Source organism: Zoogloea sp., assembly GCF_023150065.1.
Classification (GTDB): domain Bacteria; phylum Pseudomonadota; class Gammaproteobacteria; order Burkholderiales; family Rhodocyclaceae; genus Zoogloea.
Genome location: NZ_JAKLLN010000013.1, coordinates 57,672 through 145,035, shown reverse-complemented (window position 1 = coordinate 145,035; position 87,364 = coordinate 57,672). Strand labels below are relative to the sequence as shown.

The 87,364-nt window shown below is 65.7% G+C and carries 91 protein-coding genes, 4 tRNA genes and 1 pseudogene (1 of these 96 running past the window's edge); 36 read left to right on the top strand and 60 right to left on the bottom strand.

Features of this window, described 5'->3' with window-relative positions; translation table 11 throughout:
• From rpsJ to L6Q67_RS15345, 5 genes are all read right to left on the bottom strand, one after another.
• The coding region (rpsJ, locus tag L6Q67_RS15365; RefSeq protein ID WP_296571094.1) for a 30S ribosomal protein S10 at positions 1–239 on the bottom strand (239 nt) is incomplete at its 3' end.
• 55 nt (positions 240–294) lie between these two features.
• Positions 295–1,485, bottom strand: coding sequence for an elongation factor Tu (gene tuf / locus L6Q67_RS15360; RefSeq protein ID WP_296571092.1), 1,191 nt, complete (start codon positions 1,483–1,485; stop codon positions 295–297).
• Positions 1,486–1,549: 64 nt separating this feature from the next.
• Positions 1,550–1,624: transfer RNA gene (locus L6Q67_RS15355), tRNA-Thr, on the bottom strand.
• 16 nt (positions 1,625–1,640) lie between these two features.
• Positions 1,641–1,714, bottom strand: a tRNA-Gly gene (locus tag L6Q67_RS15350).
• A gap of 70 nt (positions 1,715–1,784) precedes the next feature.
• A tRNA-Tyr gene (locus L6Q67_RS15345) sits at positions 1,785–1,869 on the bottom strand.
• 123 nt (positions 1,870–1,992) lie between these two features.
• Between L6Q67_RS15345 and L6Q67_RS15340 the strand changes: the two genes are divergently transcribed.
• On the top strand, positions 1,993–2,805 hold the full coding sequence (locus L6Q67_RS15340; RefSeq protein WP_296571089.1) for an HDOD domain-containing protein: 813 nt from the start codon (positions 1,993–1,995) through the stop codon (positions 2,803–2,805).
• Here the strand turns inward: L6Q67_RS15340 and L6Q67_RS15335 are convergent, their stop codons facing one another.
• The 4 genes from L6Q67_RS15335 to nikR form a co-directional block, all read right to left on the bottom strand.
• Positions 2,806–3,426 carry a LysE family transporter gene (locus L6Q67_RS15335; protein WP_296571085.1) on the bottom strand — a complete coding sequence of 207 codons (621 nt, stop codon included), beginning with the start codon at positions 3,424–3,426 and terminating at the stop codon, positions 2,806–2,808.
• A gap of 36 nt (positions 3,427–3,462) precedes the next feature.
• Positions 3,463–4,173, bottom strand: a complete 711-nt coding sequence (locus tag L6Q67_RS15330) for an energy transducer TonB (RefSeq protein ID WP_296571084.1) — start codon at positions 4,171–4,173, stop codon at positions 3,463–3,465.
• Positions 4,174–4,462: 289 nt separating this feature from the next.
• The gene (locus L6Q67_RS15325) at positions 4,463–5,287 is read right to left on the bottom strand and encodes a nickel transporter (RefSeq protein WP_296571080.1); all 825 of its coding nucleotides are present in this window, start codon (positions 5,285–5,287) and stop codon (positions 4,463–4,465) included.
• Positions 5,288–5,377: 90 nt separating this feature from the next.
• Positions 5,378–5,872, bottom strand: a complete 495-nt coding sequence (gene nikR, locus L6Q67_RS15320; protein WP_296571078.1) for a nickel-responsive transcriptional regulator NikR — start codon at positions 5,870–5,872, stop codon at positions 5,378–5,380.
• A 129-nt stretch (positions 5,873–6,001) separates the two neighbouring features.
• On the opposite strand from nikR, the gene L6Q67_RS15315 reads away from it, so the two are divergent.
• Positions 6,002–6,433 (top strand): thioesterase family protein, encoded by a 432-nt coding sequence (locus L6Q67_RS15315; protein ID WP_296571076.1) that lies wholly within the window; start codon positions 6,002–6,004, stop codon positions 6,431–6,433.
• A gap of 22 nt (positions 6,434–6,455) precedes the next feature.
• Here the strand turns inward: L6Q67_RS15315 and L6Q67_RS15310 are convergent, their stop codons facing one another.
• A complete protein-coding gene (locus L6Q67_RS15310) occupies positions 6,456–7,487 on the bottom strand; it encodes a hypothetical protein (protein WP_296571073.1) in 1,032 nt (343 codons plus the stop codon).
• 202 nt (positions 7,488–7,689) lie between these two features.
• On the opposite strand from L6Q67_RS15310, the gene L6Q67_RS15305 reads away from it, so the two are divergent.
• Positions 7,690–8,526, top strand: coding sequence for an SH3 domain-containing protein (locus L6Q67_RS15305; protein ID WP_296571071.1), 837 nt, complete (start codon positions 7,690–7,692; stop codon positions 8,524–8,526).
• Between the two features lie 32 nt (positions 8,527–8,558).
• Here the strand turns inward: L6Q67_RS15305 and hypE are convergent, their stop codons facing one another.
• The 7 genes from hypE to hypA all read right to left on the bottom strand — a co-directional run bounded on the left by hypE (position 8,559) and on the right by hypA (position 16,834).
• On the bottom strand, positions 8,559–9,605 hold the full coding sequence (hypE, locus tag L6Q67_RS15300) for a hydrogenase expression/formation protein HypE (RefSeq protein WP_296571069.1): 1,047 nt from the start codon (positions 9,603–9,605) through the stop codon (positions 8,559–8,561).
• Between the two features lie 28 nt (positions 9,606–9,633).
• Positions 9,634–11,664, bottom strand: coding sequence for a methyl-accepting chemotaxis protein (locus L6Q67_RS15295; RefSeq protein ID WP_296571066.1), 2,031 nt, complete (start codon positions 11,662–11,664; stop codon positions 9,634–9,636).
• 160 nt (positions 11,665–11,824) lie between these two features.
• Positions 11,825–12,964, bottom strand: a complete 1,140-nt coding sequence (hypD, locus tag L6Q67_RS15290) for a hydrogenase formation protein HypD (RefSeq protein WP_296571063.1) — start codon at positions 12,962–12,964, stop codon at positions 11,825–11,827.
• Complete coding sequence (locus tag L6Q67_RS15285; RefSeq protein WP_296571059.1) at positions 12,961–13,203, bottom strand: HypC/HybG/HupF family hydrogenase formation chaperone; 243 nt, start codon at positions 13,201–13,203, stop codon at positions 12,961–12,963. Before L6Q67_RS15285 ends, hypD begins: the two co-directional genes overlap by 4 nt.
• An 18-nt stretch (positions 13,204–13,221) precedes the next feature.
• Entirely contained in the window at positions 13,222–15,600 is a 2,379-nt protein-coding gene (hypF, locus tag L6Q67_RS15280) for a carbamoyltransferase HypF (protein WP_296571058.1), read from the bottom strand.
• 4 nt (positions 15,601–15,604) lie between these two features.
• On the bottom strand, positions 15,605–16,480 hold the full coding sequence (gene hypB, locus L6Q67_RS15275; RefSeq protein ID WP_296571056.1) for a hydrogenase nickel incorporation protein HypB: 876 nt from the start codon (positions 16,478–16,480) through the stop codon (positions 15,605–15,607).
• A 12-nt stretch (positions 16,481–16,492) separates the two neighbouring features.
• Positions 16,493–16,834: a hydrogenase maturation nickel metallochaperone HypA gene (hypA, locus tag L6Q67_RS15270; protein ID WP_296571054.1), complete on the bottom strand. Its 342-nt coding sequence runs from the start codon at positions 16,832–16,834 to the stop codon at positions 16,493–16,495.
• A 285-nt stretch (positions 16,835–17,119) separates the two neighbouring features.
• Here hypA and L6Q67_RS15265 point away from each other — a divergent pair, with 285 nt between their 5' ends.
• Both L6Q67_RS15265 and L6Q67_RS15260 read left to right on the top strand, forming a co-directional pair.
• Positions 17,120–18,202, top strand: coding sequence for a hypothetical protein (locus L6Q67_RS15265; RefSeq protein ID WP_296571051.1), 1,083 nt, complete (start codon positions 17,120–17,122; stop codon positions 18,200–18,202).
• Between the two features lie 13 nt (positions 18,203–18,215).
• Complete coding sequence (locus tag L6Q67_RS15260; protein WP_296571041.1) at positions 18,216–18,701, top strand: GNAT family N-acetyltransferase; 486 nt, start codon at positions 18,216–18,218, stop codon at positions 18,699–18,701.
• An 82-nt stretch (positions 18,702–18,783) separates the two neighbouring features.
• Here L6Q67_RS15260 and ilvD read toward each other — a convergent pair whose 3' ends face one another.
• Positions 18,784–20,625 (bottom strand): dihydroxy-acid dehydratase, encoded by a 1,842-nt coding sequence (gene ilvD / locus L6Q67_RS15255; protein ID WP_296571039.1) that lies wholly within the window; start codon positions 20,623–20,625, stop codon positions 18,784–18,786.
• Between the two features lie 301 nt (positions 20,626–20,926).
• Here ilvD and L6Q67_RS15250 point away from each other — a divergent pair, with 301 nt between their 5' ends.
• The 6 genes from L6Q67_RS15250 to L6Q67_RS15225 are packed head-to-tail and all read left to right on the top strand — an operon-like array spanning position 20,927 to position 25,745.
• Positions 20,927–21,064: a hypothetical protein gene (locus L6Q67_RS15250; RefSeq protein WP_296571037.1), complete on the top strand. Its 138-nt coding sequence runs from the start codon at positions 20,927–20,929 to the stop codon at positions 21,062–21,064.
• A 23-nt stretch (positions 21,065–21,087) separates the two neighbouring features.
• Complete coding sequence (locus L6Q67_RS15245) at positions 21,088–21,855, top strand: ABC transporter ATP-binding protein (RefSeq protein ID WP_296571032.1); 768 nt, start codon at positions 21,088–21,090, stop codon at positions 21,853–21,855.
• A gap of 13 nt (positions 21,856–21,868) precedes the next feature.
• Positions 21,869–22,591, top strand: coding sequence for an ABC transporter ATP-binding protein (locus L6Q67_RS15240; RefSeq protein WP_296571028.1), 723 nt, complete (start codon positions 21,869–21,871; stop codon positions 22,589–22,591).
• Between the two features lie 31 nt (positions 22,592–22,622).
• Positions 22,623–23,837, top strand: a complete 1,215-nt coding sequence (locus L6Q67_RS15235) for an ABC transporter substrate-binding protein (protein ID WP_296571025.1) — start codon at positions 22,623–22,625, stop codon at positions 23,835–23,837.
• A gap of 58 nt (positions 23,838–23,895) precedes the next feature.
• A complete protein-coding gene (locus tag L6Q67_RS15230; protein ID WP_296571022.1) occupies positions 23,896–24,777 on the top strand; it encodes a branched-chain amino acid ABC transporter permease in 882 nt (293 codons plus the stop codon).
• A gap of 56 nt (positions 24,778–24,833) precedes the next feature.
• Entirely contained in the window at positions 24,834–25,745 is a 912-nt protein-coding gene (locus L6Q67_RS15225; RefSeq protein WP_296571109.1) for a branched-chain amino acid ABC transporter permease, read from the top strand.
• Between the two features lie 96 nt (positions 25,746–25,841).
• Here the strand turns inward: L6Q67_RS15225 and L6Q67_RS15220 are convergent, their stop codons facing one another.
• The 8 genes from L6Q67_RS15220 to L6Q67_RS15185 form a co-directional block, all read right to left on the bottom strand.
• A complete protein-coding gene (locus L6Q67_RS15220; RefSeq protein ID WP_296571020.1) occupies positions 25,842–27,464 on the bottom strand; it encodes a methyl-accepting chemotaxis protein in 1,623 nt (540 codons plus the stop codon).
• A gap of 108 nt (positions 27,465–27,572) precedes the next feature.
• On the bottom strand, positions 27,573–28,172 hold the full coding sequence (gene pth / locus L6Q67_RS15215; RefSeq protein WP_296571017.1) for an aminoacyl-tRNA hydrolase: 600 nt from the start codon (positions 28,170–28,172) through the stop codon (positions 27,573–27,575).
• 31 nt (positions 28,173–28,203) lie between these two features.
• Positions 28,204–28,797, bottom strand: a complete 594-nt coding sequence (locus L6Q67_RS15210; protein ID WP_296571014.1) for a 50S ribosomal protein L25/general stress protein Ctc — start codon at positions 28,795–28,797, stop codon at positions 28,204–28,206.
• A gap of 90 nt (positions 28,798–28,887) precedes the next feature.
• Positions 28,888–29,838: a ribose-phosphate pyrophosphokinase gene (locus tag L6Q67_RS15205; protein ID WP_296408708.1), complete on the bottom strand. Its 951-nt coding sequence runs from the start codon at positions 29,836–29,838 to the stop codon at positions 28,888–28,890.
• A gap of 73 nt (positions 29,839–29,911) precedes the next feature.
• Positions 29,912–29,988, bottom strand: a tRNA-Gln gene (locus L6Q67_RS15200).
• A gap of 19 nt (positions 29,989–30,007) precedes the next feature.
• A complete protein-coding gene (gene ispE, locus L6Q67_RS15195) occupies positions 30,008–30,871 on the bottom strand; it encodes a 4-(cytidine 5'-diphospho)-2-C-methyl-D-erythritol kinase (RefSeq protein ID WP_296571012.1) in 864 nt (287 codons plus the stop codon).
• A 1-nt stretch (position 30,872) separates the two neighbouring features.
• On the bottom strand, positions 30,873–31,409 hold the full coding sequence (gene lolB / locus L6Q67_RS15190; protein ID WP_296571106.1) for a lipoprotein insertase outer membrane protein LolB: 537 nt from the start codon (positions 31,407–31,409) through the stop codon (positions 30,873–30,875).
• A 20-nt stretch (positions 31,410–31,429) separates the two neighbouring features.
• On the bottom strand, positions 31,430–33,157 hold the full coding sequence (locus tag L6Q67_RS15185; protein ID WP_296571008.1) for a tetratricopeptide repeat protein: 1,728 nt from the start codon (positions 33,155–33,157) through the stop codon (positions 31,430–31,432).
• A gap of 159 nt (positions 33,158–33,316) precedes the next feature.
• Between L6Q67_RS15185 and mutM the strand changes: the two genes are divergently transcribed.
• Both mutM and L6Q67_RS15175 read left to right on the top strand, forming a co-directional pair.
• A complete protein-coding gene (gene mutM, locus L6Q67_RS15180; protein WP_296571005.1) occupies positions 33,317–34,126 on the top strand; it encodes a bifunctional DNA-formamidopyrimidine glycosylase/DNA-(apurinic or apyrimidinic site) lyase in 810 nt (269 codons plus the stop codon).
• 103 nt (positions 34,127–34,229) lie between these two features.
• On the top strand, positions 34,230–36,182 hold the full coding sequence (locus L6Q67_RS15175; protein ID WP_296571104.1) for a dynamin family protein: 1,953 nt from the start codon (positions 34,230–34,232) through the stop codon (positions 36,180–36,182).
• A gap of 101 nt (positions 36,183–36,283) precedes the next feature.
• Here L6Q67_RS15175 and L6Q67_RS15170 read toward each other — a convergent pair whose 3' ends face one another.
• From L6Q67_RS15170 to L6Q67_RS15150, 5 genes are read right to left on the bottom strand one after another with little or no spacing between them, the layout of a single operon-like run.
• A complete protein-coding gene (locus L6Q67_RS15170; RefSeq protein WP_296571002.1) occupies positions 36,284–36,535 on the bottom strand; it encodes a YfhL family 4Fe-4S dicluster ferredoxin in 252 nt (83 codons plus the stop codon).
• A gap of 16 nt (positions 36,536–36,551) precedes the next feature.
• A complete protein-coding gene (gene coaD, locus L6Q67_RS15165; RefSeq protein WP_296570997.1) occupies positions 36,552–37,046 on the bottom strand; it encodes a pantetheine-phosphate adenylyltransferase in 495 nt (164 codons plus the stop codon).
• A gap of 37 nt (positions 37,047–37,083) precedes the next feature.
• Positions 37,084–37,620 carry a 16S rRNA (guanine(966)-N(2))-methyltransferase RsmD gene (gene rsmD, locus L6Q67_RS15160; RefSeq protein WP_296570995.1) on the bottom strand — a complete coding sequence of 179 codons (537 nt, stop codon included), beginning with the start codon at positions 37,618–37,620 and terminating at the stop codon, positions 37,084–37,086.
• On the bottom strand, positions 37,617–38,954 hold the full coding sequence (locus L6Q67_RS15155; RefSeq protein WP_296570992.1) for a pitrilysin family protein: 1,338 nt from the start codon (positions 38,952–38,954) through the stop codon (positions 37,617–37,619). Before L6Q67_RS15155 ends, rsmD begins: the two co-directional genes overlap by 4 nt.
• Positions 38,955–38,979: 25 nt before the next feature.
• Positions 38,980–40,350: a pitrilysin family protein gene (locus tag L6Q67_RS15150; RefSeq protein ID WP_296570989.1), complete on the bottom strand. Its 1,371-nt coding sequence runs from the start codon at positions 40,348–40,350 to the stop codon at positions 38,980–38,982.
• A 162-nt stretch (positions 40,351–40,512) separates the two neighbouring features.
• On the opposite strand from L6Q67_RS15150, the gene ftsY reads away from it, so the two are divergent.
• Positions 40,513–41,628 (top strand): signal recognition particle-docking protein FtsY, encoded by a 1,116-nt coding sequence (gene ftsY, locus L6Q67_RS15145; RefSeq protein WP_296570986.1) that lies wholly within the window; start codon positions 40,513–40,515, stop codon positions 41,626–41,628.
• Between the two features lie 78 nt (positions 41,629–41,706).
• On the opposite strand, the gene wecB is transcribed toward ftsY, so the two are convergent.
• The 5 genes from wecB to rfbB all read right to left on the bottom strand — a co-directional run bounded on the left by wecB (position 41,707) and on the right by rfbB (position 46,316).
• Positions 41,707–42,813, bottom strand: a complete 1,107-nt coding sequence (gene wecB, locus L6Q67_RS15140; protein WP_296570984.1) for a non-hydrolyzing UDP-N-acetylglucosamine 2-epimerase — start codon at positions 42,811–42,813, stop codon at positions 41,707–41,709.
• Between the two features lie 98 nt (positions 42,814–42,911).
• On the bottom strand, positions 42,912–43,457 hold the full coding sequence (gene rfbC / locus L6Q67_RS15135) for a dTDP-4-dehydrorhamnose 3,5-epimerase (protein ID WP_296570981.1): 546 nt from the start codon (positions 43,455–43,457) through the stop codon (positions 42,912–42,914).
• A complete protein-coding gene (rfbA, locus tag L6Q67_RS15130) occupies positions 43,457–44,341 on the bottom strand; it encodes a glucose-1-phosphate thymidylyltransferase RfbA (RefSeq protein WP_296570979.1) in 885 nt (294 codons plus the stop codon). Before rfbA ends, rfbC begins: the two co-directional genes overlap by 1 nt.
• 12 nt (positions 44,342–44,353) lie before the next feature.
• Entirely contained in the window at positions 44,354–45,247 is an 894-nt protein-coding gene (gene rfbD / locus L6Q67_RS15125; RefSeq protein WP_296570976.1) for a dTDP-4-dehydrorhamnose reductase, read from the bottom strand.
• Positions 45,248–45,257: 10 nt separating this feature from the next.
• Positions 45,258–46,316 carry a dTDP-glucose 4,6-dehydratase gene (gene rfbB, locus L6Q67_RS15120; protein WP_296570973.1) on the bottom strand — a complete coding sequence of 353 codons (1,059 nt, stop codon included), beginning with the start codon at positions 46,314–46,316 and terminating at the stop codon, positions 45,258–45,260.
• A gap of 251 nt (positions 46,317–46,567) precedes the next feature.
• Between rfbB and L6Q67_RS15115 the strand changes: the two genes are divergently transcribed.
• From L6Q67_RS15115 to L6Q67_RS15090, 6 genes are all read left to right on the top strand, one after another.
• On the top strand, positions 46,568–48,517 hold the full coding sequence (locus L6Q67_RS15115) for a CHASE domain-containing protein (protein WP_296570970.1): 1,950 nt from the start codon (positions 46,568–46,570) through the stop codon (positions 48,515–48,517).
• A gap of 116 nt (positions 48,518–48,633) precedes the next feature.
• Positions 48,634–50,079, top strand: coding sequence for a pyruvate kinase (gene pyk, locus L6Q67_RS15110; protein ID WP_296570968.1), 1,446 nt, complete (start codon positions 48,634–48,636; stop codon positions 50,077–50,079).
• Between the two features lie 118 nt (positions 50,080–50,197).
• Complete coding sequence (fba, locus tag L6Q67_RS15105) at positions 50,198–51,262, top strand: class II fructose-bisphosphate aldolase (protein WP_296570966.1); 1,065 nt, start codon at positions 50,198–50,200, stop codon at positions 51,260–51,262.
• Positions 51,263–51,336: 74 nt separating this feature from the next.
• Positions 51,337–51,717, top strand: coding sequence for a hypothetical protein (locus tag L6Q67_RS15100; RefSeq protein ID WP_296570965.1), 381 nt, complete (start codon positions 51,337–51,339; stop codon positions 51,715–51,717).
• Positions 51,718–51,837: 120 nt separating this feature from the next.
• Positions 51,838–53,139: a DUF3422 family protein gene (locus tag L6Q67_RS15095; protein ID WP_296570963.1), complete on the top strand. Its 1,302-nt coding sequence runs from the start codon at positions 51,838–51,840 to the stop codon at positions 53,137–53,139.
• A 52-nt stretch (positions 53,140–53,191) separates the two neighbouring features.
• Complete coding sequence (locus tag L6Q67_RS15090; RefSeq protein WP_296570960.1) at positions 53,192–54,124, top strand: phosphoribosylaminoimidazolesuccinocarboxamide synthase; 933 nt, start codon at positions 53,192–53,194, stop codon at positions 54,122–54,124.
• Positions 54,125–54,216: 92 nt separating this feature from the next.
• Here the strand turns inward: L6Q67_RS15090 and L6Q67_RS15085 are convergent, their stop codons facing one another.
• Positions 54,217–55,083, bottom strand: coding sequence for an HDOD domain-containing protein (locus L6Q67_RS15085; RefSeq protein WP_296570957.1), 867 nt, complete (start codon positions 55,081–55,083; stop codon positions 54,217–54,219).
• Between the two features lie 110 nt (positions 55,084–55,193).
• Between L6Q67_RS15085 and L6Q67_RS15080 the strand changes: the two genes are divergently transcribed.
• The 3 genes from L6Q67_RS15080 to L6Q67_RS15070 all read left to right on the top strand — a co-directional run bounded on the left by L6Q67_RS15080 (position 55,194) and on the right by L6Q67_RS15070 (position 59,297).
• The gene (locus L6Q67_RS15080) at positions 55,194–57,263 is read left to right on the top strand and encodes a M3 family metallopeptidase (RefSeq protein WP_296570955.1); all 2,070 of its coding nucleotides are present in this window, start codon (positions 55,194–55,196) and stop codon (positions 57,261–57,263) included.
• Positions 57,260–57,745, top strand: coding sequence for a glutaredoxin family protein (locus tag L6Q67_RS15075; protein WP_296570952.1), 486 nt, complete (start codon positions 57,260–57,262; stop codon positions 57,743–57,745). The genes L6Q67_RS15080 and L6Q67_RS15075 overlap by 4 nt, the downstream gene beginning before the upstream one ends.
• A gap of 295 nt (positions 57,746–58,040) precedes the next feature.
• Positions 58,041–59,297 carry a site-specific integrase gene (locus tag L6Q67_RS15070; protein ID WP_240939350.1) on the top strand — a complete coding sequence of 419 codons (1,257 nt, stop codon included), beginning with the start codon at positions 58,041–58,043 and terminating at the stop codon, positions 59,295–59,297.
• Positions 59,298–59,324: 27 nt separating this feature from the next.
• Here L6Q67_RS15070 and L6Q67_RS15065 read toward each other — a convergent pair whose 3' ends face one another.
• From L6Q67_RS15065 to L6Q67_RS15040, 6 genes are all read right to left on the bottom strand, one after another.
• The gene (locus L6Q67_RS15065; protein ID WP_166300573.1) at positions 59,325–59,564 is read right to left on the bottom strand and encodes a hypothetical protein; all 240 of its coding nucleotides are present in this window, start codon (positions 59,562–59,564) and stop codon (positions 59,325–59,327) included.
• A gap of 101 nt (positions 59,565–59,665) precedes the next feature.
• Entirely contained in the window at positions 59,666–60,181 is a 516-nt protein-coding gene (locus tag L6Q67_RS15060) for a hypothetical protein (RefSeq protein ID WP_166300571.1), read from the bottom strand.
• The gene (locus L6Q67_RS15055) at positions 60,174–60,491 is read right to left on the bottom strand and encodes a CFI-box-CTERM domain-containing protein (RefSeq protein WP_166300569.1); all 318 of its coding nucleotides are present in this window, start codon (positions 60,489–60,491) and stop codon (positions 60,174–60,176) included. Before L6Q67_RS15055 ends, L6Q67_RS15060 begins: the two co-directional genes overlap by 8 nt.
• Positions 60,492–60,631: 140 nt before the next feature.
• Positions 60,632–61,126, bottom strand: coding sequence for a hypothetical protein (locus L6Q67_RS15050; RefSeq protein ID WP_166300567.1), 495 nt, complete (start codon positions 61,124–61,126; stop codon positions 60,632–60,634).
• 19 nt (positions 61,127–61,145) lie between these two features.
• Positions 61,146–61,448: a hypothetical protein gene (locus L6Q67_RS15045; RefSeq protein ID WP_166300564.1), complete on the bottom strand. Its 303-nt coding sequence runs from the start codon at positions 61,446–61,448 to the stop codon at positions 61,146–61,148.
• Positions 61,448–62,476 carry a PRTRC system protein D gene (locus tag L6Q67_RS15040; protein WP_166311838.1) on the bottom strand — a complete coding sequence of 343 codons (1,029 nt, stop codon included), beginning with the start codon at positions 62,474–62,476 and terminating at the stop codon, positions 61,448–61,450. The genes L6Q67_RS15045 and L6Q67_RS15040 overlap by 1 nt, the downstream gene beginning before the upstream one ends.
• A 255-nt stretch (positions 62,477–62,731) precedes the next feature.
• Here L6Q67_RS15040 and L6Q67_RS15035 point away from each other — a divergent pair, with 255 nt between their 5' ends.
• Together L6Q67_RS15035 and L6Q67_RS15030 are read left to right on the top strand one after the other, a co-directional pair.
• Positions 62,732–62,935, top strand: a complete 204-nt coding sequence (locus L6Q67_RS15035) for a hypothetical protein (RefSeq protein ID WP_166300562.1) — start codon at positions 62,732–62,734, stop codon at positions 62,933–62,935.
• Between the two features lie 746 nt (positions 62,936–63,681).
• Positions 63,682–64,884 carry an integrase domain-containing protein gene (locus L6Q67_RS15030; RefSeq protein ID WP_166300559.1) on the top strand — a complete coding sequence of 401 codons (1,203 nt, stop codon included), beginning with the start codon at positions 63,682–63,684 and terminating at the stop codon, positions 64,882–64,884.
• A 69-nt stretch (positions 64,885–64,953) separates the two neighbouring features.
• On the opposite strand, the gene L6Q67_RS15025 is transcribed toward L6Q67_RS15030, so the two are convergent.
• The 13 genes from L6Q67_RS15025 to L6Q67_RS14965 all read right to left on the bottom strand — a co-directional run bounded on the left by L6Q67_RS15025 (position 64,954) and on the right by L6Q67_RS14965 (position 74,155).
• Positions 64,954–65,169 (bottom strand): hypothetical protein, encoded by a 216-nt coding sequence (locus L6Q67_RS15025; RefSeq protein ID WP_166300557.1) that lies wholly within the window; start codon positions 65,167–65,169, stop codon positions 64,954–64,956.
• A 200-nt stretch (positions 65,170–65,369) separates the two neighbouring features.
• On the bottom strand, positions 65,370–65,720 hold the full coding sequence (locus L6Q67_RS15020; RefSeq protein WP_166300555.1) for an H-NS histone family protein: 351 nt from the start codon (positions 65,718–65,720) through the stop codon (positions 65,370–65,372).
• Between the two features lie 107 nt (positions 65,721–65,827).
• Positions 65,828–66,028, bottom strand: coding sequence for a hypothetical protein (locus L6Q67_RS15015; protein ID WP_166300553.1), 201 nt, complete (start codon positions 66,026–66,028; stop codon positions 65,828–65,830).
• The gene (locus tag L6Q67_RS15010) at positions 66,025–66,864 is read right to left on the bottom strand and encodes a PRTRC system ThiF family protein (protein WP_166300550.1); all 840 of its coding nucleotides are present in this window, start codon (positions 66,862–66,864) and stop codon (positions 66,025–66,027) included. The genes L6Q67_RS15015 and L6Q67_RS15010 overlap by 4 nt, the downstream gene beginning before the upstream one ends.
• Before the next feature lie 51 nt (positions 66,865–66,915).
• Positions 66,916–67,617 (bottom strand): PRTRC system protein A, encoded by a 702-nt coding sequence (locus tag L6Q67_RS15005; RefSeq protein ID WP_296570932.1) that lies wholly within the window; start codon positions 67,615–67,617, stop codon positions 66,916–66,918.
• Positions 67,614–68,363 carry a PRTRC system protein B gene (locus L6Q67_RS15000; RefSeq protein WP_166300548.1) on the bottom strand — a complete coding sequence of 250 codons (750 nt, stop codon included), beginning with the start codon at positions 68,361–68,363 and terminating at the stop codon, positions 67,614–67,616. The genes L6Q67_RS15005 and L6Q67_RS15000 overlap by 4 nt, the downstream gene beginning before the upstream one ends.
• A 26-nt stretch (positions 68,364–68,389) precedes the next feature.
• Positions 68,390–69,472, bottom strand: a complete 1,083-nt coding sequence (locus L6Q67_RS14995) for a PRTRC system protein F (RefSeq protein ID WP_296570928.1) — start codon at positions 69,470–69,472, stop codon at positions 68,390–68,392.
• The gene (locus L6Q67_RS14990; protein WP_166300546.1) at positions 69,469–69,936 is read right to left on the bottom strand and encodes a PRTRC system protein C; all 468 of its coding nucleotides are present in this window, start codon (positions 69,934–69,936) and stop codon (positions 69,469–69,471) included. The genes L6Q67_RS14995 and L6Q67_RS14990 overlap by 4 nt, the downstream gene beginning before the upstream one ends.
• A 112-nt stretch (positions 69,937–70,048) precedes the next feature.
• Positions 70,049–70,549 (bottom strand): PRTRC system protein E, encoded by a 501-nt coding sequence (locus L6Q67_RS14985; protein WP_166300543.1) that lies wholly within the window; start codon positions 70,547–70,549, stop codon positions 70,049–70,051.
• Positions 70,550–70,627: 78 nt separating this feature from the next.
• Positions 70,628–72,397, bottom strand: coding sequence for a PRTRC system ParB family protein (locus tag L6Q67_RS14980; RefSeq protein WP_296570924.1), 1,770 nt, complete (start codon positions 72,395–72,397; stop codon positions 70,628–70,630).
• A gap of 65 nt (positions 72,398–72,462) precedes the next feature.
• Entirely contained in the window at positions 72,463–72,708 is a 246-nt protein-coding gene (locus tag L6Q67_RS14975) for a hypothetical protein (RefSeq protein ID WP_296570922.1), read from the bottom strand.
• A 2-nt stretch (positions 72,709–72,710) separates the two neighbouring features.
• Positions 72,711–73,001, bottom strand: coding sequence for a hypothetical protein (locus L6Q67_RS14970; protein ID WP_296570917.1), 291 nt, complete (start codon positions 72,999–73,001; stop codon positions 72,711–72,713).
• A complete protein-coding gene (locus L6Q67_RS14965; protein ID WP_296570914.1) occupies positions 72,998–74,155 on the bottom strand; it encodes a phosphoadenosine phosphosulfate reductase family protein in 1,158 nt (385 codons plus the stop codon). Before L6Q67_RS14965 ends, L6Q67_RS14970 begins: the two co-directional genes overlap by 4 nt.
• A gap of 207 nt (positions 74,156–74,362) precedes the next feature.
• On the opposite strand from L6Q67_RS14965, the gene L6Q67_RS14960 reads away from it, so the two are divergent.
• From L6Q67_RS14960 to L6Q67_RS14950, 3 genes are all read left to right on the top strand, one after another.
• Positions 74,363–75,355, top strand: a complete 993-nt coding sequence (locus tag L6Q67_RS14960) for a hypothetical protein (protein WP_296570909.1) — start codon at positions 74,363–74,365, stop codon at positions 75,353–75,355.
• Positions 75,356–75,381: 26 nt separating this feature from the next.
• On the top strand, positions 75,382–76,422 hold the full coding sequence (locus tag L6Q67_RS14955) for an SMEK domain-containing protein (protein WP_296570901.1): 1,041 nt from the start codon (positions 75,382–75,384) through the stop codon (positions 76,420–76,422).
• Between the two features lie 166 nt (positions 76,423–76,588).
• Complete coding sequence (locus L6Q67_RS14950) at positions 76,589–76,897, top strand: hypothetical protein (protein ID WP_296570898.1); 309 nt, start codon at positions 76,589–76,591, stop codon at positions 76,895–76,897.
• A gap of 144 nt (positions 76,898–77,041) precedes the next feature.
• On the opposite strand, the pseudogene L6Q67_RS14945 reads toward L6Q67_RS14950, so the two are convergent.
• A pseudogene (locus L6Q67_RS14945) lies at positions 77,042–78,795 on the bottom strand (helicase C-terminal domain-containing protein).
• Positions 78,796–79,409: 614 nt separating this feature from the next.
• Here L6Q67_RS14945 and L6Q67_RS14940 point away from each other — a divergent pair.
• Positions 79,410–80,156, top strand: a complete 747-nt coding sequence (locus L6Q67_RS14940) for a hypothetical protein (protein ID WP_296570895.1) — start codon at positions 79,410–79,412, stop codon at positions 80,154–80,156.
• Here L6Q67_RS14940 and L6Q67_RS14935 read toward each other — a convergent pair.
• Both L6Q67_RS14935 and L6Q67_RS14930 read right to left on the bottom strand, forming a co-directional pair.
• Positions 80,109–80,639 (bottom strand): nitroreductase, encoded by a 531-nt coding sequence (locus tag L6Q67_RS14935; protein WP_296570892.1) that lies wholly within the window; start codon positions 80,637–80,639, stop codon positions 80,109–80,111. The genes L6Q67_RS14940 and L6Q67_RS14935 overlap by 48 nt on opposite strands.
• 143 nt (positions 80,640–80,782) lie before the next feature.
• Positions 80,783–81,457 carry a DUF2325 domain-containing protein gene (locus tag L6Q67_RS14930; protein WP_296570889.1) on the bottom strand — a complete coding sequence of 225 codons (675 nt, stop codon included), beginning with the start codon at positions 81,455–81,457 and terminating at the stop codon, positions 80,783–80,785.
• 1,095 nt (positions 81,458–82,552) lie between these two features.
• Between L6Q67_RS14930 and L6Q67_RS14925 the strand changes: the two genes are divergently transcribed.
• Complete coding sequence (locus tag L6Q67_RS14925) at positions 82,553–82,744, top strand: hypothetical protein (RefSeq protein WP_296570887.1); 192 nt, start codon at positions 82,553–82,555, stop codon at positions 82,742–82,744.
• On the opposite strand, the gene L6Q67_RS14920 is transcribed toward L6Q67_RS14925, so the two are convergent.
• Positions 82,710–82,967, bottom strand: coding sequence for a hypothetical protein (locus L6Q67_RS14920; protein WP_296570883.1), 258 nt, complete (start codon positions 82,965–82,967; stop codon positions 82,710–82,712). The genes L6Q67_RS14925 and L6Q67_RS14920 overlap by 35 nt on opposite strands.
• Before the next feature lie 129 nt (positions 82,968–83,096).
• On the opposite strand from L6Q67_RS14920, the gene L6Q67_RS14915 reads away from it, so the two are divergent.
• The 6 genes from L6Q67_RS14915 to L6Q67_RS14890 form a co-directional block, all read left to right on the top strand.
• A complete protein-coding gene (locus tag L6Q67_RS14915) occupies positions 83,097–83,579 on the top strand; it encodes a hypothetical protein (RefSeq protein ID WP_296570881.1) in 483 nt (160 codons plus the stop codon).
• 186 nt (positions 83,580–83,765) lie between these two features.
• Positions 83,766–84,356 carry a hypothetical protein gene (locus L6Q67_RS14910; RefSeq protein ID WP_205904708.1) on the top strand — a complete coding sequence of 197 codons (591 nt, stop codon included), beginning with the start codon at positions 83,766–83,768 and terminating at the stop codon, positions 84,354–84,356.
• Positions 84,357–84,593: 237 nt separating this feature from the next.
• Positions 84,594–85,721, top strand: a complete 1,128-nt coding sequence (locus L6Q67_RS14905) for a methyltransferase domain-containing protein (RefSeq protein WP_296570874.1) — start codon at positions 84,594–84,596, stop codon at positions 85,719–85,721.
• An 8-nt stretch (positions 85,722–85,729) separates the two neighbouring features.
• Positions 85,730–86,401, top strand: coding sequence for a hypothetical protein (locus L6Q67_RS14900; protein ID WP_166300513.1), 672 nt, complete (start codon positions 85,730–85,732; stop codon positions 86,399–86,401).
• Between the two features lie 72 nt (positions 86,402–86,473).
• The gene (locus tag L6Q67_RS14895; protein ID WP_166300511.1) at positions 86,474–86,626 is read left to right on the top strand and encodes a hypothetical protein; all 153 of its coding nucleotides are present in this window, start codon (positions 86,474–86,476) and stop codon (positions 86,624–86,626) included.
• Between the two features lie 365 nt (positions 86,627–86,991).
• Positions 86,992–87,364: the 5' portion of a RadC family protein gene (locus L6Q67_RS14890; RefSeq protein ID WP_166300509.1), read on the top strand. Its footprint extends 344 nt past the window's final position; 373 of the gene's 717 nt are visible here — the first part of the coding sequence; it begins with the start codon at positions 86,992–86,994; the stop codon falls past the right edge of the window.

The window sequence follows — 87,364 nt, the reverse complement described above, 5'->3', positions numbered from 1 at the left end:
GTCGGATCAACGATGTCCATCAGACGCAGATGCGTGCGAATCTCGAACTGGTCGCGGGAAGTCTTGTTGACGTGCGGGGACCGCAGCAGATCGAAACGCTCGATACGGGTCGGCAGCGGCACAGGACCGCGGACAACTGCACCAGTGCGCTTCGCGGTATCCACGATCTCAAGAGCAGACTGATCGATCAGCTTGTAATCAAAGGCCTTGAGACGGATACGGATTTTCTGGTTTTGCATTTTTTCTTCCAAAGAGCAGACAGTGCGGCACACCATGCGCCGCACCCACTAAAATTTACTCGATAACCTTGGCAACGACGCCGGCGCCGACGGTACGACCGCCTTCACGGATGGCGAAGCGCAGACCTTCTTCCATGGCGATCGGAGCAATCAGCTTCACGGTCATGGAGATGTTGTCACCCGGCATCACCATCTCGGTGCCTTCCGGCAGGGAGATGGAGCCCGTCACGTCCGTGGTACGGAAGTAGAACTGGGGACGGTAGTTGTTGAAGAACGGGGTGTGACGGCCGCCTTCTTCCTTCGACAGCACGTACACTTCACCAGTGAAGTGGGTGTGCGGCTTGATGGAGCCCGGCTTGCACAGCACTTGGCCGCGCTCGACGTCTTCACGCTTGGTGCCACGCAGCAGCACGCCAACGTTGTCACCAGCCTGACCCTGGTCCAGCAGCTTGCGGAACATTTCGACGCCGGTACAGGTGGTCTTGACGGTGGCCTTGATGCCGACGATCTCGATTTCTTCGCCAACCTTCACGATGCCGCGTTCGACACGGCCGGTCACCACGGTGCCACGGCCGGAGATCGAGAACACGTCTTCGATCGGCAGCAGGAAGGGCAGGTCAATGGCGCGCTCAGGGGTCGGGATGTAGGAATCCAGCGCATCAGCCAGGCGGAAGATGGAGGGCTCGCCGATATCGGACTGATCGCCTTCCAGCGCCTTCAGGGCGGAACCCTTGATGATGGGCACGTCGTCGCCCGGGAAGTCGTACTTGGAGAGGAGCTCGCGCACTTCCATTTCGACCAGCTCGAGCAGCTCTTCGTCGTCAACCATGTCGCACTTGTTCAGATAGACGATGATGAACGGAACGCCAACCTGACGGGCCAGCAGGATGTGCTCGCGGGTCTGGGGCATCGGGCCGTCAGCGGCCGAGCACACCAGGATCGCGCCGTCCATCTGCGCAGCACCGGTAATCATGTTCTTCACGTAGTCGGCGTGACCCGGGCAGTCCACGTGGGCGTAGTGACGACCTTCGGTTTCGTACTCGACGTGAGCGGTGTTGATGGTGATGCCGCGAGCCTTCTCTTCCGGCGCCGCATCGATCTGGTCGTAGGCCTTGGCCTCGCCGCCGAACTTGCGCGACAGAACGGTCGTGATCGCAGCCGTCAGCGTGGTCTTGCCATGGTCAACGTGACCAATCGTGCCAACGTTTACGTGCGGCTTTTTCCGCTCGAATTTTTCCTTAGCCATATCATCAACCCCGCAAAAAAATCAGGAAATCGGAAACCAATTAAGACCGAAGCACCCGGAAGGATGGTGCTCATGGGCAGGATTGAACTGCCGACCTCTCCCTTACCAAGGGAGTGCTCTGCCACTGAGCTACATGAGCTTCCACACACTCAACCTGGAGCGGGTGAAGGGAATCGAACCCTCGTCATAAGCTTGGAAGGCTTCTGCTCTACCATTGAGCTACACCCGCTTTACAACGCACGACTCACAATCACCACTTCATGCCTAAACACAAACATGGAGCAACAGCATAAAACCGTTGGTGGAGGGGGAAGGATTCGAACCTTCGAAGGCAGTGCCGTCAGATTTACAGTCTGATCCCTTTGACCGCTCGGGAACCCCTCCAAGCGAGAAGCGCGCATTATAGGCACCCACCCAACCACTGTCAAACGCTATTTCCAAATTTTTTCCTGGCTTGTGCTGTAATGGCGCTGAAGCCGAGGCGCCGGCGCACAAAGGCAAGGAAACATGAGCAAGGACGTACTCATCGAAGCGGTACTGGCCAGTGGTGTCGTACTGCCGGCCCCGGGGCCGGGCTTCCTGCGCCTTCAGTCGGCGGCGGCTGACGAGAACGCCGGCCCCCGGGAACTGGCTGCGGCCGTCAGTCAGAATCCCGCCATCACCGGCGCCCTGCTGCGGGTTGCGAACTCTCCGGTTTTCCGCCCTCGCAGCACTCCCCGCTCGGCGCTGGAGGCCATCACGATGCTTGGCCGGACCCGCACCATGGCAACGGCGGCGAGCACGGCGCTGCGCAGCCAGTGCGCAGGACTGGACCCCGCGGTGGTCGAGTCCTTGTGGTCAGCCAGCGCCAGGGCTGCCGAACTGACTTATGCAGCCAGCCGCCAGACATCGTTCAAGGGCGTTGCGGATGTGGCCTATCTCGCTGCGCTGATGCAGGATGCCGGGCTTGCGGTGATTCTCAAGCGCAGCCCGGAGCACGGCCACGTGCTTCGTGCCCAGGGCCCAGCACTGGAGGCTGGCGCCCGCGCCCTGGACGCGCTCAGCGGGACGGATCACGCGGCGGCGAGCTATCTGGTCGCCCGCAACTGGAAGCTGCCCGTCGATGTCTGCGAGGCCATCCGCGCCCACCACGACCCTCGCGGCGCCGGTCGCCTCGACGACATCCCCAGACGGATTGCCATGCTGCTCGCCGTCGGCCGCCGGCTGCGGGATGGTGTATCTCCCGACTGGATCGACTGGGCTGAAATGGTCGAGGAGGAGATGGCGCTGGATGAAGCCACCCTGAGTGCGCTCGCCGCGGATTCCGGCAGCGCCAGCTGATCAGTGCCGCGAACTTCCCGCCAGGAGGAGGCCGGCACTGACGAACAGCCCGCCGAAAATGCGGTTCTGGAGCAACGCCGCTCTGGGGCTGCTGCTCAGACCGCGAAAGCGGCTGGCCAGAAGGGCATAGCAGGACATCACCAGCGTATCGACACTGCACATGGTTGCGGCAATGACCAGGAACTGAGGCAGTTGCGGCCTTGACGGGTCGATGAACTGGGGCACGAGCGCCGCAATGAAGACGATGGCCTTCGGATTTCCAAGATTGACCAGGATGCCCTGACGATAGAAGCCCTCCGGCACATCGGACCCGAGGGCGGCGGCGGCGCCCTCTTCCACCCGGGCCCGCCATTTCCGGATGCCGAGCCACACCAGATAGCCCGCACCGGCGAGCTTCACCACCAGGAAGGCGGTTTCCGAGGCAGCCAGCAAGGCCCCCAGGCCAGTTGCCACCAAGGCCAGTTGCAGCAGCAACGCTGTCTGCAACCCGGCAATGCCCGCCAGCGCATGCCAGTAGCCATGGCGCAGCCCCACGCTCATGCTCAGCACCGCGCCAGGGCCGGGAGAAATGGCAACCACCAGGGCTGCGGCCAGGAAACCCAGCCAGAGATGCAGGGACATGAATGCTCCGCGTAAAGTCAGATTGGGCGTCGCCGGTTAGCCGGCAGGGTCGCCTTCGAGATTGAAACGGACGGGCACCACGACTGCGCCCTCGACCGACTCGCCACCACGCCGGGCCGGGGAGAATCGCCAGTGCCAGACGGCCGTCAGGGCAGCATCATCAAGGGATTCGTGCCCTGAGCTTTCACGGATCTTCACCGCAATGGGAATACCTTCCGCGGAAACCCGGACATCGAGGCGCACCACCCCTTCCAGCCCCCGCCGTCGCGCCATTATCGGATAGGCCGGTTTGGGGTTGTGCAGATAGCTGGCGCCGAAACCGGGGGGCGAATAGGCCGCCGCCCCTGCATTGGCCGACGGCGCCGCTGACGCTCCTGCACTCGCAGAAACCGCGGCCGGCGCCGCCACCGCCGTAGTCGCAACCACAGGCACCGGCGCGGCAGAAGTCGGGGCAGACACGGCTGGAGCCGTTGCATCCGGGCGCGAGCTAGTCAGCAACTGCGGCACCGGGGCGGCATGGGGCTGCGCCTGGGGAGGCCGGGCGCTGGCCTGCCGCGGTGGCGCCGCCGGCGCCGGGGACTTGACCGGCTGTGGGCGAGGCGGTTCGGGTGCTTGCGCGGGGGGCGGATCCGGCGCCAAACGGGCCTCCAGGACACGCGGCGCCTCGACGTGCTGCCCGTGAAACCCGCCACCGAAGCCCAGCACCAGCCCGTGGGCCACGATGGACACCACCACTGCGTAGATCAAGCCCCTGTCCGTCATCAGGCGCCCAGACCCGAGACTCGCCCCTGCGTGCGGGTCTCTGACAATTGGAAATGGGCCTCGACAGCCGACGGACTCTGGGATTTCAATGCGGACTCTTGGGGGATGGGGACGCTTCCGGGTGAGTCGGACAGATCTGGATTACGGACCGACAGCGCGAATTTTCCGCCCCGGAGGGCAAACAGCCTTAAGCGTGGTCAAGGATGCGAATCGTACAGAATTGTCCGCACTCGGTGGACACGAACCGCCCATCCGCGGCATCCGGTGCCATGCTTCAGCCCGACACATCCACGGCCGGCTGAGGGGCACGGGCGAGCCGCTGACCGAGCAGGAAGCTGAAAAAGATCACCGCCATCACGCCCCCGCCAAAGAGCAGCGCCTTGCCCTCCCCCCAGGCATCCAGGGCCGGAGCCAGCATCCGCGCCAGGCTCCAAGCCGCCACCAGCAGGCTGATGCCCGCCACCGCCAGGGCCATTACCCGGGAGGCGATCCGCGCCGTGGCATCGGCCCGCGCAATCAACCGGGCAATCCATAGCCCGTTGGCTCCGTCCGCCAGCAACATGCCGGCCATGAAGACCAGCCCCAGCCCCGCCGCCGGCAGCCAGCCGCCCGCCTGAACGCCCGCCATCGCAAACAATGCCGCCTGGCTGACGGTATCAAAGGAAAACGCAAACAAGGCCCCCACCAGCGCCACCCCACCAGGGTGATTGACCCGCCCACAGCGGGCCACCCAGCGCCCCTTGAGCCCCACCGGATGCACCATTTCGAGCGGCCCGGCGGCATACACCGCACGCAGATTGAGCATGCCGAGAAGAATCAGAAAGGTGATGGAGATCCACGCCCCGGAGCTCTCCAGCCATTCGGGTGCCGCCCACCCCCGGGACAGCAGGCTCGCTCCAACGGCGATGGCCACCACCACCGCACCATGCCCGAGAGAGAACAGACTGCCGCAGAAGCGCGCCAGACGCGGCCGGACCAGCGCGTTGTAACGCGTCAAACCATCAATCGTGGCGAGGTGGTCCGCATCGAAACCATGCTTCAGCCCCAGCACAAACACCAGCAGGACAAGGGCGAGACCATCGGAAGGGAGATCGTGCATGACCGGCACCCGCACAAAGTTATGAACTTAATAGTTTAGTTCATACGACAATCGTGCCACACCGGCAGCCTCCTGTCAGAGGGGCCTGTTTCAGCTCCGGGGACGGTAATGCCCGTGGGGGTGAGTGTGCCCCTCCCCGGCGCCAACCACTCCGCCGGGGGCGTGAACATGGGGCAGGCTGCGGTAATCCGCCGTCACCAGGTTGAGCGCACCATGCCGTACCCCAGGCTTGGCGATCAGCGCCTCGGCAAATGCACGGATGGCTGCGGTCGGCCCCCTGAGGATCACACTCTCCATGCAGTTGTCGTGATCCAGATGAGCGTGCAGGGTGGCCACACACAGGTCATGGTGCTCGTGCTGGGCGTGCGTCACACGCTCGGCCAGTTCCCGCTCATGGTGGTTGTAGACGTAGGACAGATTGGCGATGCAGTGCGGCGCATCCTCCCGCGCCAGGCGGCTGGCTTCGATCTGGGCACGCAGGATGTCGCGTACAGCCTCGGAGCGGTTCGAGTAACCCCGGGTGGCGATCAGGGCATCAAACTCCCGGGCCAGTTCTTCATCAAGGGAAATGGTGAATCGCTCCACGGCGGCTCCACGGTCAGGACGTTCGGGCCATTCTGCCCGCCGGGCGCGCCAGGTGCAATTGACCGCCGCCGGATGGCGGCGGGCTGCGATAATCCCTCCACTCCCCAAACCACCCCTTCCAGAAACACCATGGCCCGCGTATTGATCGACCTGCCCCAACACTTCGTCTTTGCCACCGAGATCCCGATCTACATCAGCCACATCAACTACGGCCACCACCTGGACAACGCAGCTCTGGTCGGCCTGGTGTCGGAAGCCCGGGTACGCTTCCTCAAGCACCTGGGCTACACCGAACTGAATGTGGAGGGTGTCGGCATCGTCGTTGCCGACGCGGCACTGCAGTACAAGTCCGAAGCCTTCCACGGCGAAACCCTGGTGTTCGAGATGGCACCGGCGGAGTTCAACAAATACGGTTGCGACCTGGTGTGGCGCGCCAGCGACAAGGCCAGTGGCCGTGAAGTGGCGCGGGGCAAGACTGGCATCATCTTCTTCAATTACGAGGCCCGGCGCCCGGCAAGTGTGCCGGCCGGCTTCCGGGACAAGACCCTGCCCCCGGCCTGAACGCCACCCGCCCGGAGGCGGCTCAGACCTTCAGATCGACCTGCTGCAAGGTCCCCACACTACCGTCCTCACGGGCGTAGACGCCGGAGCTGCGCACCGCGCCGAGATCCTCGCCCCCCTCCTTGAGCGTGAAGGGCGTGGCCACCCGTCCGAGGTAGAGCGCGCCGATCCGGGCTTCACCCAGACTCATCACCTCACCGCCGCCCTGGGCGTCCGGGGTCCACACCCCGAGGCGTGAGAACACCGGATCCGCCTCGTCGATCCAGCCGTTGGCATCGCTGTCATGCCGGGCCAGATCGGCAAAGCCGTCACCGCTGGCCGGCCCGAACAATTGCCGGCCCGACGTCACCCCTGCCCCTTCCCGTGCATCAAGCACCAGAAAGCCACTGCCCCGCTGCAGCAAGGGCATCGCCACCTCATTGCCGTCGCCCATCAGATCGAAACTGAAACGCTGGCTGCTCAGGCTGGCTGCGCTCCCCGAGAAGTTGACCACCAGCGGATCCTTGCTCACCGCATTACCGGCCCGCAGACTCAGCTGACGGGTTTCCGTCTCGCTGCGCGACATGGACAGCGAGACACTGAAGCCGATCTCGCGACCATCGGTGGTACGGATCGTCCCTTCGGCGGCAAACCGGGTTTCCTCGCTGTGGGTACGGGTCTCGGTGCGATCGTACTCGACGCCGAATTCCGGCTCCTGCGCGGTGGCGGCCTCGGCCGACCGGGCGGCTTCCGCCGCCAACTGATCGGGATTCATCTCGGATGCGGACATCAACTGGATACGCCGCCCGGTAAGCATCTCGACGATGGAACGCAAAAGCTCAAGCTGCGGATCCACCTCCACTTCATCCGTCGAAGCCGGAGCAACCGGGGCTGCCTTGTCCAGATCAAGGGCCTGCCGGGCCGCATCGGACACCACGACAGCCCGGCTGGGTGGAAGCGCCTCCGATGATCCGGGGCGCGGCCCGATCCACGCCCTCAGGCGCTCCTCCACGTCGACCGTGCTGCTGGCCCTATGGGTGGCGGCAAGGTCCATGCTGGCGGCTGCGATTTTCATGGTGGACTCCTAGTGGATCAGGGACTTGCCCCCTTCAACGGCGAACAGGAAGGCAACTTGACCGGCACAGGGGGCGCTGACAGGCTTGCCCGCAGGACGAAATCTGCGCTTACAGTCCTATGTCGGTCCTGCATCCAGTCCGGCGCGTTGATCCCCCATACGCCACCCTAGTCAGGACCACGTCCCTCCCGGACAACCCACCATGCCACTCCCCACCCTGCTCCGCATCCTGGCCATAGCCGCGGCTCTGCTGCCTGCAGTGGCCGACGCCCGCCCGGCCTACATCACCGAGCCCATCCGCCTGCACGCCGGGCCAGGGCCGGACTACCCGCAGATCGCGGTACTGCCGCCCGGCATGGAGATCGACGTGGTGGGCTGCCTGCAGGGCTACCAGTGGTGCGATCTGGTGACCCCGGACGGCTTTCGGGGCTGGGCCTGGAGCGGCGCGCTCAGCTTCTCCTGGGCTGGCGAGCCCCTGCCGATCATCCAGTACGGTCCGTCCTTCGGCATCCCCTTGATCAGCTTCATCATTGGAGACTACTGGGGCCATCACTACCGGGATCGCCCCTGGTACGGCGAGCGCCACAACTGGCGCCACGCCCCTCCTCCGCCGGCCCTGTACCGCCCGCCGCCGCCTCGCTTCGCCCCCCATCCGGTGCCTGCACCCGGCTGGCAACCCGGCTGGAACCCGGGCCGGGACCACGAACGCGAACATCACTGGCAGGACGACAGGCGTCGCGACGGCCCGCGGGACGACTACCGCCATGCTCCACCTCGCCAGGAGCGGGAGCGCGCCCCCAGGCAGGAGCCGCCACCCAATTCGTCCCCCATTGCTCCGCCCCGGGCAGCCCCCCAACCGACCCCGGGAGGCTGGGGTCAGCAGAATGCGCCACGACAGGAAGCTCCGCGCATGGAAGCCCCCCGCCCTCCCGGCGAACCCAACTCGCGCTTCCGCCCCCCGCCGGGCATGGATAACCAGCGGGGCCATGGTGGCGACGGCGGACGGGGCCAGGAAAACCGTTTCGGCGGACGGCAGTAAGTGCCACCGATCCGTGCCGGAACCGGTGGGGGTCAGCAGATCCGCGGGAGTTGCTCGCCAGCCAGCCAGTCCACCATCCGGCGCCCGCCCAGCACGGTCTTCATCTGCACGAAACGATGCGCATCGGCGATCACCTCGCCGATACAGGCCGCCTGCAGGCCCAGGGGATGGGTGCGCAGGGCGGCCACCAGGCCCGCGGCCTCCGTGGCCGGGCACACCGCCACCAGTTTGCCCTCATTGGCGAGATGAAGCGGATCAAGCCCAAGGAATTCGCAGGCAGCCGCCACCTGGGGCGCAACGGGAATCGCTGCCTCGTCCAGGACCATGCCCACACCGGACTGCTGGGCAATCTCGTTGAGGGTCGCCGCCAGCCCGCCCCGGGTGGGGTCACGCAACAACCGCAGGCCCGGGGCCGCCTCCAGGGCCAGCGCCGCCAGGCCGTGCAGGGCTGCGCTGTCGGAAACGATGTCGGACTCGAGGGCCAGGCTCTCCCGCAGGGCCATGATCGCCATGCCGTGATCCCCCAGCGTACCCGACACGATGACGGCATCCCCCGGGCAGGCATTCGCACCGGAGAGATCCCGCCCCGCGGCAACCGCCCCCAGCCCCGTGGTGGTGATGAAGACCCCATCGCCCTTGCCTCGCTCCACCACCTTGGTGTCTCCCGTCACTACCGGCACGCCGGCTCCACGGGCTGCGGCGGCCATGCTGGCGACGATGCGCTGCAGATCGGCAAGGGGAAAGCCCTCTTCGAGGATGAAGCTCGCCGCCAGGTAAAGGGGGCGGGCCCCCATCACGGCCAGATCGTTGAGCGTGCCGTGTACCGACAGGCTGCCGATGTCTCCTCCCGGAAAAAACAGTGGAGACACCACGTGGGCATCGGTCGCCAGGACCAGGCGCTCGCCGGGAGCTGGCGCGGGCAGCACGGCCCCATCGTCGCCCCGGCGCAACCAGGGGTTGTCGAAGGCGCAGCCAAAGAGCTCGGCGATGAGCTGGGCCATCGCCCGACCACCGCCCCCGTGGGAGAGATCCACGCAGCCGTGGCGCAGGTCGAGGGGGCGGAGATAGGGCTTCTTCATCGCCGGAGCATACTGCGCCCCACGCCCATCAGGCGAGAACCCGTTGGTTGCCGGTGAGGTTCTTGAGGGTGTCTGCCACCGACTTGGTGTGGTCGGCCGTGCCCGCGGTCTTGCCGCTGAAGGCCTCGATGTCGGACAACAGCCCGGACAGGTTGGACACATCCCCGGCCTGACGCTCGATCTCTCCTGCCACCCGCCCGATCTCGCTGGCCAGGGTCGAGATGTCGGCACCGATCTCGCCCGCACTCATGCGCGACTTCTCGGCCAGCTTGCGAACCTCGTCGGCCACCACGGCAAAGCCGCGGCCTGCCTCGCCGGCCCGGGCAGCCTCGATGGCGGCGTTGAGGGCCAGCAGGTTGGTCTGGTCGGCGATCTGCTGGATCACCTCCACCACCCCCTGGATGCGTCCGCTCGCATCGGCCAGCTTGCGGGCGCTGTCAGCCGCATCGGCAGCCTGCCGGGTCAGCTCGGCAACGGTATCGCTGGCCGCATGCACCACGTTTCCCTGCTCCTGGATATGTCCGGTGAGGTTGCCCACGGAGGCATACAGATCGCCGGCGCAGGATTCCAGCTGCCGGGCGGTGTCGTCACGGATGTCGTGGGACTCCCGAAGGGTCTGGCCCAGGCTGTTCAGGCCATGCACCACCAGGGCGATGTTGTCGTCGAAGCTGGAGGGATCAAGCTGACTGTCGAAGGCCTGGGACTGGTAGTCGGTGATCTGCTTGACGATGACCCGTGACAGGCCGGCCAGTTTGGCGCTCTGGCGGCGCAGGAAGAAGGCCTTGAACTCACCGTAGTGGGCAACGAAATTGTCCACGTAGTCGTCGCGGAAGGGCGTGCCCTCCGGCACCCGGAAGAAGAACACCGCCGTCAGGGTCTGGTTGAGATTGAGGCCGAGGATTTCGCCAAAGGTCGAGAAGCCCGCCAGCTGCTTGCAGGGCAGGGCCGAGCCGACCTTCGACAGTTCCTTGTCATTGTAAAGGCGACGCAGGATGCAGTCATTCAGGATGCCGGCCACCGGCACCCCGGGTTTGCCCGCCATGAAGGCACGGAAGTCCTGCTCCGTGCTCTGCACCAGGCCGGTACGGCGCACCAGCAACAGCTCCTCGCCAGGCGAAATGTCGCAGTAGAAGTTAACCCGCCCTGCCGACAGATCGACGTTCACAACAGAGCGGACGAAGATCTCCTTGCCCACCTGGATCGCGAACGAATAGTCAGCCAGCTTGCCCTCAAGATCTCTCGGGGCACAGCGAAAATGCGCGCACAAGGCCTCGACGAAGGGCACGATGCGCCCTTCCGCATCGATCACCTGGCTGACGTGACGCTGCTCCAACGATGCGCCGATGACCGGAAAGTGCGGGCCGTCGGGCACGAAGTTCTGGCTCTTCAGGACGCCGAAGCGCACCCCCTTGGGCATCTTCAGGAAAGCGATCAACGCGTGGTTCTCAAGGCGGCGGCTGCCGTCGTGAATCCACGTGTTCTTGAAATCGAACTTGCCGCCGGCCGACCCACCCACGAACAGGCAGGGGAAGCGCCCCGAGTCATAAAGGGCCTCCATGAAGAAGGACTCGGAGGCGGACAGGCCATCGAAGAGCACATAGGCCAGCGTGTCCCGGTAGTCGATGTCCATGTCCACCCGGGCGGCCTGGATGCTGCGGGCAATCCGGGCAACCCGCTCCCGGACCGGAAGCTCGCTGTGCCGGCGGCGCAGATCCTCGCTGCCCAAGGGCACCGCAATGACCTGGGCGCGGGCCACCAGGCTTGCGTCGAAGCACTGGATCACCACCCGGTCCCAGCTGTCGCCGGTGCGGCAATACAGACTCTCGTTGTCGCCACACAGCTCACCGGCCGTGGAGCAGAGCATCACCGGCACGCCCGGAAAGCGCGCCGTGACAGCTCGGGCGATCGGGTCGATGTCCACATGGGGCGAAACGTAGCCGCTGATGAAAGTGGGCGACAGAGAGGTGGCGGCGAGGGTTGCCGCCACGTCGGACGCCCGACACTGCAGCACGACGACACCCGGTGCAGGGGTGCCGCGCAGGCTTTTGAAGAGGTTCACTCCGTTGTCTCCTTGCGGGCCTCGAAGCGGGCCCATGGGCGCTTATCGGCAGCAGAAAGCAGAGGTTGCCCCCCTCTACGGGATTTCCATAACCCCACCCAAAACCTCACCCGAACGGGACTGTCCCCTTTTGATACAAGCACTTGCGCGGAGCGCTCCATCACTCAGCAACAATCGGGCGGTCGCGGAAGCGCCCGTAGGTGTAGTGCGCCGCACAGGCCCCCTCGGACGACACCATGCACGAGCCCATCGGGCTCTCCGGCGTGCAGGCGGTGCCGAACAGCTTGCACTCCCGGGGCGTCCTGAAACCCCGCAGGATGGCGCCGCATTCGCAGGCCGGGTTGTCTGGCACCGCCCGGTAAGGCAAGCCAAAGCGCTGCTCCGCATCCAGTGAGGCATAAGCATCGGCCAGCCGGAGGGCGGAGGCCGGCAGCACTCCCAGGCCCCGCCATTCAAAGGACTCCCGCACCGCCAGCACCTCGGCCACCAGGGCCTGAGCCTTGAGATTGCCGCTTGCGGTGACTGCGCGGGTGAACTGGTTCTCCACCTCGGCCCGCCCCTCATTTACCTGACGCACCAGCATGAGGATGGCCTGCATCACATCCAGAGGCTCGAAGCCGGCAATCACCACCGGCTTGCGAAAGGCCGCAGCGAAGCCGGCGTAGGGGCGGCTGCCGATGACAGTGCTGACGTGGGCCGGGCCGACGAATCCGTCCAGCGGCACGGCCTCCGGCGCGCTCACCGAAGGTGAAGCCAGGATCGCGCTGATCGCCGCCGGAGTGAGCACGTGGCAGCACAGCACACTGAAGTTCTGCAGGCCCAGACGGGCCGCCTCGCGGATCACCACCGCCGTGGGGGGCGTGGTCGTTTCAAAGCCAATGGCAAAGAACACCACCTGGCGGGCCGGCTCCCGGCATGCCAGGGCCAACGCATCGGTGGCGGAATACACCATCCGGATGTCCGCCCCTTCAGCCCGGGCCCGCAGCATGGAGCGTCCACCCGAGGCCGGGACACGCAGGGTGTCGGCGTAGGTGCACACCGTCGCCCCATGATCCAGGGCGAGGCTGATGGCCTGATCGATACGGCCGATGGGTAGCACGCATACGGGGCAGCCGGGGCCATGCACCATGCGGACGCCGGCCGGCAGCAGATCGGCCACCCCGTAGCGCGAGATGGCGTGGGTGTGGCCGCCGCAGAACTCCATGAACGCATAGCGCCGACCGGGCTGCAGTTCGCGGGCGATGGCCGCCCCCAGCCCCCGCGCCAGTCTGCCGTCGCGGAACTCATCCACGTACTTCACGGCGGGCCTTGCTCGTCACCACCGGCAACGCCGGCTTCATGCATCAACGCCAGCGTCTGGGCCGCCTCCTCCGGGTCGAGCCTGGCCAGGGCAAAGCCCACATGCACGATCACGTAATCACCACAGCAGACAGCGTCCACGAGGGCGAGGGAAACCGCCTTGCGCACACCACCCAGATCCACCAGAGCCTGGCCATCGGACAGGAGTTCGACCACGCGCGCAGGGATGGCAAGACACATGGTTTCCGCCTCCGTTGTTCAGATCACACCCTGACGCAGGCTGGCCCGGGCCACCCAGGCCTGACCCAGGGCGAGCCCCCCGTCACCGGGTGGAACATGCTGGGCTTCGAAGACCGCCAGCCCCCGGACCTGCAGGCGATGACGCAGCCCCGCCGACAGCAGGCGGTTGTGCAGGCAGCCCCCCGCCAGCACCACGCTGCGGATACCGGTGGCGTGGGCCGCGTCGCTCACCCACTGGGTCAGCGCTTCGATCAGGGTGGCATGGAAATGGGCGGCACCCCGCGCCCCGTCATCCTCATCGACGAGTTTCATGAGCAGGGGGTAGAGATTGAGCACGGACAGGCCCGTGTCGGCCCGAGTGTCGATGTGATAACCACCCGGCAGGGCCAGGCTGGCGCCGAAGCGGCAGGCCAGGGTCTCCAGCAGCATCCCCGCCTGCCCCTCGTAAGTCATGTCCTCGCACACCCCCAGCAGGCCGGCGGCAGCATCGAACCAGCGCCCGAGGCTGGTGGTGGGCGGGCAGCGGGTGCCCCGCAGCAGCATGCCGAGCACCTGCTCCACATTCGGCCGGGCGGCAAACCGCGTGATGGCCTCGTCGCCACGGCCCAGGGCGTGGAGCACGCCACAGGCCATGCGCCAGGGCTCGCGGGCGGCCCGGTCACCACCCGGCAAGGGCAAGGGGCTCAGGTGCCCCAGGCGCCGGAAGGCCGCCCCCTCCACGTACAACAGCTCGCCGCCCCAGGGCATGCCGTCGGTGCCGAGCCCTACCCCATCGGCGGCCAGGCCGAGGACGGGCTCGTCGAGGCCATGCTCGGCACACACGGCCGCTATGTGCGCATGATGGTGCTGAACCGGAATGGCCGGAATCGCCAGCCGGTCCGCCAGGGCAAGGGCGGCGCGGGTGGAGTAGTAGTCCGGGTGGGCGTCGTGGGCCAGCGCGGCCGGACGCACGGAGAGGATGGTCTGGAGATGCTCGGCAGCCTCGTCAAGGGCGAAGCACGCGGCGGGATTGTCGAGCCCGCCGATATGCTGGGACAGGAAAGCCTCCCGCCCGCGGGTCAGGCACAGGGTAGCCTTGAAATGGGCGCCGAAGGCCAGCACCGCCGGCCCGTCATCAGGCAAAGGCAGGGAGAGGGGGGTGAAGCCCCGCGCCCGACGCTGAAACTGGACGCCCCCGCCCGCCCCTTCCACCGCACCAGCGGGCAGGTCGGGGCGCAGGCGCAGCACCGAATCGTCACAGCGCACCACGATGTCCCGGTCGTGCATGAGCAGCACATCGGCAATCTCGCCCAGCCTTTCGAAGGCTTCGTCGTTGCCCTGTACCAGGGGCTCGCCGTAGGGGTTGGCACTGGTCATCACCAGCACCAAGGGCTGCGCCTCGTCCAGCCAGGCGGTGCCGGCGGGGCGGCCCGCGGCCTCGTGGAAGAGCAGGTAATGGAGCGGCGTATAGGGCAGCATCACACCGACCTCGTCGAGGCCGGGGGCCACGCCGGGCAACGTCGCATCCAGGGAGGGCTGCTTGCCGAGCAGGACGATCGGCCGCTCGGGGCTTGTCAGGCTGGCCGCCTCGGCGGCAGACACCCTCGCCCACTGCGCCGCACTCGCCACATTCGCGCACATCAGGGCCAGGGGCTTGTGGGGACGCTGCTTGCGCACGCGCAGGCGAACCACGCTCTGCGCCTGCGATGCGTCACAGGCCAGGTGAAAGCCCCCCAGGCCCTTGATCGCCACGATCTCGCCGAGCTTCAGCCGACGCACGGTCTCGGCGATGGGGTCACGCGCCAGGGCACGCACACCGTGGGGTTCAAACAGGCTCAGCTGCGGCCCGCAGGCCGGGCAGGCATTGGGCTCGGCATGGAAGCGCCGGTCCCCCGGGTGACGATACTCGGCCTCGCAGCCAGGGCATTGCTGAAACCCGGCCATGCTGGTGCGGGCACGGTCGTAGGGCAGCGTGCGGGTGATGGTGTAGCGCGGACCGCAATGGGTGCAGTTGATGAAGGGATAGCGCCAGCGCCGATCATCCGGGTCGAACAGCTCGCCCAGGCAGGATGGGCACACCGCCACGTCGGGGCCGATGGAGGTGGCCACCGCGCCTTCGACGCTGGGCAGGATCACAAAATCCTTGCGCGACAGATCGGGAGGGATGACCTCTGGCTCGATCGAGTCGACCCGGGCCAGGGGCGGCGCCTCGGTGGCCAGACACTGGGTAAAGGCATCGAGCACGGGCTCACTGCCCTGAATCTCGATCTCCACGCCACCACCATCATTGCGCACCCAGCCCACCAGGCCGAGGGTGGTGGCAAAGCGATACACGAAGGGCCGGAAGCCCACCCCCTGCACCACACCCCGGACACGCAGGCGACGGGCGACACGGCTTGGATCGACGAACATCAGCATGCGCTTACGACTCCCCGTCCAGAGTGAGGCCCACCGGCCGACGGGCAGCGGCCCGGGCCTCATCGAGCTGCGCATCCACCCAGCCGAGCCAGGCATCGAAGCCCGCACCCGTGGTGGCAGAAACAGAAATCACGGCCAGGGCGGGATTGACCCGCAAGGCAAAATCAATGGCTTTATCCACGTTGAAATCCACGTAGGGAAGGAGGTCGGTCTTGTTGATCAGCATCAGACTGGCAGCGGCAAACATGTCCGGATACTTGAGCGGTTTGTCGTCACCCTCGGTCACCGACAGCACCACGACCTTGGCCCGCTCGCCCAAATCAAAGGCTGCCGGGCACACCAGATTGCCCACATTCTCGATCAGCAACACACTGTCGGCAGGCGGCGCCAGCCGGCTCAGGGCCTGGCCGACCATCAGGGCATCCAGATGGCAGCCCTTGCCCGTATTGATCTGCACGGCCGGTGCGCCGGTGGCCCGGATGCGTTCGGCGTCAAAGCTGGTCTGCTGATCCCCCTCGACCACGCTCACCGGCACGCGGGTCTGGAGGGCCTCGATGGTACGGACCAGCAGCGTGGTCTTGCCCGCTCCGGGGCTGGAAACCAGGTTCAGGGCCAGGATGCCTCGCCCGGCGAGCCAGCGCCGGTTCTCGTCCGCCAGGGCATCGTTTCGGGCGAGGATGCGCTGTTCGATGCTGAGCATCCGCGTCTGACTCATCCCCGGCGCCTCAGCCCCCGCCGGGCCGCGGCCATAGTGAAGCGCGTCATGCCCGCGGGTCTCACGCCAGCCCCCGGGCCGCTCCTCGCCCACCGGGTCTCCACCGGGCGGGTCCTGCCCATCGATACGGGTTTCTCCGGCCCCGCAGCCGCACACATTGCACATGACACAACACCTTCACTCGATTTCCAGTTCCTTCACCCGCATCTCCGTGCCACCGGTCACCTGCACCCGATAGCCACCACAGCGGGGGCAGGGATCGTACAACTCGGCGATGTCCACGTGGGCATCGCACTGCGCACACCAGCCCCGCCCCGGAACCCGGTCGATCTGCAGCACCGCGCCTTCGGCCGGCCCCCCTTTCATCACCAGGTCGAAACAGAAACGCAGGCTGTCGGGTTCGACAGCAGCCAGCTGGCCAATCTCCAGCACCACCGTCCGGACCCGTCCGAAACCCTGGCGCCGGGCCGCGTCTTCAATGATCTGGCGGACACCCTCCGCCAGCGACATCTCGTGCATTCATCCTCCCCCCGCTTGCCGAACAGCGCTACCGATCGGCGGCCCCACGATACGCTTTTCCCCGGACGATTTGCGACGGACTGTCAGCCGCAGTCTCAGGGCCCGCAGCCGCCACGATGGCAGGGGCTGGATCGCCCCATGCCCGCGCCATGCGGAAAACATATGAAATGTGTCATCTCTCTGTCTTGAACCCTCTGAAAAGGCAGCGACAATATGACTTTTGTCGCATCATCGAAAACTTTCCGCTACACCTTTGAAAGCACACTCCTTTATGGTGCCGAGACCATGAAAGTACTCTTGACCGCCGTTTCGGCCTTCGCCCTGTTTGCGACACCGGCCATCGCACAAACGCCCCCCGGTGCCCCCGCGCAGGCGTCCTCCCAGGCCGACACCCCTGCGGGAGAGTCTGCCCTGCCAACCCCTCCCAAGATCACCCGCTGGGAGAACACCGGCATGACCCCGCTGGAAGCGCGGGACTGGCAGGCCTACAACCTCACACCCAACGAAGCCGTCAACTGGAAGCGCGCCGGCTTCACTCCCCTTGTCGCCCGGACGTGGTCGGACAAGGGCTTCGACCCCGACGAGGCGCGGGAGTGGCTCGACTCCGCCAAGACCAGCCGCAGCCTGATGTCCGAGCTGGACCAGTCCGACCCGAGCCAGTGGAAACGCGAGGGCTTCTCCCCCAGCGACCGGCTGGCCTGGTGGGAAGCCGGCTTCGTGTTCGACGACGCGGTCCTGCTCGCCCGGGCCGGCATGTCACCGGCCGATGCGGCCTGGAACGGCCACGAGAAGCTCAAGGAGCTCAAGGGTGCCGCCGGCGCCGAGCCTGCCAAGGCTGCCACCACCACCCCGCAGAACACCGCCCAGGCCTCCGCGGCCCCCAGCCTTGCGTCGGTCTGGAGCGTGGTCGGGCCCTATGTCACCTTCGGGCTGGCCATCTTCGTAGCCTTCATCTCGGGCGGCTTCGCCTTCTTCCTGCTCCGCCGCGGGCAGATCAACCGCCAGCTGACGAAGTCCGACGCAGATGCCACCGGCCCCGACAGCGAGATGCCCGCCCCTGTGGAATCGAAGCCCACCCGGCGCTTCGGGAGCGACCAGACCAAGCGTCGGCCGGCACGGCGCTTTGCCTTTGCCCGGACCTCCAATCCGTACTGCATCCACTGCAAGAGCGTGGATGTCCGCCCCTCGCGCATGCATCCCCACCGCTTTGCCGGCATCAACTTCACCGAGTACTTCCGCTGCCGCAAATGCGGCAGGCACTTTGCCATCGTGAGCTACACCCCGATCCTGGCTGCAGGTGGAACCGTCGTCCTGGTGCTGACCTTCATCACCGCCGGTTTCATCTACACCTTGTCCCAGATCCACTGAGGCGTAGCGCCCCATGCACGCTCCCCGCATCCAGCCGGTGGATTTCGACGACCCGGCCTGCACGGACGACTTTCTCGATCTGCTCGACCACTACATGCGCAGCCCCAGCGGCACCGGCAAGCCCATGCCCCCGGAGCTGCGCATGCGCCTGCCGGCCGAGCTGCGCCAGCGCCCCACGGTGTTGAGCTTTCTGGCCTACCAAAACGGCCGGGCCGCGGGGCTGATCAACTGCGTGGAAGGCTTCTCGACCTTCGCCGGCAAACCTCTGCTCAACATTCACGACATCATCGTGCATGAGGACTTCCGTCGCCGGGGCATCGCCCGGGCCCTGCTGGCCCACGCCGAGCAGGCCGCCCTGGCGCGTGGCTGCTGCAAGCTGACCCTGGAAGTCCTGGAGGGCAACAGCGGTGCCCGCAAGGCATACGCGGGCTTCGGCTTCGAGGCCTATCAGCTCGATCCGGCCATGGGGCAGGCCTTGTTCATGGAGAAGAAGCTCTAGGCGCAAGCCTGGCCCGCGGCACGACGTCAACGCAAAAGCCCGGCCTGAGCCGGGCTTTTGCTTTACCTGCCGGGGCTGCAGCTCAGCGCTGAACCTGGGTCACATCACGCACGGCACCGGTGTCGGCGCTGGTGGTGAGTGCGGCATAGGCCTGCAGGGCCGCCGACACATGACGCACCCGGTTGGCCGGCTTCCAGCCACGGGCATCCTGGGCCACACGACGACGGGCCAGCTCGGTGTCAGCGACAGCCAGATGGATGCGCCGATTCGGGATGTCGATCTCGATCACATCGCCCTCTTCCACCAGGCCGATGGCGCCACCACAGCCGGCCTCGGGCGAGGCATGACCGATGGACAGGCCAGAGGTGCCGCCGGAGAAGCGCCCGTCGGTAAGCAGGGCGCAGCTCTTGCCCAGACCCTTGGACTTCAGATAGCTGGTCGGGTAGAGCATTTCCTGCATGCCCGGGCCGCCCTTCGGGCCTTCGTAGCGGATCACCACCACGTCGCCCGCCACGATCTGGTCGGCCAGGATACCGGCCACGGCATCCTCCTGGCTCTCGAAGACACGGGCCCGGCCGGTGAACGTCCAGATCGACTCATCGACACCGGCGGTCTTCACGATGCAGCCCTTTTCGGCGATGTTGCCGTAAAGCACGGCAAGACCACCGTCCTGGCTGAAGGCATTGGCCTTGTCGCGGATCACGCCCTTGCTGCGGTCCAGATCGAGCTCGTTCCAGCGACGATCCTGGCTGAAGGCCACCTGGGTGGGCACACCGCCCGGCGCCGCCTTGTAGAAGTTGAACACGCCGCTGTCGTGGGCCTGCATCACGTCCCAGCTGGCCAGGGCCTCGGCCATGGTCTTGGTGTGAACGGTGGGCAGGTCGGTGTGCAGCAGGCCGGCGCGGTTGAGCTCACCGAGGATGGCCATGATGCCGCCGGCACGATGCACGTCTTCGATGTGCACGTCGGCCACCGCCGGTGCCACCTTGCACAGGCACGGCACCTGGCGCGAAATGCGATCGATGTCCTTCATGGTGAAATCGACGCTGGCTTCCTTGGCCGCGGCCAGCAGGTGGAGCACGGTGTTGGTGGAGCCGCCCATGGCCACATCCAGGCTGATGGCGTTCTCGAAGGCCTTGAAGCTGGCGATGGCGCGCGGCAGCACGGACTCATCGTCCTTCTCGTAATAGCGGCGGGCCATGTCCACGATGGTGCGGCCGGCGCGCAGGAAGAGCTGCTCGCGGTCGGCATGGGTAGCCAACACCGTACCGTTGCCCGGCAGGGACAGGCCCAGGGCCTCGGTCAGGCAGTTCATGGAGTTGGCGGTGAACATGCCGGAACAGGAACCGCAGGTCGGACAGGCGGAACGCTCGATGGCATCCACCTCTTCATCCGAACAGCTGCTGTCGGCGGCCTTGACCATGGCGTCCACCAGGTCGAGGGAGATCACCTTGGCCTCCCACTTGACCTTGCCGGCCTCCATCGGGCCGCCGGACACGAAGATCGCCGGAATGTTGAGGCGCAGGGCGGCCATCAACATGCCCGGGGTGATCTTGTCGCAGTTGGAGATGCAGACCATGGCGTCGGCCGTGTGGGCGTTGCACATGTACTCCACGCTGTCGGCGATCAGGTCGCGGCTGGGCAGGCTGTAGAGCATGCCGCCATGGCCCATGGCGATGCCGTCATCGACGGCGATGGTGTTGAACTCCTTGGCCACGCCACCGGCCTTTTCGATCTCCCGCGCGACCAGCTGCCCCAGATCCTTGAGGTGCACATGACCCGGCACGAACTGGGTAAAGCTGTTCACCACGGCAATGATCGGCTTTTCGAAATCGCCATCCTTCATGCCGGTGGCGCGCCACAGGGCGCGGGCGCCGGCCATGTTGCGACCGGCGGTGGAAGTGCGGGAACGATACTGGGGCATCTCGGGGGACTCCGTCTGCAAACATATGGATTTACTGCCAGCCTTCCATTCTAGCTCCTCAGACTGCTACTGCTGCGACTCGATGCACACCCGCTCGCCACAAGCGCTTTACGCCCGCGTCAGTTCGGGTATTCCCCCATTGGCCGCGGGGAGGGGAAAGCCCCTTAATGAAGGCACAAACACAGCAGGCATAAGGCTTTCAGCCCGGGACGCAGGCGCACCATTCGTTACATTTGAGCAACGGTGTAGACACGCTCCGGCCCTAGTCTTGATGCCATAAGAAAACAACGGAGACCTTGCCATGACTGCACTGACCATCCTGGCCGCAATCCTCACGTCAGGCCTCGCCATCGCCATGGCGCGCCACCTTGCAGCCCGCCAGCGGCAAGCTGCCCTGCAACGTCGGCCCGTCCGCAACTCCACTCCGGCGAAATACTGATTTCGCCCCACCCGGGAAGTCCCATGAGCGATTTCATTCTCGAAACCGCCGGTCTGACCAAGGAATTCAAGGGCTTTGCGGCTGTCTCCAACGTGGATCTCAAAGTCCGCCGCGGCCACATCCATGCCCTGATCGGCCCCAACGGCGCCGGCAAGACCACGGTCTTCAACCTGCTCACCAAGTTTCTGCCCCCCACCCGCGGGAGCATCACCTTTGACGGCCGCGACATCACCCGCGAAGCCCCGGCCGTCACCGCCCGCCGCGGCCTGGTGCGCTCATTCCAGATCTCGGCCACCTTCCCCCACCTCACGGTGATGGAAAACGTTCGCATCGGCCTGCAGAAGAAGCTCGGCACCGAGTTCCATTTCTGGCGCTCCGAAAAAAGCCTCGACGTGCTCAACGACCGGGCCATGGAGCTGCTCGAATCGGTAGACCTGGGCAGCTTTGCCGACACCGTCACCGCCGAGATGCCTTATGGCCGCAAGCGCGCTCTCGAGATCGCCACCACCCTGGCCCTCGAGCCCACCATGATGCTGCTGGACGAGCCCACCCAGGGCATGGGCCACGAGGACATCGGGCGGGTTGTGGCCTTGATCCGCAAGGTCTCGGCCAACCGGACCATCCTGATGGTCGAGCACAACCTGTCGGTGGTGGCCAACCTGTGCGACCGCATCACGGTGTTGCAGCGCGGCAGCGTGCTGGCCGAAGGCCCCTACGAGGAAGTGTCGAAGAACCCGCAGGTGCTGGAGGCCTATGTGGGCTCCAGCGACATGAACGACGCCCACCACTGACCGGAAGCGATCCATGACCAGCGCCTTCGACCCCAAGCCCGAGATGCTGCGGATCCACGATCTGCATGCCTTCTACGGCGAATCCCACATCCTGCACGGCATCGATCTCAACGTTGGACGCGGCGAGTGCGTGACCCTGCTCGGGCGCAACGGCTCCGGCCGCTCCACCACCCTCAAGTCCATCCTCGGCCTGGTGGGCCGGCGTACCGGCTCGATCATGGTGAATGGCAAGGACGTGATCGCCGAGCCCACCCACCGCATGGCCCGCTACGGCATCGGTTACGTGCCCGAGGAGCGCGCCATCTTCGCCTCCCTGTCCACCGAGGAGAACCTGATGCTGCCGCCCCAGGTGGCCAGCGGCGGCATGAGCGTGGACGAGATCTACGCCATGTTCCCCAACCTCCTGGAGCGCCGCAACAGTCCGGGCACCAAGCTCTCCGGCGGCGAGCAGCAGATGCTCGCCATGGCCCGGGTGCTGCGCACCGGCGCCAAGCTGCTGCTCCTGGACGAGATCACCGAGGGTCTCGCCCCGGTCATCGTCAAGAAGCTCGGCGAGGTCATCATCGAGCTCAAGAAGCGCGGCTTCACCATCGTGCTGGTGGAGCAGAACTTCCGCTTCGCCGCGCCCCTGGCCGACCGCCACTACGTACTTGAACACGGCGAGATCATCGCCACGATCACCCGGGAGGAGCTCCCCGGCAAGATGGATTGGCTGCACCAAACCCTCGGCGTCTGAGCCGGATCAATACAACAAGGAGGAGAGAGACATGACCATGAAAAAAGCGATTTCCATCGCCTGTACCGCCGCCCTGGCCACCCTGTCTGCGGGAGCCCAGGCGCAGGTCTCCGGGGGCGTGGTCAAGATCGGCGTGCTGACCGACCTGTCGGGCACCTATTCCGACCTGGCCGGCTCCGGCGCCGTACTGGCCACCAAGATGGCCGTCGAGGACTTCATCGCCAAGGAGAAGCCCGACTTCAAGATCGAAGTGGTCAGCGCCGACCACCAGAACAAGGCCGACATCGCCTCCAACAAGGCCCGCGAATGGTTCGAGCGCGAGGGCGTGGACACCGCCACCGAACTGGTCACCACCTCCGTGGCCCTGGCCGTAATGAAGATCGCCAAGGAAAAAGACCGCATCGCCCTGATGAGCGGCCCCGCCTCCACCCCCATCACCAACGAGCAATGCAACGACGTCACCGTCCACTACACCTACGACACCTACGCCCTGGCCAACGGCACAGCCAAGGCCGTGACCAAGCAGGGCGGCAAGAACTGGTTCTTCCTGACCGCCGACTACGCCTTCGGCCAGGCCCTCGAGAAGGACGCATCGGCCGTGGTCACCGCCAACGGCGGGAAGGTACTGGGCTCCGTGCGCCACCCCTTCCCGGGCTCCGACTTCTCGTCCTTCCTGCTCAAGGCCCAGGCCTCCGGTGCCCAGGTCATCGGCCTCGCCAACGCCGGCGCCGACACCACCAACGCCATCAAGCAGGCCGCCGAGTTCGGCATCACCCCCACCCAGTCCCTGGCCGGCCTGCTGATGTTCATCACCGACATCCACTCCCTCGGCCTCAAGACCACCCAGGGCATGTACCTGACCGAAGGCTTCTACTGGGATCTCAATGACGAGACCCGCGCCTGGTCGAAGCGCTTCTTCGGCGTACAGAAGAAGATGCCCACCATGGTCCAGGCCGGGCAGTACTCGTCGGTGTATCACTACCTCAAGGCCGTCAAGGCCGCCGGCAGCGACGACACCAAGAAGGTGATGGCCCAGATGAAGAAGATGCCCATCAACGACTTCTTCGCCAAGAACGGCCAGATCCGCGAAGACGGCCGGATGGTCCACGACATGTACCTCATGCAGGTGAAGAAGCCCGCCGAGTCCAAGTACCCGTGGGACTACTACAACGTCCGCCAGGTCATCCCGGCGGCCGAAGCCTTCCAGCCCCTGTCCCAGTCCCGCTGCCCGCTGGTCAAGAAGTAAGCCGCCGCAACCACGACCCCCGGGGCGGCCCCGCGCCGCTCCGGCCCTGGAGTGACCCATGGAAATCTTCGGCGTCCCAACCGCCCTGCTGGGCAGCCAGCTGCTGATCGGCCTGATCAACGGCTCGTTCTACGCGATCCTGAGCCTCGGCCTGGCGATCATCTTCGGCCTGCTCAACATCATCAACTTCGCCCACGGGGCCCAGTACATGATGGGCGCCTTCATTGCCTGGCTGGCCCTGACCAAGTTCAACGTCAACTACTGGGTGGCCCTGATCGCCGCTCCGTTGCTGGTGGGCCTGTTCGGGGTGATCCTCGAGCGCACCATGCTGCGCAAGCTCTACAAGCTCGACCACCTCTACGGCCTGCTGCTGACCTTCGGCCTCGCCCTGATCATCGAGGGTGTCTTCCGCGACCAGTTCGGCATCTCCGGCGAGTCCTACGAAGTGCCCGAAGCCCTCTCCGGCGGCATCCACCTGGGCTTCATGTTCCTGCCGATCTACCGCGCCTGGGTCATCGTCGCGTCCCTCACGGTGTGCTTCGGCACCTGGTACATGATCGAGAAGACCCGCCTCGGGGCCTACCTGCGCGCCGGCACCGAGAACTCCCAGATGGTCCAGGCCCTGGGCATCAACGTGCCCCTGCTGATCACCTTCACCTACGGCTATGGTGTCGCCCTGGCGGCCTTTGCCGGCGTACTGGCAGCACCCGTGTTCCAGGTCAATCCGCTGATGGGCTCCAACCTGATCATCGTCGTCTTTGCCGTGGTGGTGATCGGCGGCATGGGCTCCATCCTGGGCTCCATCGTCACCGGCATCGGGCTGGGCCTGATCGAGGGGCTGACCAAGGTCTTCTACCCCGAGGCCTCCGCCGTCGTCGTCTTCGTCATCATGGTCATCGTTCTGCTGGTGCGGCCCGCCGGGCTGTTCGGCAAGGCCTGAAAGGACACCCCGTGAGCACCGCCAAACAACCCTCCGCCCTGATCAAGACCGAGGTCTTGTACACCGGACTGTTCATCGTCGGCCTGATCGCGCCCTTCGCGGTCTATCCGACCTTTCTGATGAAGCTGTTCTGCTTCGCGCTGTTTGCCTGCGCCTTCAACCTGCTGCTCGGCTTTGCCGGCCTGCTGTCCTTCGGGCATGCGGCCTTTCTGGGCACGGCCGGCTATGTCTGCGGGCTGATGGTGCGGGACCTGGGCGTCACGCCCGAGATCGGCATCCTTGCCGGCACGGTGGCGGCAGGGGCGCTGGGCTGGATCTTCGGCCTGCTGGCCATCCGACGCACCGGCATCTACTTCGCCATGATCACTCTGGCCCTGGCCCAGATGGTCTACTTCATCGTGCTGCAGGTGAAGGCCACCGGCGGGGAGGACGGGCTGCAGGGCGTGCCCCGCGGTCACCTGTTCGGCCTGATCGACATGTCCGACAACATCGCCATGTACTACCTGGTGTATGCGGTGTTCAGCATCGGCTTCTTCATCATCTACCGCACCATCCACTCGCCCTTCGGCCAGATCCTCAAGGCCATCCGCGAGAACGAACCCCGGGCCATCTCCCTGGGCTACGACGTCAGCAAGTTCAAGCTGATCGCCTTCGTCATCTCGGCCTCCCTCGCCGGGCTGGCCGGCGCCACCAAGACCCTGGTGTTCCAGCTCACCTCCTTGTCGGACGTACATTGGCACATGTCGGGGGAAGTGGTGTTGATGACCCTGCTCGGTGGCCTGGGCACCATCCTCGGCCCGGCTGTCGGTTCCGCCACCATCGTGACCCTGCAGAACGAGCTGGCAGACAAGGTGGGCTCCTGGGTCACGGTCATCATGGGCCTGATCTTCGTGGTCTGCGTACTGGCCTTCCGGCGTGGCATCGTCGGCGAGATCCAGGCCCTCATCCAGCGCGCAGGCATCCGCTAGAAAAATCCCCAGGACCGCTACGCCGCCCTGGAAGAACGCTGAACAATGAAAAACGGACGGTTGAAACCGTCCGTTTTCTCTTGCCCGGGTGCCGCGTCAGACTCGGAAACGGGAAACTGTCTGCTGCAGCTGACTGGCCAGGTTCTCCATGTCCTGGGCTGCCCGGGCGGTGGAATCAACCGCCTCGGTATTGTCCCGGGCCATCTCGGCAATGGTTTCGATACTTCCCGCCACCGCAGCGCTGGCATTGCGTTGCTGCTCGGTGGCTTCAGCGATCTCGTCGAGACCACGTCCGACCTCGACCACGGATTCGTTGGCCGAGGCAATCGCGCTGGATACCGACGCGACGGCCTCGCGGCTCGACGTCAGGTGATCAAGCCCCCGGTGGATCGCCTGGCGGACCGCCACCGACTGCTTGGACAGGCGGGAGGTCACGGTGTCGATCTCGCCAGCGGAACGGGCAGACTTTTCAGCCAGCTTCCGGACTTCGTCAGCCACCACCGCAAAGCCCCGCCCCTGCTCCCCGGCGCGGGCAGCTTCAATCGCGGCGTTGAGGGCCAGCAGGTTGGTCTGCTCGGCAATGTCCCTGACCTCCTGGGTCATGGACGTGATGGACGAAGTGGACTGAACGAACTCCTCCACGGACTCTGCCATCTGGCGCACGGCATCCTCCGCGTGGCACACCTCGGCGACGAGGGATTCAAGGGTGCGCCCCCCCTCCTCGGCCCGACGCAGGCTCTCCTGGGAGCGCTGGTGGACACGCTCGGCACTGGTCGCGACATTGGCGATATTGGTCGCCATATGCTCGACGGACGCCGCTGCGCTCATGGACTGATCGTTCTGCCGTCGCGATCCGTCGGCCACCCGTCCGGCACTGGAAGCCAGTTGATGGGCCGATCCGGTCACTCTCGAGGCGGACTCGGACACGTGACGCACCAGCTGCCCGATGGTGCCCAGCATCTCGTTGAAGGTCGCAGCCGTCTGACCGATCTCATCCTGGCCGGCGACCTTCAGACGACGGGTCAGATCCCCTTCTCCCTTCGCGATCTCCGAAAGGCTGCGGTTCATCTCGGTCAGGGGACTGACGACGAACTTGCGGATGAAGAACACCACGAACACGATCAGGGGAAGCGACAGGGCCAGGGCACTGAAAATGCTCTTCCACATGAAGGTATCGACGGCAGCATTCACCTTGTCGAGGGAGACCTTCATGCTGACCAGCCCCAGCGGCGTCCCCACTGGAACCTGATGGCAGCCGACACAATTCTTGCCCAGGTAATTCTCGGAGGCCAGAGCCGGTTTGACGACCCTCAGGTACTCCCCGTTTCTGGCATCACTCTCCACCCGGACCAGTTCCTTGCCGCTGGCGATCACGGCCTGCTCGTCTGCATCCAGCGCTGCCGAGGGGCGATTCCCGGGGCCAAACTGCTTGCTGACGGCCTCGGCACGGATCACCACCAGATCCTTGATGACGGACAGCTGCTTGATCTGGTCGAGAAAGACCTCCCGCTGCCCCACCGTCCCGGTAATCATCATGCCGGTCAGGCCAGCCATGGTCATTTCGTGGACGGAATGGGCAAAATCCTCGGCCTGGGCGATGGCGGTCTGGCGATTCACGCGGGTTTCCCACGCGATCATGCTGCCCCAGGCAATCACCAGCATCAGCCAGATGGCACCCGTCAGACGCAACCAGATGGGTGTGTCGGCAAGCTTGCGCATGTATGTCTTCCTCAAAACAGCCGGAAATCATCGTGACCCGGTCTGAAATACCTGAATCAGGTCTACGGCAGGGACACGGTGCGCCTTAAGGCAGCTGCAAGGAGAAAATCAGGAGCCGGGCTTGGCCGGCGCAGGACGCGCGTTGAGGCGTTGGGTGGCCCCGTTCCAGTCGGCCCGGGCCAGCAGGGGCCAGGCCAGAAGGGCACGGTCGAGGGATGCGTCGATGAGTTCGGACTCCTCACGCCGGGGCGGCTTGAGGACGAAGTTGACCACTTCATTGCGGTCGCCGGGGTGACCAATGCCCACCCGCAGACGCCAGAAGTCCTGGGTGCCCAGATGGGCAGTGATGTCTTTCAGGCCGTTATGCCCCCCCAGGCCGCCACCAAACTTGAGGCGCAATTGACCAGGAGGAATATCGAGTTCGTCATGGACGACGAGGATCTCGGCCGGCTCGATGCGATAGAAGCGCGCCAGCGCGGCCACCGACTGGCCGGAGCGGTTCATGAAGGTCTGGGGCATCAGCAGCCATACGCCATCATTGCGGGCGTTGGCCGCCAGACCGTGAAAGCGGGCTTCCTTGCTGAAGGAAGTGCCCAGCTCACGGGCAAGGCGCTCACAAAACCAAAACCCGGCGTTATGCCGGGTTTCAGCGTATTCACTGCCGGGATTGCCGAGGCCGACGACAAGCTTCGGTGCTGGCTGGCTCATCGTTCAGGTGGCCCCGCAATCCTCAGGTGAATCAGGCAGCCGGGGTGTCCTCGGCAGCATCGCCACCGCGAACAGCCAGGACGGTAGCCACGACCGGGTCTTCACCGTGGGTCAGGGCCTTCACGCCCTTCGGCAGGGTCAGGGCGGAAACGTGGATGGAGGAGCCGGTCTTCAGGTCCTTCAGGTCCACTTCGATGAACTCGGGCAGGTCGCCCGGCAGGCACTCGAGGTCGAGTTCGGTCAGCGGGTGGGAAACCATGCCGCCTTCGAGCTTGACGCCCGGAGCGATGTCGGCGTTGATGAAGTGCAGGGGCACCTTCACGTGGATCTTGTGGGTGGCGTCAACGCGCTGGAAATCCAGGTGCAGGACTTGCTGCTTGTACGGGTGCCACTGGGTGTCCTTGAGGATCACGGACTGGTTGGCGCCATCCAGCACCATGGTCAGCACGGAGGCGTGGAAGGCCTCGTTGCGCAGGGCGTGGAAGATCTCGTTGTGGTCGACTTCGATCTGGGCGGGGGCGCCGGAACCGTAGACGATGCCGGGAACACTGCCAGCGCGACGCAGGCGGCGGCTCGCACTCGTGCCCTGCAGAACGCGCGTCGTGGCGTTGAATTGAATGGTCATGTTCACTACTCCAGTTGATGGGCCCGTCCGCGACCAGGCGGGCTGAAAAAAGCCGGCGGGTTTGCACCCACCGGCTTGAAAACAGGTCTATTACTCGTTGAAGAGAGAGCTGACGGACTCTTCGTTGCTGATCCGCAGGATGGTGTCGGCGAGGAGCTCGGCGATCGACACGAAGCGGATCCGCTTGCAGGCCTTGGCTTCATCGGACAGCGGAATCGTGTCCGTCACCACCAGTTCGTCCAGATCGGACTCATTGATGCGGCTGATCGCCGGGCCGGACAGCACGGCATGGGTACAGTAGGCCATCACGCGCTTGGCGCCGTTTTCCTTGAGCGCCTGGGCGGCCTTGCACAGGGTGCCGGCGGTGTCGACGATGTCGTCCATGATCACGCAGGTACGGCCTTCGACCTCACCGATGATGTTCATCACTTCGGACACATTGGCCTTGGGACGACGCTTGTCGATGATGGCCAGATCGCACTCGAGGCGCTTGGCGAAGGCACGGGCCCGGACCACGCCGCCGACGTCCGGCGACACGACCATCAGGTCTTCGTACTTCTGCTTTTCCAGGTCATCGAGCAGCACGGGGGCCGCGTAGATGTTGTCCACCGGAATATCGAAGAAGCCCTGGATCTGGTCGGCGTGGAGATCGACGGTGAGGACACGCTGCACGCCGGCGGCCTGGAGCATGTTGGCCACCACCTTGGCGGTGATGGGCACACGGGCCGAACGGGGACGACGATCCTGACGAGCGTAGCCGAAATAGGGAATCGCTGCAGTGATGCGGCCAGCGGAGGCCCGCTTCAGCGCATCCACCATGATCAGCAATTCCATGATGTTGTCGTTGGTGGGAACGCAGGTCGGCTGCAGGACGAAGACATCCTTGCCACGCACGTTCTCGAGAAGTTCGACATTGACTTCGCCGTCCGAGAAACGACCAACGGTGGCCGAACCCAGAGACTTCCCAAGACGACGCACCACATCTGCGGCCAGTTTGGGATTGGCGTTGCCGGTGAAAACCATCAGGCTGCCCGAAGCCATGATCACCTCTCGTTACAACGAATTAGAACAGCTTAAAACAAAACGGGCAGGTTTTTGGCCTGCCCGCTGAATTTGGCTGGGGAAGAAGGATTCGAACCTTCGAATGCCGGAATCAAAATCCGGTGCCTTGACCAACTTGGCGACTCCCCAAAAAATCGTTTTCACCACCTCACACAAGCCAGCCTTGCAGTGGATGCCTGTCGAGCCCTGCGGCTACCCAGACCTTCCAGCCCTGCGGGGCTGCTGCGGCAACCTGACTTGCTTCCTCCTCCGAATCGAAGGGGGCGAAGATACAGGCCCCTGAACCGCTCATTCTTGCTGCCCCATGCTGCGACAACCAGACCAGCGCTTCAGCCACTTCGGGAAACCGTTTGCAGACTGTTGCCTGCATGTCGTTCCGCGTTGTGTGTGTTGCGAAGGCGCGCATTATTATGGGTTCGGTGTTCCGCGTCAACTCTTCTGCAGAAAAAATTTCGGCAGTGGGCACGGCAACCTTCGGCGCCACCATCACATACCAGGCCGGAGCCACCCTCAAGGCCTGGAGCGCTTCTCCGACGCCTTCGGCAAAAGCGGTCTGACCAAACACGAAGAAAGGCACATCGGCCCCCAGGCGCAAACCGATCTCCTGGAGGCGTTTTCCGGGCAGATTGCAGCCCCACATGCGGTTGAGGGCAATCAGTACGGTGGCCGCATCCGAACTCCCGCCTCCCAGCCCACCGCCCATGGGAATGCGCTTGTATACGCCGATATCCACCCCCTGCGTTGCGCCCGTTGCCTCCTGCAGGGCCCGCGCTGCGCGCACCACCAGGTCGGCCTCGGGCGGAACCCCCGGCACATCGGTGGTGCGCAGGATGCGGCCATCGCTGCGCAGCGAGAGGTGGATCTCGTCCCCCCAATCGAGGAGGCGAAAGGCTGTTTGCAGCAGATGGTAACCATCCGGGCGGCGGCCGACGATGTGCAGAAAGAGGTTGATCTTGGCGGGCGCCGGCAGGCGCACGTCCGTGGCCACAGGGTCGAAGGGAATGGCGTGCATGTCAGGGGTTCCAGCTGTCGACGATCAGGCGCAGGCGGGTATCGCCCCGATGAACGTCGAGCTTGCGGGGGAGGTCGTCGGGCGCCTCTCCGGTGTATTCGGTGTAATCGATGGTCCAACCGCGATCAATGACCTGGCGCGGACGCCCGAGGGCGTCGAGCTGGCGCACCTCTGCGCCCTCGCGCACCCGCGCGGTGACCCAGCGGGGCAGTTCGGCGAAGGGGGCGCTGATGCCGAGCACACGCTCCGCAAGCTCGGCCGCCGTATCCGCTTCGACCCGACTACCGTCGGACAGGGTCATGCGTGCCCTGCCGGCCTGGCTTTCTATGCTCGCCAGCCCCTGGCCCAGGGGCCCCGTGAAAAACCAGACATCCTGCTCGATTGCGTGCTGCCAATCGACACCCACCACGGCGCTGCGCTCGCCGTCGCGCACCTGCAGACGTCCTTCGAGCTGAAACCGGGGCATTTCGGCCAGGCTCCGCAAGGCGGCACGGGGCGGAGCGTCCTGGGTCGTGGCACAAGCGGCCAGACCCAGCACGCAAATCAGGGCAAGCGCTCTCAAGGCTTGAACTTCTTGATGACGTCGGCCAGCACCGTGTTGTCGGGATTTGCCTTGGCGGCATCCTTCCAGGTACGGGCGGCCTCGTCACGCCGCCCCATCATCCACAACACTTCCCCCAGGTGTGCGGCGATCTCCGGATCGGCCCGCAACTCAAAGGCCCGCTGGAGCTGGGCAAGGGCGCCGTTCAGGTCTCCACGCCGATACAGGGCCCACCCCAGGCTATCCAGGATGAAAGCATCGTTCGGAGCGATCTCGAGGCCTTTGCGGATCAGGCCCTCGGCTTCATCGAGCCGCAGGTTGCGATCCACCAGGGAATAACCCAGCGCGTTGTAGGCGTGGGCATGATCGGGCTTGAGGGCAATCAGCTTGCGCAGCCGCCCTTCCATCACCTCGGGACGGCCAATGCGCTCGGCCATCAAGGCAGACTCGTAGAGAAGCTCGGCACTTTCCGGATCACCCCGCAAGGCCTCGTCCAGAACATTGAAGGCGTCTTCGTTACGCCCTGCATCGCGGGCAATCTGCGCCTCGGCCAGAACGAACTGTTGACGCTCGGCCGGCGCCGCGTCACGGGCCAGGGTTTGCAGATACTGCCGGGCCTCGGCGGTCTGCCCACGGTTCACCATGATCTGGGCCACCCGCGCCTGGGCCGCAACATAACGACTACCGGGGGTTACGGATTTGTACCAGCCGATCGCTTCGTCGTAACGCTTTGCCTCCTCCGCAATCTGTCCGAGATAACTGCGGATGCTGTCTTCTTCGGCAAAACCCAGATCGAGCAGGCGGCGGAAATGCGCCTCCGCTCCGGCGCCATCCCCCAGCTGCATGGCGAGCAGGCCCGCTGCATGAATGGCGTCCTTGTCGTCGGGCTGACGCGTGAGGATCTGCTCGAACTGCGCCCTGGCCGGCGCAAACTGCTTGCCCGCCACCAGGAACCGGGCCAGGGTGATGCGGGACTCGCGCGCATCCGGATGCTTTTCCAGGTAGGCCTGCAAGGTCCGCATGCCAGAGCCTGGGGAAGCCTCATGCTCGAACTGGGCCTTGAGGACCACCGCCTGCTCCCAGTCGGGGCGCAGGCGTAGGGCTCCATCCAGATCCTCCGACGCGGCGGCCCCGTCGCCCGCCACGAAAGCCGCATTGGCGCGGGCGAACCAGGCCTCCGGGTAATTGAGGTAAGGCTCGGTCAGCTCGGTAACGAGGCGCCGGATGAGAGGCTTGTCGGGAATGCGTGCCAGCCCCCGGTTGAGCCCCAGCAGCGCCGGACCGATGGCATCACCCTGACGCGTCAGCGCCTCGGCAAGATGGGCGCGCAAGTCGTCGATGCGGGCCGTGCTGGCCAGGGTTCCGGAGGTGAGCTGCTGTGCCTGGACCGAGCCGGGCTCGATCTCGAGCCACAGCCGCGCGGCCTCGCTGGACAGATCCGACTCGCGGGAGAACAGCGCCATCTCGGCGGCGCGCCGGGCAATCCGCCCATCCCGCGTACGACGTGCCAGATCCAGGTAGGAGCGAGCGGCCATCGCAGTCTGCCCACGGGCCGCAGCCACCTCGGCAAGCATCATCTGGTGCAGGATCTGCGGTGTCAGCTCCTGGGCGGGATAGGCCTCCTTCGCCGCGTCGTTTCCGGGCGCATCCTGCTGGGCATGGGCTGCCCCGGCGAACAGGCCGGCCGAGACGAGCAGGGTGACCAGCAATCCGGCCGCTTGAACAAGGCGAAAGGTAGGCTTCATGGATGTCTCTGAAAGGCGTTCGGGGTTCGGTCGGCCGCCGTCCCGAAAAGCGCGCAGCGGCGCGACATGGTCTTTGATCGCACAGCTACAATAGGGTTCGCCGGATGTTAGGCGGTTTCCCCAAGCCCAGCAAGCGAGCCCCTCCGCCCCGTTTTCCCCATGCCCGAACTGCCTGAAGTCGAAACCACCCGCCGGGGAATCGCGCCCGAACTGACCCACCTCGGCAGCACCGGCGCCATCGTCCGCAACGCCCGGCTGCGCCACCCGATACCTGAAAACCTGGATTCCCTCCTCCGCGGACAGACCCTGCTCGCTGTGGAACGCCGCGCCAAGTACCTGCTCCTGCGCTTTCCCGATGGCAGCCTGCTGGTGCACCTGGGCATGTCGGGGAGCCTGCGCATCGTGCCCACAGCGACACCACCGGCAAAGCACGACCACCTCGACATCCTTTTCGGCGAGCGTGCGCTGCGCCTGCGCGACCCCCGCCGCTTCGGACTGGTGCTGTGGCAGAGCGGTGACACGCCCCATCCGCTGCTCGAGAGGCTCGGCATCGAGCCCCTCGACGATGGCTTCGACGGCCCCTGGCTGCACACGGCCGCGCAGGGCCGCAAGACACCGGCCAAGCTCTTTCTGATGGATGGCCACCAGATCGTGGGCGTCGGCAACATCTACGCCTCCGAGAGCCTGTTCAGGGCCGGCATCGACCCCACCACGCCCATCGGCGAACTCGGCCCCCGGCGCTGCGCCCGCCTGGCCCGGTGCATTCGCGAAACCCTGCACGATGCATTGGCCGCCGGCGGCAGCACGCTGCGGGATTTTGTCGGCAGCAATGGCTCGCCGGGTTACTTCCAGCAGCAGTATTTCGTTTACGGCCGCGAGGGCGAGGCGTGCCGAAAATGCGCCACTCCGATCCGCAAACGCATCATGGGGCAGCGGGCCAGCTTCTACTGCCCGCGCTGCCAGCGCTGAAACGGTTTCGGTCGGCCCCGATCCCGTTTATGCTAACAATATTGACGATTACTGCCGGCGTAGCGGCGCCCAGCCAGGAATGAAGCCCGTGAAAGACGCACACATGCTCGCTGAACACTTCTCTGCCTACACCCAGTGGCGGGGAGATGTGGCCTCCGGAATCGGGGAGCTGCGCAAGTGGTTGCAGCTCAACGAGATCGGCGATGCCCAGTCCGATCTGCGCCTCCAGTACCTGCTCGACCGCCTGCGTGAGGACAAGCTGATCGTCGCCTTCGTGGCCGAGTTCTCCCGAGGCAAGTCCGAGCTCATCAACGCCGTCTTCTTTGCCGGCTACGGCAACCGCATCCTGCCCTCGAGCGCCGGGCGCACCACCATGTGCCCGACCGAGCTGCAATGGAAGGAAGGGGACAAGCCGGAAATCCGCCTGCTGCCCATCGAGAGCCGCAAGACCAACGCCAGCATCACCGAACTCAAGCGCTACCCCGAGGAATGGCAGACCCGCCCCCTCGACACCAGCTCGGCCGAGAGCCTGCAGCAGGCCCTCGCCCAGGTCGGCGAAACCCGCCTGGCCAGCCAGGCCGAAGCCGAAGAGCTGGGTTTCCCCATCGACGCAAGCGGCGACCACGGCATCCGCCCCGATGCCGAGGGCAAGCTGGAAATCCCGCGCTGGCGCCATGCCATCATCCAGTTCCCTCACCCGCTGCTCGAACAGGGCCTGGTGATTCTCGACACCCCGGGCCTCAACGCCATCGGCGCGGAGCCCGAGCTCACCCTCAACCTGCTGCCCAACGCCCACGCGGTACTGTTCATCCTGGCCGCCGACACCGGCGTCACCCAGAGCGACCTGGCCGTGTGGCGGGAGCACGTCAATGCGGGGCGCCGGCAGCGCGGGCGCATCATCGCCCTCAACAAGATCGACGGTCTGTGGGACGGCCTGCGCAGCGAGGAAGACATCGAGCGGGAGATTGCCGGCCAGGTGGCCAGCGTCGCCAGCACCCTCGAAGTCTCACCCGCCCAGGTCTATCCGGTATCGGCCCAGAAGGGGCTGGTCGCCAAGGTCAACGACGACCCCGAGCTGCTCGATCGCAGCCGCATCCTGAGCCTCGAACGGGCCCTGTCCACCGAGCTGCTCCCCACCAAGCGCGACATCGTCCGCGACAACACCCACGGCGACGTGACCGACATCGTCAGCCGCAGCCGCGAGCTCCTCAACGCCCGCCTTTCCGGCCTGCGTGAGCAGCTCCAGGAACTCACCGACCTGCGCGGCAAGAACCAGAACGTCATCGAATACATGATGCGCAAGGTGCGCTCCGAGAAAGACGAGTTCGAACAGGGCCTGCAGAAGTACTACGCCGTGCGCAGCGTGTTTTCCAGCCTGTCCAACAACCTCTTCGGCCACCTGGGCCTCGACGCCCTGCGCGACGAGACCCGTCGCACCCGCGAGGCCATGCTCGACGCCGCCTTCTCCCGCGGCCTGCGGGACGCCATGAAGGGCTTTTTCCAGCACCTGCGCGGCAACCTCAAGAAGTCCACCGACGAGATCGGCGAGATCTCGAAAATGCTCGACGCCATGTACAAGCGCTTCACCGTCGAGCACGGCCTCAAGCTGGCGGCCCCCACGGCCTTCTCGACCCTGCGCTACGAGAAGGAGATCGAGCGCCTCGAAGAAGCCTTCAACAACCAGTTCAATACCGTGCTGACCATCGTCACCACCGAGAAGCACACCCTCACCCAGAAGTTCTTCGAAACCGTGGCCGTCCAGGCCCGGCGCACCTTCGAGATCGCCAACCGGGATGCGGAGCAGTGGCTGCGGGCCGTGATGGCGCCGCTGGAGACCCAGGTGCGCGAATATCAGCTCCAGCTCAAGCGCCGCCTGGAGAGTGTGAAACGCATCCACCAGGCCACCGACACCCTTGAAGACCGGGTGCGGGAACTGCAGCAGGCAGAAGATCTGCTGGTCCACCAGGTGGCCCAGCTCAATGCCCTGGCCGAGCGCATCGAACTGGCCCTGGAAATGCCGGCGGGCAGCAATGCCCCGTCGGCACTGGCCGCCTGAGGCCACCGCCGGCCGGGCACGCACCAACCGATGTACGGCAACAGGGCCGGACTCCCCTCGGGGGAGCCCGGCCCTGTCTGTTTCCTGCGCAGCCGGCGTGCTTACTTGTCGGCGGTCAGCTTGAGGAACTTCTCCATCAGGTCATCCTTGCTCTCCGGGTGTTCCGGATTGAAGGGAATGCAGTCCACCGGGCAGACCTGCTGACACTGGGGCTCGTCGAAGTGGCCGACACACTCGGTACACTTGTCGGGATCGATGATGTAGATCTCGTCACCCTGGGAGATGGCACCATTCGGGCATTCCGGCTCGCAGACGTCGCAGTTGATGCACTCGTCGGTAATCATCAAGGCCATTTTGCTTAATTCCTCGTTACTTACTACTGTTGTTGATCTTCAGGCACAGGCGCTCGTAGACGCCTGGCTGCACAAACTTGCTCACGTTACCGCCGAGTCGGGCGATCTCCCTGACCATCGTGGCAGAGATGAACATGTACTCGTCGGCCGGCGTCAGGAACACCGTTTCCACATCCGGGTAGAGCTTGCGGTTCATGCCTGCCATCTGAAACTCGTACTCGAAATCGGATACGGCCCGCAGGCCCCGGAGGATGACCCGCGCGTTGTTCTGGTGGAGAAAGTCCATCAGCAGGCAGGAAAAACCCTTCACCTCCACATTCGGGTAAGGCGCCAGCACTTCCCTGGCGATCTCGACCCGCTCCTCGGTGGTGAAGATCGGCCCCTTGCCGGCACTCGCCGCAACACCGACGATCACACCTTCGAAAAGGCGGGATGCCCGCCTCACCAAGTCTTCGTGCCCCTTGGTGAAGGGGTCGAACGTCCCTGGATAAACCGCGATGCCATCCCTCATGCTGCAGGCCTCCCCTGTCGGCGCAATCTTGCGTCTGTCAGCGTGCAGCGGCAAAGAGGTGGTAATACACCTGCCCGGCCGTTCCCTGCTTGACTCGCGTCAATCGGTCGATGTTTTCGATCTTGTATTCCGCTTCCACATAGACCACGCCCCCCTCTCCGAGAAGGTCGGGCAGAAACAGTGCCATCCGCTCGATCCAGCCGGCCCGATAGGGCGGGTCAAGAAAGACCACGTCAAAGCGTCGATCAGCGGAACGGGCGAATTTTAGCGCATCGCCCCGCACAATCCGTACACACGCTGCCTGTAGGGTTTTTGCATTGGTCTGGAGGGCCGCCCAGGCCACCGGGTCCTGCTCGATCATCGTCACCTGCTCTGCCCCACGGGAGGCCGCCTCGAAGCCCAGGGCACCACTTCCCGCAAACAGGTCGAGACAGGTCTTGCCGTCAAGATCCTGCCCCAGCCAGTTGAACAGGGTTTCCCGCACCCGGTCCGGCGTCGGGCGCAGTCCCTTGACGGTGCTGACATCAATCAGACGGGAGCGCCACTCCCCGCCAATGATGCGGATGCGGCTCAACGGGCAGCCCCGTTGCGGTTGGCGGGCTTGTCGCCCTCCCCGCCCACCACCACGGTCACCAGGCGCTCGGGCGACACATGACGCCGGAACGCATCGCGGATCTGCGAGGCGGTCACGGCCGACACCTTGTCGCGATACGTGTCCAGGTAATCAAGGGGCAGACCGTAGCTGCCGATCACCGCCACCTGCTCCAGCATCTTGCGGTTGGAGTCGAGACGCAGGGCGAAGCCGTTGATCAGGTTTTCCTTGGCGGCTTTCAGCTCACTGTCGGTCGGCCCGTCCTTGAGGAAGGCACCCAGGGTTTCCGACACCACCTTGAGGGCATCGTCCGCTTGGCTGCCCTTGGTCTGCAGGCCGATCTGGAAGGGGCCGACGCTGCGTTGCGGGGAAAAGTAGCTATAGACGCTGTAGGCATAGCCTCGCTTCTCGCGGACCTCGCGGGTCAGTCGGGAAACAAAGCCACCGCCACCAAGGATGTAGTTGCCGACCACGAGGGGAAAGAAATCCGGATCGCCGCGACGGATGCCCGGCTGGCCCACGGCGATGTGGGCCTGCGCCGACGGATGGGGCACACGGATCGTCTGGCCCGCGGCAGGCACCGCATCGGCCGGCGTCACCGGCACCTCCCCCGCCGGCAGGGCCCCGGTGAGCCGGGTGGCGATGGCCTCGGCTTCCCCGCGTGAAACATCACCGACAATGCTGACCACAGCGCCGGCCGCGGTGTAATGGCGCCGATGGAAGTCCACCAGATCCTCACGGGTGAGGGAAGCCATGGTTTCGACCGCAGGTAGACGCCCGTAAGGATGATCCGGGAAGACGGCCGCGGCAAAGCGGCGCGACAGGATGGCGTCCGGCTGGGTGTCGGACTCCTTCAGCCCGGCAATGCTGCGCGCCTTCTCCCGCTCCACCGCGGCGGCCGGGAAGGTCGGCTGCTGGATCAGGGTGGCCAGCAGATCCACCGCCCCGTCCCGCTCCGCGGGGGTGCTGAGGGTGCGCAGGGACACGGAGGCGCGGTCCATGTCCGCTCCCCCCCCGATCTGCGCCCCCAGGTCAGCGACCCGGTTGGCAATGGCATCCTCGTCCAGGCTGCCTGCGCCGGTATCGAGCAGACCCCGGGTCAGGCCGGCAAGACCGGCCTTGCCGGGCGCCACCTCGGCGCCTCCTGCACGGAAGTCCACCTGCACATCGACGATCGGCAAGGCCCGGCTCTCGACGAAGAACACCCGGGTACCGTTGGCTGCGGTCCAGTTCTGGATGGTCATACCGGCCTGGGCCGAGAGGGTCGCGAAGGTCAGCGCAAGGGCCGCCCCCACACGTTTGCATTGGAAAATCATCAATCAACCTCGAATTCGGGAGCCGTCAGTGGCGGTGGGGGGCGGCGGCCTTGGCGCGAGCCTGGGGATCCACCGGCAGGGGATCGAGCTGGGCGACGGTCAGGGTCTCATCCCGGAAATACTTGCGGGCCACGGCCTGCACCTCGGCAGCCGTCACGGCGCGGATGCGCTCCAGCATCTGGGCGTCGTCCTTCCAGGAGTGGCCGACCATCTCGTCCATGCCGATCTCCATGGCCTGGCCCATCAGCGAGTCACGCTTGTAAACCTGACCGGCTACCGCCTGGGCCTTGACCCGGCGCAGCTCGTCCTCGGACACCCCGTCGTTCTGGATGCGCACGATCTCGGCCTTGAGGGCCGCCTCCACGTCGGCGGGCGTCTGCCCGGCGGCCGGAGCGCCATCCAGGTAGAACAGGGACTCACCCCGGGCAGTGCCGTCATAGCCGGCCCCGGCGGTCACCGCCACCCGGCTGCCGCGCACGATGTTCTTTGCCAACCGCGCGCCTTCATAGCCGTCCAGCACGGCCGCCAGCACCTGCAGGGAGTAGAAATCACCATCCGCCTTCACATCCCGCAGCGTGGGCACCCGCCACGCCAAGGCCACGTAGGGCAGCTCGGCCGGAGCCTTGACTACCGTGCGGCGAGGCCCGGTCTGCTCGGGCTCGATCAGCGGCTTGCGTACCGGGAGCGGCCGGGCCTTGACCTTGCCGTAAGTGGCCGCAGCCTCCTTGAAGACCGCCTTGTGATCCACGTCACCCACCACCACCAGGGTGGCATTGTTGGGCACGTACCAGCGCTGGTACCAGTCCCGGGCGTCCTGGGCCGTCATGTTGTCCAGGTCGCTCATCCAGCCGATGATCGGCCGGCGATAGGGGTGCGCCTGGAAGGCGGTGGCCATCAGCTGCTCCACCACCAGGGAGCGCGGCTTGTCGTCGGTGCGCAGACGGCGCTCCTCCTTGACCACCTCGATCTCCTTCTTGAAGGATTCATCGGTGACCTGCAGGTGGGCCATGCGGTCGGCCTCCAGGGCCATCATCCGGCCCAGGGCTTCTTTGGGCACCTGCTGGAAGTAGGCGGTGTAATCGTGGCTGGTGAAGGCATTGTCGCGCCCGCCCGCCGCCGCCACCTGCTTGTTGAACTCCCCCGGGCCCAGCTTCTTTGTGCCCTTGAACATCATGTGTTCGAGGAGATGGGCGACCCCTGAGGTGCCATCCACCTCATCCATCGCGCCCACCCGGTACCACACCATATGTACGACGGACGGCGCCCTGCGATCCTCCTTGACGATCAGCTTCATTCCGTTGGGAAGTGCCGTCTCGAAAGGGTTGGCCCACACCGGCCCGGCAAGGGCTGCGGTGAGGGCAAGGGCAGTACTGGCGACCCGCAATCTGCGATTCATCATAGGCTCTTGAAGCATCTGGTAAAATTCGGAAACGGTGGCCACCGGCCGGCGTATGGCGCGGCATCATAGCGGCATTCCGGCAGCTCGGCCAACCGGGCAAAGCAGGGGCATTTTCCCCCGGCCTCGTCCCGATCGACCCACTTTCTGACTCACCACTCCATGTTTGGTTTCCTCAAGAAAGCCCTGAAGCCGGGCGACGCACCGGCTCCGGAGCCCGAAGCCCCTGAAGCCGCTCCAGCCACCCCTGCCCCCCCGGCAGCGGTCGCCGCACCGGCCGCGACGGCCCCCGCCCCTGCGGCCGACACGCCCGAACCCGAAAAGAAACGCTCCTGGATGGACCGCCTGCGGGCCGGCCTGTCCCGCACCCGGGAACAGATCGGTGGTGGCCTTGGCGGCCTGACCAGTCTGTTCAGCCGCCGCAAGATCGACGAAGACCTCCTCGAAGAACTGGAAACGACCCTGCTGATGGCAGACTGCGGCGTCGAAGCCACCCAGCACCTCCTCAAGGAGCTGCGCCTGCGCTGGAAGCGCGACAAGCTGGAGACGGCCGACCAGCTCCAGGGGGCGCTCTCCGAAGGCCTGCTGAACATCCTCGCCCCCCTCGAGAAACCCCTCGAGATCAGCGGCCACACGCCCTACATCATCATGATTGCGGGCATCAACGGCTCGGGCAAGACCACCTCCATCGGCAAGCTGGCCAAGCATTTCCAGAGCCAGGGCAAAAGCGTGCTGCTGGCCGCCGGCGACACCTTCCGGGCCGCGGCCCGGGAGCAACTGATGACCTGGGGCGAGCGCAATGGCGTGGCGGTCATCGCCCAGGAGTCCGGCGATCCGGCCGCGGTGGTATTCGACGCCATCAACGCGGCGCGGGCCCGCAACATTGACATCGTGCTGGCCGACACTGCCGGTCGTCTGCCCACCCAGCTGCATCTGATGGAAGAGATCGCCAAGGTCCGTCGGGTGATCCAGAAGGCCGAACCCAGCGGCCCCCACGAGGTGCTGCTGGTGCTGGACGCCAACATCGGCCAGAACGCCATCCAGCAGGTCAAGGCCTTCGACGCCGCCATCGGCGTCACCGGCCTGGTGCTCACCAAGCTCGACGGCACCGCCAAGGGCGGCGTGGTGGCGGCCATCGCCCGCCAGTGCCCCAAGCCCCTGCGCTTCATCGGCGTGGGCGAGCAGATCGACGACCTGCAGGTATTCCGGACGAAGGAGTTCGTGGACGCCCTGTTCACCCCGGTGGGTCAGGAACCGGGCACCCCGCCCGCCGCCTGAGGCCGGAAGGCTCACGCAAAAAAGCCGCTGCGGGTTGCCCCCAGCGGCTTTTTCATTGGCAGTGCCTTGAAGCAGTGCTCAGGGCAGCAGGCGGTCCAGATCGGCCACGATGCGCTCGGCGGCCTTGCCGTCCCACAGGGCCGGGCGCCGGCCCTGCTTGCCCTGGCCGGCCAGCACCTTGGCAGCTTCTTCGAGGATGCGCGCCGGGTCGGTACCCACCAGCACGTTGCTGCCTTCATCGATGGTCACCGGGCGCTCGGTGTTCTCGCGCAGGGTCAGGCAGGGAATGCCGAGGGCGGTGGTTTCTTCCTGCAGGCCGCCGCTGTCGGTCATGATCAGGGCCGCGTCCTTCCACAGGTTGAGGAACTCCATGTAGGACTGGGGCTTGGTCAGCACCACGTTGGGGCCCAGGTCGAGGCCGAATTTTTCGAGGTTGCCGCGGGTGCGCGGGTGCACCGGAAAGATCAGCGGCAGGTCGGCGGCGATCTGCTTGAGCGCGCCGGCGATGCCGCGCAGGTTGGCCTCGTCGTCCACATTCGACGGCCGGTGCAGGGTGACCACGCCGTACTTCGGATACTTGGCCTTGATGGCCTGGGTGTCCATGCCAGCCTTGTCCGACGCATCGAGCTTGTCGCGCTGGAACAGCAGGTTGTCCACCATCACATGGCCTACATGGAAGACCACGTCCTGGGCCTTGCCTTCACGCAGCAGGTTGTCCACACCCGCTGGCTCGGTGCAGAAGAACCAGTCGGAGATGCTGTCGGTCACCAGGCGGTTGATCTCCTCGGGCATGCGCATGTCGCCGCTGCGCAGGCCGGCCTCCACGTGGGCCACCGGAATATCGAGCTTCTTGGCATCGATGGAGCAGGCCAGGGTGGAGTTCACGTCGCCCACCACCAGTACGCAGTCGGGGCGGGCCTTCTGGCAGATCTCCTCGAAAGCCACCATGATCTTGGCGGTCTGGGTGGCGTGGCTGCCGCCGCCGGCTTCCAGGTGGTAGTCGGGCTTGGGGATGCCCAGTTCGTCGAAGAAGACGTCGCTCATCTCCCGGTCGTAGTGCTGGCCGGTGTGGATGATGCGGAAATCGAAGCGATCGGCCCGCGCCTGCAGGGCTCGCACGATCGGCGCGATCTTCATGAAGTTGGGACGCGCGCCGGCGACGAGGTAGATGAGGGAACGGGACATGCAGGACTCCACGGGCGGAATGACAGGCGCGCATTATCGCGCGGGGCTTGCGGGGCCAACAAAGAAATAATTGTCAGAGGCCGGTCGAAGGCCGCCCCTCAGGGAAAGGTTTCACACTCTCCCAGGGGCTTGCCGGCGACATCCTTGGCCGACAGCAGGGGCGCAGCGTCGAGGGGCCAGGCGACGCCCACATCGGGATCGTTCCAGGCCAGGCTGCGCTCGTGCTCGGGCGCGTAGTAGTCGGTGGTCTTGTACAGGAAGTCGGCACTGTCGGAGGTCACCAGGAAACCATGGGCAAAGCCCGGCGGAATCCAGAACTGCCGGTTGTTCTCTTCCGACAGCTCGACCCCGACCCACTGCCCGAAGGTGGGCGAGGCACGACGCAGATCCACCACCACGTCGAACACCGAGCCGCGCACGACACGCACCAGTTTTCCCTGGGACTGCTGGATCTGGTAGTGCAGGCCCCGCAGCACGCCCTTGCCGGAGCGGGAGTGGTTGTCTTGCACGAAGTTCACGTCCAGCCCGGTGGCCTCGTGGAACACCCGGGCGTTGTAGCTTTCCATGAAGAAGCCCCGGGCGTCGCCGAAGACCTTCGGTTCGAGGATCAGGGGGCCGGCAATCGCCGTCGGGATGGCTTTCATCAGAACACTTTGTCGTCGAGGATGCGCAGAAGGTACTGGCCGTAGCCGTTTTTGGCCAGCGGTGCCGCAAGCTTCTGCAGATGTTCGGCGCTGATCCAGCCTGCGCGCCAGGCGATTTCCTCGGGGCAGGCGATCTTCAGGCCCTGGCGCTTCTCGATGGTCTGGATGAACAGACCAGCCTCGAGCAGACTCTCGTGGGTGCCGGTGTCGAGCCAGGCGTGGCCTCGGCCCATCACCTGCACATCCAGCGCGCCCCATTCGAGGTACTGGCGGTTGACGTCGGTGATCTCCAGCTCGCCGCGCACGCCCGGCTTGAGCTCCCGGGCCACATCCACCACCCGGTTGTCGTAGAAATACAGGCCGGTGACGGCGTAGCGGCTCTTGGGCACCTTGGGCTTCTCTTCCAGGCTGATGGCCCGGCCAGCGGCGTCAAACTCAACCACCCCGTAGCGCTCCGGGTCGTGCACCGGGTAGGCGAACACGGTGGCGCCGGTTTCGCCCCGGCTCGCCGCCTGCAGCTGACGCCCGAACTCGTGGCCGTAAAAAAGGTTGTCGCCCAGCACCAGGGCACTGGGCCCGTTGCCGACGAAGTCGGCGCCGATCACGAAAGCCTGGGCCAGGCCGTCCGGGCTGGGCTGCACCGCGTATTGCAGGTTCAGGCCCCACTGGCTGCCGTCACCCAGCAGTTGCTGGAAGCGCGGGGTGTCCTGGGGGGTGGAGATGATCAGGACGTCACGGATGCCCGCCAGCATCAGGGTGCTGAGCGGGTAGTAGATCATGGGCTTGTCGTAAACCGGGATGAGCTGCTTGGAGACGGCCAGGGTGGCCGGATGCAGCCGGGTGCCGGAGCCGCCGGCGAGGATGATGCCTTTGCGTTGGGTCATGGGGAGGTCCGCTTACAGGATTTCGGTGAGCATGCGGTCGACGCCCTGCTGCCAGGCCGGCAGCTTGAGGCCGAAGGTCTGCTGGAGCTTGCGGGTGTCGAGCCGGGAGTTGGCCGGGCGCCGGGCGGGCGTGGGGAAAGCGCTGGTGGGCACCGGGAGGATGGCCTCGGAGGCGACCTTGATGGGCACACCCCGGGCCCGGGCAAATTCGATGACATGGCGGGCATAGGCATGCCAGGTGGTCTCGCCACCGGCCACCAGGTGATAGGTACCTGCCAGCGCCGGGTTGGCCAGGGTCATCCGCGCAGCGTGGGCGCTGACATCGGCCAGCAGGTCGGCACCGGTGGGGGCGCCATGCTGGTCGTCGATGATGGTCAGGGTGTCGCGCTCGGCGGCGAGCCTGAGCATGGTTTTGGCGAAGTTGCCGCCCCGGGCGGCGTACACCCAGCTGGTGCGGAAGATGAGGTGGCGGGCGCCGCTGGCCCGGATCAGCTGTTCCCCTTCGAGCTTGGTGCGGCCATACACCGACAGGGGTTCGGTGGGGGCGTCCTCGGCGCGGGGGGCATCGCCGCTGCCATCAAAAACGTAGTCGGTGGAGTAATGCACCAGCAGCGCACCGCTGGCGGCGGCTTCACGGGCGAGCACGCCGGGGGCAAGGGCGTTGAGGGCGCGGGCCAGCTCGGGTTCGCTCTCGGCCTTGTCCACGGCGGTGTGGGCGGCAGCATTGACGATGAGATCGGGGGCGACCGCACGCACGGTGGCAGCGAGGCTGTCGGGATCGGCAAAGTTGCCCGAAAGGCCCGGTGCACCATCGTGATCGAGGGCCACCACCTCGCCCAGGGGGGCGAGGCTGCGCTGCAGCTCCCAGCCCACCTGGCCGTTCTTGCCGAAGAGAAGGATTTTCATCGGAAGAGGCTTAGCGCGCCGCGTAGTTGGTTTCGACCCAGTCCCGGTAGGCGCCGCTCTGCACGTGGGCGACCCATTCCTGGTTGGCCAGATACCACTCGACGGTCTTGCGGATGCCCGTGTCGAAGGTCTCGGCCGGACGCCAGCCCAGCTCGCGCTCGATCTTGCGGGCATCGATGGCGTAGCGCCGGTCGTGGCCCGGACGGTCGGTGACGTAGGTGATGAGGCGGCGGTAGCTGCCGGCCGGATCGGGCTTGAGCTCATCGAGCAACGCACACAGGGTGTTCACGATCTCGATGTTCGGCTTCTCGTTCCAGCCGCCCACGTTGTACACCTCGCCGGGGGTGCCCTTGGCCAGGATGGCGCGGATGGCGGAGCAGTGGTCGGTGACGAAGAGCCAGTCGCGGATCTGCATGCCGTCGCCGTACACCGGCAGGGGCTTGCCGGCCAGCGCGTTGGCGATCATCAGCGGGATGAGCTTTTCGGGGAAGTGGTAGGGGCCGTAGTTGTTGGAACAGTTGCTGGTGGTCACCGGCAGCCCGTAGGTGTGGTGCCAGGCCCGCACCAGGTGGTCGGAAGCCGCCTTGCTGGCCGAGTAGGGGCTGTTGGGCTCGTAGGTCTTGGTCTCGGTGAAGGCCGGATCGGTAGGGCCCAGGGAGCCGTACACCTCGTCGGTGCTCACGTGGTGGAAGCGGAAGCCCGCCTTGGCCTCACCCTCCAGGCTCATCCAGTGGCCACGGGCGGCCTCGAGCAGGGTGAAGGTGCCATTGACGTTGGTGCGCACGAAATCACCAGGACCATGGATGCTGCGATCCACGTGGCTCTCGGCGGCAAAATGGACGATGGCCCGGGGATGGTGTGCAGCAAACAGGCGATCCACCAGCTCACGGTCACAGATGTCGCCCTGCACGAAGATGTGGCGCGGGTCACCCTTGAGGGAAGCCAGGTTTTCCAGGTTGCCTGCGTAGGTCAGGGCATCCAGGTTCACCACCGGCTCGTCGCTTGTGCGCAGCCAGTCGAGAACGAAATTTGCACCGATAAAGCCGGCACCGCCGGTTACGAGAATCATGGGGGGTCCTCAGGGTTTCACGGATGGGCGCCGCCTGCGGGCCGCGCTGGAGGCCGTCCGGCAAGTACCGAAACGCCTCCGTAAAGCCTTCTGATTATGACACCCCTGGAATTTGAAGTCTGCGCACTCCACCACTATCCACAACCAGGATCAAACTCCCGACAACGCTGCCGTTAAGCCGGAAACAGGCTCCGCCCACACCGGGGGAGACCCCGCACGGGGCCCGGGAGCCAGAGGGAGGCGCTTCTATCATGCCGGGATTTGCCAGATGGCTCGCTCGCACGCTGACGCCAGCCGTCGCCGTGCCGACCCTGATCGCGCTGCTGTTCTCGAGCGTGATCGGACTGATCGTGGTGGATCGGCTGGAGCAGGCCCGCCAGCGGGCCGCGCAGGACGCGTTTGCCCGGGAAACCGGGGAGGTGACGCTGCGCATCGAGGAGCGGCTGAAAGCCTACCGGCAGGTCCTGATCAGCGCCCGCGCCCTGTTTCTGGCCTCAAGGGAGGTGACCCGGAGCGAATGGCGGAGCTACGTGGAAGCCCTGCAGCTGCCGGTGGATTACCCGGGAATCCAGGGGGTCGGCTTTGCCATGCACGTCGACGCCGACCAGCTGATCCGCCACGAAGAGAGGATCCGCGCCGAGGGCTTCCCTGACTATCGGGTCAGCCCCCCGGGGCCACGCAGCGAGTATGGTGCGATCGTTTACATCGAGCCTTTCGACTGGCGCAACCAGCGGGCCTTCGGCTACGACATGCTGTCCGAGCCGGTACGCCGGGAGGCCATGACCCGGGCCCTGCAGCTGGGCGTGCCGGCCCTGTCGGGCAAGGTCCGGCTGGTTCAGGAGACCACCATCGACCCACAGCCCGGCGTACTGCTCTACGTGCCCGTATTCCGCCGGGGCGTAGACCTGGGGACCCCGGCCCAGCGCGAGCGCGCGTTTCTCGGCTGGGTCTACAGCCCCTTCCGCATGAACGATCTGATCGCCGGCACCCTGGGCAATGCCGGGCCGCGCATCCGGCTGCGCATCTACGATGGCCACGACACGAAACCCGAGGCCCTGCTCTTCGACAGCCACCCGGACGCAGACGACACCGCGGAGCTCAGCGACCGGACCCTGCTGGAGCTGGACAGCAGGGTCTGGACCCTGGCGTTCGACAGCACGCCGCGCCTGGCCCCCAGCCATGCCGCCGGCAATCGGCTGGAGACTGGGTCCATCGTGCTGATCTGCGGCCTGCTCGTCCTGCTCACCCTTTCCCTGGCCAGCGCCCGCTCACGGGCCCGGGAGCTTGATCGCATCGGCAACTCCCTGCGCAGCAGCGAGGCCCGTTACAGCACCCTGGTCAATCAGTCGCGGGACGGCATTGCCGCCCTCGATGCCGACCTCCATTTTTCCTTCCTCAACCCACGCCTGCAGCGCCTCCTCGGCCATCCGGAAGGCAACCTGATCGGAACGCCGTTCACCGCCCTGTGGCCCCCTGGTGATCCGGCGAGCCGCAGCCGCTTCCTCGCCCGGCTGCTGCGCGGCGAGCCTGCCACCTACGAGCAGACCCTGCTCACCGCCGACGGCAGCTATCTGACCGCCATCGTCACGGATGCCCCCTACCTGGACAAGGACGGCCGACTGCAAAGCGTGATCCTGAGCGTCACCGACATCTCCGAACGCAAGGCCTCGGAGGAGCGCATCCACTACCTGGCCACCCACGACTCCCTTACCGGTCTGGCCAACCGGGCCAGCTTCCTGGACCAGATGAACACCAGCCTGCTCATGGCACGCCGGCAGCACAGCCGTTTCGCCCTGCTCTACCTGGACCTGGACCACTTCAAGGAAGTGAATGACAGCCTCGGCCATGCCGCCGGCGACGCCCTGCTCATCGAGACGGCAAGACGCATGCGCCAGTGCCTGCGGGCAAGTGATCTGCTCGCCCGCCAGGGGGGTGACGAGTTCACCGCCCTGCTCCATGATATGGGCGGCATGAACGAAGCCCTCGCCGTCGCCGAGAAGATCCGCCGCACCATCAACGCGCCCTTCATCCTGGATGGCCGGGAGGCCCTGGTCTCGGTCAGCATCGGCATTGCCCTCTACCCGGACCACGGCACCGATCTCGACAGCCTCACGCGTCGCGCCGACGCCGCCATGTATCGCACCAAATCCATTGGCCGCAACGGCGCCAGCGGCGCCGTCACGCGGCGCAACCCACCGTGACGGCAAACCGCAGGCAAGCCCGCCGCTTGACCTGATGCAATCACGCTGCCATGTCCCATGCCCTAGAATCGCCTCCGACACCACGCCGAACAGACCAATTACAACCAGGAGACCTCATGTCCCGCCACACCAAGATCGTCGCCACCCTCGGCCCCGCCTCCTCCGACCTGCAGACCCTTGAGCGCCTTGTCCACGCCGGCGTGGACGTGGTGCGCCTGAATTTCTCCCACGGCAAAGCCGAGGACCACATCGCCCGCGCCAACCAGATCCGTGAAGCCGCCCAGCTGGTCGGCCGCCCGGTGGGCATCCTGGCCGACATGCAGGGCCCCAAGATCCGAGTCGGCAAATTCGAAGAGGGCAAGATCAATCTGGCCAAGGACGCCGCCTTCATCCTCGACGCGGCCCTCACGGGCCCCGGCAATGCCCACCGGGTCGGCCTCGACTACAAGGACCTGCCCCGGGACGTGAAGCCCGGTGACGTGCTGCTGCTGGACGACGGCCGCCTCAAGCTCAGCGTCGATCGCGTCCTCGGCCAGGAGATCCACACCCGGGTCAAGGTGGGCGGCGAGCTGTCCAACAACAAGGGCATCAACCGCCAGGGCGGCGGCCTCACCGCACCGGCCCTCACCGCCAAGGACATGGACGACATCAAGACCGCCGCGCTGATCGGCGTGGACTTCGTCGCCATCTCCTTCCCCAAGGGCGCCGCCGACATGTACATGGCCCGCCAGCTGCTGCGCGCCGCCGGCAGCAGCGCCATGCTCATCGCCAAGATCGAACGCACCGAGGCCGTCGCCAACCTCGAGGAGATCCTCGACGCCTCCGACGGCATCATGGTGGCCCGGGGCGACCTGGCCGTGGAGGTGGGCGACGCCGCCGTGCCGGCCCTGCAGAAACGCATGATCCGCGCCGCCCGGGAGCGCAACAAGCTGGCCATCACCGCCACCCAGATGATGGAGTCCATGATCCACAGCCCGGTGCCCACCCGCGCCGAGGTCTCCGACGTGGCCAACGCCGTGCTCGACGGCACCGACGCGGTGATGCTCTCCGCCGAAACCGCCTCGGGCAAGTTCCCGGTCGAGGTGGTCGAATCCATGTCGCGGATCTGCCTGGAAGCCGAGAAATCCGCCGAGGTCACCATGGACCGGGACTTCCTCGACCGCATCTTCACGCGCATCGACCAGTCCATCGCCATGGCCGCCATGTGGACCGCCTACCACCTCAAGGTCAAGGCCATCGCCTCCCTCACCCAGACCGGCTCCACCGCCCTGTGGATGAGCCGCCTCAACAGTGGCGTGCCCATCTACGCCCTCACCCCCGAGGTGTCGGCACGCAACCAGATGACCCTCTACCGGGAGGTCTATCCGCTGCTGATGTCGCAGCTGCACGCCGACCGCGACGTGATGCTGTGGGAAGCCGAGCAGATCCTGCTCGAGCAGGGCGTCGTCGATTACGGCGACCTCATCGTGCTGACCATCGGCGAGCCCATTGGCGCCGCGGGTGGCACCAACACCATGAAGATCGTCCGCGTGGGCGACACCCCCAAGCCCGGGGTGGTGTGACCGGCAACACAATTTGGGACATATGCTCACCTGCCGGTCGCGCAGGGGGCATGCCGGCTTGGTAGAATTGCGGTTTTACGTCTTTACCAGGCCGGCCCCGGCCCCCGGAGAAAAAACCATGTCCCTTGTTTCCATGCGCCAGCTTCTCGACCACGCCGCCGAAAACGGCTACGGCCTGCCCGCGTTCAACGTCAATAACCTCGAACAGGTCCAGGCCATCATGGAAGCCGCGTCGGAAACCGACAGCCCGGTGATCATGCAGGCCTCCGCCGGTGCCCGCAAATACGCCGGCGAAGCCTTCCTGCGCCACCTCATCGACGCCGCCGTCGAAGCCTACCCGCACATCCCCGTGGTCATGCACCAGGACCACGGCCAGTCCCCCGCCATCTGCCAGGGCGCCATCCGCTCCGGCTTCTCCTCGGTGATGATGGACGGCTCCCTGATGGAAGACGGCAAGACCCCGTCCTCCTACGAATACAACGTGGACGTGACCCGCCGCGTGGTCGAGCTGTCCCACGCCATCGGCGTCAGCGTCGAAGGCGAGCTGGGTTGCCTGGGCTCCCTCGAGACCGGCCAGGCCGGCGAGGAAGACGGCATCGGCGCCGAAGGCACCCTGGACCACTCCCAGATGCTCACCGACCCCGACCAGGCCGCCGACTTCGTGCGCCAGACCAACGTGGACGCCCTGGCCATCGCCATCGGCACCAGCCACGGCGCCTACAAGTTCACCCGCAAGCCCACCGGCGACATCCTCGCCATCGAGCGCATCAAGGCCATCAACGCCCGCATCCCCAACACCCACCTGGTGATGCACGGCTCCTCCTCGGTGCCCCAGGAGCTCCTCGAGATCATCCGCGAGTACGGCGGCGACATGAAGGAAACCTACGGCGTGCCCGTCGAGGAGATCGTCCGCGGCATCAAGTACGGCGTGCGCAAGATCAACATCGACACCGACATCCGCCTGGCCATGACCGGCGCGATCCGCAAGTTCTTCGTCGAGAACCCCTCCAAGTTCGACCCGCGCGAATTCCTCAAGCCCGCCCGCGAAGCCGCCAAGCTGGTGTGCAAGGCCCGCTTCGAAGCCTTCGGCACCGCCGGCAACGCCAGCAAGATCAAGCCCATCTCCCTGGACAAGATCGCTGCAGCCTACAAGAGCGGCTCCCTCAACCAGATCGTCCGCTAAACCTGCCGCCGGCTCGCCGGCGTGTCAGAATCGGGGCCGGCCATGCCGGCCCCTTTTCATTCCGGAACTCACCCATGGCGCTCCCCTGGTCCACCCTCGTCAAGGCCATTCCCTGGTCCGAAGTCATCGCCAGGGCGCCCGACCTCGCCCAGAGCGCCCGCAAACTGTGGCAGAAGGCCGCCCCCCAGGGCGCGCCGGCCGACACCGTCCCCCCCTCGAACGCGGCAGGCCCCGACGATGCCCGCCTGGCCGCCCTGGCGCGTCAGCTCGACGAGCTGAGCCTGCAACAGCAGGAAGCCGCCGGGCTCCTTGCCGCGCTGGCCACCCAGAACGCCGAACTGGTGGACACCACCCACCGCTTGCAGCAGCGGGTCCGGCAACTGGGTATCGCCCTGGCCCTCGTCGGCGTCCTCGCCGTGGCTGCGCTGGCCGTGACGCTGCTCGCCAACCGGTGATTTGTTGCAGCGCAACAACGCCCCGTGACCCGTAGCACGACCATCCTGCCGGCAGGCTTGCCAGCCTGGCTTCCGTAACGGCAAGATGATTCCCCGATCACCCCCGGCCTGTCAGATCCCATGACCCTGCCACCCCACTTCACCGAACACGACCAGCGTCAGGCCCTCAACGACGAGTTTCACGCCCGTCCGCCGGTGCCCCTCGAGAGCCCGCAGCTCATCAGCTACCTCGCCCTGCACCACCAGGACGAAGCCCCCGGCGCCGCCCAGCAGCACCTCATCGCCCTGGGCAAGCTCCTCGGCCAGCCCATCGACGACGCCGGCACCCATCACCTGATCGACTTCGGCAGTTTCCAGCTCAAGTGGGAACTCCACAACGAGTTCTCCAGCTACACCTTCTTCCGCTCCATCGCCCGGGGCGAGGGCCTGGATGGCAGCGCCTCGGCCCTCTCCGTGGTACCCGAGGCCTGGCTCAAGAGCCTGCCGGGCAAGCTCATCGTCGCCACCCACGTCGAGCTCCGCTCCGCCGCCGAGGTGACGCCCGAGAGCGTCATGGCCCAGCTCTCCCCCACCGGCCGGCAGATGGTCGGCGCCACCGTGGCCGATGGCGCTGCCTGGGTGTTCACCGACTTTCTCTTCGAAAACGGCTTCTCGCGCTTCCTGGTCATCGACGTATCCCTGACCCGCCGCCAGGCCGGCCGCACCGTGCAACGCCTGGTGGAGATCGAGACCTACCGCCTGATGGCCCTGCTGGCCTTTCCGGTTGCCAAGGAGGTCGGACGCCTGCTGGGCGCCGCCGAGCAGCGCCTCGCCGACCTGATGGACCGTACCGGCAGCGCCCGCAGCACCGACGACGAGCGCAGCGTGCTGGCCGACCTCACCACCATGGCCGCCGAAGTCGAGCACTCGGTGGCCCGCACCACCTTCCGCTTCGGCGCCGCCCGGGCCTATCACAGCCTGGTGATGCAGCGCATCGCCGAGCTGCGCGAGCGCCGCATCATCGGCCTGCCCACCTTCCACGAATTCATGGAACGGCGCCTGCTGCCCGCCATGAACACCTGCGTCACCATGGCCCGCCGCCAGGAAGACCTGTCCAGCCGCGTGGCCCGCAACAGCCAGCTGCTGCGCACCCGGGTCGAGGTGGAGCTGGAGCGCCAGAACCAGGAACTGCTGGGCCAGATGAACCGCCGCGCCAAGCTCCAGCTACACCTGCAGCAGACCGTCGAGGGCCTGTCGGTGGTGGCCATCACCTACTACGCCTCCCAGCTGGTGCAGTACATGGCCAAGGGCGTGAAGCACCAGATCGAGCCCCTCACGCCGGAGGGCATCACCGCCGCCGCCATTCCCCTGATCGCCGGTTTCGTGGCCTTCGGCCTGCACCGCATGCGCAAGCATCTGGCCGCCGCCGACGCCGGACACTGACCGACCCCCGCCACCCCGCTATAATCGCGTTTTGACCGACGGACACCAGACCGTGACCACTCCGCTCTTCGAATCCTCCATCCGCAGCCTGACCCTGCTGGGCCGTGGCAAGGTGCGCGACATCTACGCCATCGACGCCGACAAACTGCTCATCGTCACCTCCGACCGCCTGTCGGCCTTCGACGTCATCCTCCCGGATCCGATCCCCCGCAAGGGCCAGGTGCTCACCGCCATGGCCAACTTCTGGTTTGCCCGGCTCGGCCACATCGTCCCCAATCAGCTCACCGGCATCGACCCCGAGAGCGTGGTGGCTGCCGACGAGCGTGACCAGGTGCGCGGCCGCGCCCTGGTGGTCAAGCGCCTCACCCCGCTGCCCATCGAGGCCGTGGTGCGTGGCTACGTGATCGGTTCCGGCTGGAAGGACTACCAGGACACCGGCGCCATCTGCGGCATCGACCTGCCCGCCGGCCTGCGCCAGGCCCAGAAGCTGCCCTTCCCGATCTTCACCCCGGCCAGCAAGGCCGAGGTCGGCGATCACGACGAGAACATCAGCTTCGAGCAAGCCCAGGCCCGCACCGATGCCGTCCTCGCCGACGCCCTGAAGGGCACCGGCAAGACCGGCGCCCAACTGGTCGCCGAAGCCCGCGACGCCGCCATCCGCCTGTACTCCGAAGCCGCCGACTACGCGGCCACCCGCGGCATCATCATCGCCGACACCAAGTTCGAGTTCGGTATCGACGCCGCCGGCACCCTGCACCTGATCGACGAAGCCCTTACGCCCGACTCCTCGCGCTTCTGGCCCGCCGACAGCTACGCCGAAGGCATCAGCCCGCCGAGCTACGACAAGCAGTACGTGCGCGACTACCTGGAAACCCTGGACTGGGGCAAGGTCGCCCCCGGCCCCAAGCTGCCGGACGAAGTCATCGCCCGCACCGCTGCCAAGTACGTCGAAGCCTACGAGCACCTCACCGGCCAGCGCCTCTGAGCGCACCCTCGCCGGGCAGCCCAAAAGCACACAACCCGCCTCGGCGGGTTGTGTGCTTTTTGGTTCTGCCTCGGGTAAGTGCGAGGCCGGATTCAGCCGACGTGGAACAGGGCCATCAACGCCTGCCGCTCCTCGGCGGACTCGGCCAGCGCCTTCTCCAGGCGGGCCTCATCCAGCCCCAGGGTCGCCGCCCGGGCCAGGCCCCGGCGGAAATCCTCATCCTCGGGCGAGAACGGATTGCGCGACTCCGCCACCAGGTTGGCAATGAAAATCAGGTCCGGGATAGTGGTCGGAGGCCACTCGCCCCCATAGATCTCCGGGTTGTCCACCGCATCAACCAGCTCCCGCGGCATGCTCATGGCCGCCAGCACCGCCCGCCCCACCGGGGCATGCCAGACCCGCACCAGATCCGAGAGCGGGCTGTCATCATTCAGCAGTTCGGGATACTCCCAGACCCGGGCCAGCAGGAAGAACTGGCCGATGTCATGCACCATGCCGGCAAAGAAGGCCGCATCCCGGTCCTGGGCCGTACACAGCCGGGCCAGCACGCTGGCCGTCGCCGCCACATCCACGCAATGGGCCCACAGCTTGCGGATCAGCGGCTGGTAGGGGCCGAGCACCTCCCGGTGCATCAGCTGCTCCGCCGCCACCGCCATGGCCAGGGCGCGCAACTTGCCGAAGCCGATGCGCACCAGCGCCTTCGGCACATCGGTCACCACACGCCCGCTCGGGTTGTACCAGGCCGAGTTGGCCAGCGCCACGGTACGGGCCGCCAGCAGGGGTTCGGCAGACACCATGGTCGACATCCGGCCCAGGTCCAGGTCCGGGTTGTCGAGGGCCTCCAGCACCCGCATGGTCACTTCCATGGAGGTCGGGAAACGCAGCTCGCCGCGCTCCAGCTCCTGGTTGATGGTATGCAGGAAAGCCTGCTCTGCCAGATTCAACGCCTTGTCGCTCACGCCCATCCCCTTTGTGCATGCCTGCCGTTCCGCCTCCGGCCGCCAACACAGGCGACACTCCGCGCGGAATTCGGCAAAATGAAACCACTCAACTGACTGCTTTCATAAAAATGACCGCCACCCCCGCCACCTCGCCCCTGCTCGAACTGTCCGGCCTGCCGCGCTTCGACGCCATCCAGCCCGCCCACGTGGAGCCCGCCGTGCGCAGCCTGCTCGATGCCCTGCGCAGCACCGTCGAACGCCTGCAGGACGACCCCGCCACCCCCACCTGGGCCAGCTTTATCGAACCCATCGAGAACGAAGGCGAGCGCCTCGGCCGGGCCTGGGGCATTGCGGCCCACATGCACAGCGTCATGGACACCCCCGAATGGCGGGAGGCCTACAACGCGATGTTGCCGGAGGTCACCCGTTTTTACGCCGAATTGGGGCAAAACCTTAAGCTTTTCGAAAAATATAAAGCCATTGCCAACGGCCCCGAGTACGCCACCCTCAGCCCGGCCCGCCGTCGCATCATCGACAACGAGCTGCGCGGCTTCCGCCTTTCCGGCGCCGAACTCCCCGACGAGCAGAAGCCCCGCTTCCAGGCCATCCAGGAAGAGATGGCCGGCCTGGGTGCCAAATTCTCCGAGAACGTGCTCGACGCCACCAACGCCTTCAGCCATCTGGTCACCCACGAGGCCGATCTGGCCGGCCTGCCCGAAGACGTCATCGCCGCCGCCCGTGAAGCCGCCGAGAAGGCCGGCCAGGAAGGCTGGAAGTTCGGCTTGAAGATGCCCTCCTACCTGCCGGTCATGCAGTACGCCGACAGCCGCAGCCTGCGCGAAACCCTCTACCGGGCCTACGCCACCCGCGCCGCCGAAATCGACAACGGCTACAGCAAGCCCGAGTGGGACAACGGCCCGCTGATCCAGCAGATCCTCGCCCTGCGTGCCGAAGAAGCCCGCATGCTCGGCTACCGCAACTATGCCGAAGTCTCCCTGGTGCCCAAGATGGCCGACACCCCGGACCAGGTGCTGGGCTTCCTGCGTGAGCTGGCCGTCAAGGCCAAGCCCTTCGCCGAACGCGACCTGGCCGAACTCCGCGCCTTCGCCGGCGAGCAGCTCGGCCTCTCCCCCCTCGAGCCCTGGGACGTGGCCTATGCCTCTGAAAAGCTGCGCGTCGCCAACTACGCCTTCTCGGAACAGGAAGTGAAGGAATACCTGCCCGAACACAAGGTGCTGGACGGGCTCATCAAGGTCGTCGAACGCCTGTACCAGGTCAGCATCAAGCCCGACAGCGGCCCCGTCTGGCATCCGGACGTGCGCTTCTTCCGCATCGAGCGGGCCGGCCAGCTGGTCGGCCAGTTCTACCTCGACCTCTACGCCCGCGACACCAAGAAGGGCGGCGCGTGGATGGATTCCGCCATCACCCGCCGGCGCCTGGCCAGCGGCATCGAGACCCCGGTGGCCTATCTGGTGTGCAACTTCCCCGGCCCGGTGGGCGGCAAACCTGCCACCTTCAGCCACGACGATGTGATCACCCTCTTCCACGAGACCGGCCACGGCCTTCACCACCTGCTCACCCAGGTGGAAGACCTGGCCGTCTCCGGCATCCACGGCGTCGAGTGGGACGCCGTCGAGCTGCCCAGCCAGTTTATGGAGAACTTCTGCTGGGAATGGGACGTGGTGCGCGAGATGACCGCCCACGCCGACACCGGCGAGCCCCTGCCCAAGGCCCTCTTCGACAAGATGCTGGCGGCCAAGAACTTCCAGAGCGGCCTGGGCACCGTCCGCCAGCTCGAGTTCTCCCTGTTCGACCTGCTGGTGCACATGGATTTCGACCCCGCCAGCCGGAACTACCTGGACCTCCTCGCCGAGGTCCGCAAGGAGGTCGCCGTGCTGGTGCCGCCAGCCTGGCACCGCTTCCCCAACAGCTTCACCCACATTTTTGCCGGGGGTTACGCAGCCGGCTACTACAGCTACAAGTGGGCCGAGGTGCTGTCGGCCGATGCCTTCGCCGCCTTCGAGGAAGAAGGCCGCCCCAAGGGCAGCGTGCTCGACGCCGCCACCGGCCAGCGTTTCTGGAACGAGATCCTCGCCGTCGGCGGCAGCCGCCCGGCCCTCGAATCCTTCAAGGCCTTCCGCGGCCGCGAACCGCAGGTGGATGCCCTGCTGCGCCACAGCGGCATGGTGCCGGCATGAAACCCGCCGGCCCCCGCGCGCTGCTGTCCCTGCTGCTGGTGACACTCGCCGGCGCGGGGCCGGCCGCCGCCCAGAGCGCCTATCGCTGGGTGGATGAGCAGGGTCGCGTGCAGTACAGCGACCAGCCGCCCCCCCAGGCCATCAAGAAATTCGAGGAGCGCAACGTCCAACCCAACCGGGGCAACGCCCAGACGCCCTTCCTGACCCGCAAGGCGGTCGCCAGCTTCCCGGTGACCTTGTACACCAGCAAGGACTGCGGCAAACCCTGCGAGGACGGACGCGCCCTGCTCCAGAAGCGCGGCGTGCCCTTCAGCGAAACCACCATCGACAGCGCCGAGCAGGTCGAAGCCTTCAAGGCCCGCTTCGGCAAGGAGCCCTTCGTCCCCACCCTGGTGGTCGGCAAACAGACCGAATCCGGCCTGGCCGAGCCCCTCTGGCAAGGCCTGCTGGACAACGCCGGCTATCCGGCCGCCAAGCGCTGAGGACCTGAATCACCCCATGAAAATCGCCACCTGCAATGCCTAATGCAACATCAAAACGTGTCAAGACGTCCCAATCGGAACCTATATAAACTATTGTCAAACAACAGTTTTTAGCCATCTCATACCCCACCGTTTCAGGACATGTCGGGCTTGCTTTGTAGCTGGCTTCGTAGCTAGAATTTGTAGCCAGGGACGTAGCTAAGAAGTTGATGTTGCGCCTCTGCTCGAAGCAAAAGAGCTGTTGAAGACATGCCCTCGGCCTATCGTCCCCCGAGAGCGCCCGGAGGACATCAAGGTGGCAAAAAGAGGCAAGAATCTACTGACGCCGGTGCAGCTCCAGCACTGGGTGCGTGCACGCGAACCCATCGCCAGAACCGACGGCGACGGGCTTACCTTCACCCTGTCTGCGGCCGGTACGGCCACCTGGGTTCTCCGCTACCAGTTCGGAGGGCGCTCCAGAGAACTGACGCTGGGCAACTACCCCGACATCAGCCTCCCTGCCGCACGCCAACTTGCACGCGAAAAGCGCGTTGAGATCGACAAGGGTGGCGACCCCGCGATCACAAAAAAGCAGGAGAAGATTCGCGTCCGAACCACCTGGAGTGTTCGAGAGCTCGCCGAGGACTATCGCGAGAAGATTGTTGTGGCACTTGCGGAAAGCACTCAGGAAGCCCGCAACGCAGACCTCGACCAGGTGATCATTCCCAAGCTCGGTGCCATGCTGGTCACGAGCGTGACATCCGCAGACATCGTCGGCATGATCGCCGATTCAGGGCGGACTTGGACGATGTGCAAGCGGCTTCGTTCGACCTGCAACCGGCTGTTCGCCCATGCCCTCGGGAAACGGCTCATCCATGTCAATCCAACCGTTGGAATTGATCTGATCTCGGTCATTGGCCAACGTCCTCCCGTACGCCGCAGGTTGATGCTGTCTCAAGACGAGTTGCGGACGCTGCTGCCAGACATCAACTCCATCGGCATCGAAAACGCCCTCGCCTTCAGAATCCTGCTCGCAACCTGCGTGCGGACGATCGAGCTTGTGAAGGCGCAGTGGGCCAACGTGGATTTGGACAAGGGCACCTGGATCGTCACCGAAGAAACGGTGAAGACGCGACGCGGCTACGTAGTACCGCTGTGCCCGACAGTCGTTTCATGGTTCCGGGAGCTGAAGAAGTGTGCCGGGGACTCGCGTTGGGTTCTTCCCGCTCGTCGTGGTCACAGACGCGCCAGACTCGGTGGGGACACCCACGTCGGCAACAGCACACTTTGGGCAGCGCTGACCCGCAGGTTTGAAAGAGGTGGCCTGGACATCCGGAGATTCACCCCGCATGACACCCGGAGTACGGTGAAGTCACACATGAAGGCCATGGGCGTCTCCAACGAGGTGTCCGAAAGATCTCTGAACCATGTGCTGAAAGGCATGGAAGAGATTTACGACCAGTACGACTACCTCCCGGAGCGTCAGGCTGCACTCGAGTTGTGGGCGGCCTTCCTCCTGGCTTGCGAACAGGGACTTCCCTGGACCGTCGTACCCCTGCGCCGGGCCGCCTGATGGCAACGGCTGCGCACGGGTAGCCTTTCATTGAACCGCGACCGGTGCCTCCAAAACGGCAGGATTGGTGCGCCTGACCAGGCCGCCTCCTGCCAGCGCCCACAGCGTCAACACGTCATCAAAGGCCCGAACATGCTGCGGGCACTGCTCGAGCCACTTGATGAGATCCCTGGCCGTCGCGCTTGACGGGTTGTCATGCATCGCCGTAAAGAGACGCCACGCGTCATCGAAATCCGGATCGCAAGACTTGCGAGTGATTTCAAGCATGTCTGTGTCCATCCTGTTGTCGTCATCGTTGAGAAGACGTTCTCCTCTGCCCACTAAGACGGCTCAGGCCATCCGGTGTTTATGAGTTCACTGGCTTTTGGTCAGCTATCCGTGCATTTCTTCGCAAAAACACACTTGCGGCACAGATTTGGTGCGCAAGTGCGCAGAGGTTGAACACTTCCTTCCAGGATCGCCTTCCGACGATCAACCAAGGCCTCGACCTCCGCGCCATCCAGCAGGGTCACCTTGTGCGCGGTGCGGCGACCTTCTCCGGTCTGCACAACCACATAGCCATGCCTGGCCACGGCTTCGCCAGTCTGCTTCATGATGGCCACCCGCTGAGCGGACAGCTCAATCACGTCCGAGCGGTAGGGACGGTTGACCCCACGGGTTTTCAGCTCCACCAGCACGAGAACCCCGCTCTCAAGTCGGTAAGCGCGATCGACCTTGGCCGTCAGAACAGTCGGGCCGTCGCCACGAAACAGCTTCTCGGCGTAGGCCAGTTCGGCCCGCCGCAGCTCCCTGGGTAGCCAGTCGCTCCGCCGTCGGCGCCACCCCAGCAGCAGCCAGACAACGAATGCCGACAGGGCCAAGGCCACGAGACCGCGCTCAAACATCGCCCTTCCCTCCCCGATCGGCCAGGGTCTTCGCGGCAATCCAGACCACCGGCCTGAGCAGCCCCCGCATAGCCCGCACCAGAAGAGGATGGCATTCCAGAAAGCGGCAGACGCCCGGGGCAGTTCGGTAGTAGGCAAGGATGAGCGCGCGACCGAGCCGCGTGGGACGCATCACCCGGTCCCGGAACGAGCGAAGCGTCGTGACCTCCTCCCCCGCCCCATAGACCAGGGTGGCGATGAAGCAGCGTCCCCGGCGCTCGATCTGTCCCTCCAGAAAGAACCGACGATGCTCGCGGTCACCCCGTTTCATGGCGACAAGTTGCTGTGCCGAGCGTTGCGGACCATACCGGTGCTCGAACAATACGAGCCGCTCGCAAACGCCCATCTGCGCAAGTTCGGAAGCGCTGACCCCTGCGCGTCCACCCCGAGCTCGAGAGGTCTGGCCCCGATTCATCGCGCCGCCCTTCCGCGGTCGAGACCGGATCGCCAGCGGCAGTACTCTCGATCCACCAGGTAGTCGACCAGCGCGGCTGTCCGGCGCCGGCGCACATGAGGCCACCAGCGCACGACCAGCCAGAACAGCACGGCAAACGACAAGGTGGCGGGCACCGCCGCCCAGCCCAGCGTGACGGCAAAGCCGCCGGCCGTCGCCGCAACGATGACGGCATCCGAATCGGTTGGCCGGCAAGCGTCATCCTCGCGCAGCTGGTTCGTTGCTTCACCCGTGGCGTGATCCATGAGGACCAGCACCCGCCCGGGCCGATCGCGCTCAACGACGATGCTGACTTCGTCGCCCAGTCTCACGGGGCGCTCCATTTTCCTGAGCAGGAAGTCCGCGACCTGCCCGTTGGCCAACCTCACTCGAAGGCGATACGCATCCTGATCGGCTTCCCGGGTGACATCGTCCACCCAGCCGTGGATGAACATGAAGTTCGATTCATTCATGGACGTTCTCCAGGCAAGGCTAGTTCTCGAGGGGCGCGGCAAAGACGTCAGCGGCCGCAGGCATCTCGAAAGCCGCTGCGGACACGCCACTGACTGCAACCCCCGCAGCGGGCGGCACGGGCACCGCCGGGCCGCCCGCCCCATTTGCGGCTTGGCTGAACTGCCCAAGCACGGCCTCGTGCGCCAGGAGACGCAAGCGGTTGATGCGCTTGGTACCCTTCTTGAAGCGGATCAGGTCGTCGTAGAGCCGCGGGTCATCCTCCCGATCCAGCTCGAATAGCATCCGGATCGTTTCCAGCTTCGGGGACACGGTGTCGTTCATCACGCACCTCCCTGCACCGCGACCACCGGTGCTCCCAGGAGCTTGGGCGCGTGGTTCATGCCGGCGATCTGGAAACCGCGGACGTTGGCATGCAAGGGATCCTTGACCTCCAGGATCTTGTGCTTGGGGAAAGCCTCCTTCACCGCCTTCTTGAACAGGTATGCGCCCCCACCCACCAGGATGATGTTCTGGAAGCTGTAGCTCGCGTCGATCCAGCGCATCATCGACGCCACGGCCTGCTGGGCGATCGAATGCGCCATGGGCATGGCTCGGGAGATGTCGTAGGGCTTCTGGTAGATCACCGGGTTCTTGCCCGTGCGCAGTGCCAGGTCGATGGCCTCGATGTCGTTGTACGGCGTCCCGATGTCGTGCCCGATCTCGGCCGCAATAGCCTGCAGGATGTCGAAGACGCCCCGGTTCACCGAATGGCTCTTGGCCTGCACCAGGCGCATGCCCCTGGCCACCAGCCAATCGAAGGTCCGGGAGCCCGGATCGAGGATCAGGCTCTGCTCCCGCTCGATGGTGGCGCCCTTGCCATGTTGGACGGCGAAGTCCACCAGGGCGCCTTGGGGCTGGGCGATGGCCAAGGCCTTGCGAACCACCACGGTCTTGCCGTTTCCGATGTCGTGGGTTCCGGTCACGGCCTTCTCGAGTGCGGTCTTCTTCGTAGTGAGTGCCGCCACGGGCAGCCCCACGACCAGCAGGTCGATCGACGGCTGCTTCATCAGGGCCAGCGCGCCGCGCAGCAGCGCCATGTACTCGGGCGTCTCGGTGTAGCGGTCGTGCATCTGGGTCGCGCGGAAGGTATCCGCCGCCAGCTCGACCTCTGGACCGACCTCGTAGAAGAGACCGTTGATCGGGATGGCCACCGTCTTGCGTCGCTCGTAGCCGGGCTGGGCGGACGGTTCCCGCATGCTTGGATAGGCGACTGACGGGAAGCTGGCGCAGCGAATTTCGCTGCCGGACGCGCTGATGACGTACTTGGTGTTTCCGAAGCCGACGTCGACGGCTCTGACGACAAAGTCCATGAATGACTCCTGTATGGGTTCGAGAGGGGTCAGCATCGGTTTGTCGATGCGACCGTTCCACACGGAAATCGCTGGGGAAAGCCTCGTTCTCGCAATCAGCTCGGACTGTGTTCCCAGCCGATACGAGCCGAGGCCGTGTGCAGGTCGAGTACCTCCGACCACGCCGCCCCGCGTCTTCCGTGTCGGACTACGGTCTCACTGGATCGGACGTCGTCAAGACCACGCTTTCAGCGCCGAGGGCGCTCCCAGGGGTCAATGGGCATCGAAACCCTCACGATCAAAACCAGAGGCAGGCAAGAGCAATGTCAACCCCAGGCGGCGGGCCATTCCGGAGGGCTTTCCAAAAATAAGCGCCCCTCGCGTTGCAATTTCAAGGGCCACCCGCAAACGCCGCCGTTCTGGCGTCAAGTGGGTGGCGCGGCCCTGCTCGTCATTGACCCGATCGCGGCCTGGGTGTGAACTACAGTCTCCCGAGGCCTCCTGGCCTGCTCCATCGCGGAGCGAAAGGCGTTGCGGTCGTTACCCGCCTCTTCAAGTCCCGATCCATGAATCGGGCTCGGCATGGCCCCTTGAGCCCATGCCCGAAGTGTTTCCCCCGTAGAGCAGCGCAGTGCATTGCTGGCAGTCATCTGCCAGACGTTCCCCGAGAACGAGTCCTGCGTTCGAGCAGTTCCCCGGCCGGCACCTGATGCCGCGCCGCTGTTCCCGTCATCCCTTCGAGCACGCGCACTTCGCGCAGCACATGGCTGTGTTGGCCCCTTGTTGGGCTCCCCATGTGCCCCTCGCTCGTGAACCTCGCACTGCCCTGGACTTTCGGTCAAGGGGCGGACCCATGCAGGGGGATGACGCTACGCATTCAGAGGATTGATCCCCCATGGCGCGCAAGGCCAGACCTTGGCGCCGATGTTGTTCCCGGCCCATGAGGCGGGACGGCATCCCAACTCTCGACGAACGCAGAAATGCGAAAGCGAGACGGATCACCGTGTTCATTTTTAAGAACGACCGAGTCGGCTGACGCGCATCCCGCGCCTCACCGGCAAACCCCTGGGTAGGCATGGCGCGCTCGTGGTCGCACGCCTTGCTGAAACACCTGACCACGCATCGCCCGCGCATCGGAATCCGCGAGGCGATGAACCGATGGATTCCACCCCATTCCCGCTGTGCGCCGCCGGGACGGCTCACGGCACTGCTGTCGGAGATTTGCCATGTCCAGATTCAACACACAACACGCCCCCCGCCGTGTCCAGGGTTCCCTGGGCGCGTGGCGTGACGCCCACCATCACCAGCCGCGCCGCGACCAGGAGCGCGCCACCCTGTCGCCGGAGCAAGCCCTTGAACGGCTGCGGCCCGGCCACGCCGATCCCATGCGTGTGCTTGACCTGCTGATCACCCTGTACAACGCCCAGCACACCGCACGGGAGAAGACCGTCTCGCACAAGACCCGGCAGGAGCGCGCCGACTTCCTGCGGCGCTTCTTCCGCGACCTGCACCAGAAGGCCGGTTTCAAGATGGTGCCCGACCCGCGCAACCTGGGGGATCGCCACATCCGGGCCATGGTCGCCGTCTGGCAGAAAGAGCGGCTGGCGCCGGCCACGATCCAGACCTACCTGAGTTTCCTGCGGGGACTGGCGATGTGGTTGGGCAAGCCGGGCTTCATCCGCAAGCCGGATCACTACGGCCTGACGCCCGCCGAATACCAGCGCCACGAAAACGCCGAGCGCGACAAGAGCTGGACGGCGGCCGGCATCGACATCGACGCGGTGATCGAAGAGGTGTGCCTCTACGACCGCTACATCGGAGCGTCGCTCAAGCTGATGCGCGCCTTTGGCCTGCGGAGGAAGGAATCGGTCATGTTCCGACCGCATCGCTGCGTGGTGCCGTTCGAGGCCACGGGGCTGCCGTCCGAAGAACGACAGGCCGACAGCTACGTGCGGATCAAGGAAGGCGCGAAAGGGGGGCGGCTGCGCTTCGTCCCGCTGGATTCAGCGCAGCGCATGGCGGCGCTGCGTTTCGCCCAGGCGCTGGCCACGGATGACGACGCACACATGGGCGATCCCCGCCGCAGCCTGGATCGCAACCTGCGGCGCTTCGACTACGTGATGGGACGCTTTCAGCTCACCAAGGAAGGGCTGGGCGCCACGTCGCACGGTCTGCGGCATGAAGCATTGATCGACCACTACAGCGCGAAGGCCGGGGTTGCACCCCCGGTGCGCGGCAGAACGGACGTGCCCCCGGATGTGGATGCGCAAGCCAGGCTTTCGGCTGCCCGCTTGGCTGGCCACAATCGCCCCCGCGCCTCGGGAGCTTACTTAGGGGGACTGCTGGCGCGGCAAGCGGCGCAGAAGGCCCAGCCGCCAGACGCGAAGCCGAGTACGCCGGGCGATGAAGAGATGCCCGAGGAGCGCTGAACCGTAGGGGTGCGCGCTGCGCCAAAGAGAACGGGGGCATTGCGGCCCCGTTCCCACATTCCGCAAGGATCACCCGGCCTTGTCCATGCGCCGGCGCAGTCCTTCCCGGTAAAGGATGGACCCGATGCGGCACAGCAAGGCCGCGTCGTCATCGGAGAGTTCGAGGCCGTCCATCCAGGTGGCCAGTTGAACGATGGCCTCGTCAATGGCTTCGGCACTGCCGGTGATGTCCAGCACTTCGGCCTGCGCCTCGAACTGCTTGATGATGGGATGATCCTCGCTCATCGGGTCACCCATTGAAGTTCAGGCGCTCCCGCGCCCGTCGGAGACGGCCAGATGGCCGTCTTGGGCCAGTCATTCAGATGATCCATGCGTGTGATTCTTCGAGCGGAAATGAGGCGGGTTTGCGCCAGCATACGCTCGAAGGTGCGATGAATGAAACGTCATGAATCGCAGCCACGGCCAGGGCTGCCATCCATCTGGGGCTAGGCGAGCAGTTGCTCGGCCGTCTTGCCGCTGGCCAGCGCCTCGACGAACCATTTGGGCTTGCGGCCAAACCCCGACCATGCGTTGCCCGCATCATCCTTGTACTTGATGCGTGCCGGGGCGCTGCCAGCACCCCTGCCCGCTTTCGGCTTGGCCTTGGTGCTGGCCTTCGCCTCCTTCTTGCCGCCGCGAGCCAGACCGAGGTCGGCGGCCGTGAAGCCATAGTAGGCAATGGCGTCCTTCATCTTGGCCGCCACTTCTGCTTTCTCGGATGCGCGGATGGCATCCGCCTCCTGATTCAGCTTGGCGATTTCCCGGTCGATCTCTTGCAGGGTGCGTTTGCGTGCCATGAGCGCTTTCGTTGCAGCTTGTCCGTCTGACGCCGGGTCGGCAAAGCCGCGTCCGGGGTTGTCCCAAGTCTATCGGAGGATCAGCCCTTGCCCCGATGCGCCCCGGACTACGCCGGAGACACCCCGAAATCCTCGTCGGGCAGGATGGCGCATCTCATGGATGGCACCGCCCCCGAAGCGAGTTCTTCTTCGGCAACCGCGTAGCGAGAAAGCGCCGCGCATCGGGCCAGCGACTCGTTTTCCTCGGACACCGTGCCGATCACCACACCGCACCCTTCACGGCTGACCCACACGTTCCAATCCTTCATACCATGGCCTCCTCGGCTGCAGGCTCTGCGTGGGCATCGTCTTGAGAATGCCGGAATCCGAAGCGCGCCCAGGTTCGAGGATCGACCTCGATGGGGCCGGTTCGCTTGCTGTCGAGGTTGATGACCACGCCGTGCTGGCCCAGTCCGCCACGGGAGAAAAGTTCGTAGAGCAGCAGCGCACCGAAGCGCACGGCCACGTCATTGACGAACAGCCCCTGCGAGGCCAGCGACATGCGAACGGAGCAAGATGGCTGGTTGTCCTCCACGACCGTCTCGTCGAGCAGTTCCGGGAAAAGCTCGGTGACGCACGGCAGTCTCGGGGCATCGCCCGCGTTGCGCAGCACAGCGTGGTTGTCCGGCTGGCCCAGCACCACTTGGGCAGTGGTTTCCGTGTTGCCCAGGTCGAGCCAGTAGCGACACGGAACGTGATCGCGGAACAGGAACTGATGCAGGTTGCGGCGTGCCACGCGGCTATCCACGCAACTGATCAGGATGTCAGCGCCACCTGAAATCCGGTGCCCCTCCACGTAGTCCTCGTAGCGCATCGGGTAGGCGTCCCAGTCGAGGCCGTAGAACTGGTTGAGCCGATGCACCGTCACCAGCGCCTTGTATCGGCCGAGGTCGGCGGCGCTGTACAACTGCCGCCCGACATTCGCCTCGCTCACCCGGTCGGCGTCGAAGGCCTGCACATGCAGCCCGTACGGGTGGCCGAGGGCGCGCATCGCAATGTCCAGCCGGGCAAGGCATGTCGCCATCTGCGCGCCATTGCCCCCCACCCCGACCAGATGGCAACGCACCCGGCGCTCCAACAGTCGGGGATCAATTCGATGTTCCATGCACAGCCTCCATGACGTGTTGCACTCAGTGTCCCGCGCCGGGGGCCGCTTTCAAGCGCCTGTCCAGCGGCGGATGACGCTGCGCATCCAGCGGTTCGGCCAAGGGGCGGATTCCTCGCCGTCCACCCTGTCCGCAAACGCATCAGGCCCCGGCCACGGGTGGCGCGGCAAGTCCTGGTACAGGCCGTTGATCACCAGCCGGAACCGCGCCATCGGCTTGGGCTGATCCAGCAGACCGAACACCCCCGCCACCTTGATGCCCTGGTCGTCCCGGTCGTCGTCGGCTGACCAGAACGCCGGAGCCCGTCCGTGCGTGTGCAGGTCCACGGCCACGGTTTCGTCGTCGGCCATCGGTGGCCTTCGGTAGTCGATGCGAACGGGTGAGGCCCGCACTGCCTCGCAGAACGCCAGTCGCAGCCGCCCGGTGCCGCGCGAGTAGATCAGCACACCAGCGGCTTCATCGGGCAGGTGCTTGCGGCCATGAGCGACAAACGCCTCGATCAGCGGGATCGGCAATTGGCCGAAGCTGAAACGCAGGTGCTCCCGGACTTCACCGTAGGGCAGGCGCATCGCCGGGGTATCCAGGCTCAGTGCGGTGATGCAGTCGAGCCAGTCCAGCCGGGTCTGGACGAACCAGCCGTTGCTCGCCACGATGATGCGCTGGCCGTTGGCCATGTCCGGCAGCGGGCTGAAACGCGGTGCGGCCACCACCGGGCAGGAGGCCAGCAAGGCTTGATCGCGCACGTCCATCATGCGGCCCCCTTGCGGTCTTTTTCTCCGAGCAGCCCGCCCAGCGTCGTCTTGACATCGACCAGCACGCGCTCCGGGAAGCGGGCGAAACGCCGGTCGAGCATGTCGCGCCAGAAGGCATAGGCGCCGCCCCGGTAGCGCAGCAGCTTGCCGGTCACGTTCGGGTGGGTGAAGTAGGAGCGGAAGAAGGCATCGTTCCAGGCTTCGATCTTCTCCACCGTGGTGCCTTCGGGCTTCGGCACATTGCCTTGGCAGATACCGCCCTGCCCATTGACGTTGAAGAATGGGGCTTGGTACAGCGGGGTCTGCGGCGTCGGGCGGCGGCTTCCCTTGACGGCCCAAACGCCCCACGTCCGGCTCGATGCCGCGAAGACCAGCCCCGGCAGCGGCACCGTCTCCCCGCGCTCGCCACCGCCGAAGGCTTCGGCATGGTCGCCATCCACCCGGAAGGCAATGTGGCGGCGTGCAGGCGGTACCCACCACAGGATCAGGTCGCCATGCACGTAGAGCACCGTCTCGGGCAGGAAGCCGCTGTGGGCCACCCGCTGGAGCAAGGCTGCGGCCAGTTCGCGTGCCGCCTGCGCGGTCATGGCGCGGCCCGCGCCGATCACCGGCGCACCGTCCACGGTCATCACCTCGTGGACGGTGGCCAGCGCGCCGCCGTTGCGGCCGTGGTAGAGCAGCACCGCCTGATCGAGCGTCAGCACGTTCTCGGTCGGGGTGTGGATGGAAAACTCGGCTTCGTTCATCTTGGAATGACCTCCTGAGAACAGTCTCAGTCGCTCAGGGCGTGAATCAAGCGGTCGATCAGCGCGATGGCCTCAAAGCGCAGGCCCAGGCGGGCAAAGCAAGCACCGAGCGCGCCGGGGTCGTCGAGCGAGATCACTGCCTCGCCCATGCGGTCGCAGAACTCGGACTGGTGCGCGAGGTTGAGCAGGTCGTCGTAGATGCGCGTCGTGATGTCGGCCTCGTCCCAGGACAGCACGGCCCCGAAGCCGATGTACTCGCCGTCGATGTCGGGCCGGAAGCTGTCGTCCAGCGCCAGCTTGGACAGCGCCAGTGCGTCGGCGACGATGGCGCGCATCGCAGGGTCGGTCAGGGTCTTGGCTGCACGCCGCAGATCGCAGAGTCGCAGGGCCGCCTCGCCCTTGCGCCGACGCCTCCCCTTCTCCGGTCGCACCAGCCAGCGCCGCGCCCACTCGGGATAGGCGGCGTCGAGCATTGCGCGGGTGACCATTTCGTCGCGCATGGCCTCCCGGTCGGCTTCGTTGTCGTCCTCGCACATCATGTCGAGCGCGGCCTCTTCGTCCGACTCGCCCTGCCAGTACAGATAGGACGACACGTCGTCGGCAATGTCGGGGGTGAAGACGGGATAGACGTAGCGGCTCTGCTCGCGCAGCACCTGCAACACCGTGGCCCCGAGGCCCGGCATCGCCGTATTCAGCGCTTCCAGTTGCCGGCCCACCGGCCATTCGCTCTCGTGGTACTCGCACCAGTACAGGTCGAGGTAGGCGTAGGCGCTCTGCTTGCCTTCTCGGCTGGCCGGGTGGTGCTGGTGCTCGTCGAGCACGTTGATCGCCACACGGGGTTGCAGGCAGTGCAGCGGCCCGATCAGGCGCTTGATCCAGGCGTCGATAGCCTGCTGGCAGGCTTTGAGCGGATCGGGTTCGTTCGCGGGCAGCGCATCCTCATGCACGATGCCCGCATCGATCAGGCAACGGCACAGCCCCGCGTTCGCCTTGGCCTGCGAACGCGAGGCCACCGACAGCGGCACCTTCCCACTCAGTTGAGGCAGCGCCAGGATGGGCATCGCGGCGAAGACTGGCCTGTCCATGCCGATGTTCAGGTTCGGCGTCATGCCACCGGCGCCAGCATGTCGCTTGTCGCCGCCGAGCGGTGCGGGCGCGCATCGAGGTGCGGCTTCGCCAGGGTGGCCTGGGCGAACCGGCTCATCGCCGTCGAACGGGCCAGCACGCTACGGCGCGACAGCGCGGCGGACAACTTGGACTGCGCGCCGCTCGCCCCTGCCTCGTCGGCCTGAATCGTCGCCAACAGGGCTGCAAGGCGCGGGCCGGCCTCGCCGCCTTCGGCCTGCACCCCGGCAGGCGCAACGCCTGCGCCCTTGGTGCCGACCGCCTTGCGGAAATTGAACTCCTGCACGCCGTCGCGCACCTCGCCGGGCTCGACCTCGGCGCTCACGAGTTCGGGGTACTGCGCGCTGTAGAGGTCGCGCACTTCGCGGGGTTCGAACCCCGGCACGTCCGGCAGCATGATGCCGTTGTAGCGGAAGGATCGCCTGATTTCGAGAACTGCAATCGACATGGTGTTTTGCTCCTTGGTTCGGTGAGATGGCGGTCGCCTTCGACCGCCTTGGAATCCAGTCTCTCAACCGAAGGGGCGGTTGCAAGCCCACGTCGCGGCGCTTCGGTGGCGCTCAACCGAAGAGGTCGTAGGACTCGGCACCCGCCGTTGCTGCGGTTGCCGCAGCGGCGGGCGTGGCGCTCGTGCAGGCGGTGTCGGCTCCCTCGTCGTCATCCTCTGCGGGCGTCGCCTGGACAGGCATGTTCGCGGGGCTCGCCACCTTGCTGGTCACGCCGGTGGCGGCACCGGACTTGGCGGCCTTGCTCGCCGCATCGCTGGCTTTCTTCACCGAAGCGGCCTTCGCCGCCTCGATCACCTCCTTGGTCGCTTCCGCCTGCTGCGCGAGGCTTTGGCGCACCTCGCGGTAGCCGGTCAGCGCCGCGATGAAACCCTCATCGAATTCCTGCGGGGTCGCCGTCAGGCTCAGGGGCTGCGTCAGCGTCGGCTCGCTCACGTCCTTGCGCGGCTTGGGAATCACATTCACGGTCAGCCGGCCCGACTTCTCGTCGGCGCTCACCGTCATGGTCAGCGTCGCGGTCAGGGCCAGCGCATAGAGTTCTGCAAACAGGGTCATGTCACGCTCCTTCAAAAAAGAAATGCCTTCGAAGACCATGCTACGAAGGCATCGGGGGTTTTCCAGTGGCTGCGGCGCTCACGCCGCCAAGGCGGCGTCCTCGTCGGCGCCTTCTACCTCCTCGGCCGCATCGGGGTCGAGCGGTTCGACTTCGGGCTGCTCAGTCTTGCGTGGATAGCGCATGACGGCCGGGACGGAGCCGTCATAGGGGAAGTCCGAAACGGCAAGCAGCGCCTTGATGAAGTCGGCCTTCTTCTTCTCGCGGGCCAGCTTGTAAAGGCTCGCCCCTATCTTTGCGCGCAGCCCCACCTCACTGGCCAGGGCGTCCAGTTCGCTCAGGGTGAATAGTTCAAGGAAGGCAGCGTCCCATTTGAAGTGTTTTGCCTCATCGACCTGGAGGTAGTTCAGCAGCGCCTCCAAGTCGTGCGTGGTCACGCCGAACGCGGCTGCGGCGGTGACCGCGAGGGTCAGCCGTTCCAGGTGCTGTGCGTCGATGGCATCCACCTCTTGCAGCAGGCCGCGAAAGCCCGTTCCCTCCATCGCACCCGCGCCGGCGATCCGGCTCGCCGCCTGCCCGTACTCGGTGCTGCGCACGTCGCTGGCCCGGCCCGAGCGCGCCAAAGCGACCATCACGCGCCGGTTGCGCTCTGGCTGCACCATGAGTTCCTTCGCGGCCCATTTGCGCCACTGCATGAGCCGGTAGTCCACGACGCGCTGCGGCGTCTTGTTGCTCGGCGCAGTGGCGGGCTTGGCATTCGTCTTGGACGCCGGCTGGCGCTTGCTGCCTTGGGCCACGGCCTTGTCAGACGTCCTCTCCTGCTTCGTGCTCTCGCGCTGCGCCTTCACCCACGCGGCGACCTTCTGGCTGTTGCAAGCCGCATCGAAGCACAGGGAAGTCGTCACTTCGCCCTGCGTGCCCGGCATGGCCGAGACGGCACAACCAAAGGAGGCACAGCCTTTGCAGGCCGCATACTGTGCTGCGCCGACACCGAGCGCGCCGTCCTCGGCCACTGACAGCGGCAAGAAACCATCGGTCGCCTTGACGATGCGAACCATGGGGTACTGCTCGCCCAAGCTCGCCGCCTTCGCCGCCACGGCCTGCTGCGTGAGTTCGTCGTAGTGCGTAGGGTGCTGGCAGAAGCCGTCGCCCAGGCTCGCGTCGAACAGCCCGGACTGGCGAGACGAGTTGTGCTGGCAGGCCGCACACTGTGCGATGTCGAAGATGGCGTCAGCCAGACGGCGGGCGAAGCGGCCAAGCTGCTCCTTCAAGACGCCCACCGGCACCTTGTGCGCAATCACACCGGTCAGCACGGCGTTCTGCTTCTCAGGCGGCACCCCGGCCAGCAGTTCGGCGTGACCAAGCTGAATCTGCCGGTGCGTGAGTGCCTTCAACACAGCGGGCGTGCAGGTCAGCAGCGCCAGCCGTCGCTCCAGCAGTTCGGGCTTCCAGCCAAGTGCTGCCGCCGCCTCGTCCTTATCACCCTTGTGGCGCATCAACTGGCGGCGGGCGGCTTGCGCCTCCTCGGCGCGCGACATGGCGGCACGGTGATGGTTTTCGATGGTGGCGAAGGCTTCGGCCTGCTCGTCGCTCAGTGCCTCGATGACGACGGGCATGTCGTAGTCGTCGCCGAAGACGGTCTGGGCGGCGCGCCAGCGGCGCTCCCCCGCCACGATTTCGTAGCGGTCGGTGCCGGGGATCGGGCGGACGAGGATGGGCTGGATGACGCGGCCGGCAGCGCGCAGGCCATCCTCCAACTCGGCCATTTCCGCCGGGTCGAAGTATTCGCGGGGGTTCTTGCCCTGCACGATGCGGCGCAGCGGCAGGGTGGGATGGTTCGGTGTGTCCATGACGGCCTCCTGATGGGATGTCTTCATGCTCTCGCCGGGCCGATCTCTTTCAAGGACCTGCGCCCTCACCGGCTCGTCTGCGAACCAGCCCCCTGGGTTGCCGCGATCAACTCGTCCGCCGCCTGCTGCGCCCAGCGCAGGCAGTACGCCAGCGAGCCGTCGTCGTGGTGCATGGCGCTGAGTTCGGTCTGTTTGCCGCGTTCGATCCGGTTCCAGGCGCGATCCGCTTCACGCAACAGGTGCGCGACTTCGCACAAGGCGTCGCGGTCGTTCAAGGTGATCCGGTCGAGCAGTTGCTGATCCAGCTTCATGGTCAGGCCTTTGTCGAATGGGTGCGGCCCGTCATGCGTTTCAGGCGCGCCGCCAGTTGTCGGTGATGGTCGGAAAACCGGGTGAGGTTCGGGTCGCTGTTCGCCTGCTTCCACCATATGCTGGCGTAGTCCTGGATCACGGCGTTGTAGCCACAATCCGGGCCGTCCTCGTCGAACTCGGCGCACAAGCGCTGGATGGCCTCGCGGTGGCCGAGTCGGCGCAGCGATACCAGCACACCCGGCGTCCAGACCACCCACACGTTGCCGCCGAAGGCGCGTCCCACGGCCATCATGCCTGCCGTCGCTGGGTCTGTTGCTGGATCAGCGCCGCGTAGCGGGCGCCGACCGCATCGCCGTCCAGGCAATCGACGGCGATGCCCACGGCTTCGGCAACGCGCTGGCGCACCGATGCGAGGTGCCGCGCCTCGGCCGGCGTCGGCATGCTCACCGGCCAGCCCGCTTCATAGAGCAGGTGGGCGGGAATCTCCGCCTCGGCAGCCTGCCGCTGCGCGGCCCGCTCCTTGACCTCGACAAGGGCCGCGAGCAACGGTGCATCGAGCAAGCCCGGTGCCACGTCGCCCAGCCAGCGCTTGCTCTGGAACGAGAAGGTCGAGCGAGTCTCCAGTTCGACGATTTCGCGGTAGATCGCTGCGTTTTCTTCACAGCGGGTGGCGGCCAGCAAGTCGGCCTGCGACGCCAGCACACAAAACGCACACGAGACCCGGCTGCTGCCGTAGATCCGGTAGGCGGCATGCAGGATGTCCCCACGCGTGCGGATGTAGTCGAGCACGTCGCTACGCGGCCAGTGGATAAGCGGGTTCCAGGTGAGGCCGATCCCACGCGAGCGGGTCAACCGCTCGTCCCGCTTGGCTGCTGGCGCGCGGGATCGTGCGGGACTCTCCTCGCGCCGGATGCCCACGGCCGAAATCACCGTCCCGGTCGGGTGCCGTACCCGGATGGCGCGTGCGATCACCGCAGACTTCAATTCGCTGGTGCAAAAGCGCTGGGACGCCGAACTCCACGGCATGATGAGCTTCACGCACGACAAGGCAGCGTAGCGCTCGACGTTCGCTGTCCAGCGCGACAGCCAGCGATCCATCATGTCGCCCGCCGCACGGCGCACGACGATCAGCTCCCAGCCCAAGCGCTCGGCGAGCCGCTCGCAGACCAGGATGGAATCGCGCCATTCCACACGCCCCAGGTCGCTGTGGATCAATGCCCGCGTTCCGGCGTGCCCGATGGTGTCGAGATAAGCCTGAATCCGGTAGGCCAGCGCCTGGCTGTCCTTGCCGCCACTGACGCCGACATAGACCGGCGCATGGCCCATCAGGGCGATGTCGATCTGCGGATTGCGCGCCACGGCAAAGCACTCGGCTGCGGCCGTGCTTGCCGCGATGGTTGGGGGAAAAGCTGCCGATGCCAGCCAGGGCAGTTCGATCTGTTCCACGATAGACCTCCTGCTCCCAGGCTACGGACGCCATCGCGGAATCAAGGTCAGCACCTTGACGAGCCGCCTTCAGCTTCTCGTGAGACATCGTCCGCTTGGATCATGCGAAGGGCTGACGGGGGAGCGCGAATGCCAAAACCATGTCGTTGGCGCGCGTCGCGTGGCACACTTTCCGAAACGAATCACTCTGGGAGGCACGACAACAACATGAGCAAAGGCATCAAGATGCGCGCAGCGCGGGATCGCCATGGACACCGTCACACGGTCGAGGAACTGCAAGGCATGACGGATGGGGGCGGTACCGCGCCTGATCTTCGTTGCGACGATCCGTCATGTGGCTGCGATGTCCGGTTCGTCCCGCGCTACCAGCAGAACCGGGCCAACCGCATCGAGCCCGTCGATGTACCGGCCTACATCGGCCTGACCCGTGGATCGGAACACGCCGCCGGCTGCCGCTACGACGCATCGGGCCGCCTGAAGATCATTGCGGCGCAATCCGACCCGGAGTTCCTGAACTCACTGGAAGACGGGAAGCGGGAGCTGCGTCTGCTCGCCCTGCACAACGGACTTCGCAAGCACGGGCTGTCGGGCAGTGCACCAACGGTCATTGACAGCGGCCTCACCGCCGGAGCACCCAAGACGGCGACCGAGGTGATCACCTCGGAGAAGCGGCTCGACAGCTATCTGCGCACCACGGCCGACCTCCTGGTCCTGCGCGCGATGTGCGAGTCCGATGCTCTGCTTGCCGCCGAACTGGTCCTGCGATTGGGTACCAAGCGGCTTCCCTGGAAACAGTTCTTCTTCGAGCATGATCGCTTCGATGAAGCCTGGGAACTGGTTGCCAAGGGCGGCAACAACCCCTATCCGGTTGCCCTGGTCGGTTCCGTGCGGTCTTTCCATCAGCCCCCCGCTGGTGCCAAGTACAAGAGCAGCTTCCTCAACTGTCGGCCGCTGTATCGCAAGACGGACGATCCCATGCGGATAGAGTCGTTCGAGGTCAGCATCGCACACCCCGATGCTTCCTGGCTCGGCGGTTTCCCACCTGATGCCGAGATTGTCATGTTCGGTCTCTGTAAGGTAAGCGGCCCGATCGAGAACACCTCCCCCGACAAACCCGACCGGACGCGATCCGTCACCTATGTGGCCCACAAACTGACGCTCACGCCGAAGTCCAAGAAGCAGATCGTCCTCATCCCCTGAGCGCCACACAACGACAAAGGAATCCCGTGATTACACGCGGCCACTACATTGGCGAGATCATTGACGAACTCAGCACCGTCGCACAGCAGGTAGCGATGCGCAACAGGCTGGGCCTGACGGATCTGACGGTCTATGCCGAGAACTTCTTCCGGGACATCCTGAACGTTCTTCTTGGCAGCCATCTGCACAACCTCAACCAGGAGCGCTCCAATGAACCTGGGCTGGATCTTGGGGACGAAAACCTCAAGCTCGGGATTCAGGTGACATCACGGGCGGACGCGGCCAAGGTGCACTCGACGCTGGAGAAGATCACGGGCGCCCAAGCCGCCAAGTTCACCAACATCGTCGTACTGGTGGTTGGCAGAAAGCAAGGCTCCTACACACTGGACCCCACACTGTGCGCCCCACATCACTTTGGTGCCGGCAACATCTGGGATATGGATGATCTGGCGCGCAAGACGGTGGGCCTGCCAATCGACGCGCTGCAGAAACTGCACCAACTGATCCGGACCGAGGTTGCGCGCCTGAAGGTCGAGCTTGAAGTCCCCAACGAGGAAGGGAAGTACCCCACCTCGGGGTACGACCGATGGGAGGCTCGGATTACGCCCAAGGTGGGCAACGGCGACGCCTTCATCGACTACCTGCGCGATGAAGTCGGTGCCGAGTTGAATGACAAGGAGACCAAGGAGATCCGTCAGGCGCTTCAGAAGCTTGGGAAACGCCTCTCGCGACTGCCAAGGATCACCCGAGAGTTCCTGGTCATGCTTTATGAGCGCAAAGAGACGGGGAAATCCCGCCGGTTCCAGGATGCATGGGCACATGCGCTTTACAGCAAGGTGGAACGCGAGTATCGGGGCGCAGACCTCAAGGGAGAACTGGACATCCTTGAACATGCCGGATTCGTCAGCATTGACGGCGAAGACCCCTACAACTACGGACCGCCTGAGATTGGCATGCGCATCACGTTCGACAGCGACGACCTGGCCGCTCAGTTCCTGGATTTCGTCAAAGCGAAGCAACTCGACTTGCGGAAAGTGATCGGCACGGCCGATCTGTCCGTGTTCTGAAGCACCTCTTCGCGGCAAGCCTGTTTGCCTGAGTGCCACGCGGCACCGACACACTGCGCTTCATCGCGAATCTCATCGACATGCAGCGGGAACGGTCTTTTGGACTGGGCGATGTCGAGTGATAAGGTAGGGGAATTTTTCACCGTTCGTCTGCTTTGCTGTCCTGATGTCCTCGCCGTCCTACACCGTCCTGAAACTCTTCAAATCGCCACGTGGCCACCTCGCCGAGATATCCCGAACGCGTGACCGCTGCGAGACGCGGGGGAACGAGTGGGTCTGGATCGCGGAGCGGCACGTCACGACACTCCAACTGCGGCCGGGGCGCGGTGCCCTCGACTTCGAAGAGGGCCAGTTGCATCTCAAGGACGATGCCGGTGAGTTGCGCTGGTTGAATGGCGAGATCGAAACGCTGAGCCGCGTCGCCGTCGAACTACCTCAGCCGTCACTGAGCGTCCTGGACTCGCACCTCAGTTGACCCTCGCCCGGCCTCTTGCCCAAAGGCCAGCATGGAGGTCAACGACTTACGCTGCCACAACCCCGCGCAAGCCTGCGAGCGAAAGGGCTGGCGCAACAAACGGTACCGGACCTGTCACGCAGCGTACAGCAAGAGCCGTAGGATTCAGGCCATCGGCGTCGAGACAAGACGCCGAGTTGGCTGCGTCTCCCCGACCACCATCCGAAATGGCGGCAGTCCGCGCAGCAGCTGGCGACCCCAATGCGTGCTCCCAAGGCGTGGATCGAACACGGTCACGGTCCCGCTGTCCTCATCGGTGCGCAGCAGCCTGCCGACGGCCTGCGCGAGCCGGATGCCGACCTCGGGCACACTGAGCGTCATGAAGGCCGAACGCCCCTGCCGTTCGACCCACTCGCGCCGGGCCTGCTCCATCGGGCTGCTGGGTACCGCGAACGGCAGCTTGCGATGACGACGTGCGTACAGTAGTCGCCCGGCAGATCGACACCCTCGGCGAGGCTCGCCAGGCCGAACAGGACGGACGGCTCGTCCTGGTCGACGCGCTGTTTGTGGCGGGCGATCAGTTCCTGCCGCGACACCTGCCCCTGCATGAGCACGCGTGCGCGGAAGGCCTCGGGCAGCCCGTCGTAGACCTCCCGCATCTGGCGGCCCGAGGCGAACAGCACCAGCGCGCCGAGGTCGCAGGCCAGCAGCGCCGGCAGGCGCTCGGTCACTTCGGCCGTGTGCGCCGCAGCGTCCCGCGGATGTGCCCGCACGCGCGGGATGTGCAGCGTGGCCCGACGGGCGTAGTCGAACGGGGACGGCACGTCGAGCCGATGCAGCGCCGGGTAGGCGGACAGGCCGCTTTCCTCCAGGAAGGGCTCGAACCGGCCGCAGGCCCGCAGCGTCGCCGAGGTCAGCACCGCAGCACCTACACGATTCCACAGGAGGGCGCGCAGTTTCTCGCCGCCGCCGATCGGTGCCGCGCAGACCAGGTAGTCCTGCGCGTGCGCGGCGCCGGCGTGACGCTCGACCCAACGGGCCGTGGGCAAGGCCTGGGCTGCGTCCTTGCGCAGTATCCAGGCCCAGGTCTGCTCGACGTGGGCGAGCTTGGCGAGGTAGAACCCCAGCCCGGACAGGTGCGTCTGGACCTGGGCCGGGCGATCACCGGCCGCCGCCAGCATCGCCTCGCGCACGGCCTGCAGCACCTGCGTCATCGCCGCCGCGGCCTGGGCCAGCCCGGCGCCGATCTCCCGCCAACGGTCCGGCAGGATGCCGTGAGGAAAGCGCCAGACGGTCGCCTGGGCCTCGAAGCGGCAGTGCTCGCCCACCGCCGCGTGCAGTTCATCCATCCGCTCGTCGAGCGCCAGCGACGCGGCCGCCACCGCCTGGGTCAGCGCCACATCCAGGCGCAGGGCCGCGGCCGCGTCCTCGGCGAGCGCCGCCGCCCGTTCGATCCAGACCTGGGCGCCCTTGAGCGAATGGCGTGCGGCGCAGTGTTCGACCACCTTGGCCGGCAGGCCGTGGGCTTCGTCGAGCACCAGCATCGTGTCAGCAAGGTCGGGAAGCACCGCGCCGGGCTCCATGTCCGCCGCCGCCAGCAGCAGGTCGTGGTTGGCAACGATGAGGTCGGCGTCCTTCATCTCCTGGCGCGCGAGGTAAAAGGGGCAGCGCTTGAACTGGGCGCACTTGCCGCCGAGGCAGCCCTGCCGGTCGGTGCTCACCGCGAGCCAGTCGGCGTCGGGGATGGCGCTCGGCCAGGCATCCCGATCGCCGGACCAGGTGCCCTTGGCAAAGGCGTCCGCCAGCCGTCCGAGCAGCCGCACGCCGCTGGGGCGGGCAGCCGGCGTGTCGTCCTGCGTGGCCGCGTCCGGATCATCGGGCAGTGCGGCGCCGGTGCGCTCGCCGCTCTCCAGGCGCATCGGGCAGACGTAGCGTGCGCGCCCCTTGGCCACCACGCAGGGCACCTCGAACGGCAGGCACTGGCGCAGCGCGGGCACGTCCTTGTGCAGCAGTTGCTCCTGCAGCGCGACGGTCGAGGAAGCGACCACCAGGTGCTTGCCGCGCAGGTGGGCCAGCACCAGCGCTGGCAGCAGGTAGCCCAAGGTCTTACCCGTCCCAGTGCCGGCCTCGATCACCGCGAGGTGTGCGCCCTCCTCCCGTGCGGCGGGATCACCGATGGCGGCGAGCGCGTGCGCCGCCGTGGCCATCATCCGCAGTTGCGGCTGGCGCGACGTGAAGCCCGGCATGCCCTGACGAACGGCGTCAAGGCAGCGTCGCATCAGGGTCCTTTCTTTCTCGGTAAGCATGGGACCAGCATCCGTTGGTCCGAGGGGTTTTCAAGGGCGATGCCTCGGCGTGCGCTTGGGCCGTCTACTCGGTACCATGACTGCTTTGGTCGCCCACCCCATCGCCATGAACCCCTTAGGCTGGCCACCACCGTGAGGCCATACGGCCAGGGTGATTCGCCAATGGGCGAGGATGAATTTCAACCGTTATTGTTGGCAGCCCTATGTTCGCTCAGATCCTGGAATACATGGCAGAGACCCTGCCATTCCGCTCCTACACCGACGACGAACAACGCTGGGCCTGCGTCACAGCCGAGTTCGCCGAACAGATCCATACGCTTGCGAACGAACTCCTGACTTCGCTGCCGTCCGATCTCACGCGCCGCGTTCTGAGCGAGTCCAAGCAGGAGGTTCTCCAACGAGACAAGCCCACCGTCTCGGTCGCGGAATTCCGCCTGCGGCCCACGAACAGCTACTACACCAAGTCGAATCGCCCTCTGCCCCGCCCCGAGAACCCACGAGGCTTCGACGCCACGGGCTTGGCAGTGTCTCTTTCGGTGTGCCGAGGCTTCGCCGAGAAGGACAGCGCCACGCCTCCGTTCATCGCCTTGGACTTCGAGGTCTGGGGCGCACACGAACGCGCCGGCTTCGCCAGCTTGCTGCGCGACCATCGTCACCTCGTCGAGATGCTCGTCACGCGCTCCGGCGCCTCACTCTTCACTTCCTGCCCCTTCAAGAACATCGAGGCAGCCGACTACGTGTCGCCCTTCGAAGCGCTCGAACTCTATTTCGCGAATGAGACCGACCCGGAAAACCAATTCGCGCTGCAATGCAAATTCGGCCGTACGGCCCGGGAAACCGACATCCGGCATTCGCTGCAGATCGCCCTCGCGCTGTACGACGCCACAATGGGCTACTGCCTCGTTCAAGCCCAGCGGGAGCGGCTTCTAGAGCACGTGCGCCTCGGCACCCTGGCACTCGGAAACAAAGCCTGAAGGGTCTGCTCTCGTTGGGTCACGGCTCTCGCCCTTGGCGGTTCCGACATGGATCATCGCGACGATCCGCTCGGTGCGCCCGAACCCCATCAGAGACCGCAGAGGCCCTTCGGGGCCACCCGGCGGCGATTTCCAAAATCCCCCGTAACCCATCATGTGCAGCGCATTGAGCATGTTCATCGCGGCCGCGCCGGCTGACAGCAGTTGCTCGTGCTCAGGGATCTTGCTTTGCCCATCCAGCCTCGCCGCCACGGCGATGACCATGGGGGAGGCTAGCGCCTTGGCGCGTGCGCGTTCCGGGGCGACATCCTGGCCCATCGTCAAGGCGACCTCCGCGTAGGCCTCACCAAGCGCAGCCAGCGCGTTCTCGCGCACCAGTGCGAAGCGCCAGGGCTGCAGGCGACCATGATCAGCCGCGCGAAGTGCGGCGGCGAAGACCAGGGCAGTTCCTCGTCGCTGGGTACCGGCGCCGCCAACGGCCACGGCGAATAGCGAGACAGCAGGAATTCCAACGCACGATGCCGTCCAGGGTTGATGCTGTAGGGGATCTTCATGGCGTCATACCTCGGACAAATCAAGAAACCGGTGGCTCATTACCGAAGCCGTCGCTTCGCAGGGTCAGCCGATCACAGACTGCGCACCGGACAGGCCTGGACCACGATGCCGTCGCCCTGACGCATCGCGTGAATGGCTTTGTGTTCGTCGATCAGGATGCAGGGCTTACCGGTTCGACGACATTGATCCTGCACGCGCCAATAATCACCTTGGCTGATACAGCCGGTGCGACAGATCACAAGCTCTGTCTCCTGCAGGCTGGTGTCCATGCCAGACGCGTCCGGTCTCTCCGGCGTGATCGTGACCACATCCTGGAGGACACGAGGGCAGGCTTCGCCTATCCCGTGAGCGCAATCGCCTCTCGGGGACTCGGCGACCGGCGAAGACGGCATGCACACCACATGCCGAGAATCACTCCCCCATCGCCAGCGGGTTCGTTCTCGCAGCAGCACCTCAATGCGCTCCTTCAAGTGGTCGATCTGGCGCGCGAGTAACGCCCGGCGTGGCAGCCCCGGAACCAAGGCTTCGAGGCGAGCACGGCCCTCACGCTCGAACTGCAAAGCCGTCACGCGAATCACCAACTCCGCACGCAAGCGCATCTGCTCGGCTTGTAAGGCGTCGATCAGCGCCGCCTGCTTGGCAATCACGTTGCTGCAGCGCTCCTGCACCTTGCCATACTGGGACACCAGTACTGCCAACTCCGATCGTGCTGGCTTGCGATCGAGCTCACGCACCAAACTCGCCATGCCTTTATCTCCACGCGCAAAGGAAACCCGTGCCCGCATGTGGGGCCTTGTCTGGAATGACGGGTGAGCGGCAACGGTGTTTAGTCAACCAGCGCACTCGCGAGGATCTGTTGGCGGTTGTACTGCCCCGAGATGATGGAGCCTTGCCCGAAGCTCAGCGTCGCGGCAAGACCTGTATCGTTCGGGTCACCGCAGATATGCAGTGACCCCTTGATGCCCCAACTTACCCACAATTTCTGTGGACAACCATGGGGAAAACTCCGCTGTGTAGGAGATCGACCCGAGTAAGCTCCGGGGCTGCCTACCTACGAAGCCCACGTGCACAAAAAAAGTGCAACACGCAGTGGCCCACCTAGCATCTCAGCGGCGAGTCCCAAGCCCAGAATGCAGCTTGGTTCTTGCCACTGGGAGCGGAGCGTCCTGTCAACTGCCAAGGCGCAACACGCAAGAGTCGCCATATGGATCATGTGGGGATGGCGAGGGTCGGAGTACCTTTGTGTCCCGTTGAAGATCGGACCACACTGGCCGTGCTTCTTGCGGACATCGTGTCCGCGCAGCCTTCAACACCGTCCGTCGCGGGTGGTTTGAAGTCCAGCTTTGGCTGGCGTCGCGGTCGTTACCCGCCTCTTGACACCAGGTTTTCCTGGCTTGTCGATCACTTCGGTGATCGGCTCAGTAGCAGGCTTCATGCCCAGCGTCCGGCTTGCCGAATGCGTGTCATCCGAATCGGCTCCCCCGATTCGCGAGCCTCTGCTTCACCGCATGAGTCGGCCTGAGTTCGCAAGAGCGCCATCTACCCAGCGCACCGCAAGGTGCCGCCACCGAGCCGCTTGACCCTCCTAGGTCGAGCAAACCCGAACGGGAACACTGTTTCCCGTCTGGGGATGGGTGTTCCCTTTACACGAAGGAGAACACCATGTTCGCATCGATCGCAACCCGATCCGTCGCACGCACCTGCGTGCTGTTGGGCGGTTCCGGCCACAGCCGGCCGCTCACCGTGCAGTCGCGTCCCGTGGCCGCACTGCTGCGTCCCCTGCCGTCTTCTGCGGATACGACCGGTGGCGCTCTTCCCTCGCGCAGCGAAAGGAGTTGAGCATGCTCGGCTCTTACCGCAAGCGCATTGCCGCCATGGCGATCCAACTCGCCAAGGATGACCCTCAGTTGGTCAAGGAAGTCATCGCCCGTCTTCGCGAGTCGGGTGACATCGAAGCCGACGATCTGGTCTATCTGGACCGGATCGCCGACCGCTGGATCAGGATTGCTCAGGAGAATCAGGTTCGGGGCTAACGACAGTAAGTCGTGGGGGTGGCAATACCCCTTTGGCCCTGGCCATTTCCACGGCGATCTTCTCCAGCAGATCCGGCCGTTCCTCGCCGAGCACGTTGGTCCATGTGGCCATCGCCGCCTCGACGTCGGCCTGCGTTCGCACGCCGTCGAAGTCGATTCCGAGCTTTCGGAAATCCTCGACTTCGGCGGGTGTGAACCGGAGTGAATCGCCTGTGCGCAGCATGTTGTCGCTCTCCTGAAAAGGGGTCAGCGCTCAGCATAGCCCCGTCGCACACCTGTGCAATCCCAGGGAGATCCGGTCGTCTCCCGGTCGGGGACGAGTGCCTCCCATTTTCTTGAAAAGGAGAGTGCCATGTCCCCTGAGAAACGTCCCCGCCCGAAGCGTTCGGGCATCGAAACCGAGGAAGAACGCACCTGGGTCGAGTTCTACCGGCGCGTGCGCAGCGATGCTGCACTGGCCGCCGAAGTGATCGGCCAGCTTGAACGAGATGTCGAAATGAAGCGCAGCCACCTGGCCCTGTACCTGTCCTGTAAGGAAACCTTGCGGCGCGAGAAGGCACGCCAAGCAAGGCACAAGCGCATCGGCTTCTTCGTTCGCTGGCTGACGCACGCCTTGTTCATCATGCCGTGGCAGGCCCTCCGTGAATTCGGCGGAGAGAGCCGCGACATCGCGATCGAGATGTTGCCCGAACCCGAGCGTTCCAACCGGCAGGCCCCCCTGCCGCCTTCCTCACCCGGCGTTGTCACGCCGACCCGCCGCAGCCGCAAGGCCCGGCCCGATGCCCCTGCCCCCGCAGAGGCTGGCGCGGAGAAAGCCGAACCGGCCTCCTCCTGAGCCGCGATGTGCCCACGTGACCTGGCGTCCTCCGACGCCGGTCCGTGCGGCCTCGCCCTGCCGCTCCGCGCCACACCCCCGATTCCCTGCCCCGGCCCCTGGCCGCGGGCGCTTCACCCCGCCGCTATGCACATGCACGGCGGCCTCCCCCTGATTTTTCGCTCACTCGAAAGGAGCCCACCCATCATGAGTACCGTTTCCGACATCCTGCGCTCGATCGAGCACCGCGCCGAACGCGCCATCGCCCAAGAGCTGCACCTGATGATGGAGCAGGTCTTGAAGATGCGCACCAGCCTCGTCCTCGAGGACAGGAACCACGCGGATGCCCTGCTGTTGAAGCTGGATCGCCTGCATGGCGACCAAGTCGTGCGGCCGATCGACGCGGCCAATGCGCCGCCGCTGCCGCCCTTCCCGCCGCTCCCGTCCCTCGACGACATCCTGCCGTCGGCGCCGAGCGACTACGAGGTGCGCCTCTTCGATCGCGACTACGGCGACCTCGAGGACGTGGCCGTCGTCGAGAGCTTCACGCTGGCCGTGCAACTGGCAGTGGATCGGCACAAGGCAGATCCCAACGATCTGACCGAGGCCGACTGGACCGATGGTCGCGGCACGCTCACCGTGCGCTCGCACCACGGCACCGTCCTGGTTCGCGTCGAAGCGATTGAGACGCCGATGCCGACCGTCGACCTGCACGTCGCGCGGGCGTGCATGGCGCTCGAACACGGCGACCACGGCCCGGCCCGGCAGCTTTTCACGGCGCTGCGCCAAGCCGCTTGAGGTGAGCCTCGGCAACGGGCCGTCGCGCGCTTTCCAAAGCGCGTCCGGGCCGTCCACGCCGACCGACCTCTGCCCCCCAGGCCACATGGCCTCTTTCACCTACCCGACGGGGATGTCCTCCCCGCCGGGCGAGGGCATCCCCTTCTTCATCAAGAGTCGAGCATGTCCTCTACCCTTTGGGCCGACGCGCCCACACCGGTCCTTGCGACCGAGCAGTTCCCCCGCATCCTGGCCGCCGTGATCGCGGCCGATCCGCGCGACCGCAGTGTCCTGCGGATCTTCGGCATCCCGACATCCGTCGAGACCGAGCACACCCCGGGCGCCCGCCCGCAGATCGCCCTGAAGCTCTATGAAGGGTTGATCCAGGCGGTGCTGGACAGCGGCGTGATCTATTCGCTGCGCAACGTCCGGGTCGCCGACGACTTCTACGTCGAGTACCTCCGCGAGCAACGCAGCCTGTGGCTGAAGTACCAGCAGATCCTCGGTTCGCGCCTGCTGATCCGGATGACGGATGAACAGGCCGAATCGTTCGAAGAGACGGTCCGGCAATTGCAGGCACCCGAGCCCGCGAAAGCCGCAGAGACGGAGCCTGCATCGCTGCAAGGCGAGATGGCCCTGCTGCGGGCCAAGGGGCAGCGCATCGAGCTGCCCGCCCGGCGTCTGCAGCACTACGCGCACATCAAGACGCTGATCCTGAACGCCGGCGGCGTCTACAGCCGCAATGGCTTTCAGTTCGGCGCGGCGATCGACGTGACCCAGGTGCTGAACCGTCTGCGGGGTGGCGAAAAGCCCAACCCCAAGAAGGATCGGCAGGCCTTCTACACCCCGGAAGATGTCGCCGCCGAGACGGTGGCCTGGGCGATGGAATGCCTGGGCGATTTGACCGGCAAGCGGATGCTCGAACCTTCCGCAGGGGAAGGCGCACTGGCCGAACCGGCCCGAGCCGCCGACGCCAAGGTGATCGCCGTGGAGATCAATGGCCCGAGCGCGCAGATCCTGCGCGACAAGGGTTTCGAGGTAATAGAGCGGGATTTCCTGTCCCTGAGCCTGGCCGACATCGGTCTCTTCGATGTGGTCATTGCCAACCCACCGTTCAGCAAGGATCAGGACATCACCCATGTGATCCACATGTGGCGCTTCCTGCGTCCTGGCGGCGTGCTGGTCAGCCTCACCTCGCCGGGATGGCGCACCGGGCGCACGAAAGCGCAGCGCAACTTCCGCGCCTTCGTGGACAACATCGGCGCCGAAGTCGAAGCCTTGCCGGCCGGTGCCTTCAAGGCTTCGGGCACGAAGGTCTCGGTGCTGCGCCTGCGCGCCGTCAAGCAGGTCGAGGGCGCGCTTCAAGGCAGCCATCGGCAAGGATGAGGTGCGCCATGGCGAACATCACCCTCAATGCCGAGCGGCAGCTCTACGTGCTCGACCACGGCCACGGCTACACGTGCTTCGGCTTCGCCAACGCGCGTGACCATGCCAAACAGATGGCCGAGCGGCTGAAGCGCCCCGAGCTGGCCTTTGGCGAAACGGACTTCGGCGCTCTCAGCGGCTACCAGAAGTACCTGGCCGCCGTCGACGCCTGGGGCCAATCGGCCCTGAGCCGCAAGACCTACTTCGACCCGGCAACCGATCCCAAGGCCGCCCGGGTTCTGGAGCGGTGCCGCGAGAACGGCGCCAAGGTCCGCCTGATCCAGGGCGACACCGAGACGGGCCGGACCTGGCTCGATGAGCATGACGTGGTCGGCCGGATCGGCCGCTCGACGGGCACGCTCAAGGTGCCGCTCCTGGTCGAGCCCGGCGCCGATGGCGGAACCGCCATCCTGTCGGCGTGCCTGCTGGCCATCGTCGATTGGCGGAGCGGGGAGTTTCTCTTTCGTCATGCCCGCTACCGTGCGCCGGATCTGCTGATCCGGCCCAGCGACGACGCCGAGCGCCCGTGGGATGTGCTGCACGACGAACGGGTCGTGGCGCGCTTCCAGGATATCGGCAAGGCCGGCGCCTACGTCGCCTTCATGCGCGGCGAGACGATCGAACCGCGCATCTTCCAGTAATCCCTGTCCGTCCGTGTGACGGGCAGTTCTTGCGCAGTGCCCCGAGCGGGCGCTGCGCCCAGGAGGACTCTCATGACCCCGTTCCACAACCCGGACGTCGCGGCGCGGCGTCCGGCCGAGATGAACCTCGAGACTTTCGAGCGCGGGCCGCTGCTGCGGCAATTTCGGCTCCTTGCTGCAACCGCCGATTCGGAACCGCGTCCGACTGGCCACGCCTCACTCTGAGTCACAACTTTGACTCTTCTGCAGCCCCGATCACCATGACAGGTGATCGGGGCTGTTTTTTGGGAAGCCAGACATCCCTGATCCGGCATGGCGAGCACCCGCACCGGCACCTCAGCCGCCACCCGAAAAGCCCCTCGCCAGCGGTCTCCTGCGGATGGCACCCGCGCCATGGCATCACACAGGCCAGCCGCTCAGCGCGAGACTTCGTCATCACCCCGGCTTCATCAACGAAGCCATTCCGGTCCCTCCGGCGTCGCGGTCGACACCCGCCCTTTCCGCCCTTGCGCATGCAACGGGCACCCTCCCATCCATTCGGGACACCGATCCCGAGGGAGGTTCGGTGTCCCTCTTTTCAGGAGAACACCATGAGCACGCTTCACATGGATCTTTGGACGATGCTGAACGCATCGATCCGCCACATCGGCAAGACAACGTTGCGCGCCATTGCCGCGAGTTCAGCGCCGAAAGCGCACTCGAGCAATGACGCCAATGGCACGGAATTCGACGCGCGCCAGCTCAGCCGTGCAGGTCTGCTGCGCGAACTGCTGGCGCCGGTGTCGTCCGTCAGCCAGGACGAGATCTACCGGGTGTGCGACGTCGATTCGAGTCGAGCCCTGCCCGCCTCACTGGAGACCACGGTTGCTCGACGTCTGCAAGCAGCGCGCGAACTGCTCTGCCGCGACATGCTGGACGATCTGCGGGGCCGCCCCGTGATGGATTCACCCAGGCTGCTGGCCG

Coding starts and splice junctions, on each gene's coding strand:
- tuf (WP_296571092.1), bottom strand. CDS start 1,485: ATGGCTAAGGAAAAATTCGAGCGGAAAAAGCCGCACGTAAACGTTGGC.
- L6Q67_RS15340 (WP_296571089.1), top strand. CDS start 1,993: ATGAGCAAGGACGTACTCATCGAAGCGGTACTGGCCAGTGGTGTCGTA.
- L6Q67_RS15335 (WP_296571085.1), bottom strand. CDS start 3,426: ATGTCCCTGCATCTCTGGCTGGGTTTCCTGGCCGCAGCCCTGGTGGTT.
- L6Q67_RS15325 (WP_296571080.1), bottom strand. CDS start 5,287: ATGCACGATCTCCCTTCCGATGGTCTCGCCCTTGTCCTGCTGGTGTTT.
- L6Q67_RS15315 (WP_296571076.1), top strand. CDS start 6,002: ATGGCCCGCGTATTGATCGACCTGCCCCAACACTTCGTCTTTGCCACC.
- L6Q67_RS15310 (WP_296571073.1), bottom strand. CDS start 7,487: ATGAAAATCGCAGCCGCCAGCATGGACCTTGCCGCCACCCATAGGGCC.
- L6Q67_RS15305 (WP_296571071.1), top strand. CDS start 7,690: ATGCCACTCCCCACCCTGCTCCGCATCCTGGCCATAGCCGCGGCTCTG.
- hypE (WP_296571069.1), bottom strand. CDS start 9,605: ATGAAGAAGCCCTATCTCCGCCCCCTCGACCTGCGCCACGGCTGCGTG.
- L6Q67_RS15285 (WP_296571059.1), bottom strand. CDS start 13,203: ATGTGTCTTGCCATCCCTGCGCGCGTGGTCGAACTCCTGTCCGATGGC.
- hypF (WP_296571058.1), bottom strand. CDS start 15,600: ATGCTGATGTTCGTCGATCCAAGCCGTGTCGCCCGTCGCCTGCGTGTC.
- hypB (WP_296571056.1), bottom strand. CDS start 16,480: ATGTGCAATGTGTGCGGCTGCGGGGCCGGAGAAACCCGTATCGATGGG.
- hypA (WP_296571054.1), bottom strand. CDS start 16,834: ATGCACGAGATGTCGCTGGCGGAGGGTGTCCGCCAGATCATTGAAGAC.
- L6Q67_RS15265 (WP_296571051.1), top strand. CDS start 17,120: ATGAAAGTACTCTTGACCGCCGTTTCGGCCTTCGCCCTGTTTGCGACA.
- L6Q67_RS15260 (WP_296571041.1), top strand. CDS start 18,216: ATGCACGCTCCCCGCATCCAGCCGGTGGATTTCGACGACCCGGCCTGC.
- ilvD (WP_296571039.1), bottom strand. CDS start 20,625: ATGCCCCAGTATCGTTCCCGCACTTCCACCGCCGGTCGCAACATGGCC.
- L6Q67_RS15250 (WP_296571037.1), top strand. CDS start 20,927: ATGACTGCACTGACCATCCTGGCCGCAATCCTCACGTCAGGCCTCGCC.
- L6Q67_RS15245 (WP_296571032.1), top strand. CDS start 21,088: ATGAGCGATTTCATTCTCGAAACCGCCGGTCTGACCAAGGAATTCAAG.
- L6Q67_RS15240 (WP_296571028.1), top strand. CDS start 21,869: ATGACCAGCGCCTTCGACCCCAAGCCCGAGATGCTGCGGATCCACGAT.
- L6Q67_RS15235 (WP_296571025.1), top strand. CDS start 22,623: ATGACCATGAAAAAAGCGATTTCCATCGCCTGTACCGCCGCCCTGGCC.
- L6Q67_RS15230 (WP_296571022.1), top strand. CDS start 23,896: ATGGAAATCTTCGGCGTCCCAACCGCCCTGCTGGGCAGCCAGCTGCTG.
- L6Q67_RS15220 (WP_296571020.1), bottom strand. CDS start 27,464: ATGCGCAAGCTTGCCGACACACCCATCTGGTTGCGTCTGACGGGTGCC.
- pth (WP_296571017.1), bottom strand. CDS start 28,172: ATGAGCCAGCCAGCACCGAAGCTTGTCGTCGGCCTCGGCAATCCCGGC.
- L6Q67_RS15210 (WP_296571014.1), bottom strand. CDS start 28,797: ATGACCATTCAATTCAACGCCACGACGCGCGTTCTGCAGGGCACGAGT.
- L6Q67_RS15205 (WP_296408708.1), bottom strand. CDS start 29,838: ATGGCTTCGGGCAGCCTGATGGTTTTCACCGGCAACGCCAATCCCAAA.
- ispE (WP_296571012.1), bottom strand. CDS start 30,871: ATGCACGCCATTCCCTTCGACCCTGTGGCCACGGACGTGCGCCTGCCG.
- L6Q67_RS15185 (WP_296571008.1), bottom strand. CDS start 33,157: ATGAAGCCTACCTTTCGCCTTGTTCAAGCGGCCGGATTGCTGGTCACC.
- mutM (WP_296571005.1), top strand. CDS start 33,317: ATGCCCGAACTGCCTGAAGTCGAAACCACCCGCCGGGGAATCGCGCCC.
- L6Q67_RS15175 (WP_296571104.1), top strand. CDS start 34,230: ATGCTCGCTGAACACTTCTCTGCCTACACCCAGTGGCGGGGAGATGTG.
- L6Q67_RS15170 (WP_296571002.1), bottom strand. CDS start 36,535: ATGGCCTTGATGATTACCGACGAGTGCATCAACTGCGACGTCTGCGAG.
- coaD (WP_296570997.1), bottom strand. CDS start 37,046: ATGAGGGATGGCATCGCGGTTTATCCAGGGACGTTCGACCCCTTCACC.
- L6Q67_RS15155 (WP_296570992.1), bottom strand. CDS start 38,954: ATGATTTTCCAATGCAAACGTGTGGGGGCGGCCCTTGCGCTGACCTTC.
- L6Q67_RS15150 (WP_296570989.1), bottom strand. CDS start 40,350: ATGAATCGCAGATTGCGGGTCGCCAGTACTGCCCTTGCCCTCACCGCA.
- ftsY (WP_296570986.1), top strand. CDS start 40,513: ATGTTTGGTTTCCTCAAGAAAGCCCTGAAGCCGGGCGACGCACCGGCT.
- wecB (WP_296570984.1), bottom strand. CDS start 42,813: ATGTCCCGTTCCCTCATCTACCTCGTCGCCGGCGCGCGTCCCAACTTC.
- rfbC (WP_296570981.1), bottom strand. CDS start 43,457: ATGAAAGCCATCCCGACGGCGATTGCCGGCCCCCTGATCCTCGAACCG.
- rfbA (WP_296570979.1), bottom strand. CDS start 44,341: ATGACCCAACGCAAAGGCATCATCCTCGCCGGCGGCTCCGGCACCCGG.
- rfbD (WP_296570976.1), bottom strand. CDS start 45,247: ATGAAAATCCTTCTCTTCGGCAAGAACGGCCAGGTGGGCTGGGAGCTG.
- rfbB (WP_296570973.1), bottom strand. CDS start 46,316: ATGATTCTCGTAACCGGCGGTGCCGGCTTTATCGGTGCAAATTTCGTT.
- L6Q67_RS15115 (WP_296570970.1), top strand. CDS start 46,568: ATGCCGGGATTTGCCAGATGGCTCGCTCGCACGCTGACGCCAGCCGTC.
- pyk (WP_296570968.1), top strand. CDS start 48,634: ATGTCCCGCCACACCAAGATCGTCGCCACCCTCGGCCCCGCCTCCTCC.
- fba (WP_296570966.1), top strand. CDS start 50,198: ATGTCCCTTGTTTCCATGCGCCAGCTTCTCGACCACGCCGCCGAAAAC.
- L6Q67_RS15100 (WP_296570965.1), top strand. CDS start 51,337: ATGGCGCTCCCCTGGTCCACCCTCGTCAAGGCCATTCCCTGGTCCGAA.
- L6Q67_RS15095 (WP_296570963.1), top strand. CDS start 51,838: ATGACCCTGCCACCCCACTTCACCGAACACGACCAGCGTCAGGCCCTC.
- L6Q67_RS15080 (WP_296570955.1), top strand. CDS start 55,194: ATGACCGCCACCCCCGCCACCTCGCCCCTGCTCGAACTGTCCGGCCTG.
- L6Q67_RS15075 (WP_296570952.1), top strand. CDS start 57,260: ATGAAACCCGCCGGCCCCCGCGCGCTGCTGTCCCTGCTGCTGGTGACA.
- L6Q67_RS15065 (WP_166300573.1), bottom strand. CDS start 59,564: ATGCTTGAAATCACTCGCAAGTCTTGCGATCCGGATTTCGATGACGCG.
- L6Q67_RS15060 (WP_166300571.1), bottom strand. CDS start 60,181: ATGTTTGAGCGCGGTCTCGTGGCCTTGGCCCTGTCGGCATTCGTTGTC.
- L6Q67_RS15055 (WP_166300569.1), bottom strand. CDS start 60,491: ATGAAACGGGGTGACCGCGAGCATCGTCGGTTCTTTCTGGAGGGACAG.
- L6Q67_RS15050 (WP_166300567.1), bottom strand. CDS start 61,126: ATGAATGAATCGAACTTCATGTTCATCCACGGCTGGGTGGACGATGTC.
- L6Q67_RS15045 (WP_166300564.1), bottom strand. CDS start 61,448: ATGAACGACACCGTGTCCCCGAAGCTGGAAACGATCCGGATGCTATTC.
- L6Q67_RS15040 (WP_166311838.1), bottom strand. CDS start 62,476: ATGGACTTTGTCGTCAGAGCCGTCGACGTCGGCTTCGGAAACACCAAG.
- L6Q67_RS15035 (WP_166300562.1), top strand. CDS start 62,732: ATGGGCATCGAAACCCTCACGATCAAAACCAGAGGCAGGCAAGAGCAA.
- L6Q67_RS15030 (WP_166300559.1), top strand. CDS start 63,682: ATGTCCAGATTCAACACACAACACGCCCCCCGCCGTGTCCAGGGTTCC.
- L6Q67_RS15025 (WP_166300557.1), bottom strand. CDS start 65,169: ATGAGCGAGGATCATCCCATCATCAAGCAGTTCGAGGCGCAGGCCGAA.
- L6Q67_RS15020 (WP_166300555.1), bottom strand. CDS start 65,720: ATGGCACGCAAACGCACCCTGCAAGAGATCGACCGGGAAATCGCCAAG.
- L6Q67_RS15015 (WP_166300553.1), bottom strand. CDS start 66,028: ATGAAGGATTGGAACGTGTGGGTCAGCCGTGAAGGGTGCGGTGTGGTG.
- L6Q67_RS15010 (WP_166300550.1), bottom strand. CDS start 66,864: ATGGAACATCGAATTGATCCCCGACTGTTGGAGCGCCGGGTGCGTTGC.
- L6Q67_RS15005 (WP_296570932.1), bottom strand. CDS start 67,617: ATGATGGACGTGCGCGATCAAGCCTTGCTGGCCTCCTGCCCGGTGGTG.
- L6Q67_RS15000 (WP_166300548.1), bottom strand. CDS start 68,363: ATGAACGAAGCCGAGTTTTCCATCCACACCCCGACCGAGAACGTGCTG.
- L6Q67_RS14995 (WP_296570928.1), bottom strand. CDS start 69,472: ATGACGCCGAACCTGAACATCGGCATGGACAGGCCAGTCTTCGCCGCG.
- L6Q67_RS14990 (WP_166300546.1), bottom strand. CDS start 69,936: ATGTCGATTGCAGTTCTCGAAATCAGGCGATCCTTCCGCTACAACGGC.
- L6Q67_RS14985 (WP_166300543.1), bottom strand. CDS start 70,549: ATGACCCTGTTTGCAGAACTCTATGCGCTGGCCCTGACCGCGACGCTG.
- L6Q67_RS14980 (WP_296570924.1), bottom strand. CDS start 72,397: ATGGACACACCGAACCATCCCACCCTGCCGCTGCGCCGCATCGTGCAG.
- L6Q67_RS14975 (WP_296570922.1), bottom strand. CDS start 72,708: ATGAAGCTGGATCAGCAACTGCTCGACCGGATCACCTTGAACGACCGC.
- L6Q67_RS14970 (WP_296570917.1), bottom strand. CDS start 73,001: ATGATGGCCGTGGGACGCGCCTTCGGCGGCAACGTGTGGGTGGTCTGG.
- L6Q67_RS14960 (WP_296570909.1), top strand. CDS start 74,363: ATGAGCAAAGGCATCAAGATGCGCGCAGCGCGGGATCGCCATGGACAC.
- L6Q67_RS14950 (WP_296570898.1), top strand. CDS start 76,589: ATGTCCTCGCCGTCCTACACCGTCCTGAAACTCTTCAAATCGCCACGT.
- L6Q67_RS14940 (WP_296570895.1), top strand. CDS start 79,410: ATGGCAGAGACCCTGCCATTCCGCTCCTACACCGACGACGAACAACGC.
- L6Q67_RS14930 (WP_296570889.1), bottom strand. CDS start 81,457: ATGGCGAGTTTGGTGCGTGAGCTCGATCGCAAGCCAGCACGATCGGAG.
- L6Q67_RS14925 (WP_296570887.1), top strand. CDS start 82,553: ATGCTCGGCTCTTACCGCAAGCGCATTGCCGCCATGGCGATCCAACTC.
- L6Q67_RS14920 (WP_296570883.1), bottom strand. CDS start 82,967: ATGCTGCGCACAGGCGATTCACTCCGGTTCACACCCGCCGAAGTCGAG.
- L6Q67_RS14915 (WP_296570881.1), top strand. CDS start 83,097: ATGTCCCCTGAGAAACGTCCCCGCCCGAAGCGTTCGGGCATCGAAACC.
- L6Q67_RS14910 (WP_205904708.1), top strand. CDS start 83,766: ATGAGTACCGTTTCCGACATCCTGCGCTCGATCGAGCACCGCGCCGAA.
- L6Q67_RS14900 (WP_166300513.1), top strand. CDS start 85,730: ATGGCGAACATCACCCTCAATGCCGAGCGGCAGCTCTACGTGCTCGAC.
- L6Q67_RS14895 (WP_166300511.1), top strand. CDS start 86,474: ATGACCCCGTTCCACAACCCGGACGTCGCGGCGCGGCGTCCGGCCGAG.